This window comes from Subtercola boreus (genome assembly GCF_003399625.1).
Classification (GTDB): domain Bacteria; phylum Actinomycetota; class Actinomycetes; order Actinomycetales; family Microbacteriaceae; genus Subtercola; species Subtercola boreus_C.
On the sequence record NZ_NBXA01000026.1, the window covers coordinates 340070 to 452845 of the forward strand.

The 112776-nt window shown below is 68.6% G+C and carries 115 protein-coding genes (2 of these 115 only partly in view); 46 read left to right on the forward strand and 69 right to left on the reverse strand.

Annotated features, from left to right (window positions below; translation table 11 throughout):
- The 6 genes from B7R21_RS15060 to B7R21_RS15085 form a co-directional block, all read right to left on the reverse strand.
- On the reverse strand, window positions 1–773 hold the 5' portion of the coding sequence (locus B7R21_RS15060) for a PLP-dependent cysteine synthase family protein (RefSeq protein WP_116284041.1). Its footprint begins 286 nt before the window's first position; only the first 773 of its 1059 coding nucleotides appear in the window; its start codon is at window positions 771–773; the stop codon falls past the left edge of the window.
- Entirely contained in the window at window positions 770–1099 is a 330-nt protein-coding gene (locus tag B7R21_RS15065; RefSeq protein ID WP_116284042.1) for an LPXTG cell wall anchor domain-containing protein, read from the reverse strand. The genes B7R21_RS15060 and B7R21_RS15065 overlap by 4 nt, the downstream gene beginning before the upstream one ends.
- Before the next feature lie 103 nt (window positions 1100–1202).
- Complete coding sequence (locus B7R21_RS15070; RefSeq protein WP_116284284.1) at window positions 1203–2306, reverse strand: ABC transporter ATP-binding protein; 1104 nt, start codon at window positions 2304–2306, stop codon at window positions 1203–1205.
- A gap of 74 nt (window positions 2307–2380) precedes the next feature.
- The gene (locus B7R21_RS15075) at window positions 2381–3250 is read right to left on the reverse strand and encodes an ABC transporter permease subunit (RefSeq protein WP_253259839.1); all 870 of its coding nucleotides are present in this window, start codon (window positions 3248–3250) and stop codon (window positions 2381–2383) included.
- The gene (locus tag B7R21_RS15080) at window positions 3238–4083 is read right to left on the reverse strand and encodes an ABC transporter permease (protein ID WP_116284044.1); all 846 of its coding nucleotides are present in this window, start codon (window positions 4081–4083) and stop codon (window positions 3238–3240) included. Before B7R21_RS15080 ends, B7R21_RS15075 begins: the two co-directional genes overlap by 13 nt.
- A 21-nt stretch (window positions 4084–4104) precedes the next feature.
- A complete protein-coding gene (locus B7R21_RS15085; protein WP_172592227.1) occupies window positions 4105–5211 on the reverse strand; it encodes an ABC transporter substrate-binding protein in 1107 nt (368 codons plus the stop codon).
- 239 nt (window positions 5212–5450) lie between these two features.
- On the opposite strand from B7R21_RS15085, the gene B7R21_RS15090 reads away from it, so the two are divergent.
- The 3 genes from B7R21_RS15090 to B7R21_RS15100 all read left to right on the forward strand — a co-directional run bounded on the left by B7R21_RS15090 (window position 5451) and on the right by B7R21_RS15100 (window position 7252).
- Window positions 5451–5867: a VOC family protein gene (locus B7R21_RS15090; RefSeq protein ID WP_116284046.1), complete on the forward strand. Its 417-nt coding sequence runs from the start codon at window positions 5451–5453 to the stop codon at window positions 5865–5867.
- Window positions 5868–5929: 62 nt separating this feature from the next.
- A complete protein-coding gene (locus B7R21_RS15095; RefSeq protein ID WP_116284047.1) occupies window positions 5930–6262 on the forward strand; it encodes a hypothetical protein in 333 nt (110 codons plus the stop codon).
- A gap of 9 nt (window positions 6263–6271) precedes the next feature.
- Window positions 6272–7252, forward strand: coding sequence for a diacylglycerol/lipid kinase family protein (locus B7R21_RS15100; protein WP_116284048.1), 981 nt, complete (start codon window positions 6272–6274; stop codon window positions 7250–7252).
- Window positions 7253–7312: 60 nt separating this feature from the next.
- On the opposite strand, the gene B7R21_RS15105 is transcribed toward B7R21_RS15100, so the two are convergent.
- Both B7R21_RS15105 and B7R21_RS15110 read right to left on the reverse strand, forming a co-directional pair.
- The gene (locus tag B7R21_RS15105) at window positions 7313–8428 is read right to left on the reverse strand and encodes a hypothetical protein (RefSeq protein ID WP_116284049.1); all 1116 of its coding nucleotides are present in this window, start codon (window positions 8426–8428) and stop codon (window positions 7313–7315) included.
- A gap of 24 nt (window positions 8429–8452) precedes the next feature.
- Window positions 8453–9241, reverse strand: a complete 789-nt coding sequence (locus B7R21_RS15110) for a GntR family transcriptional regulator (RefSeq protein WP_172592198.1) — start codon at window positions 9239–9241, stop codon at window positions 8453–8455.
- Window positions 9242–9280: 39 nt separating this feature from the next.
- Here B7R21_RS15110 and B7R21_RS15115 point away from each other — a divergent pair, with 39 nt between their 5' ends.
- The gene (locus B7R21_RS15115) at window positions 9281–10492 is read left to right on the forward strand and encodes an MFS transporter (RefSeq protein ID WP_116284051.1); all 1212 of its coding nucleotides are present in this window, start codon (window positions 9281–9283) and stop codon (window positions 10490–10492) included.
- A 19-nt stretch (window positions 10493–10511) separates the two neighbouring features.
- Here B7R21_RS15115 and B7R21_RS15120 read toward each other — a convergent pair whose 3' ends face one another.
- From B7R21_RS15120 to B7R21_RS15140, 5 genes are all read right to left on the reverse strand, one after another.
- On the reverse strand, window positions 10512–10826 hold the full coding sequence (locus tag B7R21_RS15120) for a winged helix-turn-helix domain-containing protein (protein ID WP_116284052.1): 315 nt from the start codon (window positions 10824–10826) through the stop codon (window positions 10512–10514).
- Complete coding sequence (locus B7R21_RS15125; protein ID WP_116284053.1) at window positions 10823–11254, reverse strand: chemotaxis protein CheY; 432 nt, start codon at window positions 11252–11254, stop codon at window positions 10823–10825. Before B7R21_RS15125 ends, B7R21_RS15120 begins: the two co-directional genes overlap by 4 nt.
- Window positions 11255–11347: 93 nt before the next feature.
- The gene (locus tag B7R21_RS15130) at window positions 11348–12499 is read right to left on the reverse strand and encodes a DUF4232 domain-containing protein (protein ID WP_116284054.1); all 1152 of its coding nucleotides are present in this window, start codon (window positions 12497–12499) and stop codon (window positions 11348–11350) included.
- A complete protein-coding gene (locus B7R21_RS15135) occupies window positions 12496–12705 on the reverse strand; it encodes a helix-turn-helix domain-containing protein (RefSeq protein WP_116284055.1) in 210 nt (69 codons plus the stop codon). Before B7R21_RS15135 ends, B7R21_RS15130 begins: the two co-directional genes overlap by 4 nt.
- Window positions 12705–13184: a DUF2975 domain-containing protein gene (locus B7R21_RS15140; RefSeq protein WP_116284056.1), complete on the reverse strand. Its 480-nt coding sequence runs from the start codon at window positions 13182–13184 to the stop codon at window positions 12705–12707. The genes B7R21_RS15135 and B7R21_RS15140 overlap by 1 nt, the downstream gene beginning before the upstream one ends.
- 102 nt (window positions 13185–13286) lie before the next feature.
- Between B7R21_RS15140 and B7R21_RS15145 the strand changes: the two genes are divergently transcribed.
- The gene (locus B7R21_RS15145; protein ID WP_116284057.1) at window positions 13287–14078 is read left to right on the forward strand and encodes a GNAT family N-acetyltransferase; all 792 of its coding nucleotides are present in this window, start codon (window positions 13287–13289) and stop codon (window positions 14076–14078) included.
- Window positions 14079–14091: 13 nt separating this feature from the next.
- On the opposite strand, the gene B7R21_RS15150 is transcribed toward B7R21_RS15145, so the two are convergent.
- Together B7R21_RS15150 and B7R21_RS15155 are read right to left on the reverse strand one after the other, a co-directional pair.
- Window positions 14092–14340: an LPXTG cell wall anchor domain-containing protein gene (locus B7R21_RS15150; RefSeq protein WP_116284058.1), complete on the reverse strand. Its 249-nt coding sequence runs from the start codon at window positions 14338–14340 to the stop codon at window positions 14092–14094.
- A 118-nt stretch (window positions 14341–14458) separates the two neighbouring features.
- Window positions 14459–15418, reverse strand: coding sequence for a hypothetical protein (locus tag B7R21_RS15155; RefSeq protein WP_147305909.1), 960 nt, complete (start codon window positions 15416–15418; stop codon window positions 14459–14461).
- A 120-nt stretch (window positions 15419–15538) separates the two neighbouring features.
- On the opposite strand from B7R21_RS15155, the gene B7R21_RS15160 reads away from it, so the two are divergent.
- Window positions 15539–16441 (forward strand): patatin-like phospholipase family protein, encoded by a 903-nt coding sequence (locus B7R21_RS15160; protein ID WP_116284060.1) that lies wholly within the window; start codon window positions 15539–15541, stop codon window positions 16439–16441.
- Window positions 16442–16455: 14 nt separating this feature from the next.
- On the opposite strand, the gene B7R21_RS15165 is transcribed toward B7R21_RS15160, so the two are convergent.
- Window positions 16456–17175 carry an SDR family NAD(P)-dependent oxidoreductase gene (locus B7R21_RS15165; RefSeq protein ID WP_116284061.1) on the reverse strand — a complete coding sequence of 240 codons (720 nt, stop codon included), beginning with the start codon at window positions 17173–17175 and terminating at the stop codon, window positions 16456–16458.
- Between the two features lie 95 nt (window positions 17176–17270).
- Here B7R21_RS15165 and B7R21_RS15170 point away from each other — a divergent pair, with 95 nt between their 5' ends.
- Complete coding sequence (locus B7R21_RS15170; protein ID WP_116284062.1) at window positions 17271–17909, forward strand: TetR/AcrR family transcriptional regulator; 639 nt, start codon at window positions 17271–17273, stop codon at window positions 17907–17909.
- 10 nt (window positions 17910–17919) lie between these two features.
- Here the strand turns inward: B7R21_RS15170 and B7R21_RS15175 are convergent, their stop codons facing one another.
- The gene (locus tag B7R21_RS15175; protein WP_116284063.1) at window positions 17920–18459 is read right to left on the reverse strand and encodes a cysteine hydrolase family protein; all 540 of its coding nucleotides are present in this window, start codon (window positions 18457–18459) and stop codon (window positions 17920–17922) included.
- Between the two features lie 166 nt (window positions 18460–18625).
- Between B7R21_RS15175 and B7R21_RS15180 the strand changes: the two genes are divergently transcribed.
- The 3 genes from B7R21_RS15180 (at window position 18626) to B7R21_RS15190 (ending at window position 22192) form a co-directional block, all read left to right on the forward strand.
- A complete protein-coding gene (locus B7R21_RS15180; RefSeq protein ID WP_116284064.1) occupies window positions 18626–21100 on the forward strand; it encodes a cell wall anchor protein in 2475 nt (824 codons plus the stop codon).
- Window positions 21101–21200: 100 nt separating this feature from the next.
- The gene (locus B7R21_RS15185; RefSeq protein ID WP_116284065.1) at window positions 21201–21797 is read left to right on the forward strand and encodes a DUF3887 domain-containing protein; all 597 of its coding nucleotides are present in this window, start codon (window positions 21201–21203) and stop codon (window positions 21795–21797) included.
- Complete coding sequence (locus tag B7R21_RS15190) at window positions 21794–22192, forward strand: hypothetical protein (RefSeq protein WP_116284066.1); 399 nt, start codon at window positions 21794–21796, stop codon at window positions 22190–22192. The genes B7R21_RS15185 and B7R21_RS15190 overlap by 4 nt, the downstream gene beginning before the upstream one ends.
- On the opposite strand, the gene B7R21_RS15195 is transcribed toward B7R21_RS15190, so the two are convergent.
- Window positions 22175–23506, reverse strand: a complete 1332-nt coding sequence (locus tag B7R21_RS15195) for an FAD-binding oxidoreductase (RefSeq protein ID WP_116284067.1) — start codon at window positions 23504–23506, stop codon at window positions 22175–22177. The genes B7R21_RS15190 and B7R21_RS15195 overlap by 18 nt on opposite strands.
- A 28-nt stretch (window positions 23507–23534) precedes the next feature.
- Entirely contained in the window at window positions 23535–24017 is a 483-nt protein-coding gene (locus B7R21_RS15200; protein ID WP_116284068.1) for a DUF1772 domain-containing protein, read from the reverse strand.
- A 112-nt stretch (window positions 24018–24129) separates the two neighbouring features.
- Between B7R21_RS15200 and B7R21_RS15205 the strand changes: the two genes are divergently transcribed.
- Window positions 24130–24723 carry a TetR/AcrR family transcriptional regulator gene (locus B7R21_RS15205; RefSeq protein WP_116284069.1) on the forward strand — a complete coding sequence of 198 codons (594 nt, stop codon included), beginning with the start codon at window positions 24130–24132 and terminating at the stop codon, window positions 24721–24723.
- A gap of 40 nt (window positions 24724–24763) precedes the next feature.
- On the opposite strand, the gene B7R21_RS15210 is transcribed toward B7R21_RS15205, so the two are convergent.
- Window positions 24764–26209 (reverse strand): sensor histidine kinase, encoded by a 1446-nt coding sequence (locus B7R21_RS15210; protein ID WP_116284070.1) that lies wholly within the window; start codon window positions 26207–26209, stop codon window positions 24764–24766.
- Entirely contained in the window at window positions 26206–26910 is a 705-nt protein-coding gene (locus B7R21_RS15215; protein ID WP_116284071.1) for a response regulator transcription factor, read from the reverse strand. Before B7R21_RS15215 ends, B7R21_RS15210 begins: the two co-directional genes overlap by 4 nt.
- A 217-nt stretch (window positions 26911–27127) precedes the next feature.
- On the opposite strand from B7R21_RS15215, the gene B7R21_RS15220 reads away from it, so the two are divergent.
- From B7R21_RS15220 to B7R21_RS15230, 3 genes are read left to right on the forward strand one after another with little or no spacing between them, the layout of a single operon-like run.
- Window positions 27128–28456 carry a DUF2079 domain-containing protein gene (locus B7R21_RS15220; protein ID WP_216364256.1) on the forward strand — a complete coding sequence of 443 codons (1329 nt, stop codon included), beginning with the start codon at window positions 27128–27130 and terminating at the stop codon, window positions 28454–28456.
- Window positions 28457–28500: 44 nt separating this feature from the next.
- Window positions 28501–28884, forward strand: a complete 384-nt coding sequence (locus B7R21_RS19770) for a cupin domain-containing protein (protein WP_172592199.1) — start codon at window positions 28501–28503, stop codon at window positions 28882–28884.
- Between the two features lie 55 nt (window positions 28885–28939).
- Window positions 28940–29167, forward strand: a complete 228-nt coding sequence (locus B7R21_RS15230; RefSeq protein ID WP_116284074.1) for an RNA-binding S4 domain-containing protein — start codon at window positions 28940–28942, stop codon at window positions 29165–29167.
- 19 nt (window positions 29168–29186) lie between these two features.
- Here the strand turns inward: B7R21_RS15230 and B7R21_RS15235 are convergent, their stop codons facing one another.
- Window positions 29187–29396, reverse strand: coding sequence for a hypothetical protein (locus tag B7R21_RS15235; RefSeq protein WP_116284075.1), 210 nt, complete (start codon window positions 29394–29396; stop codon window positions 29187–29189).
- A 33-nt stretch (window positions 29397–29429) separates the two neighbouring features.
- On the opposite strand from B7R21_RS15235, the gene B7R21_RS15240 reads away from it, so the two are divergent.
- Window positions 29430–29885 carry a luciferase domain-containing protein gene (locus B7R21_RS15240; protein WP_253259840.1) on the forward strand — a complete coding sequence of 152 codons (456 nt, stop codon included), beginning with the start codon at window positions 29430–29432 and terminating at the stop codon, window positions 29883–29885.
- A 33-nt stretch (window positions 29886–29918) separates the two neighbouring features.
- On the opposite strand, the gene B7R21_RS15245 is transcribed toward B7R21_RS15240, so the two are convergent.
- From B7R21_RS15245 to B7R21_RS15270, 6 genes are all read right to left on the reverse strand, one after another.
- Window positions 29919–30725, reverse strand: a complete 807-nt coding sequence (locus B7R21_RS15245; protein ID WP_116284077.1) for a 2-oxo acid dehydrogenase subunit E2 — start codon at window positions 30723–30725, stop codon at window positions 29919–29921.
- A complete protein-coding gene (locus B7R21_RS15250) occupies window positions 30722–31705 on the reverse strand; it encodes an alpha-ketoacid dehydrogenase subunit beta (RefSeq protein WP_116284078.1) in 984 nt (327 codons plus the stop codon). Before B7R21_RS15250 ends, B7R21_RS15245 begins: the two co-directional genes overlap by 4 nt.
- Before the next feature lies 1 nt (window position 31706).
- Window positions 31707–32837 (reverse strand): thiamine pyrophosphate-dependent enzyme, encoded by a 1131-nt coding sequence (locus tag B7R21_RS15255; RefSeq protein ID WP_116284079.1) that lies wholly within the window; start codon window positions 32835–32837, stop codon window positions 31707–31709.
- Window positions 32838–32999: 162 nt separating this feature from the next.
- Complete coding sequence (locus B7R21_RS15260; protein WP_116284080.1) at window positions 33000–35126, reverse strand: acyltransferase family protein; 2127 nt, start codon at window positions 35124–35126, stop codon at window positions 33000–33002.
- Window positions 35127–35153: 27 nt separating this feature from the next.
- Complete coding sequence (locus B7R21_RS15265) at window positions 35154–35825, reverse strand: DUF4166 domain-containing protein (RefSeq protein WP_116284081.1); 672 nt, start codon at window positions 35823–35825, stop codon at window positions 35154–35156.
- Window positions 35822–36430: an SRPBCC family protein gene (locus B7R21_RS15270; RefSeq protein WP_116284082.1), complete on the reverse strand. Its 609-nt coding sequence runs from the start codon at window positions 36428–36430 to the stop codon at window positions 35822–35824. The genes B7R21_RS15265 and B7R21_RS15270 overlap by 4 nt, the downstream gene beginning before the upstream one ends.
- 46 nt (window positions 36431–36476) lie before the next feature.
- Between B7R21_RS15270 and B7R21_RS15275 the strand changes: the two genes are divergently transcribed.
- From B7R21_RS15275 to B7R21_RS15285, 3 genes are all read left to right on the forward strand, one after another.
- Window positions 36477–37163, forward strand: a complete 687-nt coding sequence (locus tag B7R21_RS15275) for an MSMEG_4193 family putative phosphomutase (protein WP_116284083.1) — start codon at window positions 36477–36479, stop codon at window positions 37161–37163.
- Window positions 37164–37237: 74 nt separating this feature from the next.
- Complete coding sequence (locus B7R21_RS15280) at window positions 37238–37810, forward strand: DUF3090 domain-containing protein (protein ID WP_116284084.1); 573 nt, start codon at window positions 37238–37240, stop codon at window positions 37808–37810.
- A gap of 2 nt (window positions 37811–37812) precedes the next feature.
- On the forward strand, window positions 37813–38580 hold the full coding sequence (locus tag B7R21_RS15285; RefSeq protein WP_116284085.1) for an SCO1664 family protein: 768 nt from the start codon (window positions 37813–37815) through the stop codon (window positions 38578–38580).
- A gap of 38 nt (window positions 38581–38618) precedes the next feature.
- Here the strand turns inward: B7R21_RS15285 and B7R21_RS20200 are convergent, their stop codons facing one another.
- Entirely contained in the window at window positions 38619–38783 is a 165-nt protein-coding gene (locus tag B7R21_RS20200; protein WP_172592201.1) for a hypothetical protein, read from the reverse strand.
- A 531-nt stretch (window positions 38784–39314) separates the two neighbouring features.
- Between B7R21_RS20200 and B7R21_RS15290 the strand changes: the two genes are divergently transcribed.
- Window positions 39315–39497: a hypothetical protein gene (locus tag B7R21_RS15290; RefSeq protein WP_147305910.1), complete on the forward strand. Its 183-nt coding sequence runs from the start codon at window positions 39315–39317 to the stop codon at window positions 39495–39497.
- A 27-nt stretch (window positions 39498–39524) separates the two neighbouring features.
- On the opposite strand, the gene B7R21_RS15295 is transcribed toward B7R21_RS15290, so the two are convergent.
- The 4 genes from B7R21_RS15295 to B7R21_RS15310 all read right to left on the reverse strand — a co-directional run bounded on the left by B7R21_RS15295 (window position 39525) and on the right by B7R21_RS15310 (window position 42302).
- Window positions 39525–40007, reverse strand: a complete 483-nt coding sequence (locus tag B7R21_RS15295; protein WP_116284087.1) for a hypothetical protein — start codon at window positions 40005–40007, stop codon at window positions 39525–39527.
- 148 nt (window positions 40008–40155) lie between these two features.
- A complete protein-coding gene (locus B7R21_RS15300; protein ID WP_116284088.1) occupies window positions 40156–40554 on the reverse strand; it encodes a hypothetical protein in 399 nt (132 codons plus the stop codon).
- A gap of 81 nt (window positions 40555–40635) precedes the next feature.
- Window positions 40636–41088 carry a hypothetical protein gene (locus B7R21_RS15305; protein WP_116284089.1) on the reverse strand — a complete coding sequence of 151 codons (453 nt, stop codon included), beginning with the start codon at window positions 41086–41088 and terminating at the stop codon, window positions 40636–40638.
- A gap of 8 nt (window positions 41089–41096) precedes the next feature.
- Window positions 41097–42302 (reverse strand): S1 family peptidase, encoded by a 1206-nt coding sequence (locus tag B7R21_RS15310; RefSeq protein WP_172592202.1) that lies wholly within the window; start codon window positions 42300–42302, stop codon window positions 41097–41099.
- A 160-nt stretch (window positions 42303–42462) separates the two neighbouring features.
- On the opposite strand from B7R21_RS15310, the gene B7R21_RS15315 reads away from it, so the two are divergent.
- From B7R21_RS15315 to B7R21_RS15330, 4 genes are all read left to right on the forward strand, one after another.
- A complete protein-coding gene (locus B7R21_RS15315) occupies window positions 42463–43305 on the forward strand; it encodes an alpha/beta fold hydrolase (RefSeq protein WP_216364257.1) in 843 nt (280 codons plus the stop codon).
- A 189-nt stretch (window positions 43306–43494) separates the two neighbouring features.
- Entirely contained in the window at window positions 43495–44370 is an 876-nt protein-coding gene (gene ppk2 / locus B7R21_RS15320; protein WP_437184194.1) for a polyphosphate kinase 2, read from the forward strand.
- A gap of 69 nt (window positions 44371–44439) precedes the next feature.
- Entirely contained in the window at window positions 44440–45174 is a 735-nt protein-coding gene (locus tag B7R21_RS15325; RefSeq protein WP_172592203.1) for a helix-turn-helix domain-containing protein, read from the forward strand.
- Between the two features lie 3 nt (window positions 45175–45177).
- Window positions 45178–46029: a hypothetical protein gene (locus B7R21_RS15330; protein WP_216364258.1), complete on the forward strand. Its 852-nt coding sequence runs from the start codon at window positions 45178–45180 to the stop codon at window positions 46027–46029.
- A 283-nt stretch (window positions 46030–46312) separates the two neighbouring features.
- Here B7R21_RS15330 and B7R21_RS15335 read toward each other — a convergent pair whose 3' ends face one another.
- Genes B7R21_RS15335 through B7R21_RS15380 form a run of 10 tightly spaced genes read right to left on the reverse strand, consistent with a single transcriptional unit; the run spans window position 46313 to window position 56659 of the window.
- The gene (locus B7R21_RS15335) at window positions 46313–47815 is read right to left on the reverse strand and encodes an NAD-dependent succinate-semialdehyde dehydrogenase (protein WP_116284094.1); all 1503 of its coding nucleotides are present in this window, start codon (window positions 47813–47815) and stop codon (window positions 46313–46315) included.
- Window positions 47812–48999 carry an iron-containing alcohol dehydrogenase family protein gene (locus B7R21_RS15340; protein WP_116284095.1) on the reverse strand — a complete coding sequence of 396 codons (1188 nt, stop codon included), beginning with the start codon at window positions 48997–48999 and terminating at the stop codon, window positions 47812–47814. The genes B7R21_RS15335 and B7R21_RS15340 overlap by 4 nt, the downstream gene beginning before the upstream one ends.
- On the reverse strand, window positions 48996–49934 hold the full coding sequence (locus B7R21_RS15345; protein ID WP_367379409.1) for an NAD(P)-dependent oxidoreductase: 939 nt from the start codon (window positions 49932–49934) through the stop codon (window positions 48996–48998). Before B7R21_RS15345 ends, B7R21_RS15340 begins: the two co-directional genes overlap by 4 nt.
- 14 nt (window positions 49935–49948) lie before the next feature.
- Window positions 49949–51448, reverse strand: a complete 1500-nt coding sequence (locus B7R21_RS15350) for an aldehyde dehydrogenase (RefSeq protein ID WP_116284097.1) — start codon at window positions 51446–51448, stop codon at window positions 49949–49951.
- 39 nt (window positions 51449–51487) lie between these two features.
- A complete protein-coding gene (locus B7R21_RS15355) occupies window positions 51488–52591 on the reverse strand; it encodes a mandelate racemase/muconate lactonizing enzyme family protein (RefSeq protein WP_116284098.1) in 1104 nt (367 codons plus the stop codon).
- On the reverse strand, window positions 52588–53106 hold the full coding sequence (gene fae / locus B7R21_RS15360; protein WP_116284099.1) for a formaldehyde-activating enzyme: 519 nt from the start codon (window positions 53104–53106) through the stop codon (window positions 52588–52590). Before fae ends, B7R21_RS15355 begins: the two co-directional genes overlap by 4 nt.
- Complete coding sequence (locus B7R21_RS15365; RefSeq protein ID WP_116284100.1) at window positions 53106–54050, reverse strand: glycine betaine ABC transporter substrate-binding protein; 945 nt, start codon at window positions 54048–54050, stop codon at window positions 53106–53108. The genes fae and B7R21_RS15365 overlap by 1 nt, the downstream gene beginning before the upstream one ends.
- Window positions 54051–54109: 59 nt before the next feature.
- Window positions 54110–54901 (reverse strand): ABC transporter permease, encoded by a 792-nt coding sequence (locus B7R21_RS15370; protein WP_116284101.1) that lies wholly within the window; start codon window positions 54899–54901, stop codon window positions 54110–54112.
- Window positions 54898–55992: an ABC transporter ATP-binding protein gene (locus tag B7R21_RS15375; protein ID WP_116284102.1), complete on the reverse strand. Its 1095-nt coding sequence runs from the start codon at window positions 55990–55992 to the stop codon at window positions 54898–54900. The genes B7R21_RS15370 and B7R21_RS15375 overlap by 4 nt, the downstream gene beginning before the upstream one ends.
- A gap of 1 nt (window position 55993) precedes the next feature.
- Window positions 55994–56659, reverse strand: a complete 666-nt coding sequence (locus B7R21_RS15380) for an ABC transporter permease (protein WP_116284103.1) — start codon at window positions 56657–56659, stop codon at window positions 55994–55996.
- A gap of 144 nt (window positions 56660–56803) precedes the next feature.
- Between B7R21_RS15380 and B7R21_RS15385 the strand changes: the two genes are divergently transcribed.
- Window positions 56804–57691 (forward strand): IclR family transcriptional regulator, encoded by an 888-nt coding sequence (locus tag B7R21_RS15385; RefSeq protein ID WP_116284104.1) that lies wholly within the window; start codon window positions 56804–56806, stop codon window positions 57689–57691.
- On the opposite strand, the gene B7R21_RS15390 is transcribed toward B7R21_RS15385, so the two are convergent.
- The 12 genes from B7R21_RS15390 to pstC form a co-directional block, all read right to left on the reverse strand.
- A complete protein-coding gene (locus tag B7R21_RS15390) occupies window positions 57672–58004 on the reverse strand; it encodes a hypothetical protein (RefSeq protein WP_253259841.1) in 333 nt (110 codons plus the stop codon). The two genes, B7R21_RS15385 and B7R21_RS15390, sit on opposite strands and share 20 nt — an antisense overlap.
- Window positions 58005–58009: 5 nt before the next feature.
- The gene (locus tag B7R21_RS15395; RefSeq protein ID WP_116284105.1) at window positions 58010–59179 is read right to left on the reverse strand and encodes an inorganic phosphate transporter; all 1170 of its coding nucleotides are present in this window, start codon (window positions 59177–59179) and stop codon (window positions 58010–58012) included.
- A gap of 214 nt (window positions 59180–59393) precedes the next feature.
- Entirely contained in the window at window positions 59394–60185 is a 792-nt protein-coding gene (locus tag B7R21_RS15400; RefSeq protein ID WP_216364269.1) for a phosphate ABC transporter ATP-binding protein, read from the reverse strand.
- A 587-nt stretch (window positions 60186–60772) separates the two neighbouring features.
- Window positions 60773–61795 carry a sortase gene (locus B7R21_RS15405; protein ID WP_253259842.1) on the reverse strand — a complete coding sequence of 341 codons (1023 nt, stop codon included), beginning with the start codon at window positions 61793–61795 and terminating at the stop codon, window positions 60773–60775.
- On the reverse strand, window positions 61792–62577 hold the full coding sequence (locus tag B7R21_RS15410) for a hypothetical protein (protein WP_116284106.1): 786 nt from the start codon (window positions 62575–62577) through the stop codon (window positions 61792–61794). The genes B7R21_RS15405 and B7R21_RS15410 overlap by 4 nt, the downstream gene beginning before the upstream one ends.
- Entirely contained in the window at window positions 62574–63647 is a 1074-nt protein-coding gene (locus B7R21_RS15415; protein ID WP_147305911.1) for a hypothetical protein, read from the reverse strand. The genes B7R21_RS15410 and B7R21_RS15415 overlap by 4 nt, the downstream gene beginning before the upstream one ends.
- Window positions 63648–63804: 157 nt before the next feature.
- Window positions 63805–64866: a hypothetical protein gene (locus tag B7R21_RS15420; RefSeq protein ID WP_116284108.1), complete on the reverse strand. Its 1062-nt coding sequence runs from the start codon at window positions 64864–64866 to the stop codon at window positions 63805–63807.
- A 48-nt stretch (window positions 64867–64914) separates the two neighbouring features.
- On the reverse strand, window positions 64915–65997 hold the full coding sequence (locus tag B7R21_RS15425) for a hypothetical protein (RefSeq protein ID WP_116284109.1): 1083 nt from the start codon (window positions 65995–65997) through the stop codon (window positions 64915–64917).
- A 115-nt stretch (window positions 65998–66112) separates the two neighbouring features.
- Window positions 66113–68731, reverse strand: coding sequence for a hypothetical protein (locus B7R21_RS15430; RefSeq protein WP_147305912.1), 2619 nt, complete (start codon window positions 68729–68731; stop codon window positions 66113–66115).
- Between the two features lie 227 nt (window positions 68732–68958).
- Complete coding sequence (gene pstS, locus B7R21_RS15435; RefSeq protein ID WP_116284111.1) at window positions 68959–70599, reverse strand: phosphate ABC transporter substrate-binding protein PstS; 1641 nt, start codon at window positions 70597–70599, stop codon at window positions 68959–68961.
- The gene (gene pstA, locus B7R21_RS15440; protein WP_116284112.1) at window positions 70596–71882 is read right to left on the reverse strand and encodes a phosphate ABC transporter permease PstA; all 1287 of its coding nucleotides are present in this window, start codon (window positions 71880–71882) and stop codon (window positions 70596–70598) included. The genes pstS and pstA overlap by 4 nt, the downstream gene beginning before the upstream one ends.
- A gap of 8 nt (window positions 71883–71890) precedes the next feature.
- Window positions 71891–73054 (reverse strand): phosphate ABC transporter permease subunit PstC, encoded by a 1164-nt coding sequence (gene pstC, locus B7R21_RS15445; RefSeq protein ID WP_253259843.1) that lies wholly within the window; start codon window positions 73052–73054, stop codon window positions 71891–71893.
- A gap of 239 nt (window positions 73055–73293) precedes the next feature.
- On the opposite strand from pstC, the gene B7R21_RS15450 reads away from it, so the two are divergent.
- Window positions 73294–73932: a nucleotidyltransferase domain-containing protein gene (locus B7R21_RS15450; RefSeq protein ID WP_172592204.1), complete on the forward strand. Its 639-nt coding sequence runs from the start codon at window positions 73294–73296 to the stop codon at window positions 73930–73932.
- A 9-nt stretch (window positions 73933–73941) separates the two neighbouring features.
- Entirely contained in the window at window positions 73942–74355 is a 414-nt protein-coding gene (locus B7R21_RS15455) for a hypothetical protein (RefSeq protein ID WP_147305913.1), read from the forward strand.
- A 285-nt stretch (window positions 74356–74640) separates the two neighbouring features.
- On the opposite strand, the gene B7R21_RS15460 is transcribed toward B7R21_RS15455, so the two are convergent.
- From B7R21_RS15460 to B7R21_RS15475, 4 genes are read right to left on the reverse strand one after another with little or no spacing between them, the layout of a single operon-like run.
- Complete coding sequence (locus B7R21_RS15460; protein WP_116284115.1) at window positions 74641–75234, reverse strand: hypothetical protein; 594 nt, start codon at window positions 75232–75234, stop codon at window positions 74641–74643.
- Entirely contained in the window at window positions 75231–77099 is a 1869-nt protein-coding gene (locus B7R21_RS15465) for a protein kinase domain-containing protein (RefSeq protein ID WP_116284116.1), read from the reverse strand. Before B7R21_RS15465 ends, B7R21_RS15460 begins: the two co-directional genes overlap by 4 nt.
- A 3-nt stretch (window positions 77100–77102) precedes the next feature.
- Entirely contained in the window at window positions 77103–77933 is an 831-nt protein-coding gene (locus B7R21_RS15470) for a lytic transglycosylase domain-containing protein (RefSeq protein ID WP_253259864.1), read from the reverse strand.
- Complete coding sequence (locus tag B7R21_RS15475) at window positions 77933–78538, reverse strand: hypothetical protein (protein ID WP_147305914.1); 606 nt, start codon at window positions 78536–78538, stop codon at window positions 77933–77935. The genes B7R21_RS15470 and B7R21_RS15475 overlap by 1 nt, the downstream gene beginning before the upstream one ends.
- 259 nt (window positions 78539–78797) lie before the next feature.
- Between B7R21_RS15475 and B7R21_RS15480 the strand changes: the two genes are divergently transcribed.
- Window positions 78798–81131: a glycoside hydrolase domain-containing protein gene (locus tag B7R21_RS15480; RefSeq protein ID WP_116284118.1), complete on the forward strand. Its 2334-nt coding sequence runs from the start codon at window positions 78798–78800 to the stop codon at window positions 81129–81131.
- Between the two features lie 2 nt (window positions 81132–81133).
- The gene (locus tag B7R21_RS15485) at window positions 81134–82420 is read left to right on the forward strand and encodes a glycosyltransferase (RefSeq protein WP_116284119.1); all 1287 of its coding nucleotides are present in this window, start codon (window positions 81134–81136) and stop codon (window positions 82418–82420) included.
- Between the two features lie 46 nt (window positions 82421–82466).
- Here B7R21_RS15485 and B7R21_RS15490 read toward each other — a convergent pair whose 3' ends face one another.
- Window positions 82467–82889, reverse strand: a complete 423-nt coding sequence (locus tag B7R21_RS15490) for an META domain-containing protein (protein ID WP_216364259.1) — start codon at window positions 82887–82889, stop codon at window positions 82467–82469.
- 161 nt (window positions 82890–83050) lie between these two features.
- Here B7R21_RS15490 and B7R21_RS15495 point away from each other — a divergent pair, with 161 nt between their 5' ends.
- The gene (locus B7R21_RS15495) at window positions 83051–85117 is read left to right on the forward strand and encodes a S1 family peptidase (RefSeq protein WP_147305915.1); all 2067 of its coding nucleotides are present in this window, start codon (window positions 83051–83053) and stop codon (window positions 85115–85117) included.
- 165 nt (window positions 85118–85282) lie between these two features.
- A complete protein-coding gene (locus B7R21_RS15500; RefSeq protein WP_116284121.1) occupies window positions 85283–85666 on the forward strand; it encodes a PIN domain-containing protein in 384 nt (127 codons plus the stop codon).
- Here the strand turns inward: B7R21_RS15500 and B7R21_RS15505 are convergent.
- Complete coding sequence (locus tag B7R21_RS15505) at window positions 85659–86633, reverse strand: LysR family transcriptional regulator (RefSeq protein WP_116284122.1); 975 nt, start codon at window positions 86631–86633, stop codon at window positions 85659–85661. The genes B7R21_RS15500 and B7R21_RS15505 overlap by 8 nt on opposite strands.
- Before the next feature lie 70 nt (window positions 86634–86703).
- Between B7R21_RS15505 and B7R21_RS15510 the strand changes: the two genes are divergently transcribed.
- Window positions 86704–88437, forward strand: a complete 1734-nt coding sequence (locus B7R21_RS15510; protein WP_116284123.1) for an FAD-dependent oxidoreductase — start codon at window positions 86704–86706, stop codon at window positions 88435–88437.
- Window positions 88438–88674: 237 nt separating this feature from the next.
- Here the strand turns inward: B7R21_RS15510 and B7R21_RS15515 are convergent, their stop codons facing one another.
- Both B7R21_RS15515 and B7R21_RS15520 read right to left on the reverse strand, forming a co-directional pair.
- Window positions 88675–90747, reverse strand: a complete 2073-nt coding sequence (locus tag B7R21_RS15515; protein ID WP_116284124.1) for a vWA domain-containing protein — start codon at window positions 90745–90747, stop codon at window positions 88675–88677.
- Window positions 90740–92125 (reverse strand): AAA family ATPase, encoded by a 1386-nt coding sequence (locus B7R21_RS15520; RefSeq protein ID WP_116284125.1) that lies wholly within the window; start codon window positions 92123–92125, stop codon window positions 90740–90742. Before B7R21_RS15520 ends, B7R21_RS15515 begins: the two co-directional genes overlap by 8 nt.
- A 349-nt stretch (window positions 92126–92474) precedes the next feature.
- Here B7R21_RS15520 and B7R21_RS15525 point away from each other — a divergent pair, with 349 nt between their 5' ends.
- The 4 genes from B7R21_RS15525 to araA are packed head-to-tail and all read left to right on the forward strand — an operon-like array spanning window position 92475 to window position 97616.
- Complete coding sequence (locus B7R21_RS15525; RefSeq protein ID WP_116284126.1) at window positions 92475–93590, forward strand: LacI family DNA-binding transcriptional regulator; 1116 nt, start codon at window positions 92475–92477, stop codon at window positions 93588–93590.
- A 34-nt stretch (window positions 93591–93624) separates the two neighbouring features.
- A complete protein-coding gene (locus B7R21_RS15530; protein WP_116284127.1) occupies window positions 93625–95322 on the forward strand; it encodes a xylulokinase in 1698 nt (565 codons plus the stop codon).
- A 54-nt stretch (window positions 95323–95376) separates the two neighbouring features.
- Window positions 95377–96102: an L-ribulose-5-phosphate 4-epimerase gene (locus tag B7R21_RS15535; protein WP_116284128.1), complete on the forward strand. Its 726-nt coding sequence runs from the start codon at window positions 95377–95379 to the stop codon at window positions 96100–96102.
- Complete coding sequence (araA, locus tag B7R21_RS15540) at window positions 96099–97616, forward strand: L-arabinose isomerase (protein ID WP_116284129.1); 1518 nt, start codon at window positions 96099–96101, stop codon at window positions 97614–97616. Before B7R21_RS15535 ends, araA begins: the two co-directional genes overlap by 4 nt.
- Before the next feature lie 195 nt (window positions 97617–97811).
- Here araA and B7R21_RS15545 read toward each other — a convergent pair whose 3' ends face one another.
- Both B7R21_RS15545 and B7R21_RS15550 read right to left on the reverse strand, forming a co-directional pair.
- On the reverse strand, window positions 97812–98957 hold the full coding sequence (locus tag B7R21_RS15545; protein WP_116284130.1) for a GDSL-type esterase/lipase family protein: 1146 nt from the start codon (window positions 98955–98957) through the stop codon (window positions 97812–97814).
- Window positions 98954–99640, reverse strand: a complete 687-nt coding sequence (locus tag B7R21_RS15550) for a TetR/AcrR family transcriptional regulator (RefSeq protein WP_116284131.1) — start codon at window positions 99638–99640, stop codon at window positions 98954–98956. The genes B7R21_RS15545 and B7R21_RS15550 overlap by 4 nt, the downstream gene beginning before the upstream one ends.
- 98 nt (window positions 99641–99738) lie before the next feature.
- On the opposite strand from B7R21_RS15550, the gene B7R21_RS15555 reads away from it, so the two are divergent.
- Window positions 99739–100713, forward strand: coding sequence for an SGNH/GDSL hydrolase family protein (locus B7R21_RS15555; RefSeq protein ID WP_116284132.1), 975 nt, complete (start codon window positions 99739–99741; stop codon window positions 100711–100713).
- A gap of 12 nt (window positions 100714–100725) precedes the next feature.
- Here the strand turns inward: B7R21_RS15555 and B7R21_RS15560 are convergent, their stop codons facing one another.
- Window positions 100726–101340, reverse strand: coding sequence for a PadR family transcriptional regulator (locus B7R21_RS15560; RefSeq protein ID WP_116284133.1), 615 nt, complete (start codon window positions 101338–101340; stop codon window positions 100726–100728).
- 176 nt (window positions 101341–101516) lie between these two features.
- Here B7R21_RS15560 and B7R21_RS15565 point away from each other — a divergent pair, with 176 nt between their 5' ends.
- Window positions 101517–102716 (forward strand): MFS transporter, encoded by a 1200-nt coding sequence (locus tag B7R21_RS15565; RefSeq protein WP_116284134.1) that lies wholly within the window; start codon window positions 101517–101519, stop codon window positions 102714–102716.
- A 9-nt stretch (window positions 102717–102725) separates the two neighbouring features.
- Window positions 102726–103541, forward strand: coding sequence for a hypothetical protein (locus tag B7R21_RS15570; RefSeq protein ID WP_116284135.1), 816 nt, complete (start codon window positions 102726–102728; stop codon window positions 103539–103541).
- A 51-nt stretch (window positions 103542–103592) separates the two neighbouring features.
- On the opposite strand, the gene B7R21_RS15575 is transcribed toward B7R21_RS15570, so the two are convergent.
- The 3 genes from B7R21_RS15575 to B7R21_RS15585 form a co-directional block, all read right to left on the reverse strand.
- Entirely contained in the window at window positions 103593–104429 is an 837-nt protein-coding gene (locus tag B7R21_RS15575; protein ID WP_116284136.1) for an undecaprenyl-diphosphate phosphatase, read from the reverse strand.
- A gap of 1 nt (window position 104430) precedes the next feature.
- Window positions 104431–105063 carry a VTT domain-containing protein gene (locus B7R21_RS15580; protein ID WP_253259844.1) on the reverse strand — a complete coding sequence of 211 codons (633 nt, stop codon included), beginning with the start codon at window positions 105061–105063 and terminating at the stop codon, window positions 104431–104433.
- Window positions 105064–105195: 132 nt separating this feature from the next.
- On the reverse strand, window positions 105196–105933 hold the full coding sequence (locus B7R21_RS15585; RefSeq protein WP_116284137.1) for a VIT1/CCC1 transporter family protein: 738 nt from the start codon (window positions 105931–105933) through the stop codon (window positions 105196–105198).
- Window positions 105934–106110: 177 nt separating this feature from the next.
- On the opposite strand from B7R21_RS15585, the gene B7R21_RS15590 reads away from it, so the two are divergent.
- The 8 genes from B7R21_RS15590 to B7R21_RS15625 all read left to right on the forward strand — a co-directional run.
- Window positions 106111–107523 (forward strand): ferredoxin reductase family protein, encoded by a 1413-nt coding sequence (locus B7R21_RS15590; protein WP_116284138.1) that lies wholly within the window; start codon window positions 106111–106113, stop codon window positions 107521–107523.
- Entirely contained in the window at window positions 107520–108068 is a 549-nt protein-coding gene (locus B7R21_RS15595; RefSeq protein WP_116284139.1) for an FMN-binding protein, read from the forward strand. The genes B7R21_RS15590 and B7R21_RS15595 overlap by 4 nt, the downstream gene beginning before the upstream one ends.
- Window positions 108069–108070: 2 nt before the next feature.
- The gene (locus tag B7R21_RS15600) at window positions 108071–108817 is read left to right on the forward strand and encodes an FAD:protein FMN transferase (protein WP_253259845.1); all 747 of its coding nucleotides are present in this window, start codon (window positions 108071–108073) and stop codon (window positions 108815–108817) included.
- 54 nt (window positions 108818–108871) lie between these two features.
- The gene (locus B7R21_RS15605) at window positions 108872–109540 is read left to right on the forward strand and encodes a response regulator transcription factor (RefSeq protein WP_172592205.1); all 669 of its coding nucleotides are present in this window, start codon (window positions 108872–108874) and stop codon (window positions 109538–109540) included.
- Entirely contained in the window at window positions 109537–110889 is a 1353-nt protein-coding gene (locus B7R21_RS15610) for a sensor histidine kinase (protein WP_116284140.1), read from the forward strand. Before B7R21_RS15605 ends, B7R21_RS15610 begins: the two co-directional genes overlap by 4 nt.
- 51 nt (window positions 110890–110940) lie before the next feature.
- Window positions 110941–112053, forward strand: coding sequence for a 5-methyltetrahydropteroyltriglutamate--homocysteine S-methyltransferase (locus B7R21_RS15615; protein WP_116284141.1), 1113 nt, complete (start codon window positions 110941–110943; stop codon window positions 112051–112053).
- Between the two features lie 40 nt (window positions 112054–112093).
- Entirely contained in the window at window positions 112094–112624 is a 531-nt protein-coding gene (locus B7R21_RS15620; RefSeq protein WP_172592206.1) for a MarR family winged helix-turn-helix transcriptional regulator, read from the forward strand.
- Window positions 112625–112755: 131 nt separating this feature from the next.
- Window positions 112756–112776: the start of an aldehyde dehydrogenase family protein gene (locus tag B7R21_RS15625; protein WP_116284143.1), read on the forward strand. Its footprint extends 1461 nt past the window's final position; the window shows 21 of its 1482 coding nt (coding positions 1–21); it begins with the start codon at window positions 112756–112758; its stop codon lies off the right edge, out of view.

Sequence of the window (112776 nt, forward strand, 5' to 3'; positions counted from 1 at the left end):
ATCACCGACGGCAGGAACGAGAGCTCCACGCGCGGCCGCCCGATGCCCTCGATGCGGGAGCCTCGCCCCGTGACATCCGTTCGCCCGGTTCGCCACGCCTCCTCGAAGACCGACCCCTCGGGGTCGCCGACCGCCACGCGCGTGGCGACTCCGGCGTACCGGGCGTAGCGGGCGATGGTCGCTGTGGTGCCGCCGGTGCCGGCGCCCGAGACGATCCAGGTGGGCTCGGGATGCCGCTCCCCCGCCATCTGCTCGAAGATCGAACAGGCGATGTTGTTGTTCCCGCGCCAGTCGGTCGCGACGGCTGCGTTCGTGAACTGGTCGAGGTAGTAGCCGCTCGACTCCCGCGCGATGCGCTCGGCCTCGGCGTACACCTCGCCGGCTGTCGCAACCAGCACGCATCGGCCGCCATAGCCCTCGATCAGCTCGATCTTGCGGCGGCTGGTCGAGGCCGCCATCACGGCCACGAAGTCGAGCCCGAGCATCCGGGCGAAGTAGGCCTCAGACACGGCGGTCGAGCCACTGGATGCCTCGACCACCGTCGTGCCCGCACCGATCCGCCCGCCGACGAGGCCGTAGATGAACAGCGACTTGGCGAGGCGGTGCTTGAGGGAGCCCGTCGGATGCGACGACTCGTCTTTGAAGTACAGGTCGACGCCCCAATCGGCCGGTACGGGGAAGCGCAGCAGGTGCGTGTCGGCGCTCCGGGTGCTGTCGGCTTTCAGCTCGCGAATGGCCTCGGTGATCCAGCGGCGGTCGGGTGCGATGGTCACGGTGGATCCTCCGGCTGTCTGGTGCGGGGTGCTGCGTTCGGCAGTGCGGTGTGCGAGATACGCGTTGCGACGCACGACAGCCAGTATCCCAGCAGGGCGGCCCTCGCCGGGTCGGGGGACTGACGCCGCGAGTGCCGCACTCGCCGGCGAGCGGCCACGATGCCCAGCGCGCCGAGGAACGCGAGCAGAGCCGCGAGGAGCGCCCAAGGCTCCGCATCGCTGCCCGTGGCGGCGAGCTGTCCGCCCGCTGCGCTGCCCGCCGGCAGCACGACGGGCTGCGCGGGCGCGCAGGCTGAGACAAGCGACCCGCGGGCAGTGGCGTGCACCCCCCGATGGGTGAACCCCGCGGCGGGCTCCCGTCATGGGACCCGAATCGCGCCACCGCGACCCGGTTGGGACAGTTCGGGTCTTTTCGCGGAGGCGGAGGGGTCAGGCCGCGGGCGTGGCCGACACGCAGGCGCCGCCGAAGCGCAGGTGCACCTGCTCGCCCGTGGCGGGTCGCACGCCCACCCCGTGCTGCACGTCGACGAGAACCCCGTCGGGCAGACGCACGGTGGAGCGGCGGATCGAGCCGAGGAAGCTGGTCGAGACGACCGTGCCCACGAGCACCGGAGCGGGGCCGGTCAGGGCGGGAGTGCCACTGAGCGGATCCGCCGCCACAGCCGAGGTGCCCGGCGACACGATCTCGAGGTCCTCGGGCCGCACGTACACCGTCACCGGTCCCGGCGCCACCGTCGGGTCGAGCAGGGGCAGCTCGACCCCGTACACGAGGGCGTAGCCGCCCGACGCCACCCCGGGCAGGCGGTTGCTGAGACCCACGAACTCCGACACGAATGTCGTCGCGGGCTGGGTGTAGAGACTCTCGGGGGTGCCGATCTGCTCGATCGTGCCGGCGCGCATCACGGCGACCCGGTCGGCCACCGCCAGCGCCTCCTCCTGGTCGTGCGTCACGAACAGGGTGGTGATTCCGAGTTCGGTCTGAATGCGCCGGATCTCGTCCCGCAGCTGCACCCGCACCTTGGCGTCGAGCGCCGAGAGCGGCTCGTCGAGCAGCAGCACGCGCGGCCGCGTCACGAGCGCGCGGGCGAGCGCGACCCTCTGCTGCTGCCCGCCGGACAGCTGGTGGGCGTAGCGATCGCCGAAGCCGCCCAGGCCGACCATCTCGAGGGCTTCGAGCGCCCGCGTGCGGCGGAGAGTCGCGGGAACCTTGCGCATCCGGAGCCCGAATTCGACATTCCGCGCGGCGTCGAGATGAGGGAACAGGGAATACGACTGGAAGACCATGCCGAGGTCACGCCGGTTCGTCGGCTGGTCGGTCACGTCGACCCCGCCGATCGCGACGCCGCCGCTCGTGACGCTCTCGAGCCCGGCCACCGAGCGGAGGGCCGTGGTCTTGCCGCAGCCCGAGGGGCCGAGCAGCGCCACGAATTCGCCCGGACGCACGTGCAGGTTCAGCGAGTCCAGGGCGAGCGTGCCGGTGCCGTAGTCCTTCACCACGTCGATGAGCTCGACGGATGCGCCTCCGCTCGGCACTGGCCCAGCTGAGGCGGCGGTGGTGGCAGCGGCGGCGCCGGCGTGAGCGGATGAAGCGACAGAGGTCACGGGTGTCAATTCTTTCTTCGGCCGACGCCGACGGTGCTGAGCCTGCCGATGAGCAGCAGGAGGACAAAAGCGAAGCCGAGCGCGAGCAGCGAGAAGATGACCGCGACGTACGGGTCGCTCTTCGAGATCAGCACCAGCGCCGTCTGGAGGTTGACGCGATTGAGCAGCGACGCGATCGTGAATTCCCCGAGCACCACAGCGACCGAGATGAAGGCCGCCGCGAGCATCCCGCGCCGCAGGTTCGGCAGGATGACCCGGAAGAGCACCGTGGCCCAGCCCGCCCCGAGCGACCGCGCGGCCTCACTGAGCGTGATGACGTCGACCGTTCCGAGGTTCGCCTGGATGGCGCGGTACGCATACGGCAGCACGGTCACCCCGTAGGCGAAGCCGAGCGACCAGATCGAGCTGCCGGTGACCTTCACGACCACGCTGTACACGGGAACCAGGCCGACGACCAGCACGATCGCCGGCACGGTGATGGGCACGATGCAGACGAACTCCAGCACGCGCCGCAGCCGCGGAAAGCTCAGCTCGACGAGCACCATGGTGGGCAACAGCAGAACGAGCACCAGCAGCACGGTCACGACGACCAGCACACCGGAGTTGCCGAGCGCCGTCACGAGCGGCGCGTACTTCGTGTTGACAGCCGGGTCGGTGAGACCCGTCCAGTGGCTGAGAGTGTACGAACCGCTCAACCCGTCGCGGAAGGTGAACTGGATCATCGCCACGATCGGGATCGCGAACACGAGCCCGACGAGGCTCAGGATGATCGTGCGGGTCAGCCGCGAGGGCGCCGCCCCCACCCGTGGTGCGCCCGTGCGGGCCCGTGGTGCGGTACCACGGGCATCCACCCGCGCCCCGCTCATCGCTGCCACCTCGCCGTGCGCGACTGCAGCAGCGAATAGCCGAACATGAGCACGACCATCACCACGATCATCCCGAACGCCAGAGCGCCCGCCATGTTCGCGCGCCCGAGCACCGTCTCGCTGATCAGCGCCGACCGGATCTGCAGCGGAACGATCTGCGAACCCTGGCTGATCAGCGCGGCGGCCGTCGCATACGACGAGAACGCGTTGGCGAACAGCAGCAGCAGGCTGCCGAGGAACGACGGCAGGAGGATCGGGCCGGCGATCCGCACCCAGTAGGTGAACCGGCTGCCGCCCAGGCTGGAGTTGGCCTCGGCCCACTGCGGCTTCAGGCCCTCGAGCGCGGGCATGAACGTGATGACCATGAGCGGCACCTGGAAGTAGAGGTAGGGAAGCAGCAGGCCAGGCACCTGGTAGAGCCAGACGCCGTCGCCGTAGATGTCGAATCCGGCATCCTTCAGCCAGACCGTGATGACGCCCTGCACGCCGATCGTCGCGATGAACGCGAAGGCGAGCATCACCCCGCCGAACTGCGCGAGCACGCTGGAGGCCGAATTGACGGTTGATCGGAGCGGCCCGTCAGGCCTGGTGCCGAGCAGGGCGTAGCAGACGAGTGCTCCGACCACGGCCCCGATCACGGCGGTGACGCCTGAGACCCAGAACGAGCTGAGAAAGGTCTGCAGGATCTGGGGGGAGAAGAGCGCACCCACGTTGTCGAGGGTGAACGCCCCCGCCTTGTCGAAGAAGCCCGTCGTGATCGCCAGCACCGAGGGGATCGCAAGGAACAGCAGAACGTACAGCGCGAACGGTGTGAGGCCGAGAACGGCGAGCTTCTTCGTCATGGTGTGGAGGCGTTCCTCTGCTTACTGGATCGCCGCGGCCCAGTTGGTCGACAGAAGAGCGGCGGCAGCGGTGCTCTGGTCGGAGGTCGGCGAGACGAAGGTGTCGGGCATCTTGCCGACCGCGGCCTCAGCTGCGGCATCCACCGTGCCAGCCGTCGTCATCGAGCTGAGCAGCACCGGGAACGCTCCCGCTGCGAGGTACAGGTTCTGAGCATCCGGGCTGTAGAGGAACTCCTGCCAGAGGCGGGCGGCCGCGGGATGCGGGGCGTCCTTGCTGATCGCCTGGTTGTAGTAGCTGCCGTAGGCCGTGCCGGGCAGAATCGTGGTCTTCCAGCCCGGGGTCGCCGCTGCGGCCGCGAGGTTGTTGTAGCTCCAGTCGAAGACGACCGCGGTCTCGCCCGAGGCGATCGTGGCCGGCGTCGGGTCGACCGTGAGAAAGTTGCCGGCCTTGTTCAACTTCTGGAAGAAGTCGATCCCGGGCTGGAAGTCGTCGAGCGTTCCACCCGACTGCACAGCGGCGAGTCCGACAGCGGCGAAGGCTGCGCCGGCCTGGGTCGGGTCGCCGTTGATCGCGACCTTGCCCTTGTAGTCGGCACCGAGCAGGTCGTCGAGCTTCGCCGGGGCGGTCTTGATGACGTTCGAGTTGTAGCCGATCGACATGAGACCGGTGTAGTCGTTGACCCAGAGGCCGGTCGACTCCTTGTTCTCGTCGGGGATGTCGCCCCAGGCGGACACCTTGTAGGGAGCGAACTTGTCGGTGTTGGCGAGCGCGACCGCCGGGCCGACATCCACCACATCGGGTGCGGTGTCCTGGCCGGCGAGGCTTGTGATCGCGGTGATCTCCTCGGCGCTGGATGCATCGGGGCTCGCCGAATTCACGGTGATCCCGTACTTCGCCTTGAAGGCCTCGATGATCTTGCCGTAGTTGGCCCAGTCGTCGGGGAGGGCGATGACGTTGAGCGATCCCTCGGCCTTGGCCGCGGCGGCGAGCCCGTCGAGGTCGCCGAACGCCGAGGCGCTGGTGGCGGTCTTGGCGTCGACGGCAGAGGCAGAACCGCCGGTGGTCGAGGCGGTCGAGGAGCAGGCGGTCAGCGCGAGGGCAGCGACCGCGAGTGCGGCGATTCCCATCGTGCTGCGACGAAAAGTGAACAAGATTCCTCCGGTACATCGCTGGTGGTGCCCGCGTGGGAGTGCAGGCTGCTGGGCCACCGGGGCGACATCCACACGTTAGGAGGAGGGCGCGTACGGGCCGCAGAGCGCTCGGAGACAGCAGGTGAAGAACGCCTTAACGGATGCCCCCGCGACGACCGACGCGGACCCGACCGTTCCCGTTGCGACCATGCGCATTCGGGGGCAGGGTGTTCGTCATGTCCTCCTTCATTTCGCACACCACCGTCGACTGCACCGACGCCTACGCCCTCTCGACCTGGTGGAAGGCCACGCTCGGCTACACCGACCTCGCCGACGACCCCAACGGGCCGGGAGACGAGGAGTGCATGATCCGCGATCCCGAGTCGGGCCAGATGCTTCTCTTCGTCGAGACACCCGACGCCGTCGAGACGAAACAGCGTGCCGGCAAGAACCGGATCCACTTCGACCTCCGACCTCGTCACCTCCCGCAGCAGGAGGAGGTCGACGCCCTGGTGAGCCGGGGCGCTTCGGTTGTCGCCGATCTTCGCGGAAAGTACGGGCCGGGCACCGGATGGGTCGTGCTCGCCGATCCCGAAGACAACGAGTTCTGCGTGCTGCGGTCCGAGGCCGAACGAGCGGAGGCGGGGGCCTAGGGCATCTGCACCCATGGCGCAAGCCTCGGGGCAGATACCGTTCGTGGGGTACAAAAGAGTGCATGGACAGAATCCACTATTCGGGCGATTCGATCCTGACAGGATCGGAGATCGCCAGGGCGCTGCTCGACTACGCCGGGGCCCTTGCGGCCAGCACTGGGTCGGAGACCGTCGTCATCCCGTGCCTGCACGACAATGGCACCATCGGCAGCGTGCGACTGCTGGTCGGCCCGGCGAGCCAGATCATCTCGGCGTCCGAGTACAGCGAGCACGCCGAGCTGGTCGACGACGCCCTGGTGGCCGAGTTCGACCGGCACACCGCCCGCCTGCGGAGCACCAATGTGGCGGGCCCCGCAGATCCGATTGCCTACACTGAAGAATTCGACGACCTCTAGGAGACCCGCGTGCCCGACGCCACCCCCGCCGCCACCCGAGTAGCCGCTGTTGTCTACAACCCGATCAAGGTCGATGTCGACCTGCTGAAGACGATCGTGGCCGCCGAATCCTCCGCTGCAGGCTGGGGCGAGTCGCTCTTCTTCGAGACCACCGTCGAGGATGTGGGCCAGGATGCCACGAAGAAAGCTCTCGAGGCGGGTGTCGACCTCGTGCTCGCAGCGGGCGGCGACGGCACCGTCCGTGCGGTGACGGAAGCCCTGCGGGGCAGCGGAGTCGCGCTCGCACTCCTGCCGTCGGGCACCGGCAACCTCCTCGCCCGCAACCTGGATCTCACCCTGAACGATCTCGAGCACTCCGTGCATACCGCCTTCACGGGCACGAACCGGTCGATCGACCTCGGAGTGATCGACATCGAGAGGCAGGGCGGCAAACGGGACAGGCACGTCTTCGTTGTGATGGCCGGCATGGGCATCGACGCGAAGATGATCCAGAACACCGACGACGACCTCAAGGCGAAAGCCGGCTGGGCGGCGTACGTCCGTGCCATCGTGACCTCGCTCCGCGACCCCGAAGAGCTGCACCTTCGATTCCGGAAGGATGACGGGCCGGTGGTGCGGGAGAAGGCGAACACGCTCATCATCGGCAACTGCGGGTCACTGCCGGCGAACATCCTGCTCATGCCCGACGCTGTCGTCGACGACGGCTCGCTCGACCTCCTCGTCATGCGGCCGGGCGGCGTGCTCGGCTGGCTCCGCATCTGGACGAAGGTCGCCTGGGTCAACGGTGTGGTGCGTCGCACGAAGCTCGGCCGGACTCTCGTCGGCGAGCACCGCAACGACCACGAACTCGAGTACAGCACCGTGAAGAAGTTCACGGCCCGCCTGTCCCGGCCCGAGGAGATCGAGCTCGACGGCGACGCTTTCGGTCGTGCCACGGCCTTCAACGCCTGGGTGGAACCGAGCGCGCTCGACGTGCGGGTGCCCGCCTAGTTTCGACCGCCGATCGTGTCGAGCTCCCCCCGGGCATCCTCCGGGAGCACCACACAGCCGCTATGCGTGCGTCTGCGCTGCCACCACGAACAGAACCGCCGGGCCACCGAGCAGCACGATGAGACCCGCGGCCTGCGTGATCCGCCGCCATACGGTCGCTCGCGTCTGGATGCGCTGGACCTGCTCGCCGGCGCCGCTCGTGCCACGGGGGCCGCCGTACCGCGAAGCCGAGCGCGTGACCTTCCGGCCGACCGTGTTCATCACATCGGCCACCGCCTGCCACCAGCTCGGATCGATGAGCACGTCGAAGTAACCCCGCGTGTAGAGGTAGAGCCGGTCATCCACGATCTCGACGTCGAAACGGGAGGCGTTGTCGATCAGGAGGGCCATCACATCGGGCGTCAGAACGTAGAGCGCCTCCTGCTGGGCTCCTTCGCGGGCGTAGGTGTCGAAATGTCTGTCGAAGTCGCCCTCGAGTCGCACCCGTTCACCGCCAGCGACGGAGAACGGCATAGCGGCCCCGCTGCGCTGCGAATGCAGCCAGATGTTCGGCATCGACCGCGGAAGCGGGATCTCCGCGAAGACCCAGTCCTGGGTTCTCGCCCGTTCGGAGAAAAGAAAGTACTGCACGTGCCCAACGCGCACACGCGGGCTGTCTGACACCAGGAGCGGCGCAACGACGACGGCCCGGCCTCCGGGAGGAGCGAACATCGTGCCGGGGAAACCCGGCACCGAGGTGCCGGCCGCCCGCACGCTCGCGACGGAGGCTTCCCACTCGAGCTTCACGCGCATCCGATTGGCGCGCGCGAACCGGCGGAGCAGGAACAGCCCGGTCAGCTGATAGTCGAGCCGCCGGTACGGCAGGAGCCCCACGATCGGAGCGACCACGAGCGCGACGCCCGCGAACAGCAGGAACAACACCACGAAGCGGGACCTGGATGTCGGCAGGAACGAATCGGCCTGGAAGACCCGGAGCCCCAGCAGCACCAGCGTGTTGAGTGCGAAACCGACCACAAGCGTGGCCGCGGCGAGAAACGTGACGCTGGTTCGTAGACGCTTCTGCCAGAGCGCCGGGTTGTCAGCCGCCCAGTACCGCTCGATCTCCTTCGCCGGCGGGAGACGCTCCAGCCCGGTCGTGTCGAAGACGGCGAGATCGGGAACTGCTGCAGGAGCCATCCGCTCAGCCTAAATCCACATCGCTCACGCCGAGGGACGCCCTCGCCCCGCCGTATGCCGGATCTCGAGCGGCCCTGCCTCTGGGCGCAGGATGATCTTGGCCAGGTAGAGCGGCCGGGAGCTCAGATGCACCGTCTGAGTCACGATCAGAACAGGCGAGGTGGGGCGCATCCCCAGCAGCCTCGCGCGAACCACCCCCGGCGTGCCCACGCTCAGCTCTGAGCGGCCAGCGCCCAGGGCCGGCCCGAGCTCGGCCGTCAGGGCGCCGAGGCAGGTGAGCTCCCGATCGAGGTTCTCGACGGTGCGCTCTACCTGTGCGCCGAAAGCGCGGAGGTTCCCGCCTGCCGGCAGATGCTCCTGCACCAGGGCGAGCGGATCTCCGTTGCTCGACAGCAGGGTCTCGATGAACAGGCTCGGCGACGTGGGCGCGGTGCCGAGGCCTTCGGCGATGAACGACGCCGATTCCTGCTGCAGCGTCACCTCGGTGCGGCTGAGCGAGAGGTCAGGAAACCGGTCGGCCAGGATCTGCTCCATCGGGCGCAGCCGCTCGAAGCCGACGGGCGGCTGGGCGGCAGCGACGACACGGCCGATCCCCCGACGGGATCGAAGGAGCCCGTCCTCTTCGAGCAGCAGGAGTGCTTCCCGCACGACGGTGCGGCTGACCTCCATCGCGTCGCCGAGTTCGCTCTCGCTCGGGAGCAGCGATTCCGGTGGCAGGGCACCCGAACGCACGGCGCCCGCGATGCGGTCGTAGACCTCCACGCGAAGCGGTACTCCCGGCCGCGGAGTGATGGGGCCCCTCAGAACTTTCACGTGGCCATCCAATCATATGTATGTGTCAGACTGACCTGTATGACAAGCTCGTCCTACCCACTCGTCTCGGTGCTCCGGGCCCGCCACACCGGGTACCTCCTGTTCACGTCGCTCCTCGGGCGGCTCCCCGGTGCGATGGCGGCGCTCGCGATCGTGCAGCTCGTGCGGTCCACGAGCGGGGACTTCGCTTTCGCCGGGCTCATCACGGCGGTCTACGTCATAGCGGGCGCGGCGGGACAGCCGCTTCTGGGCCGGCTCATCGACAGGCTCGGCCAGGTCGCTGTTCTCGCCATCAGCGGCGTCCTGAGCTTCCTGGCGTTCACCGGCATGGCACTGACGCTCGACCCGGCGCCGGGAGCCGCCGTGGCACTGGCCGCAGCCGCGGGGCTCTTCACACCGCCGCTCGAGCCGGCCCTCCGCGCACTGTGGCCGCGCCTGGTGCGCCCGGGCCCGCAACTGAAAGCGGCCTTCAGCCTGGATGCCGGGGCCCAGGAGATCATCTTCATCGTCGGTCCCCTGCTGACGGTCGCCGGCATCGCCCTCTTCGGCCCGATCGGCAACCTGCTGTTCGCCGGCGGGCTGGGCCTGATCGGTGCGCTCGCGTTCATCCTCAATCCTGCTCCGTGGGCCGCTTCGACGGATCGGCAGAGCGACCTCACCCGGTCCGCCAGGGTGCGGTCGCCCATCCTGATGCCCGCCATCGCACGGGTCACCGTTTTCACGTTCGGCATCGGCCTCCCCGTCGGGGCACTCACCATCGTCGCGACCGCCTCCGAGGCGGCTCGATCAGGCACAGGGCTCCCCGGGCTCGCCGGGTGGATCCTCGCCGTGAACGCTGTCGGTGCCCTGGTCGGCGCGACGGTGGTCGGGATCCGGCCGCTCGGCTCGACGCCCGCACGTCTGCTCACCCTCTGCGGCACTCTTCTCGCTGTCGGGTACCTCCCGCTCGCCGTCACGGCACTGCCGACGTGGGCCTACCTCCTCGCCGCGGGCATCTCGGGACTGATGCTCCCTCCAACGCTCGGCCAGGTCTTCGAACGCGTCTCGCAGCTCAGCGCGCCTGCCGCCCTCACGGAGGCGAACGGCTGGATCGTCAGCGGCATGACTCTCGGAATCGGCACCGGCACACTCGCGGCCGGCATTGCGGTCGGCGCCTCGGGCACCGCGGCGATCACGTGGATCGTGCTCGCCGCCTCCGCGCTCACAGCGCTGCTCTCGCTGGTCGTACGACCGGGCAGACGCCACCGCTGACGTCCCCTTCGCGGCCCACCTACCGATTCGGTTCGCCGGCGATCTCCCGGAGCGCTGCCAGATGGGCCGCCCAGGCGGAGCGCCCCAGACGGGTGAGGGTGAGGGAGGTGCGCGGCATCTTGCCGACGAACGACTTGCCCACGGAGAGGTACCCCGCGGACTCCAGCGACGAGACCTGCTTGCTCAGCGCCGAGTCGGTGATCTCGACCGCGTCCCGCACCTCCCCGAATCCGAGCGTGCCAGCGCGGTCGAGCGCTGCCACGATCGAGAAGCGAACGGGGTTCTGCAGAAGATCATCGAGCCGGTGCCGTGGATGCTGCTCGAGGGCGGTCACGAACGAGCCTCGCGTGCCGCGCAAATCATCGCCACCACGAGCACGAGTCCGGATGCGATGCCGGCCAGGAGAACAGATCCGTGCGCCCAGATGGCGACGGCGAGTGCCGCAGCGTACGCGATGAACCAGCTCACGATGTACCCCGTCCAGCGGCGGCTGCGAGAGAACGCCGATCGGCCCTGGATACTCGCCATGAAGAAGATCAGGAGCGCGAACACCACAGCGAGCGTGCCGACGTAGGCGAGCCCGAAGGCGTCTCCTGCGGTCAACGCCATCGCGAACGTTCCCATCGACGTCGCCACGCCGAGCGCGAGAATGAATGCGATGTAGGGCCAGCGGGTGGCGTTGTGCGCGGAGCGACTCAGCCGATCTGCCTTGTCGAGGAGGCGCTGGGCCTCCGTGGCGGTCATGGTGGGTGTGGTGTCCATTCGTGATCCTTTCGCCTGGTCCCATCATCGCAACTACTTACCGCTTTCGCAAGTACTTGCATACGCTCTGCATGGGCAGCCGGGCGCTCGGGGTCAGCAGGCGGTGGGACTGCTTCGACAGGCGGACGCCCAGGCTGTGACCGCGACGTCGGCATTCTGGATGAGATCGCCGGTCATCGGCAGCGCCACCCGTTCCGCGCCGGGGTACGGGGCGAGGTGGAGGTAGGCGACCGTGTGGTCGGGGTCCCTGGGTTGGGCATCCCAGCCGAGCCGGGCGGTCACCGACTGGCCGGCACTCAGGATGATCGGGGCAGGGCCCGGGTCATCGGAGGTGAAGGATCCGCCGTGCACGAGGTGCAGGGCGAGCAGGAAGTCGTTCGCGTCGGCGAACGCGAGGTCGGGATACCCGTTCAGCACGCAGTCGACCCCGGTGTGGTTGGTCGCCAGCAGCTGGAGGGAACGATGGCCGGCCGCACCATCGACTGCGCCGGCCTCCAGGGCGAGTTGGTCGTCGCTGCACCACTGCGGGTCGACGACGGGTGATCCCTCAGCGACCAGCGGAACGGCGGGTCCCGTCGGCTGAACGATCGGTGCGGGGTCGGACGGATCGGCGGGCACGCTGTACCCCGTGAGCGATGACGAGACGACCACTCCCAGAACGGACACCGCAGCGACCGCCCCGACGAGCATCCGTGAGACACGCCCAAGTTTCCGCGCGGATGCCCGGGACGAGAGCCCGGCTCCATCCGCCCCGGCGAGCAGCACGGCCGGGATCCAGCCCCACACGAGGCCCCAGAGAACGCCCGACCGGATGGCGTCGGGGAAGCCGTCGAACGCGTTCCAGACGCGGCTCGGCGGCCAGTCGTGGAGAGTCTGCCCGAGGGCCAGGGCGAAGCCCACGAGGGCGGCCGCGAGGAGGGCTGTGAACCACGCTGTCACCGTGCGGCTCAAGCGACTGGTGACGCGATCCGATCCGGATTCCGCGCCCGGAAACCGGCCCGCTGCCAGTCGCGAAGCGATGACGATCAGCGCGCCGACCGCCACGGCGGACACGATGGGGGTGACGACGTTCCAGGGCGGATCGGAGACCCAGGTCACCGAGCGGACCGCGGCGGGGAACACGAGGTCGGCAAGCGACGACGGCAGTGTGCTCTTGAAGGTCAGCGCGATGTTCAGCCCGTTGACGAGCATCCAGAGCGCAGCAGCGACGACGCCCGCCAGGAGGGGCTTCCCGTCGCGAGTCATTCGTCGGGCACGTAGCTGAGGATGTCACCGGGCTGGCAGCCGAGCGCCTCGCAGATCGCGTCGAGGGTGGTGAACCGGATCGCTTTGGCGCGCCCGTTCTTCAGGATCGACACGTTCGCCACGGCGAGGTCGATCGCTGTGGCGAGTTCGGTGACGGACATCTTGCGTTTGGCAAGTTCCACGTCGAGGTTGATGACGATCGGCATCAGATGACCTCGGCCAGTTCGGACTGGTACTGGATCGCGGTCTGCAACAGACGCCGCATGACCACCACGACGAGCGCCAGCGCGACGGCCACGCCCACGGCCGCCGCTGCAACCACGGCCAGCACCGCCTCGGCCTCGTGCGACGGCTGCGTCTGGCTGACGAGGAAGTAGACGAACCCGCAGGCCGCGAACACGGCGGCGAGGCCGAGAGCGGCGATCGCCGTGTTGGTCCACCGGTCGGCACGGGTGCGGGCGTCGAAGATCGACGTGTCGCGAACCATGCCCGCGAGCATCCAGACGCTGATCAGCACGGCCTCGACACACAGCGCACCGGCGACGATGAGGCAGACCAAAACGACACCGGACACACCCCCGACGATCGGCGCGGCCAGCGAGCCCGCCCAGACCTGCACAGCGACACACGCACCGAAGAGCGCGACGAGCAACACGCGGAGGAACACATCGACAAACCCGGTCATGGGGAGAGCATATCGAAGATCGCGCGCTCTGTATCGATAGTCAATATTCAAGGGTCGGCTCTCGCCCGGATGGTGCCTGCGGCCCGCGTTAGCCTGACGTCTATGACTTCAGCCGAAAAGTACCTCCGCGCCTACGACGAACAGTTGCGAACCGACGCCGAAACGCCGAGCGCGGTCAGCGTGACGCGGCTGGGTCCGCTGCGCCTCGTCACGTTCGCTGGCGGCCGCGGATTCATCACCTACCGCGACCTCGGAGACGCTGATGCAGGCCGGATGGCCGAACTCGTCGCAGACGGCCTGGAGCACTTCCGGGCCGATCCCGAGATCTCAGGCGTCGAGTGGAAGACCCGCGGGCACGACCGCGCACCGGGGCTCCGGGAAGCCCTGGTCGCCAACGGATTCGAACCGGACGAACCCGAGTCCATCATGATCGGACCCCTCGATGCACTGTGCGAGAACGCCCCCGTGCCGAGCGGCGTGACCCTGCGTCGCGTTGCCAGCGAGGGCGAGGTGCGGGCGATGAGCGCCATGGTCGACGAAGCATTCGGCGACAGCGTCGACACTCGGATCGCGGATGCCCTGGTCGCGCGACTGGAGCGCGGTGACGGGATGGAACTCTGGGTGGCGGAGACCGACGGAGCGATGGTCTGCGGCGGCCGGCTCGAACCCGTGCCGGGCACGGACTTCGTCGGCATCTGGGGCGGTGCGACGCTTCCGGCCTACCGGGGTCGAGGGATCTACCGGGCGCTGACGGCCGCGCGAGCCCGGTCGGCGCTCGACGCGGACAAGAAGCTCGTGCACAGCGACTCGACCGAAGACTCCCGGCCGATTCTCGAGCGATCCGGGCTCGTGAAGGTGTCAACGACCACACCCTTCAACTGGACGCGCCGATGACCGTCCGCGCTCTCTAGAACCGGTCGATTCTCGTCTCGGGGCGCGCCTTCCGTCGCCTCCGCACGATGAACCCTGCCGCTCCGGCGAGAATCGCGACGGCGACGGTGATGAGCAGGGCGACCCAGGAGGTGTCGCCGATGCTGGCGAGGTCTCCGGACGCCGACCCTCCACCGGCCCCAGAGGACAGCGTCGAGCAGCCGGCCAGCAGGAGGGTGAGGGCGACGACAGTGATCGTGCGGGCGAGGCGGCCGGACGGGCCCATGGTGACTCCTGGAGCGGAACGGGTTCAGTGGAAGGGCGAAAGCCGACCACAGTGGTGAGCCAAGTCAGTGTGCCGGGCCGCTTCGGCCTCCGACAAGATCCTCTTGCGGACACGTCCGCTAGAGGGCGGCGGTGCCATTCGCGGTCGACGAGTCGGCGGCCCACGCCACGCCGAGTGCGAAGAGGGTCGAGACGCCGTAGTGCTCCATGGCGGATGCGATCCTGCGCCTGCCGGTTCGGGGGTTGATGCCCACCCGGCGTGAGGCGGTGTCGAGGGTGATGCCGGTGCGCATGAGTCTGAGCAGCGGCGTCCAGGTGTTGCCGGCTGGCTCGGCCGGCTCGGCCTTCTGCCACAGCTCCTCGAAATACTGTGTCGCCATTCCCGCGAGCGCAGCGTTCCGAATGCCGAGCACGCTGGTGGGACGACTCTCTCCCCACTCGAACGGAACGGCGAGGTGGTCACCATCCACCCAGAACCAGCTCGACGGAGCATCCAGCAGCCGGTATTCGACACCGGCGGCGCGGTAGTTCTTCATGCGGAGGATGGCAGCCTCATCGTCGGCCGCCCAGGTCGGCATGATGACACGTACGGCGTCTTTGGCTGCCAGTGCGCGGCCGAACTGTTCGGCGCGTTCGGGTGACGGGTGGAGGAAGCGGTCGACCTCCGGCAGCACAGCGTCGAGCGTTCCGCCGTCACGGCGCACGACGTCGTACCAGAGGTCCTCGCTGGCGTGACGGCCGTGGCGGGTGATCACCGGAACAGGATCGGACGAGGTCTCCCCCACCGACCAGTTCCGCAGCATCTCCGGTAGGTCGACGACGATCTGTTCGAGCGCAGCCAGAGCCTCATGGGCGTCCCGGCGAAGTGCCGCCGACCGCTCCGAAACCGCTTGGGCGGCCCAGAGCGCCGGGTTGTCATACGCCAGTTCGTCACCGTCCCCGCCGAGAAGTCCTCGTTCGCGCAGGTCGAGGACCTCCGCCCGCGCCTCGGCCTCCGTCAGGTGGGAGAGTGAGGCGAGCTCCCGCACCGTCGTCGGGCGCCCGCGGTAGATGATGGCGAGAAGAGTGTCGTCGTGCATCCGGGCCCCATGCCTGTCGAGGGGGCCACCGGTCTCCGGCGCCACCTCGTTCATCATGCCGGTGGGCCCCCGCAGCCGCAAACCTCCGCACCCCTCTGCTGCGAGGAGTAGCGTTGGAGCATGAGCGACGAAGACACCCGGCCCGACCAGAGCGGCCCGCGCCGCGCCATCGTTCTGAGCGGAGGCGGCGTTGCCGGTATCGCGTGGGAGACCGGGCTGCTGACCGGGCTGCTGAAGCACGGCATCGACCTGCAGGCCGCCGATGTGATCGTCGGAACGTCGGCCGGATCGGTCGTCGGGGTCAACCTCCGCGCCGGAACCCTCGACGACACCTTCGCCGCCCTGATGGCCGACAGCGACGAGGATCGCCCCGTGGCAGACCCCTCGCCTGCGGGAGCCGAGGATCGCGACCTCTCCCGCACGATGAAGGCCATCATGGCGGGCATCGCGAGCACCGAGGGCGAGGCGGCCGCCAGGCGCACGATCGGCGAGCTGGCCCTCGAGGACTACCAGCGATCCGACGACAGGGAGAGCCTGGCCCGTATCGCTCCCCTTCTGCCCAGCGAAGAGTGGCCAGAGGGCGAACTCCGTATCACCGCCGTGGAGGCCGAGACCGGTCACTTCACCGTCTTCGACCGCGATTCGGATGCCGAACTCACGAGCGCGGTCGCCGCCAGTTGCGCCGTGCCGGGGGTCTTCAAGCCGATCACCATCGGCGGCCATCCGTACATGGACGGCGGAATGCGCTCGTCAGCGAACGCCGACGTCGCCGCCGACTGCGCGAGCATCCTGGTGATCGCCTGCTCCCCCGAGCCCCCCGTCAGCGGCACCGGCCCGACCCTGCCCGTCACCATCGACACCCTCAGGGGCATCAGCGACGTGTTCGTCGTCGAGGCCGATGAAGAGAGCACGCTCGCGTTCGGAGAGAACCCCCTCCTGATGCACACACGGCGTGCCTCCGCGGAGGCCGGTCGGCGCCAGGCCGATCTCGTCGTCGAGGCCGTGCGGGCCTTCTGGGGCTGATCGCCGGCGAGGTCTCAGCGCGTTCCTCCATAGGCGGACGGGACGAGGTCGAGCTGAGGCTCGCCGCTCTCGACCAGCTCGAGGATCGCCTCAGCCACCCGCTCGGGCTCATCGAAGACCGCCCCGGCCGTCATCGTCTCGGCATCAGCGCGGCCTGCTCTGATGGAGCTCAGGAACTCCGTGCTCGTCGCGAAGGGGATCATCGTGGAGACGACGATCCCGGTGCCCTCGAGCTCATTCCGGGCGACGGCCGACAGACGTTCGAGCGCGATCTTCGACGCGACGTAGCCGCCCGTTCCCGGAACATCGGCGAAAGTCGTCCCTGAGCTGACGTTGACGATGGCGCCGGAACCCTGCAGGCGCATGACCGGCAGCACGGCCTGCATCGTCGAGAGCGGTGCCACCAGATTCAGCTCGAGGATGCCGCGGAAGTCATCCAGCGAGAGCTGTTCCACTCCAGCCTGCACACCCTGGCCGGCGTTGTTGATGAGCACGTCGACGCGCCCGAACGCGTCGAGCGTGGCCTGCCCCAGGGCGGCCACCTGAGCGGGATCGGTGACATCACAGCGCACCCCGAGCGCCCTGTCGAGCTGATCGGCGAGCTCCCGCACGCGATCCTCACGCCGGGCGGCCAGAACCACCCGCGCTCCCGCAGCAGAGGCGGCTCGCGCGGTCGCGGCTCCGATACCGGATGACGCACCCGTGATGATGACCACGGAATCCTTGATCTTCATTCTCTTCTCCTCGTTCCCGGCAACCGTTCGACTGCACACCCTATTACGCTACTCCTCAGTAGCGTAATAGGTGTTCCTTCGGGTACCGTGGCCTCATGGCCAGCGAAACCCCGCCGACAGGCACCACGAAGACGACCGATCCGCACGCCGGCCGTCCGTACGATCGCTCCGGTGACGCGCTGATCCTGGCCGCGACCCTCGACCTGCTCGCCGAACGCAGCTACGAACGCGTCACGCTGGATGACGTGGCGGCCCGCACTGGGAAGGCGAAGACCACCATCTATCGCCGGTGGGCCACGAAAGACGACCTCGTGCTCGCCGCGACCCGCTCGATCGGGCAGCCCCCCGAAGTCGCAGAGCTTCCCGACGAAGGCACGTTGCGGTCGGACCTGCTCGCCGTCGTCGATTCACCCTGGCTCGGCGGGCCCGCCCGGCGGATCGTGATCTTCGCGGGCCTCCTCTCCGCCGCGCGAAGCTCCCCGGCGCTGTCCGACGCGATCCGCCTCGAGATCACGGAGCCGTATGTCGACGTGTACCGGCGCATCCTCGAACGCGCCATCGACCGCGGAGAGATCCCCCCGCAGCTGGCGTCCCGTGTGCCGATCCTGGCCGACGTCATCCCCGCGATGAGTTCCCACCGTTCGAGCACCAGCGGCGGAGTCATCCACCGGGACTTCTTCGTGGCCGTGATCGACGACGTCCTCCTCCCGGCGCTCGGCGCCGGCGCCACCTAGCGCGGGCCTGTCAGCGGAAGTCGGCGGCGCGGGTGACGGTCGCGAAGCTTCCGTCGAGAGCCGCCAGGAACGCGGCGTGCACGCTCGCCCCCGGAACGGTCGTCTCTCCGAGGCGCAGGTCGGGCGCAGCGCAGGCATCGGAGATCACGGTGCAGGTGAAGCCGAGTTCGTGGGCGGCCCTGGTGGTGGAATCGATGCACATGCTGCTCATCATTCCGACGATCACCAGATCGGTGACTCCCGCGCCATCGAGGATGCCCTGGAGCCCCGTGCCGAGGAAACTGTTCGGCTCGTGCTTCTCGAGGACCGTTTCACCTTCGAGGGGTTCGACGCTCGGGTGAAAGGCTGTTCCGGGCGTTCCAGGCAGGAAGAATGTCGCATCGGAGTCCGTGGCGACGTGAAAGATGTGAACGACGGGTTCGCCCGAGAGGCGGAACGCGTTCAGGACGGTGCGCGCGGCTGCGGCCGCGGCCTCCGGCTCGACAAGAGGGAACGCGCCTCCGGGAAAGTAGTCGAGCTGGATGTCAACGAGAAGAAGAGCACGGGCCATGCCTCCAGTATGGGGCAGCACGCGAACGGAAGGTCGACCTCCCGGATCCTGCCCGCGGCGCCCGATGTTCATGCGGTTGCAACACCCCATTCCTGTGCGTCTGCGAAGGTTCAGGGGCTCTTGATTGAGAGTTACCTGACAGACGATGCAGCCCACAAGGAATCACATGCCTTTCGCAGTCACCCGTCCATTCTCGTCAGCCGGAAGGATCCGTCTCGGCGCAGCCGTCGTGATCGGCGCCGTCGGCCTGTCTCTGCTCGCGGGCGTTCCCGCAGCCGACGCCGCCCCGGCAGCCCAGGCCGCTCCTGCCGACGATCTCGGCTCGCGCTTCACGCTGGCGGTCCTGCCCGACACGCAGTTCTACTCGCGATACTCCGCCGACCAGTTCCAGCCCCGCTACGGCAAAGACCCGTTCCAGGTGCAGACAGAGTGGCTCACGAAGAACCGTGACGCGCTCAACATCCCGTTCGTCACCGGCCTCGGGGACATCGTCGACCAGTCGTGGCAGGAGAACGAGTGGGTCGCCGCCGACAACGCGATCAAGACCCTCGACGACGCCGATCTCCCGTACTCGACGGCACCCGGCAACCACGACGTGCGGGACTCCAACGACGACCTCGACGACACCTCCTACGACCTCAGCCAGGAGCCGTTCCTGAAATGGTTCGGACCCGACCGGGCGAAGGAGGTTTCGACGTATGAGGGCAGCGATCCCACCGGCATGAGCCAGTACCACCTGTTCGAGGCCGAGGGCCAGCAGTACATGGTGCTCGCCCTCAGCTGGCGCGTGTCGGATGCGACGATCGCCTGGGCCGATTCGGTGATCGATGCGCACCCGACGGTCCCGGTCATCCTCACCACCCACCAGGTGATCGACATCGATTCCGATGCCATCTCGCCGAAGGAGACCGAATACGGTCTCGAGCTCTGGGACAAGCTGATCACGACCAACGACCAGATCTTCCTCACCATCAACGGGCACTTCCACGGCGAATCCCACCTCGTGAAGACGAACGACTTCGGCCACTCCGTCACCCAGATCGTGATCGACTACCAGATGGCCTACGAGGGTGGCGATGGCTACCTCGGCCTGTTCGAATTCGACCTCAGCAACAACAGCATCAACGTGCAGACCGCCTCACCCTGGGTCACCTGGAAGCCGCAGGAGACGCTCACCAGCTACGACCAGCCCTTCCTCGAGGGCGTCAACCAGCAGTTCGAGGTGCCTATGGACTTCGCGGCACGCTTCGAGAGCTTCGACCCCGCCTTCACGATCGGCGCTGGGACCCAGCCCTCTCTCTCGGACAAGGCACGCGACATCCTGCTCGACGGCTTCACCGGGCCCGACCCGACCTCCACCGAAGCACCCGGCAACACCGAGGACTACGTCGATGTCGCAGGCACGCTCGCTCACTGGCGCTTCACCGGAGACTCCGGAGTGGTGGCTGAGGGCCAGACGGTGACGGATGTCGCGGGCGGCAACGACCTCGCCAGAGCCAGCATCGCCGACTCGGGTGCGGCGAACGCCGAGGTCGGAGACGTCACCATCGGCTCCGACCACGCCTACCTGTCGTCGGATGATGCGAGCGTCTGCTTCGCGAACGCCGATCGCAACGACTCGCGGTACAGCTACCTCGCCACGGCGAGTGACGCCCCGGTCAACAACGAATCGTTCGACAACGGCTACACGATCGAGTCGTTCCTGAAGATCGACCCCTCGTGGACCGCAGACGACAACCAGTGGATGATGGCGCTCATCCGGGCCGGCAACCGCAATGAGATGCCCGGCGTTCCCTACGACCAGTGGGGCAACGGCGGACCGGTCGTTCTGGGCGTGTCGAACCTGAAAGAGTTCCAGTGGAGCGTGATCCCGAACGAACCCGGTCTCGGCGACCGGGTCAACTGGTCTGGTGAGATCCAGCTCGACACCTGGATGCACGTGGCGATCATCAACGATCCGGCCGATCGCACCACCACCATGTACGTCAATGGCGCTCCGGTGCTTCGCAATGCAACCGACACCGTGGGCCAGAGCTTCGTACCGGATGCCCCGTGGCTGATGGGCGCGGGCATGGACCGCAACACCCCGGGAGCAGGCTGGAACGGCTGCATCGGAGAGACGCGGATCGTCGATCACGTCATCGACCAGTCCCAGTGGCTGACCGCTCGCGCCGACCTGACCACCCTCACCCTCACCGACGCACCCGAGGGATCACTGCCTGCCCAGACACGGTTGACGACGTTCTCGGGAACGGGGCACCCCGGCGCCGAGGTGCGGATGGCCGGCAGCATCGCGGGCACCGACGTCATCGACGAAGACGGAACCTGGTCGATCGTGCTCCCGGAGGCCTTGCCCTCCGGCGCCTATGAGGCGTCGGTCGTGCAGGCACTGGGAACCCGCGAATCGGATCCGGTGGCCTTCGACTTCGACATCGAAGGTGTCGCCGAAGCCCCTGCACCGAGCACCGGAGCGTCGGACCCGACCATCGCCATCGGTGGCGGCGCGCACTCGGAGACACTGGCGAACACCGGAGCCGAGCTGCCCGCAGTCGGGATCGCCTCGGCGCTCCTGCTGCTGACGGCCGGCGGCGCACTGCTGATGCACGTGAGGCGCCGACGCGCATCACGGGCCTCGGGGTAACAGACCGCCCGCCGATACGTCGGCTCGTCGGCTCGTTCGGTCCTGAACGTGCCTTGCGCGCCAGAAGCCGTAAATGTATTGTTTACATGTGCAAGCAAACATGACACAGCTTCTGGCGCTGCTTCGGCAGCAGTCGGACGCTCTTCGCGCTGCGCCAGTGCGAAACGATCCGGACGACCGCACCCGGCTCATCCTGGACGCCATCGAGATGCGGGCCACCTCGGAACAGATCGTGGTGGCCGCCGTCCGGCAGGCACGAGAAGACGGAACGAGCTGGCAGGAGATCGGTGACGCACTGGGCGTCACCCGACAGGCGGCGTTCCAGCGATACGGCAAGTCGATCGATCCACGAACAGGAGCACCCATGAACACCACACCCCTTCCCGAGGCCATCGGCTTGGCCAACACGGTGATCGACGACCTCGCGGCGGGCAGATGGGGTGACGTCGCCGCCCGGTTCGATCCGAAGATGCGGGAGGGATTGCCTGTCGACGCCCTCAGCGCGGCGTGGGCGCAGATCGTCGGCCAGGCAGGATCCTTCGAGGCGCAGGGAGCGACCGAATCCGCGCGGGCGGCGGACGTGACGATCACGAACACGCCTCTGGCCTTCGAGGCGGGTGACTTCATCGCGAGAATCACCTTCCGCGATGACCAGACCATCGCGGGCCTGTACATCCTCGACCCGAAGTCGGCGTGACGCCCCGACGCCGCGGAACGGTCGACACGGTGATCACCGACACCGTTCTCGCGATCACTCCGCGCGGTCGGTGGAAGTTCTTCAGCCTGCGGCGCCGCCTCGAGATACCGCATGCGGCTGTCATCTCGGCGCGCGTCGTGCCGGATCCGACCCTCGTGGTGCCGGTTCGGATCCGGGTTGGCGGAACGGGAACGCTGACCCTTCGCGCCGGATACATGCGCGGCAGAACAGGCCGGTCGTGGTGGTGCTACCGCTACGGGCAGCCCGCCGTTGTCGTGACCGTCGACCTCCCCCGGCTCACCGACCTGGTCATCATCACCGATGACAACGCAGCGACCGTCGACGCGCTCAGCGCGCGAAGGGGAAACGCCGTGAGCTCAGCCGAGCAGGCGTGACCGGAGGAAGCGGTGCTGCGGGTCGATGACGTCTGCGATGGATCCGGCTCGCGCACGGAGGTCTTCGGAAAGAGCGTGAGGCACGTGGGGGGCGCCTTCGATCCAGGAGCCGGGGGCGGTGCCCGCGTCGGCGCTCGACCACACCGATCGGAGCCGGACGAAGGTGGCATCGATACGGTCGCGCGAAAAGAGGTCGAGCGACCCGACAGCATGGTAGATGAAGTGACCGGGCGGGGCGACGACCGCCCCGTCTCGCGTCGAGGCCGGGGCGCCGGCGAGGTGGCGGAGTTCGACCATCACGACCGCCGCGTCATCCGTGAGCGCCTCGGAGAACAACTGCGCGGCGATCTGCGGGGTCGAGGCATCGAGCCAGCGGGCATCGCCGACGGCCGGTGTGGCGGCCGGAGGGTCGAGGTGGATGCGCGCGAGCCCGGCCGCATCGGTGGGGCCCCACGTGTTCATCACGGGCTCCGCGATGTCGCACAGGGCCTCGATCAGGGGAAGAGCCGAGGCGGGGCCGTCCGGGTCGGCAAGGGCGAGGTGCAGGGCCGGCTTTCCGCGGAGCTCCTCGGGGAACGCGGGCAGCGGCGGAACGTGGAGCACCGAGAGGCTCGAGGACACGCCTGCGCCGACGGAGGAGATCACGCGGGACCACACGGCGACGAGTTCGGGAAGCGCGTCGACCGGCCAGAGGAGCGCGCCGGCGTGGAGGTCGGGAGCCGGCACGAGGTCGAATTCCAGGGTGTGCGCGATGCCGACACCGCCTGCTCCGCGGAACGACCAGATCGCCTCACGGTCCACTTCGTCTTCGGCGTCATCGCGGGCGATGCGGAGCCGGCCGTCGCTGTCGACGTAGTGCACGGCGCGGAGGGAACCGCTCGCGAGCCCGTCACGGCGGGCGAGCCATCCGATCCCGCCACCGAAGGTGTACCCGGAGACGGCGACGGATGGTGCGGAGCCGGCGAGCCCGAGGAGCCCGTGCTTCTGGGCCTCTCGATTCACCGCCGACCACGTGGCACCGGCTCCCACCCGAGCGGTGCGGGCATCCGGATCGATCGACACCTCCGTCAGTGCCGATGTGTCGAAGATCACCACACTCTCGTCGACGAGCGCTCCCGCCCCGTGGCCAGTGGCCTGCGGGACGACCCGGAGCGGCCTTCCGACAGAGCGTTCCAGCGCGGCGACTTCGCGCAGGGCGACGGGCAGGTCTGCGGCGGTGCCGATGATCGCTACGCGGACGGGATGCTGGCTGACGGAAGAGGTGTGGGGGCGGGTTACTGCAGCGTAGCGGGGGTCGTTCTCGTCGAGGAGCATGAGGAGCCTTTATATGTTCGAGGGTCGGTCAGAGCAGGATGAGGGCGATCGCCAACGCAAGCAGCGCCAGGCCCTGGAGAGAGGCCCTCAGCACGATGATGCGATCCCATCCCGCCTGGAGCGCACGAGTGTTGCTGAGCGTCTCCCCACGATCAGCTGCCGCCGTCAGGATCCGGTTGATCGGGGCACTGACGCGCGTGTAGAGCACGAGCCAGATGACCAGCAGAACGAAGGCGACGCCGGACGCGACGGCCGCGTCGGGGGCGCCCGCGAAGGCCGCCAGAACGGCGGAAGCCGCGGAGCCCACCAACCCGATCACCCCGGGGACGGGCATCCGCCTGTCTCCGTAGCGATGCACGTTGCCCATCACCGTGGCCAGCGCTGCGTCATCGACGCGTGCGAGAGCCGGGCGCAGAACCAGAGCGCAGAACGCATCCGTTCCGAAGACGACGCCCACTCCGACGACGGCGGCGATGGCGGCACTGGCGGCGATCACTGTTTCTGAGTTCATGATTCCTTCTCGTTCCCTGAGTGCTAGCAGTGCTAACTTCTGATGACGCTAGTCCGTGGGATCGACCGCGTCAATAGCGACGCTTTGAAGGCTAGCGCTGCTACAGTGACGTATGGGCATCGAAGAACGCCGTGCGCGCAACCAGGAAGCACGTCGGCGTCTGATCACGGAGACGGCGCGAGCGATCGCCGAGCGAGAGGGCTGGGGAGCCGTGACCACGCGGCGACTGTCGGCAGAGATCGAATACAGCCAGCCCGTCATCTACAAGCACTTCAGTTCGCTCGACGACATCACCGACGCGGTGGCGCTGGAAGGCTTCGCAGAACTTGCCGAGGCCCTCCGGGAGGCGCGACTGGCCGCAGGCGCGCCTGGGTCTGTGGCTGCTTCGGATGCCGTGCACGCCGTGGCGATTCGCTACGCGACATTCGCCACCGACTCTCCGGCGCTCTACGAAGCAATGTTCACCCGGGCCTCCCGCCTGCCCTTCGGTGAGGGCGCCCACCCGGAGCCGTCGGCCGCCTTCGCCGAGTTGAGGGCGTCAATCGCGCCGAGAGCCGGCGATGACGATCTCGAGCTCCTCACCGAGGCGCTCTGGGCGGCACTCCACGGACTCATCACCCTCAACACCAACGCCCGGCTCCGACCCGAGCACCAGAGTGCCCGGATCGACCTCATCGTCAACCGGATCGTGCCGTACGCCTCCTGACCGGTCTCTCAACGGATGCTGAGGCACCTGTTCGGTGCGATCACTGCGGAAGGATGACGGTGAACGTCGTGCGGGCGGGCATCGAGTTGACGGTGAGCGTGCCCTCTGCCGCCTCGACGATCTCCGAGGCGATCGCCAGTCCGAGCCCCGCTCCCCCGGTGTCCCGCGAACGCGACTCATCGAGCCGAACGAAGGGTTCGAAGATCCGTGCCTGGTCGTCGCCCGGAATCGGCGCGCCATCGTTCGCGATCTCGATCCACACCGCTGACGTGTCGCCGTCGACCTCCAGCTGGATGCGGACGGAGGTGCGAGCGTGCCGGAAGGCGTTGTCGAGCAGATTGACGAGCACCTGACGGAGCTCCCGGGTCCCGAGCCACACCGACGCCGCTTCGGTCGGCGCCGGATGCTCCAGCCGAACGTCGGTGCGTGAAGACCGGGCCGCGACATCCGCCAGGGCGTCCCGCAGAACGGCCGTGGCGTCGGTGCGCATCCCCGGCTCCGGCGACTGGCCGGCACCGGCTGCCGCGAGTTCGAGGAGGTCGTGCGCGAGGCCCTCGAGACGTCGGGCTTCCGCGCGAACGTGGGCCAGCGTCCACTCTGCCGAGATCGCATCGGGGTGAGCCTCGGCGACGTCGAGGGCCGTGAGGAGCGACGAGATGGGGCTCCGCAGTTCGTGGGCAGCATCCGCGGTGAAACGCTTCTGCCGGAGGGCCGACTCATCGATCCTGGTGAACAGCGCGTTGAGGGTCGTGGCCAGGGCCCTCAGCTCGTCATCGGAGTCGGGGACGGCAACCCGGGCACCATCGGGGGTCCCCGGGATCGCATCGGCCGCGCGCCGCATCTCATCGACAGGACGGAGGGATCGGCTCGCGGTTATCAGCGCCGTGCCCGCCAACAGCACGACTGCCAGGACCACTCCCGCCCAGAGGAACGGATCGATGGCGGCCACGGCCTGGTCCGCGGCCGTCGTGGTGACGAAGACGTAGGCCCGATACGCCGTGAGGTCGAGGTCGGCGACCGGACCACCCGGAAGATCTCCGTCTGCGCCGACGAGGATGCTCGACGCCCGGAGCGTGCTGCTGACCGCGGTCAGGGTCTGCCCCGCCAGCGGCCCCGCCGGGATCGTGGCCGTGAACACTTCTCCCCCTCGCTGCGATGCTTCGCCGGTCGGAGGGGGCATGATCGGGCCTCCGCTCTCCGCCTCCACGATCTCCGGGGACGAAGAGATTCTCGCCCCATCGGTGCGGACGAGTTCGTAGGGCAGAGACCCGAACGCACCCGACAGGCGCACGTTCTGGCGGGTCGCGTCGATGATCTGGGAGGCTTGAACCGCGGCCAACTGCTCTGTCGCGGTCATCTGGGCCGAATGCAGGCCCGCGCGCACCAGGAGCGCTCCGCTCACCAGCAGGACCGAGGCGAGGATGCCCGCGATCAGCGCGATGCGCACCGCGATGGTGAGACGGCCGAGCAGGCGCACGGCCGTCATCCGGAGCTTTCGGCGTGACGGTCGGCCGCGGGGCGATCGTCGACGAGGCGATAGCCGGCACCGCGGACGGTCTCGAGGGAACGCCGACGGAACGGTGCGTCGATTTTGCGGCGCAGCACGCTGACCCTCGCCCCGACGAGGTTCACGTCTTCCGCTTCGCCCGGCCAGACCTCCCCGAGCAGGGTCGCCTTAGACACCACGGTGCCCGCGGCCCGGATCAACGTCTCGAGGATGTCCCGTTCACGCCCGCTGAGGTCGATCGGCGTTCCTGCGCGCCGAACCCGCCGTCGGGCGACATCCAGAACGAGGTCGCCGACGGAGATCTCGTTCTCGGCGATTGCAGCGGGGCGGCGGAGAAGGGAACGGATGCGCGCGACCAACACGGGGTAGCTGAAGGGCTTTCGCAGGTAGTCGTCCGCCCCGCTCTCCAGGGCCTCGACCTCGTCGAACTCGCCGTTCTTGGCGGTGAGCACAATGACCGGCGTAATGACGCCCTCCGCGCGCAACCGGGCACAGACCGCGAAGCCGCTGAGCTGCGGCAGCATCAGGTCGAGAACGATCACGGAATAGGCGCCGGTCGCTGCCATCAGGTAGCCGGAGCGCCCGTCGTAGACGGTATCCACTGTGAAACCTTCGGCGGTGAGCCCGACGGAGAGAATTCCGGCGAAGGCCCGCTCGTCATCGACGACCAGGATGCGCATTGCCCCAGTCTCCCACCCCGCGCCCCGAACGAACCTGACGGGAAAGTCAGGGCGCGTCAGTAAGAGGTCAGCAACCCGCGCCCACCCTCGGAACATGGCCCACCGACATCCACCCGCCGCCCCTTCCGCCCAGGATGTTCGCCGCGCCCGAATCCGAGGGGCGATTCTGTTCGACAGTGCGCGCTGTCTGGGTTGGGGAAGTGCGGTGGTGTTCGCCGTGCTCTTCGCAACCCTCTCCCTCCGTCGACACGCCCAGCTGTTGACCTCGGGGTATGACCTCGGAATCTTCGACCAGGGGGTGCGTGCCTACTCCGAAGGGAGACTGCCGTCATCGCTGTTGAAGGGCATCGACTATCCGCTGCTGGGTGACCACTTCTCGCCGCTCCTGGCTACCCTCGCTCCCCTGTACCTCGCCCTCCCCGGCCCCGAGACGCTGCTCGTCGCGCAGGCCGTTCTGGTCGCCGCCGGAGTCGTACCCCTCACGATCTGGGCTGCCCGCAGCCTGGGTCTCCGAACGGCGCTCGTGGTCGCGGTCAGCTACGGACTGTCGAGCGGCCTTCTGCACGCGATCGCCTTCGACTTCCACGAGATCGCGTTCGCGGTTCCCCTTCTCTCCTTCTCCCTCACGGCGCTCGGCAACCGGCGATTCCCGGTTGCGGTGCTCTGGGCCGCACCGCTGGTTCTGGTCAAGGAGGACCTCGGATTGACGGTGGCGGGGATCGGCGCTCTGATCGCGGTCACGGCGGGCCGATCCGGTCGGCCCGGGCGATGCCTCGGGGTCCTGACAGGCCTGTTCGGCGTGGCCGCAACCGTGCTGGAGAGCTACGTTGTGATTCCTCTCTCCAACCCTGTCGGCCAGAACAGCTACACCGGGCAGCTCGGGCCGGGCGGCGCCATCGCCCAGCTCGTGACCCTCATGTCCAACGACCTCAAGGTGACCACCGCTCTGACACTGCTGGTGCCGACAGCGTTCATCGCGTTGCGCTCGCCCATCGTGCTTCTGGTCATCCCGACCCTGGCGTGGCGGTTCCTCTCCGAGAACCCCGGCTACTGGGGGAACGCGTTCCACTATGACGCTGTACTCGTGCCCATCGTGACGGCCGCCTTCATCGACGGGCTCGTCCGGCTGTCGAGAGCGTCGCAATGGACAGCCGCCGCGCACCGGCTCGTTCTCGTGGCAAGCCTGGCGGCCACGGCCGCACTTCTTGCCGTGTCTCCGCTGGCACAGCTTCTCTCCCCCACTCTGTGGCAGCCCACGGCACACGTGACAGCGGCCCGCAGCGTGCTGGCGAAGATTCCCGACGGCGCCACCGTCGCGGCGTCGAACTCCCTCGCCCCGCAGCTCACCGGCAGAACCGAGGTCAGCCTTCTCGGCATCCTCCCGATCGAAACCAGCCAGCCCCGATTCATCGTCGCCGACACCTCCATCCCTCACCAGTTCCCCCTCGACGCCGACGCTCTCACCAGCCTCGTCTCCTCAGCGCAGGCCGCCGGCTACCGCATCGTCGACGTCTCGGACGGCGTGACGCTTCTCGCGCGCCCCTGACACCCGAGTGGCTCAAAACCCGGCTTCGGTGGCAAGATCGTCAGGTGGATCAGAACCCTGTGGAACGCGTCACGCTCGCCTCTCTCGACCTCGGCGACGCCGCACGATTCAGCGCTGTCGATGTGCGCCGGATCACCATTGCCCCGAGCATCCATCCCGGGGCGCACTGGCACGACGGGCCCGTCTTCGGCGTCGTCGAATCCGGATCGGTCCACTTCCGGGTCGGCGACCAGGACGAGGTGATCCTCCGCTCGGGAGACACCTTCTTCGAGCCCGGCAACGCAACCATTACCCGATTCGATGCCACGAACGAAGGCGTCACGTTCCTCGCCTGGTTCCCCCACCCGACCGGGGCCGACCCGGAACTGACCATGGGCGAGTTCCCCCCACAAGACAGCACCACCCCGACGGCGCCTCGCGCCCGATGAGCACCGAAGAAGGCCGGAACGCTGACGCGGCGGGCGCGCGATGAAGGATTCCAGGATGACGAACCCGAGCCCCGTCGACGACATCCCGATCGGCGGGGAGATGATCCGCCTGGGGCAGTTCCTGAAGTTCGCAGGGCTCCTCGACTCCGGCGGCCTCGTCAAGGACGCCATCGCAGACGGCCGTGTGAGCGTGAACGGAGAGATCGACAGGCGCCGGGGGCGACAGCTGCAGCCCGGCGACATCGTCGGTTTCGGGGGGCGTCGGTTCCGCGTCTGCCCCTGAGGCTTCGGCCGCCGGTGTTCTAGCGGCCTCGACGCGTTCGACGGAGTCCGAGCACGATCAGGATGACGCCGACCACCGCGACGACGACACCGATGTACAACCACATGCGGTCACCGGTCATCGAACTGCCGGGGATGAGGTTCGCGCCCTGGCCGGCGAACACGGCGCCCACGATGAGTGCGATGGCGCCGACGACGATGAGTGCGATTCGGGAGACACGGTTGTCCATGAGCCCAATCTACCGCCGCGGTAGCGTTGTCGGGTGAACGAACCGAAAGGAACGGGCGGGCGACCGGAGGTCTCCCGCGAAGGGCCCCAGAGGCAGCTGACGGAACGATCCCCGGCCGCGCTGTGGGGTCGGCTGGTGGGCGCGGTCTTCGAACTGGATGGCGTGGTCGAGGGTCACAGCCAGGTCTCGCCGCCATCATCCAGAGCCGTCTTCCTGGCCGACCAGCTGGTCGAACGTGCGCCGGAGACGTCGCTGGCGCCCGGCAGGCGGCTCGAGCCTGTGCATCTGCACGGGGTCACGGACACGAGCATCCACCTCTGCCTGCCCGCCGAGCGGGGCGCCGAACTCACCGACCTGGGATGGGGCGAACCCCACCAGTACGAGGATTTCGGCACCGAGTTCATGATCTATGGCCCGCGCGACGAGCGGGAGCTGACGTTCGTCCTCTCCGTGGTTCGCGAGAGCATCGGGTTCGCTCGCGGCCTCTGACACCCCCCGAGCCATTCCTCGTGCGCACGGGCGTCAGAGCGCGGCGCGCCAGGGATCGGTGAGGATGCTGCCCACCTCGGCGAGCACGTTCGACCCGAGCTCCCCGTCGACAAGGCGATGGTCGAACGTGAGGGCGAACTGCGCCACCTGCCGCACGACGACCTCGTCTGCCACGACCCACGGCATCGGCCTGATCCGGCCGAAGGCGAGGATGGCCGCCTCGCCGGGAGGGAGGATCGGGGTTGCCGCGTCGATGCCGAGCGCACCGATGTTCGTGATCGTGATCGTTCCGTGCGCGAGCGCCGCCGGAGCCGTGGTGCCTGCTCTGGCCGTCGCCACCAGGTCGGCGAGACTCTCGGCCAGTTCGCGAAGGCCCAGGCGCCCCGCATCCTTGATGTTCGGCACGAGCAGTCCGCGCTCAGTGGCAGCGGCTATCCCGAGATTGATGTCGTGCTTGATGACGATCTCCTGGGCCGCTTCGTCCCACGACGCATTGATGCCGGGGAACCTCTTCGCGGCGACGACCAGGGCCCGCGACACGAGCAGGAGCGGGGTGACCCGCACGCCCTGCCAGCCGCGATCGGCACGGAGTTCGGCGACGACGTCGAGCGTGGAGGTGACGTCGACAGTCAGCCATTCGGTGACGTGCGGTGCGGTGAACGCGGATGCGGTGACGGCCGCCGCGGTCGCCTTCCGAATGCCACGGATGGGAACCCGCGTCTCGGCGAAGGGCCGCGCACCCGCCACCACCCCGGCCACGGCGGACTCCCGGATCGGGAGGTGGAATCGCCGGCTCGCCGCGACGCTCGGCCCGCTGCCGACCAGCACCGAGGTCGTCATGAGGCGACCTGGAACGACAGCGAGCGGTCGATCGCGACGAGCACGCGGTCGATGTCAGGCAGGAACTCGTTCTCGACGCCGGCTGGAGGGTACGGGATGTTGTACCCGCCGACTCGCAGAACAGGCGACTTCAGGTCGGCGAAGCAGTGCTCGGTGATGGTGGCGGCGATCTCGGCCCCGATGCCGCCGAACGTGCTCGCTTCATGAACGACCACGACACGTCCGCTCCGCTTCGCGGCGTCGAGGAGGGTGGGCAGGTCGAGCGGCGACAGGCTCCGCAGATCGAGAACGCCGACTGAGTAGCCGTCCTCGTGCGCTGCCGCCGCCGCCGCGAGCGCCAGCGCAACGCTCGGCCCGTGCGCCACCAGGAGGGCGTCGTCGCCGCGCCCGAGCATCCGCGAACCGTGGAGGGGCAGATCTGCGTGCGGTTCGACCTGGCCCTTGTCCCAATACCGTCGTTTCGGTTCGAAGAAGATCACCGGGTCCTCGCTGGCGATGGCCTGCTGGATCATCCAGAACGCGTCGTTCGGATTCGAACACGACACCACCCGGAGTCCGGCGGTGTGCGCGAAGTAGGCCTCGTTCGACTCGCTGTGGTGCTCGACCGCACCGATGCCGCCGCCACCCGGGATGCGGATCACGATGGGCAGCGTGAGGCGTCCCCCGGATCGCGCGCGGAGCTTCGCCAGCTGGCTCACGATCTGGTCGAAGGCCGGGTAGACGAAGCCGTCGAACTGGATCTCGCAGACCGGCCGGAACCCCCGGAGGGCCAGCCCGATGGCCGTGCCCACGATCCCCGATTCGGCGAGAGGCGTGTCGATGACCCTGTTCGCCCCGAACTGCTTCTGCAGCCCGTCGGTGACGCGGAAGACCCCGCCGAGGCGCCCGATGTCCTCACCCATCAGGACGACACGCTCATCTGCCTCCAGGGCGCGGCGGAGACCGGCGTTGAGGGCTCCGCCCAGAGTCATGGTCTCCATGTCACACCCCCGCGTCCAGCATCGAGGTGAGCGCGCAGAATTCGGCTCGCTCGCGTTCCATCACGGGATGCGGTTCGGCATAGACGTTGCCGAACAGTTCCTCGAAGCGGGGCCGCTCGATCGAGAGGCAGGCGGAGCGGATGTCGCGGGCGAAGTCATCCGATTCCGCACGCAGCCCGGCGAAGAACTGCTCCGCCGTGCCGAGCTCACCGAGCAGCTTGGCCATGCGGGAGATCGGATCGCGGCCGCCCCAGAGCGTCACCTCGTCGGCGCCCCGATAGCGCCCCGGGTCGTCCGAGCTGCTGTGGCCCGCCATCCGGTATGTCTGGGCTTCGATGAACGCCGGCCCCCGGCCGGAGCGCACGTGCAGGGCGGCCGCCTCGGTGACAGCGTGCACCGCGAGAACGTCGTTGCCGTCGACATGCCAGGCGGGCATCCCGAAACCCGCCGCCCGCTGGTGCAGTGGCGCTCCCATCTGCGACGAGGACGGGGTGGATATGGCCCACTGGTTGTTCTGGCAGAAGAACACCACCGGCAGCTTCATCGCCGCCGCCCAGTTGAGGGCCTCGTTCACGTCGCCCTGGCTCGCCGCGCCGTCGCCGAAGTAGGTGAGCACGATGTCGTCGGTGCCGGCCAGCCGGGACCCTGCGGCAAACCCGGTGGCGTGCAGGGTCTGGGTGCCCAGAACGAGCGAGTAGAGGTGGAACCGCCTGGCCGAGCCGTCCCAGCCGGCGTGGCTCGCCCCGCGCCACGGGGAGAGCAGCTCCGATGCCGTCACGCCGCGGGAGAGAGCTGCGGCGTGCTCGCGGTAGCTCGGGAAGACCATGTCGGCCGCATCCAGAGCCCTGATCGATCCGACCTGCGCCGCCTCCTGGCCCGCGCACTGCAGCCAGAGATTCAGTTCGCCCTGCCGCTGCAGCGCGAGCGCTTCGACATCCAGTCGCCGGGCCAGCACCATCTCCCGGTAGAGGGACTGGGCGAATCCGACATCCACACCGCGGCTCTGCCCCAGCTCGGTGAGGGTGCCGTCGCTCTGCACGAATCGGATGACGTCACGTTCGGGTGTCGGAATGGACTGTGGTTCGAGCTCGGGCGCGATGCGCTCGAGCGATGCAACATCTTTGTTGCTCATGGTGTTCTCTTCTGCCGGTAGGCGCGAGTCGTAACGGTCTCAGAACTTGTGGTCCCGATCGAACGGCGATGAGTTCGCCGTACAGCACCATTTGAACACTCGTCACGGATTTCCGCCAGAGCCCATCGTTACGGGCGACATGAGCGGACGATCGGCCCCCTGTCAGCGCGGGCCGATGGCCCCGGAGATCTGCGGGCCGACGATCGACTCCAGGGTGCGCGAGAACTCGAGCGTCATGTGGTTGCTGCCGAAATAGACGATCAGCCCGCCGATCACAACGTGGCACACGGTGGCGTCGCAGAACGTGTCCGTCAGGTCCACCAGCGAGACGCCGGGCGTCTGGGCCGCCGCGATCGCCAGCGGATCCTGTGCGGGATCGAGCGTCGCCATGGCCTTCGGCACCGCGCAGGGGTCGTCGTCTGTGAGGTGCAGCGCGACACACTGGGGAACATCCTCCTTCTGCTGGTCGGCGTTGGGCAGGTCGCGGAGCGCGATGACGCGCTTTCCGGAGGCGAGCAACGGCTGCCATGCCTGCTCGAAGTCGGCCGGGGCGATCGCCCGCCCCCCGAGGACAGGCGGGGGTTCGAGGTAGCTGCGGGTGAAGTCCGTGAAGAGCACAGCGGTGATCGCCGGGTTCTGGTTCACGCTGTCGAGCACAGCCCTGCCCCAGTCGGTGCACGACCGGATCCGGTCGGGCACGTCGTAGCCGGGATTCGCCACCCCCTCAGCTCCTGTGCCGCTGCACCACGACTTCAGGTAGGTGACGAAGTGGATGTGGTTGGCCTGCCCGTACTCGTCGAGCGGGGTCAGGTACTGGCCCGCATGCGAGTCGCCGATCAACGCGACGGTGGATGTCGGTGTGCTGACATCCCCGATGTCGCAGGTCATGACCGCATCCGCCATGATCGTCTGCTTGCAGTCATCGACGGACTGCACGCCACGGCCGATGTCGGTCTCCGCCGAGGCCGGGTTCGTGAGGCTGGTCACCGCGAACGGTGTCGCACAGTGGTTCTGGCTGAGTGCGGCTGGCGCTCCCGTGCATCCCGGGTCGCTCCGGATGGCCGCGTCGACGCTCGCCGAATACTGGGAGTTCTGGATGACCGGCTGCGCGAAGGCGATGGATGCACCGAGGGCCACGACCGCCGTGCCGCCGAGGGTGATCGCAAGGGACTGCCACGCCCGCTTCGACGTGAGCTTCTTCCGCACCCGCAGCGGATCCTCGACGAACCGCTTGGTCGCGTAGGCGAGCACGATCGAGACGACCAGGATGGCGAGACGGGTTCGCCAGCCCAGCGGCCGGGCAAGGGCGATCGGAACGAGCACGATGAACGGCCAGTGCCAGAGGTAGAGCGAATAGGAGATGTCGCCCATCCACTGCACGGGTCTGAGCCGGAGCAGCAGGGTCGGTGCCCACGAGACGGCGGGCGTGCCGGCCCAGATCACGAGAAGGGTGCCGAGTACCGGCGGCAGTGCTCCGAGCCCGGGGAACGGCGTGGCCCCGGTGTACGCGGCGAGAGTGATCGCGATGACGAGGAGCCCGATCCAACTCGCTGCCGCCCGCACGAACGGGAGGGCGCTCGGGGACACCCTCGTGAACAGGGCGAGGATGCCACCGGCACCGAACTCCCACGCCCGAGCCGGGGTGACGAAGTAGGCCGCTGCAGGAGTGGTCGCGACCGCGAAGACGGAGTAGACGAAGCTGGCGACGGTGATGGCAATGAGCCCGCCGACGATCCACCTGCGAGGCGCGGTGCTCTTCAGGCGGCCGGTGACGGCGATGAGGCCGACGATGACCAGCGGCCAGGCGATGTAGAACTGCTCCTCCGCCGACAGCGACCAGAAGTGCTCAACGGGAGACGACGCATTCGTGGCGGCAAGGTAGTCGACCGCGTTGTGGGCGAGCAGCCAGTTCTGCACGTACAGGGCAGAGGCGGCGATCTCGGAGAAGAACTGCTGCCACTGCACCTGGGGAACCACGGCGAGAACCGCGACCCCGGTGACGGCGAGCACCAGGAGACTGGCGGGCAGCAGCCGCCGGGCCCGCCTCGCCCAGAACGGCAGCAGGCGCACACCCCCGGTGCGATCGACCTCCCGCAGAAGATGGCCGATGATGAGGAAACCCGAGATCACGAAGAAGACGTCGACCCCGACGAAGCCGCCCGGAAGCCCCGCCGGCCAGAGGTGGTAGATGACCACAGAGAGCACAGCAATGGCCCGCAGCGCCTGGATCTCGGGCCGCACGGCCGCCGCCTGGAGCATGGCGAGCTCGCGGAGCTGCCGTCGTGTCATTGTCACTGTGCAACTACCGTAACAAGTTCACCCGCGGTGTTCGTGCCTCACCGGCTTCAGGCGCTCCGGCGCGTCGTGGGCCTCCGGGAACGTGCAGGTGAACTCGCCCTCGTAGCCGAAGAGAAAACCGAGCACCCTGTTGTGCACCTGCATACTGATCCGGTAGACGCCGGCTGAGTCGTCGAACCATTCGTGCAGTTCGGCCGTGCCGCTGAAGTTCATCGGGAACCGGAACGAGACGAACCTCCCCTCGTAGAATCGCTGCCGGCCCGACCTGAGACGGAGGCCGCCTCTGTCATCGACCCGGAGGTCGAGGTCGACGGCCAGATGCTGGTGGGTGCCCAGATAGTCGAGGATCCGGCCTTCGCGCAGCACCATCGTCGCGTCGAAGCGGCTCGGCCGCCGGCGCACGCGGTAGTGACGCACGAACGTCACGGTCTCCCGCCCGAAAGGGTCGCGGTAGGGGTAGTTCTCGATCGTGAACGGTACGTTCTGTCCGACATCCGGGATCAGGATGTTGCGGAGCGCACCGATCCAGAGGAACGGAACCACCCACCACGGGCCTCGGCGGATGCTCGACATGACGCCGGTTCCCACAGCGGCGTAGCCGGCATCCAGCCCCACCCCGAAACGTTTCTGCATCATCGGTGAGAGCCGTCGGAAGTCGGCGCCGAGAGCCTGCTCGAAGACGCTGGTCACGGAGCCTCCAGCGTTTCGAGGGTGGCCGGTGCGGCATCCATCGGCCGGCCCCTGCGGGGAACACGACGGCAGCGGGATGCCCGGGGACGACCCGGTCGCCACACCTGCAGCACCGACCACAGCGGCCAGCGCTCGGGTTCGACGCCGGTCTCCGCCCAGATGCGAAGGCGGTCGAAGCTCCAGGCCGTGGCCCAGCCCACGAGGCTCCGCACGAGGAGGGCATCCAGCAGCCGGCCCCACCCGGGCGTGTAGTCGTAGCCGGTGAGGAAGGTGACCCCGGCCTCGGTGGGCAGGTAGCGCCAGTAGCCGCGGCCGTCGCCGAGCGGGGACAACGGATCGGCCGTGGTGAACCGCAGCGCGGAGGTGCGGGTGCCGTCCGGCCTGCTGCGTTCGCCGAGGGAGGTGCCCGTGCCGACGATCGTGTGAAGCGGAAGCCGTCGTTCGTAACGGAACCGGTAGCCCTCCCCGGCGAGCGAACCCGTCGGGGTGATGGAGGTGAAGCGCACATCCCAGCGCGGGTGCAGCTCCGGCTGCTGGGTGAGCTCCCAGACGCGATCGAGGGAACACCGGATGTCGATCTCGACGAAGATCGCTCGCGGACTCATCCGCTCATCCAACCGCACCCGCCGCGTCGGTGTCTAGGCTGGGGTCATGGCCACAGTCCTCCTCGTGCGGCACGGCCGCACCACCGCGAACGCATCCGGAGTGCTGGCGGGCCGCACCGCCGGGGTCAGGCTCGACGCGGTGGGGATCGAGCAGGCGAGACGCACAGCGGCGCGAATCGCCGCCGTTCCCGTGGTGGCCGTGGTGTCGAGCCCGCTCGAACGGTGCCGCCAGACCACGCGCATCCTGCTTGCGAGCCAGCCGGGAACTCCGCTGGCACCCATCGAGAAGGCCATCACCGAGTGCGACTACGGCGAGTGGCAGGGTCGAAAGCTGAGCGAGCTCTCGAAGGAGCCGCTCTGGTCGGTCGTCCAGTCCCAGCCCTCGGCGGCGGTGTTCCCGGGCGGCGAGTCGCTGGCCCAGATGCAGGCGCGCTCGGTGTCGGCCATCCGCCGTCTCGACGCGGAATTCGAGGCCGAACACGGCCCGGGCGCGGTGTGGGTCGCCGTCAGCCACGGCGACATCATCAAGTCGGTGCTGGCCGATGCCCTCGGCATGCACCTCGACCTCTTCCAGCGCATCAACGTGGGTCCGGCATCCCTCTCGATCGTGCGCTACGGCGCGAACCGGCCCGACGTGGTGTCGACGAACACCGACTCGGGCGACCTCTCCTGGCTGGCGAAGAGCGAAGCCCCCGCCGATGCTGCCGTCGGTGGCGGCGCGGGCACGGAGTAGAGCATCGGGCGGGGCCCGAAGCAAGGCCCACGGGCAGGGCGGAGAGGGTGCCCGGCCGCGCTTAGAATGACTGCATGCCCACCATCGTCCATGGCTTCGACTGGCCCGACAGGGTCGTCGTCGGCACCGTCGGCCAGCCCGGTTCCCGCTCGTTCTACCTGCAGGCGCGCACCGGATCCCGCATCGTGAGCGTCTCGCTCGAGAAGGAGCAGTCGGCGGTTCTCGCCGAGAAGATCGAGGAGATCCTCGACGAGTTGATGTCGGCAGACGGCAACCCCCTGAGCATCCCCGACACCACGCCGGTGGAGCTAGTCGACAACGATCCGCTCGAGCAGCCTGTCGACTCGCAGTTCCGCACCGGAACGATGAGCCTCGGCTGGGATCCGTCGACACTGCAGGTCGTAATCGAAGCGTTCCCGGTGATCGATGCAGGCGACAACGACGACTCCTTCGACCTCGGCGAAGCGCCCGAGGCGGGCGTGTTCGAACCCGAGGAGATGATGGTTGTGCGCATCCCCGTCGGCACGGCCCGGGCGTTCGCGAAGCGCACGCTCGAGATCGTCGGCGCCGGCCGGCCGCTCTGCCCCCTCTGCGGCACCCCGGTCGATCCCGACGGCCACACCTGCGTGATGCCCGGCGGCTTCTGACCGTGAGCGGGGCCCTTCCGCCGGGCGGCGAGCTGGAGCTCACCGGGCGGATCACGACGGCCTCGAACGCGACCTTCCTCGCCCAGCTCGGCGACCTCACCGTCGTCTACAAGCCCCTCTCGGGTGAGAAGCCGCTCTGGGACTTCCCCGACGGCACTCTCGCCAACCGGGAAGCTGCGGCGTACCTCGTCTCAGAGTCGCTCGGCTGGAACGTGGTTCCGCGCACCTGGCTCGGCGACGGCCCGCTCGGCGCGGGCATGCTGCAGCTCTGGCAGGAGGTCGATGAGACTCAGGATGCCGTCGACCTCGTCTCCTGGGGAACGATGCCGGAGTCGGGGTGGCGTCACGTGTTCGACGGGCGTGACGAGCACGATCGTCCGGTGTCCCTCATCCACGAGGACTCGGCCGAGCTGCGGCACATGGCCGTGTTCGACGTGATCACGAACAACGCCGACCGCAAGGGCAACCACATCCTGCCGATGCCGGGCGGGCACCGTTACGGGGTCGACCACGGCCTCACGTTCCACGAGGAGCACAAGCTCCGCACCGTGCTCTGGGGCTTCGTCGGCGACGAGTTGCTCCCGGCCGAGCTCGAAGGCGTGCAGCGCGTGCGCGACGACCTCGACTGGACGCTCGGCGAGGCACTTGTGGAGCTGATCACCGACCGCGAACGGCGGGCACTCCGCCAACGCTGTGACCGGCTGCTCCAGACGGGGAAGTTCCCCGGCCCCCGCGGGCAGATGCCCGCGGTGCCGTGGCCCCTGTTCTGACGGGCATCCGGGCGTCCGGGGTCTGCCCAGCAGGGCTCTCAGCCGATGTGCACGGCCTCGGGGTCGACGGCGAAACCGCCTCGCGGAACGCGCACCATGAACCAGCTGATCGGAGCGGCGAGCAGCACCCCGACAGCCGCCGTCGAGGCCGCCCGCCGGGTGATCGCGCCCCGCGCCCCCTGAGTGGGTGCGCCGCGACTCACCGCATCCGATCAAGCGGAAGTAATTAAGTGAGTGATGCTCGTGTAAAGTGGCCTCGATACTCCACGGCGATTTCTCGAACAGGCAGCACAGTTGACCCACCATCCCAGAAATCTGAAACAGGCATGGCCTGGCGCGTTGGTCTGCACGATTGTCGGCGCAATCATCGGACGCTCGATTCCACCGCCCTACCCAGACGGACAGTGGTGGGGTCAATTCATTCTGTCTGCCGGGTTCGGCGGCAGCCTTGCAGTCGTGGGCGCAGGGGTCGCCGCATGGATCGCATTCCACAACTCCAGACGCGATCGAGATCAAAAGCAGTTTGCAGATGATCGTTCGCAATGGTGGGGCCGCTTCACTTGGGCGTGCGACAAGTCTGTGAGCACCGACCAAGGAGACTCCGAGATGGGACTCTCAGTTCTCCGGGCGCTCATCGATGCTCCGTGGTCCAGAGACGAAGACAATGAGATGGCAATAGGGGTCGCGAACGTTATTCTTGTCTCACAGGTGGCCTTTCGCACAAGGAGGAGATGGTGGCAGACGTGAGTGGATACAGCGAGCGGGCCCACGAACTCGCAGAAGAGCTGGCAGAGAGGGCCGCCGAGAACCTTCGCCGCTCTGGCAAGACCGTTGTGCGGAACCCGGCCACTGGACGCTACATCGTCACCCGAACGAGCCCATCGAACCCGGAGTCGCATATTCGCCGCGTGGCCTGAACCCGCCCATGGACCGGCTCAGCTCTTTCATCTTCTGCCGGAGCGGGCAGCGGGATTGAGCTGGTCGGAATCCGACATGAGGCTGTCCGACTCCCCGACTTCGAGCGTCTCGATGGCCGACTCCCCGACTTCGAGCGCCTCGATGGCCGACATGGAGAGGAGAGCATCGATCAGCGTGCGGGGCCCGGCGACGATCGTGGAGTCCCAGTCGATCTCGGAGGCCACCAACCAGGCGTGGTCCGCCGGCCAGATGAGCTGGGGCATGGGGCCCTCGAACGGTTCCCGACAGTGATCCGGCCGGCCGCCGTTGTCGCGGCGGCGAGCAGGCGGGGGCGACAGTCGTACGGGACCGTTCGGGCCGTCGACGTTGATTTCGGTGTCGACGGGAACCGGATGCAGCACCCGCGTGTACGCCTCGAACCCGGTGCCGGCAACTCCACCCACGGTGCCCCACCGGCCGAGCCGCGCGCGCAGCCAGTCCCCGCGTTCGATGTCTTCGGTCGGTGTCATGCACCCATTGTGTACCCGCTCAGCACACGGGATCGGTGGAGGATTCAGGAAATCGAACCTGACAGGGCACCCCGATAGGTGCATCCCCCTCATCGCAGACACGGCCGCGACCTGATGCTCAGAATAGCATTCCTGCTGTTCGGTTCGTCTACTGCCCCAGTCGCCGGTACACGGACAGGTTGGTGGCGGCGTTCAGGGCGAGGATCAGCGCGATCACCAGCGATCCCCACTCCCCGCGTGTCGCCGAGAAGATGCCGTAGGCCAGCGCGACCGGCAGAAGCACGCCGCTGGCGACGAGGAGCACGCGCCGGATCCGCAGCCGCTTGGCGAGGTCGGGTCGTACATCCGGCGGCCACGATTCATCCCAGACGCGCCGCACGAGCCAGACGCAGCCGATCGCCACCAGCAGCGTTGCGGGCGCGAGCACGATCGCGCCCAGGATGCTCACCGGAGGCCAGGCGATCATCCAGCCCCCGCAGACGGCGAGAGCCACCCCGATGGCGATGGCGACGATTCCGGCCGTGCGAGGTGTGACCGTCCGCAGCATCCTCGCCCCCTAGTCGAGATCGGCCGGGCATCCCGCCGGCACTTTCGACTCTACGGATACCGTCGCCTGGCGCAAGGGGTTTCACTGCTGCATGAGGATGTCCCGCAGCCCGGTGACCACCAGTACCAGCTGCTCGGGGTCGGGCGCGCACTCGGCCACACCCGCGGTCTCAGTCCACAGTTCTTTCGCCTGGATGCGCACTCCCCACATGTCGAGGGGAGCATCCATGTCGACACTGCCATTGTCGAGCACCACGCTCAGAGCGCCGGGACCGACGTGTGAGCCGAGCGGCCAGAGCACGGGAACGGTGGATTCCGTCGCCGAGTCCGTGAACGCGACACACCCGTCAGCGCGGACCAGCGTTCCGGTCAGCGACTCGGCCGGGCCGCGGGGTACGAAGAGCCCGGTGAGCAATGACGGCACATCCGTTGTGAGCGCGGCGCTGGGAGTGGGGTTCGGCTTCACTTCACTCGAGGTGCAAGCGGTTGCGACCGTCAGGCAGGAAACGCCGACGAGGAGGAGCGCCCCGGACATCCGCATCCTCACGGCCCGGTCCACAGCACGAGATTGAACCTGGAGAGCGCCAGCGCAGCTGAACTCCAGCAGGACCTGCTTGCGCCACCCGCGGTATGGACGCCGTATGCGACGTTCTGCGAGTACCAGGGACCACCACTGTCCCCGCCAGCTGTAATGTTCGTCGCCGAGCAGGTGAGCGGATAGACGTCGTAGAGACCGCCCCCATCCTCGGGCAGCACCCTCGACTGGGAGCCCACGAAGAGCTGTGCAACGCGAGAACAGCCATAACCGGTTGTGGCACCGTATTTGCAGATGTTGGAGTTCAGGGCCGCAATTCCCGCTCCAGCGAATCTCCTGTAGTCGGTGCCGGTCCACGTGAGGCCGTCGAACATCTCGCTGCTCCGAAGCCATCTGAAGTCGCCGCCGGGATACGAGGACGATGTCGACTGCGAGTTCGGCTGAACGGAGAAGTACATACCGCCACCAGGCACCCATTGCGTGGTCGCGCCCGGACAGTGCCCGGCCGTCAGTACACCGATGTCGGCGCCGTCCCGCTTCTTTACGGGAAATGCCGACGTGCACATCAGGATTCCACTCCAGTAGGTGACGTGACCGCCCTGCAGGTTCTGCATCTCCAGCATGTCGGACGGATCGGATTCGACCACCAGCCGTTTGTTTCCCGGGAGGACGAGCTGCGCTGAAATGGAGCTCCGCAGATACGCGTCGTCCGCGGGCGCTGAAGAGCTGTACTTAACGTGGAAGTTGCCGTCTGCACCGTCATAGTAGGTGTTGAGCTCCGCTTCGGGCCCAAGGGTCGCTTTGGCAAGGCTGTAGACCTGTGCGGCTGTATCCGACACGCTCTTCTCTGTGTAGCCGAGATTCTCAGTGACACGCACTCGGCCGAGTTTCCCCAGTTGCTCCAATGCCTCGGCGGGTGCTGCGGCCGCGAAGCCGACCGTTCCGGAGTTGAGATCGTCCCCGACGACCACTTCAGCAAGTTCATCGGGGTGGCCCTGCCTGATCACATCAGCCGCAGCCAGAAAGTCGTTCTGCCAAGTTCCGTACGCCGGGTCATCCGAGGGCGTTCGGGTAGTGGGCGCAGACGCCGGCTGAATTTCTGGCAGCCTGGGTATATCAGCAGACGGAGCACCCAAGTCGACCTCAGTCGAACCCGCTTGCGCAGTCTGCGGAAGCGACAGGGCCACGAGCAGGACGAGCGCTCCCGTCATCATCGCGGGGACCTTCGTGATTCGACGCATCAATTCCTCCAGAGAGCCGTTCGTCTGAGGGTAGCGCCATCCGACGGATTATGCGAGGTTTGCTCATTAAAAACACCCCGACGCCGTTCATGGTCGGACGGGCCCTCATCGGCATCTCGGCTATCGTGTGAGAGTGCCCGACTGGTTCACGGATGCCCTGGCCGACGTTGCCCGCGTCGACACCCTGCCCGTCGTCGGCGCCGAGATCTCCTACCGCACCTGGGGCATCTCCTCCCCCAGCGGGCCCGACCTCCTGCTCGTGCACGGCGGCGCCGCGAACGCACACTGGTGGGACCACCTCGCACCAACCCTCGCCGACCGCCGCCGTGTCGTCGCCGTCGACCTCTCGGGCCACGGCGACAGCGACCACCGCGCGGCATACTCCCTCGACGGCTGGGCCGATGAGCTGGCGGCGGTGATCACGGCAGCAGAGCTGGGCGGCCCGCCCGTCGTGATCGGTCACAGCATGGGCGGCCTCGCCACGACAGTCCTCGCACGCCGGGGCACACCCGCGCTCACCGGCGTGATCATCGTCGACTCGCCGATCGAGCCCGCCGGCACCCCGCGACCCGAATCCGACCCGGCCTCGTTCGGGCATGCCCGCGTCTACGCGACGAAGGAGGAGGCGGTCACGCGTTTTCGGCCCGTGCCGGCGCAGTCGTCGATCGACTACATCGCGCGCCACATCGCCGAGCACTCCGTCAGGGAGGTTGCGGGCGGCTGGGGCTGGAAGTTCGACCCCGCATTCCTGAATCTGGCGGGAGACCCGCCGCGCACCCTCGACGGCCTGGCCTGCCCCGTCGTCATGATCCTCGGCGAGCACGGCCTGCTCTCACCCGCCGCCCGCGTCACCTTCGCCGCGTCCGACGAGGTTGTCGTGATCGAGATACCGGATGCCGGCCACGCGATGATGCTCGATGAGCCGGTAGCCCTGCTCGACGCCATCCAGAGCACCCTCGACCGCTGGCACGCCTGACGTCTCAGCTGTCGAACGGCGCCACCCTGCCGCGCACGATGCCCGCCGGGGCTCGAAGATCGACTCGGTCATGACCCGATGTTCTCCCGCCGGCCACCTCGCCGTCGACCGGCCTGTGTACACTCGCGCATCGTGACCCCCTCTGAGAGCTTCGACACCACGCACTCCCCTGCCCCCGACCTCGACGACGTGTTCGGTTTCACCGTGCTCGACGTCGACGACGACGATCCGGTTCTGCTGAACCGCGACGGCGCCTCCGTCGACACCTGGCGCGAAGGCTACCCCTACGACCAGCGGATGGACCGCGACGAATACGAGGCCCGCAAACGCCTGCTGCAGATCGAACTGTTGAAGCTGCAGAACTGGATCAAGGCCGAGGGTCGCCGGCTCGTCATCGTCTTCGAGGGGCGGGATGCCGCAGGCAAGGGCGGCACGATCAAGCGGTTCACCGAGCACCTCAACCCCCGGGGTGCCCGCACGGTGGCACTGGAGAAGCCGAGCGAGCGCGAGCAGACCCAGTGGTACTTCCAGCGCTATGTGAAGCACCTTCCGGCCGCCGGCGAGATGGTGCTGTTCGACCGATCCTGGTACAACCGGGCCGGCGTCGAACGGGTCATGGGTTTCTGCACCGACGCGCAGTACGAGGAGTTCATGCGGCAGGCCCCGGCGTTCGAACGGATGCTCGTGGGCGACAGCATCGACCTCGTGAAGTTCTGGTTCTCGGTGTCGGCCGACGAGCAGCGCACCCGCTTCGCGATCCGCCAGGTCGACCCCGTGCGGCAGTGGAAGCTCTCGCCGATGGACATCGCGTCGCTCGACAAGTGGGGCACCTACACCGAGGCGAAGGAGGCGATGTTCGAGCAGACCGACACCGCTGACGCCCCGTGGACCGTCGTGAAGAGCAACGACAAGAAGCGCGCCCGGCTGGAGGCGATGCGCCACGTGCTGAACCTCTTCGACTACGCGAACAAGGACGTCGAGCTCGTGGGTGCCCCCGATGCGAAGATCGTGGGTCCGGCGTCCGAGGTCTACGAGCGCGGCGAGAACGCCCGCCCCCGCCCCTGACCCGCGCCGCCACCATTCTCCGCGATGACATGTTCCGGGTATGGAACACTTGGGCGTAGTGTCGCATACATGGATCACTTTGTCACCGAGCTGCTCGAAGCGTCGGGATTGACCGCCGTCGCTCTCGCGGCGCGGTCCGGTGTGTCCCGGTCGACTCTCTTCCGCATCGACCAGGGCCAGACGGACTCTCGCATCGAGACTCTTCGAGAGGTGGCCATCGCAGCAGGCTTCGATCTGGCTGTGGCAACCCGACCACTCTCCGATCCTGACGCCGGTCGCGCCGCCCGCGTACTCCTGGACGGCCGCTACGATTTCCAGCCCGGTCAGTCCGTCAGACAGTGGATCAACCGGCTCGGCCGCCTGGCCGAGAACGATCCTGTCGACATCGTCAGAGTTGCCGGGGTGAGTTCGAGTCTGCTCAAGCGCACCGGAGCCGTCTTCCTGACCGGGGAGGCCGACGACCTCAAACTCGCGGCTGCCGGCGAGAACTCCGGCAGAGCGTGGATCCTCTCCGGACGTGGCGCTCTCGAGCAGATCTCGGACAGCGAACAACCGCTGCCGGGAGTGCCTCGCATCCTGTACGCCGACGACGTACACCGGGTCGTCCGATCCCTCGACCACCTGGTACAGGGCCGACCCGAGAGGGCAGATGTCATCGTTGCGCCCTGGACGGACGATCTGAGCATCGACGCCCTCGTCGCAGGTCGCCTCCGTTACGTCGCACCCATTCAGGCCCTGATCGATGGTTTCGGACTGGGCGGTAGCGCTGCGGATGTCGCGGCCGACGTAGCGGGGAGTTGGTGAATCGTGTCTGAGCCGAACCGAGGCTGGGCCAACGGGGCCGAGCAGTACGCGGCCAAGAACGCCGGCCGCACGGTGACAGCCGGTACGTCGACTGGAACTTCTGCCGACAGAGCAGAGCAGGTCGAACAAACCGGCATCAGCTGGAGGAGCGAGGCGATCGACTTCTCGCTGCTCCACCCGTCGACGACGAGCCGGGTGCGCGCCCGATTCCGCTCCGCGCTGCCCGAGTACATCTGGGATGCGGCGGCGCTCGAAGGCAACCCCTACACGCTGCCCGAGGTGCAGACGCTGTTGGGGGGCGTCACGGTGAGTGGCCACCGGATTGAGGACCAGGACCAGATCCTCGCCCTCAATGACGCCTACAACGAACTCGACGATCTGGTGAAATCAGGTTCGTTCGAACTCGACAAGCCGACCAGCGACCACATTCACGGACTCGTAGCGGTTCACGAGGCAATCGAATCGGGCCACTTCCGAGGCGAGGGACAGGTCGGGGGCGGGGGGCTGGTCGGCCTCGGCGAACTCGGTCGATATCAGGCGTCCGATCCTGGATCGAATGGCAGCACACTCCGCGAAGAGAACGTGCAGCTGCTCGCCTATCTGGGGCAACTCGACGATCCTCGGGAGCAGGCGATCGCCTATTTCTGCGCTGCGACACGGCGCCAGTTCTACTTCGACGGCAACAAACGCACTGCCCGCATCATGATGACGGGACAACTCATGCTCCACGGATTCGACGCTATCTCCATCTCAGCGAGGCGCCGATTGGAGTTCAACGAGAAACTCCGCGAACTCTTCGACACCGCTGACGCCACGGCTCTGATGCAGTTCATCGTCGACTGCCGCCCCAGCTGACGCATTCAGGGGGTGGTGACGCGGGTCACCGAGCCGCGGAGCAGCTCGACGAGGTAGTCGCCGGATGATTCGCTCAGACGCACGAGGCGCCGAGCGCAGTGCCGACCTCTCTGCAGGTGCTGTAGGTCGCGGTCGGCGAGCACGCATCAGGGCGGCGAGTCGCGCTGAAGCCGACATCGTAGTGACGGTCGCCCGAGGCGTCGGCCCCGGGGCCGACCGCGAACACCAGGATGAACCGACCGCCGACCTCTCATGCCTAGCGAGGGCGGACAACTCCCGGCCGTTAGGGAGCGTAGGGGTCGGCGATGCCGACGTAGCGGGTCTCGAGGTACTCCTCGATGCCCTCGATGCCACCCTCCCGCCCCGTGCCCGACTGCTTCACACCGCCGAAGGGGGCCGCGGGGTTCGAGACGATGCCGGTGTTCAGGCCGAACATCCCGACCTCGAGCTCTTCTGCCAGCCGCAGCCCGCGGTTCAGGTCGCGGGTGAAAGCGTAGGCGACCAGACCGTATTCGGTGGCGTTCGCCAGCTGGATGCCCTGCTCCTCCGTCGTGAAGGTCACGATCGGGGCGACCGGCCCGAAGATCTCCTCGTTCAGGATGCGTGCCCCAGCAGGCACATCGGTGAGCACTGTCGGCTCGTAGAAGTAGCCTGCCCCCGGCACGGCACGTCCGCCGAGCGCCAGGGTCGCGCCCGCCTCGACCGCCGAGGTCACGAGTTCGTGCACCTTGTCGCGGGTGCCCTCGTCGACGAGCGGGCCGGTCTTCGACGACGGGTCGGTTCCCCGCGCCACGGTGTGGGCGGCCATCCGCTCGGTCAGCCGGCGCGAGAACTCGGCCGCGATGCCCTGCTGCACCAGGATGCGGTTGGCCGCCGTGCACGCCTCGCCGCCGTTCCGCATCTTGGCGAGCATCGCGCCGTCGACCGCCCTGTCGAGGTCGGCGTCGTCGAACACGAGCAGCGGAGCGTTGCCGCCGAGCTCCATCGACACCCGGAGCACCTGGTGTGCAGCATCCGCGATGAGCCGTCGGCCCACTTCGGTGGAGCCGGTGAAGGAGAGCTTCCGGAGCCGGGGATCCTGGATCAGGGGGCCGGTCACCGCACCGGCCTTGGTGGTCTGGATGACGTTCAGCACCCCGGCGGGAAGCCCCGCCTCGGTGAGCACCTGGGTGAACAGCAGCGCGGTGAGCGGAGTGAGCGCAGCCGGCTTCAGCACCATGGTGCAACCCGCCGCGATGGCCGGGGCGATCTTGCGGGTGGCCATCGCGAGCGGGAAGTTCCAGGGCGTGATGAACAGGCTCGGCCCGACCGGCCGCTTCATGACGAGCAGGCGACTGTTGCCATCCGGGGCCATCGCGAAGCGACCTGCGATGCGCGCGGTCTCCTCAGAGAACCAGCGAAGGAACTCTGCTCCGTAGACCACTTCGCCGCGAGCCTCGGCGAGCGGCTTGCCCATTTCGAGCGTCATCAGCAGCGCGAAGTCGTCGGCGCGCTCGGTCACGGCCTCGAAGGCGCGGCGGAGGATCTCGGCGCGCTCCCGCGGCGCCGTGCGGCCCCACGCTCGTTGGGCATCAGCGGCAGCATCCAGAGCCGCTGCGCCGTCGGCCTGCGTCGCGCTGGCGATCGACGCGAGCACGAGCCCGGTCGACGGGTCAAGAACGTCGAAGGTGCCGCCGTCGCTCGCGGCGCGCCACTCGCCGCCGATGAACAGCCCGGTGGGCAGGGAGTCGATCAGCCGCCGTTCGTCGTCGGGCGTGGGGGTGGATGTGACGAGTGCGCGGCTCACAGGGAGGCCTCCAGAATGGCGACGATGTCGCTGGCGTCGGGTTGTTGCGGGTTGTTGAGGGTCACGGCGTCGGCCAGGGTGTCTTCGGCGAGAGACGGGATGTCGGCGACACTGACGCCGAACGAGGAGAGGGTGGCGGTCATGCCGACTCGTCGAGCGAGTGCGGCGACGGCGCTGATCGCCGCTTCCGCGTTGTCTGCGTGGGACGCGCGGCTGTCGCCGACCCCGAGCGCGAACGCCACACGGGCGAGGCGTTCGCCCCGCACGCCGAGGTTGTAGCGGAGCACGCGCTCGATCACGAGGCAGAGTGCGAGCCCGTGAGGGATGTCGAACCGGCCGCCGAGAGGATGCGCGATCCCGTGCACGAGGCCGAGGCCGGTGTGGGAGAAGCCGACCCCCGCGATGTGCGACGCCAGGAGAAGCTGGGCGCGAGCCTCGATGTCGTTGCCGTCGTCCACAGCACGCGGCAGGTAGTCCGCGACGGTCGAGACGACCTGAAGCGCGATGCCGTCGCTGTAGGGGTTCGGGCGAAGCGACAGGTACGACTCGAGAGCGTGGGTGAGGGCATCCATCCCGGTGGCGGCCGTGGCCTTCGGGGGCAGCCCGACGGTCAGATCGGGGTCGAGCACAGCGGCCCGGGCCAGAGCGCTGTTCGAACCGACGTAGAACTTACGGTGCTCGGACACATCGGTGACCACGCCGAAGGCATTCACCTCGGCGCCGGTTCCGGCGGTGGTGGGCACAGCGATGATGGGCAGAGCGTCGTTGGCGAACTCATTGCGGTAGTCGAGATCCATGCCTCGGTTGGCATTGACCGCTCCGAGCGATATGCCTTTGGCGGCATCCATCGACGAACCGCCCCCGACAGCGACGAGCGCCTCGACCCCGGCGTCCCGCGCGACATCGCTGCCCTCATCGACGCACGTCGTCGTGGGGTTCGGGGTGACGCCGCCGTAGACGGTCACGGTGATTCCCGCGGTTTCGAGCGACGCGCGCACGGCAGCGACCACCGGTGAGGCCGCCAGGAAGGCGTCCGTCACGATGAGGGCGCTCGCGGCGCCGGTCGCCGCAGTGACAGCTCCGACCTCGGAGACCCTGCCGCGCCCGAAGCGCGCGAAGGGTTTCGGGTCGAGATCGAGAGTCATATCGCAGAGCGCGACGTTCTGGGGAGGCAGGATGCTCATGCGGGCACCGCCACGGAACGCCGGAGCTCGGTGCCGGCCAGGTCTTCATAGAGCTTGAACGGGGTCATCTCGCCGGCCAGGTCACCGTACTGCGCCTTCGCCCGGCGATAGATCTGCTCGACGAGGCCGGAGAGTTCGGCCGACACTCCGACCGAGCGGGCGAGGTCGATCGAGAGCCCGAGGTCCTTGCACGCGAGCGCGATGGCGAACCCCTCGTCGTAGTCGCCGTGGTCGAGGATGCTGAGCACATCGTTCTCGACGAAATTGCTGTTCGCGGGGCTGGCCACCAGAGACGCCCGCAATACATCGAGATCGACACCCGCCTTCACACCGATCGCCAGCACCTCGGCGGTGGCGACGAGGTGCGAGAACCAGAGCTGGTTGATCATCAGCTTGACGGCGTATCCCGTGCCCGCCGCTCCGACGTGCAGGATGCGCTCGGGGTCGCCCATCGCCTCGAAGACCGGACGGAGGCGATGGACATCGGCCGCCTCACCGCCGATGAAGATCTGCAGCATGCCGTTCGCAGCTCCCACCGACATTCCGGAGACGGGGGCGTCGAGGATGTGGAGGCCACGGTGGGCGTTGTCGGCCCGCACGCGGTTGGCGACGTCGGGCACCGAGGTCGACATGTCGATCCAGGTACCGCCGTCGGCGATGCCGGCGAGGATGCCCTGTGGACCGTTCACGACGGCATCGACGTGGCGCGGGGTGGGCAGCATGGTGATGACCACGTCGCTCGCCGCGGCGACCTCCGCGGGCGTCGTGGCCCAGATCGCGCCGCCTGCGATCAGCTCGGCCGCGGCCTCCCGACGGATGTCGTTCACCACGAGCGGGAAGCCCGCCGCCTGCAGGTTACGGGTCATGCCCGAGCCCATGTTGCCGAGGCCGATGAAGCCGACGGTGGTCGGCTGGGTGTTCGTCATTTCAGTCACTTTCTGCAGAGTGGTCAGTAGTTCGGACCCGGAGCGATGTCGATCCAGGTGGTCTTGAGGGAGGTGTAGCTGTCAAAGGCGTGCAGCGAGCGGTCGCGGCCCGCGCCCGACTGCTTCACACCGCCGAACGGGGTGATCACGTCGGCCACGTCGAAGGTGTTGACCCAGACCGTGCCGGCGCGGAGGTCCCGTGCGACTCGATGCGCCGTACGCAGATCGCTCGTCCAGACGCTCGCGGCCAGGCCGTAGGCGCTCTCGTTGGCGACTCGCACGCCCTCGGCTGCGCCCTCCACGACCGAGACCGAGAGCGCAGGCCCGAAGATCTCCTCCTGGCCGATGCGCCCGGAGTTGTCGACGTGGTCGTAGACCGTGGGCTCGACGTAGTAGCCGTTTTCGAGACCGACCGGCCGCACCTGCGAGCCGCCGTTCACCGTGACGCCCTCCGAACGGGCCACCTCGGTATAGGAGAGCACCCGATCCAGTTGCACGCGGCTCGCGATCGTACCGAGCTGGGTGCTCTCGTCGAGCGGGTCGCCCAGCACGAGCGAGGAGCCCACGGCGATGACCTTCTCGACCAGCTCGTCGTGCACCCGGGCATCCACCACCAGCCGGCTGCCGCCGTGGCAGGTCTGGCCGGCGTTGTAGAAGATGCCCCAGGCCACGGCCGAGGCGCAGGCGTCGAGATCTTCGACGTCGGCGAGCACGAGCTGCGCCGACTTGCCGCCGAGTTCGAGCGAGACCTGCTTGCCGTTCGACTCCCCCGCATAGGTGAGGAAGCCGCGGCCGACGGCGGGCGACCCCGTGAAGGCGATCTTGTCGACCAGGGGATGTCTTCCCAGCGCCTGCCCGGCCACCCGGCCGAGCCCGGGCACGACCTGCAGCACGCCTGCCGGAAGCCCTGCCTCAGCGGCCAACCCAGCCAGCTTCAGCGCCGACAGGCTGGTGAGCTCGGCAGGCTTCAACACGACCGAATTGCCGGCCGCGAGCGCGGGCGCGATCTTCCACGCCGTGATGATCAGCGGATAGTTCCACGGCACGACCGCCCCGATCACGCCGAGCGGTTCGCGGCTGATGAGGGCCAGCGCACTCTCGGGGGCCGGAGCGATCTCGTCGTAGACCTTGTCGAGCGCCTCGGCGTACCAGCGCACCGTGCGGGCGGCGTTCGGCACGTCGACATTCAGCGAGTCGGAGATCGGATGCCCGGAGTCGAGCGACTCGAGCAGCGCCAGTTCCTCGCGGTTCTCGAGCATCAGGTCTGCCAACCGAAGCAGCACGGCCTGCCGGGTGCGCCGGTCGGCGCGCGACCAGACCCCGCTCTCGAAGGTGGCGGCCGCACCGCGCACGGCCCGATCGATGTCCTCCTCGTTCGCCGAGCTGACGGCCGCGAACACCTTTCCGTCGCGGGGAGTGATCGTGTCGAAGGTGCCGCCGTCGCTCGACGGGCGGAACTCCCCGTCGAGGAAGAGCCGGGTCTCCGGGCGCAGGGCGGCAGCAGCCGCGATCCAGTCGGTCATGATGTCTTTCTGTGATGGCTGGGGAAGAGGGACGGCGGATCAGACGGTGTAGCGGGCCACGGCGGCGCGGTCGATCGTGACACCGAGCCCCGGACCGGACGGAACCACGAGGTCGCCGTGCGAGTCGATCATCAGTGGCTCGAGGAAGAAGTCCCGCCGCTCCGGGGTCCAGCCCGGCGGGTCGAACGGGAACTCGATGTACGGACCGGCATCCACGCCCGCGGCGACGTGCAGGTTGGCCAGCAGTCCGAGCCCGTTGCTCCAGGTGTGCGGGGTGAAGGATCGGTGCCGCAGGTTCGCCGACTCGGCGACCTGGCGGGCGCGGTGCATGCCGACTGCGAGGGCGACGTCGGGCTGGTAGATGTCGAAGGCATCCTGCTCGATGAGGGCCATGATCTCGGGCAGCGACCGCACCATCTCCCCGCCGGCGATCTGGATGCCCGTCTGTGCCCTGACGCGCTGCGCGCCCGCGACATCGACCTGGGGCAGCGGTTCTTCGAGCCAGAGCACGCCGAGGTCGACGAGTTCGGCCGCCACGTGCTGCACGCGGGCGAGCGGGAGCGCGGCGTCGATGTCTCCCGACATCCGCCACATCTGGTTGAGGTCGACCATCAGGTCGAAGTCGGGACCGACCGCTTCGCGGGTGCGGCGCACCGCTTCCACGCCTTCGGCGAGCGCCGTACGGGCGATCCGGATCTTCATGGCCTTGAAGCCGAGCTCGCGGGCGGCGAGCGCCGACTCGGCCCGGGCCTCCGGGCTCTTCAGCTCCCCCGACGAGGCGTAGGCCGGCAGCCGGTCGCGCGCCCCACCGAACAGCACGCTGACCGGCAGGCCCGCGACCTTGCCGATGATGTCCCAGAGCGCTGCCTCCAGCGGCCAGTACCGGCCGCCGTGGAAGTTGATCGTCTCGATGCGGCGCACCTGGTTCAGGATCTGCAACGGATCGGTGCCGATGAACAGGTCGCGGTAGGCGTCGAAGCCGTCCATCGTGTCACCCGATCCGACTCCGGTGACACCCTCGTCGGTGAAGACCTCGACGAGCGTCGCCGGGAACAGCCGGCGGGGTTCCGGATCCCACGCCGCGTTGAACGGTGGATCGAGCGGCAGCACCATCCGCGTGAGGCGGATGTCGGTGATCTTCATGTGGTTCTGGCCTTCGGTGTGTAGAACGGGTTGGAGGCTGCATCGCGGGCGGCGATCACATCGTCGGTCGACGGCAGCAGGCGAACGCCGTTCTCGAGGGCGGTGCGCACCGAGAGCCGGTTGTTCTCGTAGACCTGCTCGGCATCGTCGGCGCCGGGATTCACCCAGACCGCCGCGATGATGACGTGACTGTCGGCCTGTTCGCGGGAGACGATGCCGTCGGCGAGCGCCTCCGCGACTCCCGCGGCGATACCGGCCTGGGCCGGGCCCCAGATGAGCAGTCCGTGCTCATCCGAGGCCGGCGCCGACTTGGTGACGAAGAGCGTCAGCGGTTTCACTGGGAGGGAGGGCCGGAGCACCGTCACGAACGGCACGTGGCCGGCGCTCGGGGTGGCGAGGGCAGTGGCCCAGGCAACGCCGGCCGGGCCCTCGCGGTCACCGAAGACAGTGTTGACGTGGGCTGCGTTGACGCCGTCACCGACGAAGCTCTCGCCGAGTTGCAGACCCGAGGTCATCAGATCAGGCCCTGTTCGGTCAGCCAGTCCTTCGCGATGTCGGCGGGATCGTCACCGTCGACATCGGCCTTGGCGTTCAGCTTCTGCATCTCCTCGGTGGTGAGTTTGCTCGACACCAGCGCCATCACGTCGGCGATGCCGGGGTACTTGTCGAGGGTGCTCTGCTTGAGCGTGAAGGCTCCCTGGTAGACCGGGAAGAAGGACTTGTCGTCCTGCATCACAGTGAGCCCGAGAGCCGGGATCCGGCCGTCCGTCTGGAACACCTCGCCGAAGTTGCAGGTGTCACCCTTGGCGGTGGTCGTGTAGATGACCCCGGTGTCGAGCAGCGCGACGTTCGAGTCGGGCACGGCATCCAGACCGTAGGCCTTCTTGACCCCGGGCCAGCCGTCGTCGCGGGTCGAGAACTCGCTCTCGATGCAGAACGTCTGGTCGGCGACCGGGAGCTTCGCGATGTCGCTGAGCTTGGTGACGCCGAGCGCCTTCGCCTTGTCGGAGAGGATCGCGAACGCGTAGGTGTTGTTCAGGGGTGCCGGGTCGAGCCAGGCGATGCCGTTGGCGGCGTCAGCTTTCTTGGTGGCGTCGAACTGGGCCTGTTCGCCCTGCACAGGGGTCGTGTTGTTGTTGTAGGTGATCCACGATGTGCCGGTGTACTCCCAGTAGCCGAGGAACTGGTCGCTCACGAGAGCAGCTCGCACGTTGGCTGATCCGACGACGCTCGTGTTGGCCTTGGTGTTCGCACCGTGGGCGTTGAAGAGCTGGCTGGTGATGTTGGCGAGGATGTACTGCTCGGAGAAGTCCTTCGCGCCGACATCGCCGGAGAGACCCGCGAGTTCGTCGCCCTTGCCCGAGGAGGAAGCGCCAGTGCTTCCGCCTGAGCAGGCGGTCAAGGCGAGGGCGCCGACGGCCAGGATGGCCAGCAGCCCTGTGGTTCGTTTGAGGTTCATGGTGCTCTTTCTGTGTGGGGGGAGGTGTGGTGCAGGAGAGGGTGTGGTGCAGGAGAGGGTCAGACGCCCTTCGGGCGCAACAGGTCTTCGGCGATGCTGGCGAGCCAGTCGATCAGCAGGGCTATGCAGGAGACGAGCACGGCACCCGTGATGAGAACGGGGAAGCGCTGCAGCTTCAGCCCGTTGACGATCATGTCGCCGAGGCCGCCGGCATCGATGAACGTGGCCACTGTGGCCACACCGACGCAGAACACCAGCGAGGTGCGGAGCCCGGCGAGGATCACCGGCACCGCGAGCGGCAGTTCGATGCGCCGCAGGACCTGGCCCGGAGTCATGCCCATGCCGCGTGCCGATTCCGTGACGCTGGGGTCGATCTGGGAGAGGCCGACCATGGTGTTCCGGAGCACCGGCAGGAACGAGTACGCCACCAGGGCGATGAGCGCGGTCTGGAATCCGATCTGCCAGATGATCGCGAGCAGGATGATGAAACCGATGGCCGGCGTCGCCTGCCCGATGTTGGCGATCGTCAGGATCGTTCCGCGCAGGAGCCGCGACGTGGTGCGACTGGCCACGATGCCCGCCGGGATCGCCAGCACGGCAACCAGCGCTGAGGCGATGAATGTGAGCTCGAGGTGCTCCCTGGTGCGGAGCAGGATGTAGTCGGCGTTGAGGGTGCGCGCCATGATCGAGTCGATCTCGAGGGTCTGGATCCAGAGGAACAGGGCCAGCAGCACCAGCACGATAACGATCGGCGTGGCGATGCGGCGGAGGGTCCAGAACCGTGCCCGTCGAACCCCGAGTTCAGCCGGTGCAACGCTGACGTCGCGCTCGATCACGGCCTCGAAGGTCATGAGAGCACCCCCGGCGCCCCGGCACCCGCGTCATCACCGAGTTCGGCCGAGATCTGGTCGACGGTGACGGATGCCACGACCTTTCCGCTTGCGTCGGTCACCCCGATGGCCGGCAGGCCGGTCAGCACGAGCAGGTCCAGGGCGTCCCGGAGCGAATCGGTCTCGGACAGTGACGCTGTGCCCCGGGCATCCGTTGCCCTGCCGAGCAGCGCGTCGTACAGCGGAATCAGCGCGAGACGCTTGAGTGCCGCCCCATGCCCGATGAACGAAGCGACATAGTCGTTGGCCGGTGCCCTCAGGATGTTCGCGGGGGTGTCGAACTGCTCGATCTTCGACCGGTCGCTGAGCACCGCGATGCGGTCGCCGAGCCGCACGGCCTCGTCGAAGTCGTGGGTCACGAAGATGATCGTCTTGCCGATCGACTCCTGGAGGCGCAGGAACTCCACCTGCAGCTTCTCGCGGGTGATCGGGTCGGTCGCGCCGAACGGTTCGTCCATCAGCATCACGGGCGGGTCCGCGGCCAGGGCGCGAGCCACGCCGACGCGCTGCTGCTGCCCGCCCGAGAGCTGCTTCGGATAGCGCCCCGCGAACGTCTTCGGGTCGAGCTGGACCACTGAGAGCAGCTCATCCACCCTGTTGCGGGTCTTCTCCTTCGACCAGCCGAGCAGCTTCGGCACGACCGAGATGTTCTCGGCGATCGTCATGTGCGGAAAGAGGCCGATCTGCTGGATGACATAGCCGATGTGCCGACGGAGCTCGTTCGGGTTCAGCGACAGCACGTCGCGCCCGTCGACCGTGATCGACCCCGAGGTCGGCTCGATGATGCGGTTGATCATCTTCATCGTGGTGGTCTTGCCGCAGCCGGAGGGGCCGACGAACATGATGAGCTCGCCGGGCTCGACATCCATCGAGAAGTTCTCGACGGCCGGCACGGTCTGCTCGCCGTAGACCTTGTTCACGTTCTTCAGTTCGATGTGGGCGCCGCTGGTGTTCTTCACCGTGGTGATGGTGGTCGTGGTGCGGATGGTCGCCTCTGTGGGCCGGCCGCCCAGAACGCGTGACGCGCCGGTGTCTGCTGTGGAGTCGGTCATGTCAGGCCCTCAGTCCCTTCGAGGTGGTCGTTTTCGTGATGAGTGTGAACAGGCCGTCGACGATGAGGGCCAGAACGATGACACCGAGGGTGCCGGTGAGTGCATAGTTGAGCGCGTTCTTCGAGCCGAGCGAACTGAGGCCCTGGAAGATCATCTGGCCGAGTCCCGGGCCACCCACATAGGCGCCGATCGCCGCGATGCCGATGGTGAGCTGCGCCGCGACGCGCACACCGGTCACGATCACCGGCCAGGCCATCGGCAGCTGGATGCGCAGCAGCACCGCCCCACGGGAGAGCCCCATGCCCGTGGCCGCCTCCATGATCGCGGGGCTCACTTCGCGGAGCCCGACCACGGTGTTCCGGATGATCGGCAGCAGCGAGTAGAGAGTCAGGCCGATCAGCGTGGGAACCCAGCCGAGCCCGAAGAGCGGGATCATCGCCGCCAGGAGCGCGAGCGAGGGGATCGTCAGGATGACGGCAGCGCTCGTGACGGCGAGCGAGCGCCCGACGGGGCTGTTCCAGACGAGGAGGCCGACACCGACACCGATGGCGGTGGCGAGCAGCAGCGCCACGGCCACGACGAGCAGGTGTTGGCCGACCAGCTGGAGAATGTCGTCGTAGCGCTTTCCCCAGAAGGCCAGAAGGCCCGGAAGGTCGAATCCGGTCATGAATGCACAGCTCCTCTGCTCTTCGTTGAGTGGCGGCCCCACGCTGCCGTGCTGGCCGGTGCGACACGGATGACACTACGTCGGTGGTGTTCTTTTGCGCAACAGCAGTTGTGCATATGACAACCACGGGCCTACTGTGGGGTCATGGATGCTGTACCAACCCCCCGCCGGAACTCCGCCGGACTCCGTCGTGACCTCGAACTGCTCGAAGTCCTCGGCTCGCCCGAGGCGGAAGAGTCGGGCGGACTCGGGGTCGTTCGCCTGGCAGAACTGGTCGGGCGCGACAAGGGACAGGTGTCGCGCACTCTGGCGACGCTCGCCGATGCGGGGCTCGTCGCCCGCGACCCGGCCACCCTCACCTATGGCCTGGGCTACCAGCTCTACGCCCTGGCGGCGCGCACCCTCGAATCCCGGCTCGTGCGGCAGGCGGTGCCCTTCCTCCGGCGGGTCGTCGCCGCCACCCACGAGACGGCCCACCTCTGCGTGCTCCGCGGCGACAGCGTGCTCACCCTCAGCAGCCAGCTGAGCGAGCACGCCTTCCGGGGCATCGCCTGGGAGGGCGTGAGCGTGGCCGCCTGGATGACGTCGGCCGGCCGGGTGCTGATCAGCGACTGGAGCGATGCCGACATCCGCGGCTGGTACGACCGGCACGGCAACGATCGTGCTGTCACAGGCCCGGTCGCGCCCGTGGTCGCACCTCTGAGCGGGCTCCCTCCCGAACCGGCGGCGGAGGGCGGAATCCCGTTGATCACCGACTTCGAGAGCCTGTTGACCGAGATCGGGCACATCCGCCGCCGGGGCTACGCGAGCGTCGACGAGGAATTCGAGATGGGGGTGGTCGGAGTCTCCGCACCGGTCTTCGACTTTCGGGGCAACATCGTCGCCGCCATCAACGTGAGCGCACCGAAGGCACGCCTCGGCCGGCACCTGGATGCCGCGGGGCGACTCGTCTCCGAGATCGCCGAACAGCTCTCGGCCGAACTCGGAGCCGCGCCCCGCCGGGGTTCGCGGGTCAGTGGAACTGCGGAATGATCAGGTAGAGCCCGTAGAGCACCGCGGCGGCCCCGATGGCGAGGCACAGGTAGCCGCCGAAGGTCGCAGCGACGGGGCGCTCGCCCCGGGCCGCGCTCGTGACGTGGCCCTCGGATCCGGTGTCGTCGGGGGAACCGGCGGCCAACAGGCGGAGCCCGAGGGCGTAGAACACCACGATCACCACCGCCGCCACGAACGAGATGACGAAGACGACCGCGAAGGCGCCCCAGTCGACTCCGAGGAACTGGCCGGAAGCCGCGGCGATGAGGTGCGGGGCGGCGGGAACGGCTGTCTGTGCATCCGGAGTCCACATGGTCGTCAGGCCTTCTTTCCGGCGAGCTCAGCACCCGCATCGTCTGAACCGTCTGCGGCGTCGTCGCCTGTCTCGTTGACGTTCTCCTGCGTCACGGGGTGCCGCCTGGCCAGCACGAAGAAGCCGGCACCCAGCACGAGCGCCAGCACCGCGACGATGATGAGTCCGAGCGTGCTGGAGGAGGCGGCCCAGGCCGCGAGCCCACCCACGATCGCCGCCGCCGGCAGGGTGAAGACCCAGCCGAGGGCGATCTTGCCGACAACACCCCAGTGCACGCGGGCGAGCTTCTTGCCGAGACCCGATCCGACCACCGCACCGGAGGTCACCTGTGTCGTCGAGAGGGCGAAGCCCAGGTGCGAGGAGATCAGGATGGTGGCGGCCGAACTCGTCTCGGCGGCGAAACCCTGTGCAGGCTGCACATCGGTGATGCGCTTGCCCACCGTTCGCATGATGCGCCAGCCGCCGAGGTAGGTGCCGATGGCGATCGCCAGGCCGCACGCACCGATCACCCAGAGCTGCGGGCCTGTACCGGAATCCTGGTACCCGGCCGCGACGAGCGTGAGCGTGATGACGCCCATCGTCTTCTGGGCGTCGTTCGTTCCGTGGGCGAGCGACACGAGGGAGGCCGAGATCGTCTGGCCGTGACGGAATCCGCGGTCCGAACCGCGGGTGCGCGCCTGGCGCGTTATGCGGTAGGCGGCATAGGTGGCGACAAGTGCGACCAGCCCCGCGACGAAGGGCGAGAAGAGCGCCGGCAGCACCACCTTCGAGAGCACGACGCCGAAGTCGACCGAGTTGACGCCCGCGCCGATGATGGCGGCGCCGATCAGACCGCCGAACAGGGCGTGCGTCGAGCTCGACGGCAGGCCCAGGTACCAGGTGCCGAGGTTCCAGAGCACCGCGCCGACCAGCCCGGCGAAGATCATGGTGGGGGTGACCTGGATCCCGCCCTCGCCCTCCTTGATGATGCCCTGGGAGATCGTCTTGGCGACCTCGGTGGAGAGGAATGCCCCGACCAGGTTGAGCACCGCCGAGATGAGCACGGCGACCTTCGGCTTCAGGGCGCCCGTGGCGACCGAGGTGGCCATGGCATTCGCGGTGTCGTGGAAACCGTTCGTGAAATCGAAGACGAGCGCAATGACGATGACGAGCAAGACAGTGATGAGTACGTCCATCGGATGATCCTCCAGCCGTGCGTGTGGGGTCCTGGCGTCGCAGTTCGGCGTCGGGTGGGTTTCTGTGAGGAGACGTTAGGAGCGCTCGGTGAACGCCGGGTTAACATGCCCGGGGGTTGACAGCGGAGTGTCTGAGTTCGGTTTCGGCCGGGCTCAGCTGACAGGCGTCCAGCCCACCGCTGGGTGAGGTAGTGCGGCTGAGCCTCATCGGGCCTCAGCCGAACACTCCGTTCACGTAGTCGTAGGTGCGGGAGTCGATGGGGTCGCTGAACATGGCCTCGGTGTCGCCGTGCTCGACGATGCCGCCGGGCTGGCCCTGCGAGGCGAGGAAGAACGCGCACTGGGTCGAGACCCGTTGGGCCTGCTGCATGTTGTGCGTGACGATCACGATCGTGACGTCGTTGACGAGCTCGAGCATGGTCTCCTCGATCACCCGGGTGGAGGTGGGGTCGAGGGCCGAGCACGGTTCGTCCATGAGGAGCACCTGCGGTGTGACGGCGAGGGATCGTGCGATGCAGAGCCGTTGCTGCTGGCCGCCCGAGAGGCCGCCACCCGGGGAACGGAGGCGATCCCGCACCTCGTTCCAGAGCCCCGCCTTCGTGAGGCAGCTTTCGACGAGCTGGTCCCTTTCGTCGCGCCCCACCTTGGTGCCGGTGAGCTTCAGGCCCGCGACGACGTTGTCGTAGATCGACATCGCCGGGAACGGGTTCGGCTTCTGGAACACCATGCCGATGCTCTTGCGGGCATCCACGAGCTTTCGGGAGGGGTCGTAGATGTCGGTGCCCTCGATCAGCACCTCACCGGCGAGGCTGGCGCTCGGCACGAGTTCGTGCATCCGGTTCAGAATGCGGAGGAACGTCGACTTGCCGCAGCCCGAGGGCCCGATCAGCGAGGTGATCACGCCGGCGGGCATGTCGAGCGAGACGCGATCCAGAACCTGGTGGTCGCCGAACCAGGCGGAGATGTTGCGCGCCTCGAGCCCCGCGAGCGGCGCCCGCTCCGCCAGCAGCAGCGCTCCCGGCAGGGGCTGGGCGACGTATCCCGAAGCGTAGCCGGGGGGCGGGGCGCCGGGAACGACTCCGGCGGACGGGATCACTCCGTCGAAGGCCGCTTGCGCCGGGGCGGTGTCGGGGCCGGCGACCGGTGACCAGTCCCGCGGGCCGGGTGCGCCGCTGAGGGGCAACCAGGTGGTCTCGTCGGGCGCGGCGACGGGCGGGTTCTCGCGTCGGCCGAGGCGCGGCAGACGGGGCGACTTCGGCGGTTTCGGCGACTTCTGGGCCTTCGGGGCTCTCGCCGGCTTCGAGGATGCGGGGGGCGTGGGCGTCTTGGCGAGATCCGGTGGTGACGTGCTCAGCAGAGCCGTCGTCGGAGCGTCCGCCGACGTCGCGAGAGCGGCACTCGATGCCGCCGCCGAGGCGTCGGGCAGCAGCGACGACGCAGCCACCTCACCCGGGGGCCGCACACGTCGACCCCGGTTGCCGAGCGCGGGAAGCACCTCTGTCACGTCGGGGTCTGGGGCAGGATCAGTCATGGTGTGTCACTTCGTGTCGTTTGTGGGCTGGGCTGGCGGGAGGCCGGCCGCGGTGCGGCCGATCACAGCAGGTTGGGCAGCAGCAGGGCGAGCTGATTGGCCACGAACAGAGCGGCGAGGATCGAGAGCGGCGCGAACACCACCCACGTCTTCTGCGCCCCGATGCGGCGGAACGCCCAGACGGCCGCGAGCTCGACGACCAACAGGAACTGCAGCGCGAAGACGAGCGCCCACGCGGTGGTCGTGTCGGTCGACATGGCCTGGTCGACGGCCGGCAGCGCGAGGTAGGTGGTCTGCCGCTTGCCGGCCGGCTGCACGGCACTGGTCAGTTCGGCATCCACGTACGCGATGCCGGTCGGGATGAACGCAGGGCCCCTCGCAGTGACGAGGGTGAGTCTCGACGTGCCACCCGTGAAGGTCGGCACGGGGTCGCCGGCGTACCGCACTCCGATGACCTCGAACTGCTGTTCGCCCTGCCCGGTGGTCACCGAGAGCTTGTCGCCGGGTGCGAGTTCCTGGATGCGCGAGAAGGGTCCGCCGTACGCCGCCGCCCGCCCCATCACGGTGCTGATACCCGCCTGGCCCGGGAGCACGGAGTCGCGGCGGTGGCCCGGCCCGTTCTTCAGCACGTCGGCAGAGCTGCCCTCGGAGATCACCTCGCGCACGTTGATCGAGGGGATGTCGATGACACCCACCGGCGAGCCGTCGGCCACGAGCTGGTCGTCGAACGTGGCCTCGCTGACCGGAGCCGTGCCGGCGAGCGCCTGTACCCGGTACTCGTTGCTGAGCTGCTGCTGGGCGACGAAGTGCTGCACCTGGCTCAGCACCATGAGGTTGGCGGCGAAGGCGAACAGCATCGCCGCGACCAGCAGCAGCACACCGTGCACGACGACCTGCACCGGTCCGGGAGGCGAGACGGGCCCGGGCGCGGACGGCGGCGGGCGGCGGGGCAGTCGCGGCGGTTGGGGGGCCCGGGGCGGTTTCGGCCCCCGTCCTCCGCGCGCCAGCCGGGGGGCCCGGGGCGATGCGCCCCGGGCCGGAGCCTCAGGGGCGAAGGCCGCCTGCTCGTCGATGACCGCGGTCACGCCGCTCCCCCGCCCGCCGCCGTTGCCATGACAGGCGGGGGGTTCCGGATGATCGTGACGACCCGGAACGCTCCGGCAGCCAGAATCAGCAGTACCAGCACGAACCACGGCAGCACGAACATGAATCCGTCGCGGGTGATCGACGACAGTGCCGTTCCGGCCACGTTCTCGGGAGGCGTGAAGGTCGCGTGGGTGGTGAAGAACGCCCACTGGCCGAGCCCACTCAGGGTCGCCTCGATGACCCGCGATTCGTCGGGCTTCAGCTGGTCGATCCGGATGCCGTCGACCCGCGCGATCTCGTTTCCGAACGGGCCAACCAGCTGGAAGCCGGCCGAGCCGTCGATCGTGAACTGCGACACGTTGTGCACGGTGAACTCCGCATGGGAGTCACCGCCGAACGGGTTGATGCTCCAGCCGTAGCCCGACGTCACACCGCTGACGAAGACGATCCCGCCGAGATCGAACTCGTCCGCAGTGGGAACGGGTGCGGAGGCAGCGGGCCCACCGGTGACGACGGTATTGCCGGTGCTACCGCTGCCGAGGCCGGGGGTGGACGGCTTCGGCAGCGAGGGGCTGCCGTTGCCGCTCACGCCCGACAGAGTCGGTGCGGGCGGAAATGTCGTGACGGGTTCCGCCGGAGCGGGCGACACCGTCACGGTGATGCCGACCCCACCGGTGTCGTCGGCCAGGGCGGGGTTCGCCCCGAGCAGTGCGGTGCCGGCGAGCCCGACCAGCACCAGCGCACCCACGGCGAGCGCGAGACGCGATCCTGAACCGCTCACCCTGCGGCCACCGGCTGCTCGGCGGCCCGGCGCCTGGCCTCGGCCTCGGTGTACTCGGCCCAGGCGACGGCGTTCTTGGCGTCACGGGCACGGCGCCAGCGCAGAAAGAAGAAGACGAGTGCAGCGATGACGACCAGGATGACCAGCCACCACGGCATCGCCACAGCCACCGTGTCACGGTCCACCGTGGCGAGGGGCCCCGGATCCTGGGCATCGGCGTCGACGGTCGGCGCGAGGCTGATGTAGGGGTTCAGGTATCCGAGCTGGCCGATGCCCGGCACGACCACCGAGAGGGTGCGGGTGCTGCCCGGGAGCATCTCTGCGATTTCGGCACGTTGCAGTGTTCCCGCGGCGATGCCGAAGTAGGTGTTGACGCCGATGACCGCATTCGCACCGAGAGCGACGTTGCCGTTGTTGCGCACGGTGTAGGTCACGGTCGTCGTGCCGTCGAACGGGTTCAGCTGGGCGTCGTAGGAGGCCGAGATGCTGCTGACGGTGAGGGCGGCCTGCAGCGCACCGGCGACGCGGGCGTAGAGCCGGGTGGCGACCCGGCGGTCGACGAGAACCTGTCCGTCGGTCGAGAGTACCGAGATGACGATCCCCGCGGCATGGTCGCCGGGCGAGGCGTCGGCCGGCACATTCATGGTGAACGGCACGACCTGGCTCGCTCCGGGTTCGAGTGGGATCGAGAGCTGGGTGGCACCATCGGCGAACGACACCCAGCTGCCGGCGCCGGTGGGTGCGGCATCCGTGTCGAGCAGTCCGTACGATCCGTCATCCGTGTTGTAGGCGTCAGTTGCGAAGACCTTCATGGTCTGCGGGATCGTGCCGGCATTCGTGACGAGGTAACTGTCGCTGATCTGTTGCCCGGGAGAGATCGTGTAGCTGAACCGGGAGCGGTCGTCGGAACCGGATCCGTCCGACGGCGAGCCGGAGATGCCGGACTCGTCGTCGGCGTGGGCGACCTGTGCCGTGGAGACACCGACCATCGCCAGCGCCAGGAGAAGCGCGGCGAGAACGCAGGAGACGAGACGCTTCATCGTCAAGGGGAGGGCGGTTGTTTCGGGCACAGTACATTCATCCAAAAGAGGTTTGCGGGCAGCGGGCCGAGGCGTGAACCAGACGTGAACGGGAGGCGGAGCGGCGGGGCGGTTCCCGGCCCCACCGCACCATCGAAGGGAGGGCCGCTCGCGCGGACCCTCCCCCCGGTGTGTGCAGGTGGTGCGACTACTTCGAAGCCAGCGTGACGGTGAGCTTCGAGGTGTAGGTGCCAGCCGGCTTGTCGCCGGGGGCGACGAAGGTCAGCTTGGCGTCGAGATCGGTCTGCGTGACCGCGGCGGTGTTGTCGGCCGAGGCGAACGGAGCCGGGTTGACGGCGGAGCCGGCGACCTGTGCGCCTGCGAGCGTGACGCTGGCGGGCTTGGTGCCGACGGCGAGCGGCTCGATGCCGAGCTGCTTCTTGTCGATGGTGACAGCCGAGTCGCCCGAGTTGGTGAAGTCGGTGACCGAGGTGGTCACCGTCCAGCCCTTGTGAGTGACGACGCGGCCATCCTTCACCGAGAAGGTGCCGAGGTTGCCGGTCGAGGTCGACAGGCCACCGACGAGCGTTGCAGCGCCGAGCGTGGTGGTGGTGGAAGCGGGGGCGACGAGCGTCAGAATGCCGTCCTGGCCGGCGACCGTGGTCGCCTGGATGGTCTGGTCGAACGAGCCGCTCGCGGGGGTCGGCGGCGTGACGGGGCCGCTGTCGGTCGACAGCGCGTAGGTCCAGTTGCCGCTACCGGCGGTCACCGTGATCGGCGCGAACCAGATACCGGCTGACGAGAGCGCCACGTTGTTGAACTTCTCGCAGGCGAAGCCGACGCTGTAGTTGCCACCGGCAGCCCGGACCGAACCGGCACCGGGCGAACCCAGGATCTGGGCGCCGAGGTTGGCGCCGGGCTCGAGGATCTGCTTGGTTCCGGGCTTGAAGCCACCGTCTGCGTAGGCGACCCACGCGGAGCGCACCTTCTCCTGGCCGACCGGCGAGATGAAGGTCTGCACCGTCTCCGCGTCAGAGGGGCAGGCGAAGAGCGAGCGGGCGTCGGTGGCGCTGGGGGAACCGACGAGGTCGTCGTCCCACAGGTTGACGCTGCCGGGGGCGATGAGAGCCTCGGTGCCGGAGTCGTACAGGTAGTAGACGGCGTCGGAGCCGTTCGAGGTGGCGGCTGTGGCCGAGAAGGCCGAGGCGCCGACGAGCGACGCGGCGGCAACGCCGATGGCGGCGATGCGGAGTGCGTTCTTACGCAACATTTCTGGTGTGCCTTTCAGATTCTCTGTGAAGAGCGAGGTGTGTGGTGACTAGGACGCGTTCGCGCGGATGGAGACGGTGGTCGACGGAGCGAGGAAACCGAACTTGGTCTTCACCGCACCCGACGTGGAGGGGCCCGAACCGAAGTTCGTGAGGCTCTTCGACTTGGTGGGATCGATGAGCGCTGCGAGAGCGGGGTCGTACTTCGGGCTCGACGGGTTCACGCGGGCAGCCTCGACGACGACGTAGGTGTCGCGACCGAAGGTGGTGTCTGCGTAGTAGGTCGGGTTCGGAACGAAGCTGCCGTCGGCGCCGGTGAACGGAACCACGGATCCCTCGGCGCTGCCGAGACGAGCGGTTCCGGTGCGGTCCTGTGCTGCACCGTTGCTCTGGGCGACCCAGCTGGCGACGGAGAACGGGATGAGCTCACCGGCGTTGACGAGCACGGTGCCGTCGTTCTCGGCGTCTCCGCGCTGCACGACACAGGAACCGGGGGTGGTGATTCCGATGGCCGACAGGAAGAACTTGCGGGTACCCGAAGCAGCCTGGGGCAGAACCGGGGTGACCGCGGTGCCGTTGACCGTCGTCAGCGAGCAGTTGTAGATGGCCGTGAGCTGCGCCTTGGTGAGCTGGTCGATGCCGGTTCCGTTGTAGGCGTACGACAGGGCGTCGCGGCCGAACTGGAAGTACTGCAGCACACCGCTGGTGTTCGCCGCTGCGCCGGGGCCGCTGGACGAGCGGGCGATGTCGACCAGGCCGGTGATGGCTCTGGCCGGCGTCGAGTTGCCGGACACCGAGAACGGTGCGCCGTCGATGGAACGGCTGAGCGCTTTGACGCCGTCGCCCGAACCCGCGGGGCGAGCGAAGTAGGTGCCCGAACCCTTGGTCTGGATCGAGTCGGAGCCGAAGGCGTCGAACGAGCCGATGGAGTTACCGCTGGCCGTCACGCGAACCGAAGCACCGGTGACGGTGGTGCCGTTCGCGAGAGCGTTGGCCGCATCCTGGAGAGTGTCTGAGCCGACCAGCGAGTAGCTGTTCGACACCGGGTCGGCGTACGCGGGGGCTGCGAATGCGATGCCGGCAACGGCGACGCCAACTGCTGCGCAGACGGCAACAACTTTCGTGATTTTCACTGTGCGTGATTCCTTCTTTTGAGTGTGATTACCGAGCATCCGCAGTCACGGCGTCTCGACTTGGTGCGGCGCCGGCAATCGTTGCCGAGGTCACGGGATTCCAAGAATGTGGGCATCAGGAGCGTCTCCTGATGCGGGAGAGGAACGGCACCGCGAAGGCGGCACCGAATCCGGCGAGGAGGCTTGCGGGCACAGCGGCAGAGATCGGGCCGCCGACGGGATCGGCCGGTGTCGCCGGGCCGAGAAGCGGAGCGGCGACAGCACCGGTCGCACCGACCACCGTCTCGGGAGCGGAGATGATCGCTGCCGGGGCCGGGGCCGACACGCCCCCCGCCGGGCGGACGACGGCGACGCCCGCCTGCACCTGCGCGGGGGTCAGCGCGCTGCCTGCCGGCGCGACGGCTGCGTTCGGCGCCTCGGGAACCGGAGGAACGGGCAGCCGCCCCGACTCGATGGTGTCTGCCGCGACGAGTGCCTGCGCCTCCCACCCCGAGGGGATCGGCGCGTAGCCCTTCGGCAGCTGGCCGAGCGTGTCGCCGGGCGTCTGCCCGTTGGTCGCGGCGTACCGGATGAACGCCGCATAGTCGGCCCGGAGCGCAGGGTCGTTCATGGTGCGGTTCACGGCGGCATAGATGGGCATGGCCAGCGGATACGCGGTCGGGGCCGCCTTCGCCGCCTCGCTCTTCGGATCGAACGTGTAGACCTGCGGTTGGGCCGGCGCGGCCGTCATCGCTGCGGCAGCCGCGGTCAGCGAATCGATCGTCGGGGCGACGAATTCTCCCGCCGGGTTCTGCAATTCGGCGGAGACCACCTGGTAGCGCGCTGCCGATGAGGTGTCGGTCAGCCCGAGCACACTCTGCTCGCCCGGCAGGCTCCGCACGGCCTTGTCGTACTTCGGCGTAGCCGCGGTGGGGTTCCACTGGCCGAGGGTCTGCCCGTCGCCGCGCAGAGTCAGGTAGGCGCCTGTGTCGAGGTCGTTGACGTAGGGGCGCCAGGTGACCAGGTTCACCTCGCCGCCGTTGTCGGTCGCCTTCTGGTCGATCGGGTCGGTCTTCGGGAAGCTGTCCCGAGGCAGAACGAGGCCCTTCGAGTCCTTGTTCTTGCTGACGGCTTGAACGACCTCGTCGTTCGTGCTGCTCCACGGGTTGACGATCATCCCCCAGTCGTCGGGCTCGCCGTTCAGAAAGGCGACGGCGGCGGGGTCGGAGAGCACGTAGTTCCAGAGCTGGGTCGCGGCATCCGACCTCCCCTGGGGCTCGAGCAGGTCGGCCACCGAGGGGCTGATGACGTTCATGTGCTGCCACTCGGGGTCGTTGACCGCGAGAAAGTCGGGATCCCGTGTGAGGTTGCGTGCGTTCTTGCCCTGGTCTTCGGGACTCTTGTATCCGACGTGCGAACGGTCGGCGCCGGTCGGCAGCGAGTCGATGTACGAGTTCGTGAGCAGCTTGGCGACCAGCCGCGGCGTGAGCTTCAGGGACGTGAACGGCAGGCCCGCCGAATCGATCACCGACTGCGGGGTGCCTTCCACAGTCGAGGGCACGCGATCGACGGCGAAACCGATCGACAGGCCACCCAGGGCGACAGGTGCGTAGGTGAGATTGTCCACCCCGCCACTGGCCTCGGCCGACAGCGGCAGGGAGGTCAGAGCGAGCGGCGCGACGGCCGTGCCGTTCGCGGCCAGAGCCGCATCGGTGTCCGCTCCGGTGCTGATCGAGTACACCGAACCGCCGGCCGCATTGCAGAGCGCCGGTTGCCACGACGCCACGGCGGCGGCCACGAGCTCGCTGCCGGCGATCGGGCGTTCCGCCGCGCCGAATGGGCAGTTCACGCCGAGCGGGTTGAAGGTGAGCTTGACCGCGATGCGGTGCTTCCACGTGTCATAGAAGAGGCCCGACTGGTCGATACCGGCGCTGCCTGGGTCTTTTTCGCCACGCGGAATGATGACCAGCCAGCATGCGCGACCGGATTTGCTGCCGTCGGCTGCCGTGACCGGAGCGCCGCAGCCGAGGCCCGGTGCCTGCAACGCCGTCTGCACCTCGAATTTCGCGCTGCCGGTACCGTTGTCGCCCGACCCGATCCACTTGACCTCGTTGGTCGTGTACTTCGTGAAGAACGGGTTCTGGTTCACGTCGACCGTCTCGTCGTGCACGCCGTCCTTGACCGAGGCCACGGTCTCGCCGGTCACAGCGCGGAAGGGGATCGACGTGTAGGTCGGCACCGCGAAGTTGGTCGACGGCACGGTGTAGTCCATGTCCTGGGGAGCGACATCGTCGATGCTGCCCAGGTAGTTGTCGCGCGAGGCGCCGGGGCTCGAGAACCCTCCGTACTGGCAGGTGGTGCGATCGGGCGCCGGAGTGCTGGACTTCGGGTCGTCGCCCCAGCACTGGGCGATCTGCAGAAAGTCCGCCCCGCCGGTGATGGTGGAGGGCAGCTCGGACTTCTTGCCTCCGGTCCACGAGATCGTGAGCCCCTGCGACACGAGTCCCCGCGTCTGGCTGATGGTGACCGCGAGGTCGGGTGCCGGAGCGTTCGCGATGTCCGCGTCCTGGTCGGAGGCCTTCACCGTCACAGCCGATGAATCGTCGGCGTGCGCGATCCCGCCGGGCAGCACGACTCCCGAGAGCGCGACGATCGCGCCGACCGAGAGCCCGACGACGACGCCGGTGGCTCCGGAGAGCAACCAGGTGCGCCGGGGCGAACGATAGCTGCTGCGGTGACGGGGAGAAGAAGGCACAGGGAACTCCATGCTGGAATCCAGCGGTTTGAAAGGGGAACGTGGGTAAAAATATGGGCGGATAGTGGCCCCCAGATGAACGTGCGGGGAACGAGTGCTCCCAGCCAGATTTCACGTTGGGGCGAGCGCGATTCACTTTTCGCGGCGCGCCGAAGAACCCCCGGGATCCGCATGATTCCGGGGGTTCAGACCCCTCGTTCAGGGGCCAGCGGGCGTCAGGGAGTCGGCTACCGGTTGCGCTTCAGGCGACGCGAGACGAACGGCGGGAGCACGATGGCGAGCAGCAGCAGCACTCCGGCCGAGATCATCACGATCTGCTGCGGCCCGAACGCCTGGTCGGCCAGTGTCAGCGGCTTGCTGACGGCCACGGAGGCCCCTGCGGCGGCGCTCCCGCTCACGATGGCCCCGTTCGCGTCGTAGACCGCGGTGTTGGATGCGGCAGCTCCGGCTGCCGCCGCTGCTGCCGGATCTGCGGCCGCAGCCGCTGCTGCCGCAGCCGCCGCGGCATCGGCAGCAGGGGCCACAGTCGCGGCTCCACCGTCAGCCGTGGGGGCCGCGGCGGCACTCCCGCCAGAACCCGATCCGGTGACCGGAGTGTCGATGACCGCGCCGGCGGTGCCGGTCGTGCACTGGTTCGGGCCCTGCTTGTCGCAGTCGACCGGCTGAGGTGCCGTATCGAGAATCTTCAGCGCCGGGTTGTTGCATTTCGCCAGGTCGACGCCTTCCGCCGGACCGCCCGGAATGCGTTTCACCTGTGCGGAGGCCGCCTGCACGAGATTCAGGGGCAACGGTGAATAGCCGAGCTGCTGCGCCTGCTGTTGCCCCTCGCAGAGCAGATAGCTCGTGAACGCGCCGAGGGTCTTGCCCTTCTCGGCCGTGAAGATCTTGTTCGTCGCCGTCGGCAGGATCATGTACGAGTAGCTCGAGAGCGGATACGTTCGCGGGTCGGTGTTGTTGTACACCCCGTCGAGCACCTGCGTGAGGTCGCTGTTGATCTGGGCGCCGACGAGCGCCACGGCCACCGACGGCGCCGTCGGCTCGACGAAGTAACCCGCGTTGTTCAGCACCTTCGCGACGGGGAAGCCCGACTTCAGGGCGTAGGAGTACTCGACGTAGGTGATCGCGCCCTCTCCGTAGTCCTGGCTGACGTAGCCGGCGACACCGAGAGAACCGCTCTGCAGTTTCGCGTTGCCGAAACCGGGGTACTGCGAGGTCAGCCCGCAGGGGGCGGGGCGGCCGACGGAGGTGCAGAAGGAGTTCCAGAGGTCGGAGTGCTGCTTCGACATCCAGAGCGTGAACTGTGCCGTGGAACCGGATCCGTCCGAGCGCAGAACCGGCACGATCGCTTTGTCGGGCATGGCGAGGCCGGGGTTGTCGGCGACGATGGCGGGGTCGTTCCAGTTGACGATGACGCCGGTGAAGATCTTCGTGATGACGTCGCCGTCGAGCCGCAGGTTCGTGACCCGTTTGCCACCGATCTTCAGGTTGTACATGAAGGAGGTACCACCGGCCACGATCGGCATGTAGGCGTAGTCGCTGGTCGGCACCTCGGGTGCCGAGTTGTCTTCGGGGTGCGCCTGGAACGGGATCTCACTCACCGCGAAGTCGACCGACTGGCTGATGAAGTCCTGTCGGCCGGCCGACGACCCGTTGCCCGAATAGTTGACCGTCATACCGTAATTCGCAGCGACGTTCTTGCGCCACTGGTCGAGGGCGTTCTGCGACCAGGTAGACCCGCTGCCGGTGATCGGCAGGTAGATCTCAGCCGAGGCGCTCTGCACACTCACTCCCCCGCCGACGCCGAGCAGCAGAACCACGAGTGCGAGCGTCGCGGTGAGAAAACGGAGGAAACGGGCGCGGGGGGTCACTCTGAGGGCTCCTTGGTGGGGGTCGGTGTGAGCACGTAGCGCTCGACGGTCATGCGCCGGAGGTCATCCACCGACCGCTGGGCGACGCGGCGGCGCTGGCGGTCGCTGAGCTGCCCCGCGCCCTTGCCGCCGATCAGGCGGGCGACGATGAACAGCAGGAGCACCAGCAGGATGAGCACGGCGGCCGTGCCGAAACCGCGGGCGATGATGTTGGGTTCCGGCGACTTCACGAAGTCGAACACCTGGAGCGGCAGCGAGATCATCGGGCCTTCGAACGGGTTCAGGTTCATCACCGCGGTGATGCCGGAGGTCAGCAGCACGGGTGAGGTCTCCCCGATGCCGCGAGCAGTGCCGAGGATGACCGCCGTGACGAGCCCCGAACGGGCGGTCGGCAGCACCACGCTCCAGACGGTGCGCCAGCGGGTCGAACCGAGTGCGTACGACGCCTCCCGGAGGTTCCCCGGCACCAACCTCAACACCACATCGGATGCCCGGATGATGATCGGCAGCATCATCACGCTGATCGCCAGCGACGCCGCGAACCCCGACCGCTGATGGGTGATGAGCTGGATGACCGCCGCGTACACGAACAGACCGGCCACGATCGAGGGCAGCGCCGTCATCGCGTCGGAGATCGTGCGCACGAACCGGGCGAACTTCCCGCCGATCTCATTGAGGAAGACGGCCGTCGTGATGCCGAGCGGAATCGTGATCGCGAGCGCGATGGAGATCTGGATGAGCGTGCCGACGATCGCGTGCGAGATACCTCCCACGTCGAGCCCGTCGAGGGGGCCGGCGAGCTGCATCGTCTGGGTGAAGAAGTTGAGGTGCGGCAGCGCCACGGATCCGCGACCCACCGTGTAGACCACCACGAACGCGAGCGCACCGAACAGGATCGTGCCCGCGCTGATGAGCAGCACCGTCAGAACCCGGTCCTTCACCTCCTCACGGTCGGATCGGAGCGACACGAGCAGGATGTAGAAGCCGATGAACGCCAGGAACGCGACCACGACCCAGCCGATCGGCCCGGTCAGCGGGGTGAACCAGCCGAACAGCAGGGTGGCGACGGTGGGGCCGGCGACCAGCGCGCCGAGGATGTTGAAACGTTCATCCAGTGTCGACTCCCGGAGGCGGCGGCGCGGGCCGATCTCGACGCCCTCCTTCGACGGGATGTGCGTCGGGGCCGGCGGGGCTGTGGCGGTCTCGGCGTGCGCGTCTCTACGGCGGTCGCCGTCGTCGCCGTCGTTCCCGGCCAGCGGGCGTTCGAGGGTGGTGATCGACATCGTTCGGCTCAGCTCGTCTCGGCGCCGGAGCGCGACCGGGCGACGATCGACGACGCCGTGAAGTTGATGACCAGGGTGATGAGGAAGAGAACGAGCCCCGCCGCCATCAGCGCAGAGAGACCGAACTGGCTCGCCTCGCCGTAACGCAGGGCAATCAGCGCGCTGACCGAGTTCGTGCCGGTCTTCAGCACCTCCCAGTTGATCGTGAAGATCGGCGAGATGATGAGGTACACCGCGATGGTCTCGCCGAGGGCGCGGCCGAGGCCGAGCATGACTCCCCCGATCATCCCGCCCCGTCCGAACGGCAGCACGACGGTGCGGATCATGCCCCACCGAGTGGAGCCGAGGGCGAACGCCGCCTCGCGCTCCCCCATCGGCGCCTGGGAGAAGGCCTCGCGCATGACCGATGTCTGGGTCGGCACCACCATGAGACCCACCACGATGCCCGCGATGAAAGCGCTCGACGTGAACGCACTGGCCTCGGTGAGGCGGGCACCCGATCCGTCTTCGACAGCGAAGATCGGGATGAAGGAGAAGTACGTCGAGATCCAGGCCGACACCGGGATGACCGCCGCCTGCAGGAAGAAGAGGCCCCAGAGCCCGAACACCACACTCGGAACCGCCGCCATCAGGTCGACCAGCGACACCAGGAACGAGCGGATCGGGCCGCGCACGACCTCCGAGAGGAGCAGCGCGGTGCCGACCGCCAGCGGCACCCCCACGAACATGGCGATGATCGCGATGGTGAATGTGCCGAAGATGACCGACGCGATGCCGAAATGCCCGGTCTCCGGCGACCACTGCTGTTCGAGCAGAAAGTTGATGCCCGACACCTGCAGTGCGTCGCTCGCCCGCAGCGACAGGAAGATGCCGACCGCCAGCATGATGCTCACCGTGGTGACGCCGGCTGTGAGCGAGACGCCCTTGAAGATCGAGTCGGACTGCGACGGCCGCGACCGCAGCGAGCGCTTGACGGCGTCGCGGTGATTCGTCGGTTCAGGCTGGTCGGTGAGGGTGGCTGTGGCCGGATGCCGCTGGCGGGAGTTCGCGTCGAAGATCTCGCCACCCACCTCCGGTGCGAACACGCGCTCGACAGGGACCTTCACGCTCGTCGGCCGGTTGAGCGCCTCGTGCAGGTCGGTCAGCGACTCGAACGACTTGTCTTCGGACACGCTTCACCACACCTCTGCTCGGGCACGCCTCAGGCAGGCGGAACACAACCCCTCGATGCTCGGGGGGCAAGGTGAACGACGGGGGCCCGGGCGGGGAAGAAGGGATGGACGCGGAATGAGCGGCGGCCTGCAGTCGTCGCACCATGGCTTGTCGTACAATTTCATCCATATCAATGTTTTTTCATCGACACGGATGAAAAAACCGCAGGAGGCAGGCGGCTATGAATCTCAGTCATCCCATGACGTCGTTGGTGCGATCGCTGGAGGGTCGGATCTTCACAACGCTCGCTCGCACGACAGATGGCCTCACGGGCTCACGAGTCGCTCACCTCATCGAACACGCCTCCAATCCGGGCATCCAGACCGCCTTGAAGCGGATGGTGCTCGAAGGCACAGTGCTCAGCCGCCGAGTGGGAAGCGCGTCGGTCTACGAGCTCAATCGCGAACACCTCCTGTGGCCGGCGATCGAGACCCTGGTTGAAGCGACGAACGAAGTTGTTCACAGCCTCGAAGCGCGAATCGTGACAGAGGTTCAGGCGGTGCTCGGCACTCGCGAAGCACGTATCGTGACACTCGCATTCTTCGGATCGGTGGCGCGAGGGACGAGTACCGCGAACAGTGACATCGATCTCGTGGCGTACTTCCCTCTGACCGTCGACGACGAGGCGGCCGAGCGCGTCGTCAGCGCCCTGACCTCGAAGGTGCCGCGTTGGACGGGTAACGAGTGCAACATCTACGCGCTCTCAGGCGCCGACGCGGTGGCCCTGAAAAGTGCCGACGATCCTCTGCTGCTGTCCTGGCATCAGGATTCCCGCACCTTCAACGGGCCCGACCTGCGGACGATTCTCGGGGCAGCAACAGTGAGCGATTCTCGGTAAAATGAGAAGATGTCACGTATTCTGCCAATGGATCCCACCAGCATCACGCAACGAGCCGGCACCGCCAGGGAACATCTCCAGGTGGCGGAGGAACGACTGGAATACTCGGCCCTGACAGCGATCCCCTCGGCGGAGGCGCAGGTCGCAGCATCGAACGCCATAAGTGCGGGTATCGCTGCATCCGACGCGATCTGCGGAAAGGCCCTCGGCGAACGCAGCAACGAATCAGACCACAGAGTGGCCGTCGCCCTCCTCGCCTCCGTCCATCCCGGCGGCGCGGAGTTGTCGAGCAGGCTTGCACGCCTCCTGGCAGACAAGAGCCAACATCAGTACGGCGGCTACGTCACGCGAAAACGTGCGGAGAAGGCGGTGAAGCACGCGAAGATCCTGGTCGACGCGATGCAGGTCTTCGGGATCGCCTGAAAGCAAGCGATCGGCGGTCAGGCGTGGCGCGGGAGCGGGATGGGGGTCGTGAAGGTGCGGGACACGGAGGCGAGGACGACCCGATCCGGAGCCGTCGGGCGAGCCGCGGCGACGTACGTGCGCGGAGGGCTGCGGGGGCGAGGATGCCCGCGAAGGGGCCAATGGCACGGGCGACGGATGCCGTGACACCCGTGTAGGTCGCGAAGCCGGCGAGCGGGGTGGCGGGGGCGGTGACCGAGAATGATCTGTGGACGGACCAGAGCGCTGCTCCTCAGCTCCGTCGGCTCAGCCCCGGGCGTGTCTCGCGCAGGCACCGCTGACGACCATCGCCGCCGAATACGCGGTCGCCGGCGCGAGCAGCAACACAGACGCGCTGGGAATCGCCAGGAGCGCGGTCGCGGCGAGCAACCCAGTCGTCGCGGTGACCCCCAGCGCGACGCGGAGCCGGACCGCAGACAGTCTCACGACTGCGGGCACGGCCAGGAGCGCGCAGATGACCAGGAACACGACCCTGTCATCGACTCCGACGTCGAACCAGTCGATGTACGAGAAGGCGACACAGTAGGCCCAGCCGGGAGCTGCCACAAACCCGATCCAGCCCATGACCAGGCTTCCTGTTCGCGCTCCCTCCTCGGTCCAGGTCGCCGCCGCGAGCAGCAGGAGGACTGCCAGCACGATCACGACGACCTGGACGCAGGCCGTAGACACGACGAGGAACCTGCCCGCGTTGGTGAGCAGGGTGTCCCTGTCGGGTGAGCCGATCCACTGGACGAAAGGCACCCACAGCACCGCGCACACGGCGATGACGGCGAGCAGGTGCAGGGCGCTCCAGCGGAAGTCCGGGCCGAAGGCCGTTCGGCCGGAACTCCAGCCGCTCATCGCGCAGCCGAACCGGGGGCCGGGGTCGCCGAAGACGTCGGGACGGCCGTCGAGGAGGGGGCCGATGGTGTGGGCGACGGGGTTCCCGCCGGCGGCCCCGGATCCGCCAGGGTGATCGTGACGACGCTCCCGAGGGTCAACACCGACGCGGCGGCGGGATCGCACGCCAGAACCTGCCCGACCGGAACGCCCTTCTGGGCGCGCACCGTCACGACGACCGCGAAGCCGGCGGACTGCAGGCGCGCCACCGCTTCGTTCTGGCCGAGCCCGGTCACGACGGGCACGGCATTGGAGCCCGATGCGACCACGAGGTCGACGCTCGCGCCGGGGGTGAGGGCCGCCGTGGAATCCGGGGAACTCGAGAGCACGGTGCCGGCCGGCGAGGCGGAGTCGCGCTGCGTGACAGCACCGACGGCCAGCCCCGCAGACTGCAGCGACACGCGCGCGGCCGACAGGTCGACCCCGACGAGGGCGGGAACGGCCACGACCCGGCTCGCGGCAGGCGTCGACGGCACGGGCGCAGGGCTCGCAGTGGCGGCTCCGGATGCCCCCACCCCGCCCGGGGAAGCGCCCACCGCCACGGCGGGGTCGACGATCGCCGGTGTCGACGGCTGCGGCACAGCGCTGGTGGAGCTGGGGGCGGCGCTGAGCGAGAGCGTCCATGCCACGGCGACGACGGTTGCCGTGAGCACGACCGCTGCGACCACGATGCCGCGCACCGACGAGCGGCCGGCCGCGGCGGGCAGCGCGACAGGGTGCGGGGGTGAGGTGGCGTCTGGATGCGCCCCCGAGTTGCTGGGCGCCAGGTCTTGGCGGGCGGTGGCGAGATCCGGGGGGCGGGGTGCGCGAACCGCGCGCGCCGCCATCGTGGCGGGGGCGACAGGCGCGGCGGGCCTGCCCGGGCCCCTGGCGAGGAGCGCGAGCACCTCCGCCCGCATGACCCCGGCCGAGACGAACCGCTGCGCCGGATCCTTCAACAGCGCCCGAACGACGAGCCGGTCCACCCCGCGAGGGGTACCGGTCCGCAGCACCGAGGGCACGGCCGGCGGGGCGGAGACGTGGGCGCGCATGACGCCGGTGACGGTGGGGCGGAGGAACGGCGGCTGGGCCGTGAGCGCGAAGTGCAGTAGTGCGCCCACCTGGTAGAGGTCGCCGCGCTCGTCGACCGGCAGCCCCCTGGCCTGTTCGGGCGACATGTAGTTCGCGCTGCCGAGCACGCCGAGCTGCGCGTCGGTCGGCGGCTCGGGCTCCGTGCGCAGGATGTCCGCGGCAAGGGTCGGGCGGCCCGCGGCATCGGCGAGTCCGAAGTCGACGAGGCGCACGGCGTCCGCCGAGATCGGTACCCCGGCACCGGATCCCGCGCCAGTTCCGGTACCGGCACCGGATCCCGCGCCGTCGGCACCCCCTGCACCGGCCTCCCCGACCATGACGTTCGCCGGCGACACGTCGCGGTGCACGACACCCGCCGCATGCGCCGCCTCCAGCGCGCGCAGCACCCCGTCGCCGACCGCGAGCGCCTCCCGCCAGCCGAGCGGCCCGGACCGTTCCACGTGCTCGGCCAGCGTCAGTCCCGGCGCGAGTTCGAGGGCGATCCAGGCCAGCGGCTCCCCCGAGCCCTCGTGCACGCCGAAGTCGAGCACACCCACGATGTTCGGGTGGCGGAGTCCCACGACGGCCCGGGCCTCGACGAAGAACGCCTCCCGCGCGGCGACGGAGTTCGAGAGGTGCGGGTGCAGCACCTTCAGCGCGATCCGCTCGCCGGTGGTGGTGTCGACGGCGACGAACACCGACGCCGAACCGCCGCTGCCGAGCAGTTCACCGAGGTCGAACCGCTCGGAGAGCAGACCGGAGGGCGGGGCATCCATCGCTCAACCCGCCTCTGTGGAGTAGTCGTTCGCGGTCTTCGCGACCTGGTCCACATAGCTGTCGAGGTGGTTGTAGGCGAAGACGGATGCCCGCCAGCCCGACACCGTCGTCAGGTCGCCGTAGCTGCAGAGGTAGCGCCCCGCCGCGAGCGCCGCGTCGTCGAGCTGCTGCGGATCGGCCACCCCGTCACCGTTGCCGTCGGCCCCCCAGCTCTGCCACGTCGTCGGGATGAACTGCAGCGGACCCATCGCCCGGTCCCCCGTCGCCGACCCGTCGAGCGCGCCGCCATCGCTGTCGGGAATGTGGGCGTAGGCCTGTCCGTCGAGGTCGGGGCCATAGATCGCGGGGCGGGTGCGGCCGTCTTCGCCGATGGTGGATCCGGCATGAGTGCCGTGCCCGGATTCGATGGCGCCGAGCGCGGCGAGGGTGTTCCAGCCGAGGTGGCAGGCGGGCTGCTCTGCCTGCAGGCGGAGGGCCGCGCCGGCGTACCCGATGAGCGCGCGCACCGGGATGCCCGTGCGGCCCGCCACCGTCGACGCCCAGGTCGCATCGACCAGGGCGGCATCGCCCGCGCCGGGAACGCTCGTCGGCGCGGCGCCGCCACCCGGCACCTCGGGCTGCAGGGCTGCGCTGTGCGTCGTGCCGGCCGTCGCGGCGGCATTCGCCGCGACATTCGCCGCACCGCTGGCGGCGGCAGCAGCGGCTCCACCGGTCGACACGTCCGCGGCGAAGGCGGCCGCACCCGCGGGCACACCCCGGGGCGGCTCAGCGACCGCGCCGACCACGAGGCATCCCGCCAAGACCAGCATCGCGCCGCCGAGGATCGCCCGCATCACGACTGCGCTCCGGTGCCGCTGGCGCCGACGGGTGCACCGGTGCGGGCACGCAGGCGGTCGGCGGCCAGGGCGCCGAGGGTGCGTGCCGCGGAGGCCGCGACATCCGGAGCCACCCGCGCCGAGCGGAGCGCCGTCACGCTGTAGACCGCCGACTCGTGGCAGAGCCCAGCCGCGGGGTACCAGCGCCCGCACGACATGACGGCCACGTTGTTGAGGGTCGCGTACCAGCCGTGCTGCATCGAGACCGGACCCCGGATGAGGTGCACTTCGAGCCCGTCGGCGCTGTGTTGGAGCTTCCGCACGTGGTCGCTGGCAGCCGATGCGGATTCGTAGAGGAAGAGGCTCCGCGCGATCTCCCTGTTGTTCAGGGCGAGCAGACGCCAGATACCTCCGGTGAAGGGCGCGGCGGGCGGTGCGGGCGCGTCGTCGCCGACGAGCGGTGCCAACCTCGGGTCGAACGACCGCGGCAGCGTCTGGGCCGTGAGTTCGGCCATCGCCCGCGCGCCACTCCGAACGTGCTCACGGAACCCCGACCAGCCATTCAGCGCGCGGTCGGCGCGGGAGCGGAACTCCGTGAACGCGATGTAGGGGGTCGATGCCACGGTTCCTCGATCGATGGGTCTGTGCACCCCGCGCCTTCGGCAGTGAGGTTCAGTCAGCACCCTGACGTTTCGACATGGACAGCCTCCGTACGACACATGAAGCACACGTTGACGGCAGGCAGATTCGCCTTCCAGCCAGGAGCGGGAGCGCCCTGACGGCCCCGCGAGGCCCCCAGGCGTTCGCCTTGCATTCACCTCTCTGCAATGCCACGGTCGCCTGGCGTGCCTAGCGTCACACCATGAATCCCGGGGGCACCGCATGATCGACCACGTCGATCCGTTCATCGGCACGGACCCGACAGCGCTTCCGGCTCCGACCGGGCTCGCCGCGACCTGGTGGTGGCCGAAGCCGCAGATCGGCAACACGCACCCGGGGGCGACGCATCCGCTCGGCATGGTGTCGGCGTGCGCGTACTCGGGCGCCTACCCCACGGGGTACGGCCGCTACGACCTCTCACTGGAGGGTGTGCCGTCGACCATCCACGACACGCAGCTCGCCTCGGGCTTCACGCACTTCCAGCAGTCGGGCACGGGAGCGATCCGCAAGTACTACAACTACTTCCGGGTGACGCCGATGGTGGAACCGCTCGATGTACTCGGCCGCACCTGGCAGCTGAGTGACGAGCTGGCCGAGCCGGGCTGGTACTCGGCGACGCTCGACTCCGGGGTGACCGCCGAGCTCACCGTGGGCCCGAAGAGCGCTGTGCACCGCTACACGTTCCCGCGCCACCGGAACGCCCGCGTCGTGATCGACTTCTCGCAGGGCGGTCTCGCCATCCCGTACGGATCGACGCTGCCGCTTCGCGCGCACCTCGAATCGGTCGGCATCGGCAGGGCGGCCGGCCAGATCGTCGTCGAGGGAGCTCCCCTGTCGGTGTACATCGAGTGCGACAGTCCGCAGTGGCGACAGATGCTCTGGTACGACCGGCGCCTCATGCCGGGCGGCACGCGTCTCGACTTCGATCACATCCGGCCCACCACACTCCGCCCCTTCGGGCTGATGTGGGCGGGGCCGAGCGAGCCGGGCGACGTCATCGAGCTGCGGATCGGATTCTCGCTGCGAGGCGTCGAGCAGGCGAAGCAGAACCTCTTCGACGATGTCGGGAGCGGGAGCAGCACAGGCGCCGGCGCAGGCAGCGGCACCGGAACGGGCAGCTCCACAGCCCCGACCTCGCGCTTCGAATCGCGGCGCGAGCGCACCCGCAAGACCTGGCGGAAGCACCTCAAGCTGATCACCGTCGAGACGCCCTCGAAAGAACGCCGGGCGGTCTTCGCGACAGCGCTCTACCACTCACTTGTCAAACCCTGCCTGGCCCCGAACGAGAGCCCGTTCTGGCCGGCCGACGGCGCCTTCGCCTTCGACATCTCCACGATGTGGGACATCTACCGCACCCAGCTCCCCCTGCTCACGGCCCTGGTGCCCGAGCGGGCCGTCGAGCTCGCCAACGCCCTCCTCACGATCTGCGAGGAGGAGGGCAACTTCCCGATCGGCTACCGCATGGCTCGCGGAAGCGACCGGTTCTCCCGCCAGGCGAGCGCCCTCGCCCACACCTTCCTCGCCGACCTCTGCCAGCTGGGCCTGCCCGGCATCGACTGGAACGGCGCTCTGGTGCACATGTCGGATGACCTCCGGCGCACCTACGGCGAGGAGTTCCTGCAGCGGGGAGTCACCCACCCGATCACGCACACCCTCGACCTCGCCTTCGGCTACTGGTGCACGGCGCGAGTGGCGAAGCACGTGGGCGACACAGCCCTGGCTGACCAGTTCGCCGAGCTGGCGACCCGCTGGCGGAACGCCTTCGACGAGACCTCCGGCCTGCTGAAGGAGAGCACCTACTACGAAGGCACGCTCTACAACTACTCGTTCCGGCTGCTGCACGACATGGCTTCGCGCATTCCGCTGAGCGGGGGCACGGAGGCGTTCGTGCGGCAGCTCGACGATTTCTTCGGGTTCGGGGCGGAGCCGGTCATCCAGCCAGGGCTCCGGCCGCCGGCCGACGAACTGCTCGCCGGCTACGCGCTGGGGCGGTTCGAGGGGCTGAACAACGAGCCGGACATGGATGCCCCGTGGGCGTACCACTACGCCGGTCGGCCCGATCGCACGGCCGAGGTGGTGCACAACGTGATCCACCAGATGTTCGGCATCGGGCGCGGCGGGCTGCCGGGCAACGACGACTCGGGGGGCCTCAGCTCCTGGTACGTGTGGGCTTCGCTCGGGCTGTTCCCGGTGGCCGGCCAGAACCTGTTCCTGGTGAACGCTCCCTCCTTCGAGGCTGCTTCAATCAGGCTCGGGGCGAACACGTTCACCATCCGCACGGAAGGGTTCGTCGAACCGGCCCCGACGTCTGCTCAGGATGCGGCACCCGCTGCCGTTCAATACGTGCAGTCGGCCCGTTTCAACGACGAACCGCTCGCACGCTCCTGGATCCGCGCCACCGACCTGCACCGTGGCGGCGAGCTCGTGATCGTGCTCGGACCGGAACCGAGCGAGTGGGGCACCACCGAGCTGCCCCCGTCGACCACTCTGCTCCCCACCGCATCCGCCCCGTCCCCCGCCAGCCGGCCCCTCCACCTCGCAACCCTCCAGGAGTGAACATGGTCACCACCGAAAACCGTCTCGTGATCGTCGTGCGCGCCGATCCTGTGATCTGCGGCCACTCAGTCGAGGCACGCAACATCGCCGAGACCGCGCTCGAACGCGGTTTCGACGAGGTGCGCATCGTCACCTGGCCGGTCGAGACGCTCGAACGGGCGGGCCTGCCGCTCAAACCCCTCGACTCGGTGCTGCCCCACAGCCCGGGCATCTTCGTCGACCGTCCGGCTCCGGTGGGCGACTACAAGGTTCCGGATGGTCGTTTCCTGGCCGGCATCACCGGCCGGTTGATCGAACTCTTCACCGACGGCGTGCCGACCGTCTGCCTGTCGCTCTACCTCAGCCCGCACACCCTTGCGGTCTCCGACGCGATGCGCGCCGCGTGGAGCACCGGGCTCCCGGTCAACGTGACCACGATCGCCGAGGCCGTGGGATCCGACGTCACGAACGTCGTGCGCACCGCCGTCGAGGAGGGCCGGCTCGGGGCTGCCGCGCACATCCTCTCGAGCTACCTCAGCCAGGACCACTGCGTCGCCGTCTCCGACTACACCCGCGATCTCATCATCACCGAGGCCGAACGGGTCGACGCGCAGTACGGAACCCGCTTCGGCGAACAGTGCCGCCGACGCATCACCGTCTCCTACCCGGCGATCGACGCCGATCGGTACTCGAACCTCGACGACCGCGTGATCGAAGACGTGCTCGCCGCCCGCGGGCTCGAACCAGGCAACTACGTGCTCTTCCTCTCCCGTCTCACCGAGGCCAAAGGCGTCGAAGACCTCATCGCCGGCTTCGAGCAGAGCAGTGCGCACGAGGGCCGGATGCTCGTCATCGCCGGCCGCGGACCGCAGGCCCCCGCGCTGATGACTCTCGCCGCGCAGTCCCCCCTGGCCGACAGCATCGTCTTCCTCGACGATGTGGGTGACGCCGAGAAGCCCTACCTGATGGCGGGATGCGCTGCCTTCGTGCTGCCGTCGAAGCCCCGGCCGGAGTTCGTCGAGACCTTCGGCATCGCGCTGGCCGAGAAGATGCTCGCAGGCGGCGGGCCCGTGATCACCACGCTGACGGGCGGCATCGGCGAGGCGATCGGCGACCATGCTCTCATCGTGCCGGTCGAGGATCCCCGTGCGATCGCGCGGGCGCTCGACCGCGCGATCCTCGAGACGACGCCCGACGAGCGCTCGGAGTGGGCCGGGCGGGCCCGCGAGTATGCGCTGCAGTTCGACCGCCGCGTGGTGTTCGACCGGCTCTTCCAGGCGCTCCCCGCCCGCGTGCCCGCGTCGCGCTGAGCTCGGGCGCACCGGTTCCCGACCCCGGACGCACCGGCTCGTGGCGTCAGGCGGACTTGGAAAGGGTTCCGATCGTGTCGCCCTTCTCGTTTCTCACCGTCATCGTGTCGCCGTCGACCACAGCCGTGCTCAGTGCGGAGAGCCACGAATCGACGCCGATGCAGGCCATCATGGTCGACGTCGAACGCGAGAAGGTGATGGTGTCGCCAGAGAGTTCGTAGGTGGATCCGAGCGAATTGCAGCCGTCGTTACCCGAGACCGTCGAATCGTCATCGAAGATCAGGTAAGGCTGACGAGGTGATTGGTCGCCCCATGTCCCGACGATCGGGATTGACGTGCCTGACGCCCCTCCATCAGCCCCGGTCGACGGTGCCGCTGAGGAGCAACCTGCGAGCAGCGTGACCACTGCGAGACCGGAGAGAGCTGCTACAACGGGGCCGAAAAGGGAACGAGGCATGAGTTTCGTCATGTTTCCGGGTCTATCGCACCTCTCTGTGGATATCTTGTGAACTTCAACAGAAGTCGTTATGGTCGAAGCATGGCCCGCACTCGTTGCGGGCCTTTTCCACGGGGGGCCACTGGAGTTCCGCCGGATCCATCAGAACCACCAGCAGGGGGAATCAACTCAATATGCAGTACAGATCACACCGTCTCGGAAGGCCGCTTGCCATCGTGGCAGCCGCGTCCCTGGGCCTCGGCGGGTTGCTCGCCGCTCCCGCCGCGTTCGCGAACACCGCCGCCACACCGGCGCCGGTCAGCGGAGACGCCTACCAGGAGCAGGCCGCTGCGCTGCTCTCCGACCCGGCCGTGCAGGCCGTCGGGCGCGACGCATCGGGCAACGTGGTTGTCGTGAAGGTGGCTGGCAGCGACTCCTCGGGCCAGCTCGATGCCTTCGACGCACGGTTCGACAACGTCGTCGTCAAGTCAGTCAGCGCACCGCTCACCGACTACTCCACAGACGATGTCGTCGGCGGCGCCGGCTACTTCGCGCCCGATGACCCCGAAGCTCCCTCGACGGGCGCGGCCTGCTCGATCGGCTTCTCCGCCTGGTCGCCGAGCGGCAAGCCCGCGGTTCTGAGTGCTGGCCACTGCACCTCCGACGGAGCAGCGTCCGACACCTACCTCACCCTTCCGAGCGGTGACGAAGCCGGCGGCGGGGCAACCACCGACTTCGCCATCGTCGGAGCTCTCGGTACGTTCGGTTTCTCCCAGTACGGCGGGATCGGCAACACGAAGGGCACGAACAACAAGGACTCGATCGACATCGCGGTGATCGACCTGACCAACAAGGATCCCACCACCCTGCCCGAGGTCACCGACTGGACCACGTCCGAGTCAGAGGATCTGTCGAAGTCGACCAAGACCATCACGTCGGTCGGCACGGCTGAGGTCGGCAAGGCTGTTGCCAAGTCCGGTCGCACGACCGGCTACACCGATGGAGCCACCGTCGACGTCGTCGACGGCTGGGCCAATGTCGGTGGGCGTATCGTCTACGGCTTCGGCAGCGCACTCGTCGCCGACCACGGCGACTCCGGTGGAGCGGTCTTCCAGGGCACCAAGGCTGTCGGCATCCTGAGCGGCGGATCGCCGGCCACCGGATCCGAGCCCGCGTTCATGTGGGCATCCGACCTGCCGAACGACCTCGCGCACACCGACGGTTACACGGTCAAGCTGGCCATCTCGGCTCCGACCCTGACGGCTCCGGCCGACGGCGGCAACGTCGAGCGCGGCGCGGGCATCTCTGGTACGGCTCCCATCTCCTCGACGGTGATCATCACCCCGAAGACCGGTGACGCGTTCACCGTCGACACCGACGCCAATGGCGCCTTCTCCTTCCCCGCACCCAGCGACCTCGGCACCTACGAGTTCACGGCGCAGGCGAAGTCGGGCTTCAATACCTCCTCGAAGAAGTCCTTCTCGGTCAAGGTGGTCCCCGTGCCGCTGAAGGCTCCGGTCATCACCAGCCCGGCTGACGGATCCTCCGTCGTCACCTCACTGACGGAGGTCACCGGAACCGGCACCCCCGGAACGAAGATCACCGTCAAGGGTGACGTTCAGGGCACCGACACCGTCGACGGTTCAGGCAACTGGAGCGTTCCGGCCGACCTCAGCTACGGAACGGTCTACTCGATCGACGTGACCCAGTCGGCTGAGGGCCAGACCTCACCGGTTGCGACCTCGGTCTTCAGCGTCATCCCGACACAGGTCGGCATCATCACGCCTGTCGCCGGTTCGACCCTGGCCAACGCCGACAAGCCGGCCAGCGCGACAGGTGCCGGTATCACCGGGGCCACGATCAGCGCCACGGTCAATGGCGTCTCCGTGCCGGGCAGCACGACTGTGGTCGACGGTAAGTGGAGCATCGTGCTCGGCGACACCGTGGTGGTCGGTGCGAACGACCTCGTCGTCCGCCAGAGCATCGATGGCGCATCCAGCGAAGCCCGGATCACGTTCACGGTCCAGGCTGCAGCAGGTACGCCGACCGCCACGCCGGCGCCCACGCCCGGTAACGGCGGCAGCTCGGGCGGCGGCAACGGTTCGGGTAGCGGCAGCGGCTCGGGTTCGGGCACGGGTGGCGGACTCGCCCACACCGGCCTCGAAGTGACCGGCATCAGCGTTCTCGCTGCGATCATGCTGGCGCTCGGATCGGCGTTCCTCGTGACCCGCCGACGCTCATCGCGGAACAGCGCGCTGTAGTCTCAGCGCACTGAAGAGGGGCCGTCGAACTTCCGTTCGGCGGCCCCTTCGTCGTTCCCACCATCCCCACACCCCAGTATGTAGCTCTTGTTCTACACGTGATCCAGACTGGCGTCATGAGCAAAGCCACCATCGGTCTCCGCGATCTGAAGCAGAACCCCAGCGATGTCATCAGCCGGGCTCGACACGAACATCCTCATCGACCCACCGAAGGATCTGCCGGACGACTCGTTCGGCTCGAGCATCATCTCGTTGGCGGAGCTTCATTCCGGGGTCGAACTGGCGACAGATGTTGCCACCCGGGCCCAGCGACAGCAACGACTCGTGCAGCTCCGTGCGCTCTTCGACTGGATACCCTTCGACGAGTATTCGGCGGAGTCCTACGGGGTGCTGGCCGCAACGGTTGCCCGCACCAGGCCGGGACATGCACGCAGTAAGGACATCATGATCGCTGGCCAGGCGCACGCGCTCGGAGTGCCGCTCATGACACGGAACGCCAGGGACTTCGAGTTGGTCTCCCACCTCGTGCAGGTCATTCCCGTCAGCTGACCGCGGGAGCGTGGGCGAGAGCCGAATCGCGGGGTGCGGCAGCGGCGCGCATGGTCGCGCCGGCGCGGACAGCGAAGGCGGTCGCCGTGGTGGCGATGGTGCGCTGCATCACGGCGACGGCAGCGGTGGGGCGGGCATCCGCCGGGCGCGCGAGGCTGATCGTGCGGGTGAGCGCGGGCGCGGCCAGCCGCACCGACCGGAGCCCGGGCCGGTCGATCAGCACCATCGCGGGCACGATCGCGACGCCGAGCCCGCGTTCGACGAACCTCAACACGGCATCCATCTCCGCACCTTCCAGCACCACGTCGGGGGCGAGCCCGGCCGCGGAGAAGGCGTCATCTGTCGTTGCCCGGAGATCGTACGAGGAGCTGAAGACGATCTGCGGGAGGGCTGCGACATCCGCGAGCCGGATGCTGCTGCGACCCGTCACCGGCGGTGAGGCGGCCGACGAGATCACGACCAGTTCCTCGGCGAGCAGCGGGCTGACGGTGAACCGGTCTGCGGATGCCGCGTCGGAGGTCGTGATCAGCGCGAGGTCGAGCTCACCCGCCGCGAGCTCGTCGAGGAGGCGCCGGGAGCCGTGCTCCGAGAGGTGCAGTTCGATCCCCGGATGCGCGGCGTGGAAGGTGCTCAGCACCTCGGCGACGAGGCTGATGCAGAGGGTCGGTGTGGCACCCAGGCGCACTCGCCCGCGCTCGAGGCCGGCGAGTTCGGCGAGTTCGCGGCGGACCGAATCGGCATCCGCGAGCATCCGTCTCGCCAGCGGCAGCAGAGACTCGCCGGCCACGGTGAGAGTGCTGCCGCCGCGGGCGCGGGCGAAGAGTTCTGCGCCGAGATCCTGCTCGAGCGCGGCGATCTGGCGACTCAGGGAGGGCTGCGCGAGGTGCAGGTGTTCGGCCGCGCGGGTGAAGTTTCCGCGTTGGGCGACTTCGACGAAGCTGCGGAGCTGTTCGAGGTTCACATTCATAGTCTAAGCGCATGATTTCAACCGGATATATGCATTGGAGTAATCGACAGGCCGTGCCTACGGTGAAGGTATGAGTCACACAGAACGCCAGATCTCCACCACCGTCCTCGTCATCGGCACCGGCGGCTCCGGCCTCCGCGCGGCCATCGAACTCGCCGAAGCGGGTGTCGACGTGCTCGCCCTCGGCAAGCGGTCCAAGTCGGATGCCCACACCTCCCTCGCGGCCGGCGGCATCAACGCCGCCCTCTCCACCATGGATCCCGAGGACAGCTGGCAGCAACATGCCGCCGACACCCTCAAGGAGTCGTACCTGCTCGCGAACCCGCACACCGTCGAGATCGTCACCTCGGGTGCGGCGCGCGGCATCGAAGACCTCGAACGCTACGGAATGCCGTTCGCCCGGGAGGACGACGGCCGCATCTCGCAGCGTTTCTTCGGCGCGCACACCTATCGCCGCACTGCGTTCGCAGGCGATTACACCGGGCTCGAGATCCAGCGAACCCTGGTCAACCGGGCGGCGCAGCTGAACGTGCCCATCCTCGACACGGTGTATGTCACGCGCATCCTCGTCAACGACGACGGCGCGGTGTTCGGAGCCTATGGGTTCGACCTCGAAGACGGCACGCGGTACCTGATTCACGCCGACTCGGTCATCCTCGCCGCCGGCGGGCACAACCGCATCTGGCGGCGCACCTCCTCACGGCGCGACGAGAACACCGGCGACTCGTTCCGCCTGGCCGTCGAGGCGGGAGGGCGCCTGCGCGACCCCGAACTGGTGCAGTTCCACCCGTCGGGCATCATCGAGCCTGAGAACGCGGCCGGCACACTCATCTCCGAGGCGGCGCGCGGCGAGGGCGGGATCCTCCGGAACGGCCTCGGTGAGCGCTTCATGGGCCGTTACGACCCCGAGCGCATGGAGCTGTCGACCCGCGACCGCGTCGCGCTGGCCTGCTACACCGAGATCAAGGAGGGTCGCGGCACGCCGAACGGCGGTGTGTGGCTGGATGTCTCACACCTCCCCCGCGAGACGATCATGACCCGGCTGCCCCGCGTGTACCAGACCATGCTCGAGCTGCAGATGCTCGACATCACGAAGGATCCGATCGAGATCGCGCCCACCGCGCACTACTCGATGGGCGGCGTCTGGGTGCGGCCGGAGGATCACTCCACCGACGTTCCCGGCCTCTACGCGATCGGCGAGGCCTCGTCGGGACTGCACGGGGCGAACCGGCTGGGCGGCAACTCGCTCATCGAGCTGCTCGTGTTCGGGCGGATCGTCGGGCAGGCCGCGGCGTCGTACTCGGCGGCTCTGGATGCCCAGACCCGCTCATCCGCGGCGGTCGCCGTCGCCCGGGGTGAGATCGACGCGTTGCTCGCAGGCGACGGCCCCGAGAACGTGCGCGCGCTCCAGCGCGCCATCCGGAACACGATGACCGAGCACGCCGGCGTCGTGCGCTCGGAGGAAGGGCTGCTCGCCGGACTCGCCGAACTCGATGCGATCGAGGCGCGGATGGCCGACATCGGCGTGCACCCTGATATCGCCGGCTACCAGGACCTGGCACATGCGTTCGACCTGAAGTCAGCCGCGCTGGCTGCACGCGCCACCCTCGAGGCGGCGCTCGAACGCCGCGAGACGCGGGGCTGTCACAACCGGAGCGACTACCCCGAGCTCGATCCTGCGCTTCAGGTCAACCTCGTCTGGTCGCCGGACGGTGTCACGCGAGAGCCGATCCCGGCCATCCCCGAGGGGATCGCGGCGCTGATGCGCGAGGAGGTCACCGTGGGCGGCAAGCTCCTCGAGTAGCGGGCCGCCGACCCCGCGTCTGCGTCCCCGCGCCTGCGGGGACGCGCCTGCGGGGTCGCGCCCGCGGGGTCGCGCCGTCCGTCAGGGAGGAGGAGGGCGAAGGTGCCGCGCTATGCGGCGCTGATTCGCTCAGCTCCTCCCGAAGGAACGGGCGGGAAGGCGGAAGAGGGGCGCGGCGAACCCCGATCGCGCGCCGGTCGCGACGCGAGCAGAAGGGCCAGGCGGGGGCGCGCTGTGCTACCAGCGGCCCCAGCCGCGACCGAACATGCCGCCGAAGTCGCCCGGCGACGCGGGACCGCCGCCGCCCGCTCCGCCGCCGCCCGCGTGCCCGCCGCGTGAGCCGAGGTACGACGACACCACGGCGGCGCCGAGGTCGTCGGCCTCCGGGGCCACCACCTGGCCGCCGACGCGCCGGGCCATCGAGTCGATGAACCGCGCAAGGCCCGGGTCGTCGCCCAGCCGGAAGAACGAGGTCTGCGCGCCGAGCCGGAGGGAGGCATCCAGTTCCCGTACCGCGTACGCGATCGTCAGAGGGTCGGGCGGATAGCTGAAGTAGACGTCGCCTCCGGGCTCGAGGTGGGAGGTGGGTTCGCCGTCGGTGACGATCAGCAGCACGGGCTGGGCGTTCGGGTGCTTCCGGAAGTGCCGGTTCGCGAGCATCAGCGCGTGATGCAGGTTGGTTCCCTTGTCCCACTTCGCGTCGAGGCCGATGAGCTGTTCGATGTCCATCACCTCGGCGTGCCGGCCGAAGCCGATGAGCTGCAGGTCATCACCGCGGAAACGGCTCGTGATGAGGGTGTGCAGCGCCAGGGCCGTGCGCTTCATGGGCACCCACCGATCATCCATCGCCATCGAGAACGAGGTGTCGACGAGCAGGGCCACGCAGGCCTGGCTGCGGGCCTCGGTCTCCTGCACCTCGACGTCGCCGATCTCGATGCGCACACCCGAACCGAGCGCGACGCCTTCGCCGGCCGTGCGGGTGATCGCGTTCGTGATGGTGCGGGTGACATCCCACGGTTCGGTGTCGCCGAATGCCCATTCGCGGGTGGCGCCCGAGCGCTCCCCCGCAGCTCCCGCCTGGCGCACGTCGCGGTTGCCACCGCGGCCCGAGAGCTTCTCGGCGACCTCCCGCAGCAGCGCCTTGCCGAGCTGGCGCATCGCCTTCGGGGTGAGCTTGAGAGTGCCGTCGGTGCCTCGCTTGAGTGCACCGGTGCCCTGCAGGGCCTTCTCGAGCTGCTGGATCGTGCGGGCATCCACCACCGCGGAGTCGCCGAGCTGGCGGGCCAGGGCATCGAGGTCGAGGTCGTCGAGCTGGGAGCTGTTCTGCGACTGGGAGAGCTGCTCGGCCAGGCCGTCGAGATCGGCGATGTCCTGGAAGACGCCGGTGCCGTCACCGAGGCCGAGGCCCTCCTGGCCGTCCATGCCCTCGGAGCCGCCCCAGTCCTCGCCGGGTCGGAGGTCCCGGAGCTGGCCGTCGAGCTGCGACAGCGCATCCATCAGGTCGGGCGACCCGAATGCCTCTGCGGCGAGCGCGTCGAGTTCGTCGCGCTGCTCCTTGGTCATCGAGTTGCGCATCCGCTGGGCCGCTGCTGCGCGCGCCGCGAGTGCGTCGAGCAACTCGTCGATGTTCGCCGGCTGCTCGGGAAAGTACTGCCCGTGCTTCTGAATGAACGACTCGAACTGCTCGGGGGTGTCCTCGCCGCGCTTGTGTGCGTCGAGGAGCTGGTTCAGGTCGCCGAGCATCTCGGTGATGGCGGCGCGATCCTCGTCGGTCGCGTTCTCGAGGGCGTTCTTCATGCCGGCAAAACGCTGGTCGAGCATCTCGCGACCGAGGAGGTCCTTGATCTTCTCGAAGTCGGCGCGCGCCTCGGCACTCTGCCAGCGGTAGTCGTTCAGCTCGCTGACCGCCGCCGCGGGCGATGCCGGAAGGCTGTCGAGCTGGATCTCGGCGAGAGCCCTGTCGCCCTCATCCATCAGCGCGTCGCGGGCGAGCTGCTTGCGTTCTTCGAGCACGGCCCTGTCGAGGAGCTCCTTGATCTCCTGCAGGGTGCCATCGAGATTGTGTTTCTGGGTCAGCTCCCGGCGGCGCTCGGCCACGCGCCGGGCGAGGTCGTCGAGCCCGGCCTGGTCGCGACCGCCTCGCCGGAGGAACTCGCGCATCGCGTTCTCGGGCGAATAGCCGGCCATCACGTCTTTTCCGATGGCGTCGAGCGCCTCGGTCACGTCGACGGGTGGGGCGAGCGGATCCGGCCCGCCGTCGTACTTCGAGTACCGGGAGCCCCGCGACAGGCGCCGGTTCGCTCTAGCCATAGATCGCCTCGCCGCCGCCCGACTCCTTGCTCACTTTGCGGGCGAGATAGAGGCCTTCGAGGGCCAGCTCGATGGCGCCGGCACGCTGGCCGTCGTTCGTGGCACCGAGGCGGTCGCAGATCTCGTCGTAGAGCTCGCTCTCGCCGAGCGACGGGAGCCCGGCGAGAAAGTCGCGCGCGGCAACCTGTTCGCCCGTCGTGACCATGATGCCGCTCTCGAGCGCATCCACGAGAACGCCGAAGTCGATGCCGCGGAAGTGCGCCCGCACGGTCTCGGCCGTCGCTGTGCGCAGAAGGTGCTCGAGGATCTCATCCTCCCGACCCTCCTCGCCCGACTCGAACTCGATCTTTCCGCCGAGCACGTCGACCGCCGTCTCGAGGTCGATCGGCCGGGCGACGGCCTCGGTCTCACCCTGCCGGGCCTGGCGGTGGATGGCCGCAGCCGCGATCGTCTCTGCTCCCGCAATGGCGAACCGGGCGCTCACGCCGCTGCGCTGGTCGACGGCACTCGACCCGCGGAGGGCCCGCGTGAACCGGGCGAGGATCTCGACGAGATAGTCGGGCACCTCGGCAGCCAGCTCGGCCTCCTGCCGGATGACCGCCACCTCATCGTCGAGCTCTGTCGGATAGTGCGTGCGGATCTCGGCCCCGAACCTGTCTTTCAGCGGAGTGATGATGCGCCCGCGGTTGGTGTAGTCCTCGGGGTTCGCGCTGGCCATGACGAGAACGTCGAGCGGCAGCCGCAACACGTACCCGCGGATCTGGATGTCGCGCTCCTCCATCACGTTCAGCATCGCGACCTGGATCCGCTCTGCCAGGTCGGGCAGTTCGTTGATCGCGACGATGCCGCGGTGGCTCCTCGGGATCAGCCCGAAGTGGATCGTCTCCGGGTCGCCGAGGCTGCGGCCCTCGGCCACCTTCATCGGGTCGACATCGCCGATCAGGTCGGCCACGCTCGTGTCGGGGGTGGCCAGCTTCTCGAAGTAGCGGTCGCTGCGGTGACGCCACGCGATGGGGAGGTCATCGCCCTCGTCGGCGGCCCGGCGCCTGCTCGCCGCGGTGATCGGTTCGAACGGATGCTCGCCGAGCTCGGAGCCCTCGATGACCGGCGACCACTCGTCGAGCAGCCCCGACATCGTGCGGAGCAGCCGCGTCTTGCCCTGGCCGCGCTCACCGAGCAGCACGATGTCGTGCCCGGCGATGAGCGCACGTTCGACCTGCGGGATGACGGTGGTCTCGAAGCCGTGGAGGCCGGGCCACGGATCCCTGCCCTCGCTGAGGGCCTCGAGCAGATTGTCACGGATTTCGGCTCGCAGCGATTTCAGCGCATGTCCGGATGCCCGGAGCTCGCCGACCGTTGCCACTGTAGGACGGTTCATCCATCAAGCGTACGTCCGACTTCCGACCGACTCCCCCCACTGTCCCGACATTCCCCGCCCACCACTCGCCTCACCCCGATCGGCTGGGGAGTTCTAGTCGCTCTGCGGCGCAGATTCCGACCGGAACTCCCCAGTCGAGGGACGTGGACGGGGTGGGGTGGGGGCACCGACCGGGCCACACGCGCCCGCAGGACCGGGACCTCCCGCCGATCGCGGGGGATCATCCGCTCGCACGGCGGCACCTCTGCGCGATCGATTCACCGAAATCTGTCGCTCTGCGGTGCTCGAACCGACAGTTTTCGGTGAATCGATTGCGTCGGGTCTACGCCGACCCCGCGATAATCAGAGGATGACCGCCGACCCTGCCCGCGAGGGCGCCAAGCCGCGCGCTGCCAGCGTGTTCGACGTCGCGAAAGCCGCCGGTGTCTCCCACCAGACCGTGTCGCGGGTTCTGAACGATCACCCGAGCCTCCGCGCCGAGACCCGCCAGCGGGTGCTCGACGCCATGCGCGAACTCGACTACCGTCCGAATGCCGCCGCGCGGGCGCTGTCGTCGAGCAGGTCCCGGATGATCGGGGTGCTGTCCACGTCGAGCGGGGAGTACGGGCCTGCCTCCATCGTCGCGGCTGTCGAAGCCGCCGCGCGGAGCCGTGGTTACAGCGTGACGATCGCGAACGCGGACGGCCTCGATCCGCACTCCGTCGATGAGGCCGTCAGGCACCTCGCGGACCTCTCCGCCGAGGGGCTCGTGGTCATCGCCCCGCAGACACAGGTGCTCGAGGCGCTGAAGGGGCTGGCGATCACGCTGCCGTACGTCACGCTGCAGTCGCTGGGCGCGGTATCGGCGGGCGGCGCGGGGCGCGGCGGCGCGGCGGGCGGTAGTGACCCGGCCGGAGGCAGCGGCGGCGCGGCGGGCGGCGGCGCCAGCAGCGCCGCCCAGACGAGCGGCTCGCTCGACCAGGTCGTGGGCGCCCGGCTCGCGACGGCCCACCTCGCAGCGCTCGGCCACCGGCGGATCGGCCACATCGCCGGCCCGCCCGACTGGATCGACGCCGCCGAGCGCCTGGCCGGGTTCCGCGAGGAGATGGCGGAGAGGGGGCTCGATCCGCAGCTCGTCGCCACCGGCGACTGGAGCGCTGCCTCGGGCTATCGGGCCGCCGAGACGCTCCTCGCACAGGGCATCAGCGCGATCTTCGCGGGCAACGACCAGATGGCGCTCGGCGCACTGAGCGCTGCGACTGCCGCCGGTGTCGCCGTTCCCGGCCAGCTGAGCATCGTCGGGTTCGACGACGTTCCGGAGGCCGCCTACTACCAGCCTGCGCTGACCACCGTGCGCCAGGACCTCGCCGGGGCCGGTCGCCGGGCGGTCGCGCTACTGCTCGGCGAGAGCGGGATCCGGCCCTCCGTGCAGCCCGAACTGATTGTGCGGGCATCCACAGCCCCGATGACGTACACTCTCATGTGATCGATCACATCGGAGCCGAAGGAGTCTTTGCGACATGACCGAGCCCAGCCCAGCCCCCACCACCGGCACCTCCGGCGCAGACGCGATCCGGAGCGGCCGCGCCTCCCTCGGCATCGAGCTCGGCTCCACTCGTATCAAGGCCTGCCTCATCGGCGACAACCCTTCAGACGTGCTCGCGGTGGGCAGCTACGCATGGGACAACGAGTTCGAAGACCGCCGCTGGACGTACTCGCTCGAGAACGTCTGGGCGGGCATCCGATCGGCGTACGCCGGTCTCGTCGAAGACATCGAGGCGCGCCACGGAGTACTGCCGACGAGCTTCGGCGCCATCGGAATCTCGGCCATGATGCACGGTTACCTCGCATTCGACAGCGCGGGTGAACTGCTGGTGCCGTTCCGCACCTGGCGCAACACCTCCACCGGGCCCGCGGCCGCCGAACTCACCGAGGCGTTCGGGGCGAACATCCCGCTCCGCTGGTCGATCGCCCACCTGCACCAGGCGGTTCTGGATGCCGAACCCCACGTGCCCGGAATCGATCACATCACCACCCTCGCCGGCTACGTGCACTGGCGCCTGACCGGGCAGAAGGTGCTCGGGGTGGGAGACGCGTCGGGCATGTTCCCGATCGACTCGGCGACGAACGACTACGACGCCGCCCTCATCGCTCGGTACGACGGGCTGGCCGGTGGCCGGGTACCCGGCGCATCCGTCGCCGACCTGCTGCCCGAGGTGCTCGTGGCGGGCGAACCCGCCGGCACCCTCACGGCCGAGGGCGCGCTGCTACTCGACCCGACGGGCGCACTCCTGCCCGGCACCGTGCTCTGCCCGCCCGAGGGCGACGCCGGCACCGGCATGGTCGCGACGCGCTCGGTCGCCCCGCGCACCGGCAACGTGAGCGCCGGCACCTCGATCTTCGCAATGGTCGTTCTCGAGCGTCCGCTCGGCGAGGTGCACCACGAACTCGACCTCGTGACGACCCCCGCCGGCGACCCGGTCGCGATGGTGCACTGCAACAACGGGGCCAGTGAGCTCGCCGCCTGGGTGGGCATGTTCGGCCGCTTCGCCGCAGCCGCAGGCGCTCCGCTCGATGCCGATGCCGTCTTCGACACCCTGTTTCGCGAGGCGCTCGAGGGCGAGCCGGATGCGGGCGGGCTTCTCGCCTACAACCACCTTGCCGGCGAGCCGATCGCGGGACTCGACGAGGGGCGTCCGCTGATCGTGCGCACCCCCGACAGCCGTCTGACGCTCGCCAACTTCATCCGTGCGGAGCTCTACGGCGTCTTCGCCACGCTCAGCCTCGGCATGCGGGTGCTCGCCGCCGAGGGTGTCGTCATCGATGAACTGTTTGCCCACGGCGGAATGTTCCGAACGGCAGGTGTTGCGCAGCGGTTCCTGGCAGGTGCTCTGGATGCTCCGGTCACCGTCACCGAGACCGCCTCCGAGGGTGGTGCGTGGGGGATCGCGGTTCTGGCGGCCTACACGGCGGCGCGGGCATCCGGTGCCTCGGCAGGCGCTGCAACCGCTGCGGACGGGCCGGACGAATCGGCCCTCAGCCCCGCGCGCGGAACGGGTCTCGACCTCGATACGTACCTCCGCGACCACGTGTTCGCCGACACCGACTTCACCACTGTCGAACCCGATCCGGTCGACGTCGCGGGCTACGCCACCTACCTCGAGCGCTACCGCGCCGGGCTGGCTGTGGAGCAGACCGCCGTCGAGCGCCTCCGCTGACCGCCCGGCACCGCATCGAGCATCCACCCGCTCCATACCCTCCGAAGGAATCCCATGACAGACAGCGCCACCCCCGACGCCTTCGAGGCGCACGCCGCCGAGATCACCCGCGTGCGCGAGCAGGTCTCTGCCCTCCATTCCCAGCTCACCCGCTGGAGCCTCGTGATGTGGACGGGCGGCAACGTCTCCGGCCGCGTCCCCGGCGCCGACCTCTTCGTGATCAAGCCCTCGGGCGTCGACTACGACGAGCTCACGCCCGACAACATGATCCTCTGCACCCTCGACGGTGAAGTGGTCGAGGGCACTCCCGGCTCCGAGCGTTCGCCCTCGAGCGACACCGCCGCACACGCATACGTGTATCGGCATATGCCCGAGGTGGGCGGCGTGGTGCACACGCATTCGCCGTACGCCGTGGCGTGGGCCGCGCGCGGCGAGTCGATCCCCTGCGTCACGACGGCGATGGCCGATGAGTTCGGCGGCGAGGTGCCGATCGGCCCGTTCGCGATCATCGGTGACGACTCCATCGGCCGCGGTATCGTCGAGACGCTCTCGGGCCACCGCTCCCGCGCCGTGCTGATGAAGAACCACGGCCCCTTCACGATCGGCAAGGATGCGCGCGACGCCGTCAAGGCCGCCGTCATGGTCGAAGACGTGGCACGCACCGTGCTCTTCACCCGTCTGCTCGGCGAACCGCAGCCGATCGAACCGGCATCCATCGACTCACTCTTCAACCGCTACCAGAACGTCTACGGACAAGAACCGACAGGATCCCTGAATTGAGCACTCTCGAAACCTCCCTCGACCCGTACGAGATCTGGTTCTTCACCGGTAGCCAGAACCTCTATGGGGAAGAGACGCTCCGCCAGGTCGCCGAGCAGTCCCGGACCATCGCCGAGACGCTTCATGCCTCTGCAGGCATACCCGTGAAGATCGTCTGGAAGCCCGTACTGAAGGACAGCGATTCGATCCGCCGCGCGGCCCTCGACGTGAACGCTGACGACCGTGTGATCGGCGTCATCGCCTGGATGCACACCTTCAGCCCCGCCAAGATGTGGATCGCCGGGCTCGAGGCCCTCCAGAAGCCGCTGCTGCACTTCCACACGCAGGCGAACGTCGAGCTGCCCTACGCCGACATCGACTTCGACTTCATGAACCTGAACCAGGCCGCTCACGGCGACCGGGAGTTCGGCTACATCCAGACCCGTCTCGGCGTCGCCCGCAAGACCGTCGTCGGCCACGCGACCAGCACGCTCGTACAGTCGCAGATCGCCGACTGGTCGCGCGCCGCGGCCGGCTGGCAGGCCGTCAAGACGCTGAAGCTCGCACGGTTCGGCGACAACATGCGCTACGTCGCCGTCACCGAGGGCGACAAGACCGAAGCCGAGATCCGCTTCGGCGTGCAGGTCAACACCTGGGGCGTGAACGATCTGGCCGACGCTGTCGCCGCGGTTCCGGATGACCGGATCGACGCCCTCGTCGCCGAATACGAAGAGCTCTATGATGTCGCGCCCGAGCTGCGTGTAGGAGCTGACCGCCACCAGTCGCTCCGGGACGGCGCGGCGATCGAACTCGGGCTCCGCTCGTTCCTCGAGGAGGGTGGCTTCGGCGCCTTCACCACGAGTTTCGAAGACCTTGGCGCCCTGACGCAACTGCCCGGGCTCGCCGTGCAGCGGCTGATGGCCGACGGCTACGGATTCGGCGCCGAGGGCGACTGGAAGACGGCCATTCTGGTGCGCGCAGCGAACGTCATGGGCTCGGGCCTGCCCGGTGGCGCCTCATTGATGGAGGACTACACCTACGACCTCGTCGAAGGACAGGAGACCATCCTGGGCGCCCACATGCTCGAGGTCAGCCCCTCGCTCACCAGCGCGAAGCCGACGCTCGAGATCCACCCGCTCGGCATCGGCGGCAAGGACGACCCGGTGCGGCTGGTCTTCACGGCCGATCCCGGCCCCGCCGTCGTGGTGGCGATGAGCGACATGCGCGACCGCTTCCGCCTGGTGGCGAACGTGGTCGAGGTCGTCGAGCCGCGCGCCCCGCTGCCGAACCTGCCCGTGGGACGCGCCGTCTGGCGGCCCGAGCCCTCGTTCGCGGTCTCGGCGGCTGCGTGGCTGACCGCGGGCGCCGCCCACCACACCGTCATGTCGACGGCGGTGGGTATCGAGGTGTTCGAGGACTTCGCGGCGATCGCCAAGACCGAGCTCCTCACGATCGACGCCACCACCACCCTGAAGGGTTTCGCGAACGAGGTGCGCTGGAACCAGGCCTACTACCGCCTGGCGCAGGGCCTCTAGCTCGCGGCCGCCGCGGTTCCCGCGCGGCCCCCGCCCCGCCGCCCCACGTCGCTTGCGCGCACGTTTGTCGCTTGCGCGGCTGCGCGCGCACGCGCCGAAGCGACAAAGTGCAGCGCCTGCGCGGCGGGCGCGGCGGGGAGGGGCCGGGACGGGCGGGACAGGACGGGACGGGACGGGTCAGGCGAACAGGTCGGGTCAGGCGAACGGGCCGCCGGGGGCGAAGGCGAACGCGGCGAAACGGTCGCCGATCAGGCGGTGCGCTCCAGGGCCCGGGTGCAGCGCATCGTCGAGCGGAAGCCGCCCGGCGTCGGACTCCCCGTAGAGTTCCGTGCCGTCGAGGTAGTGCAGGTCGGGGTCAGCGCTCCGCCGCTCGGCCAGCGACCGCAGCTCCCGACGGATGACCGCAAGCGTGAGACGCCCCTCGGCCTCATCCCCCGGCACACCCTTGGCCACAAACCTGACCCCGCCGGATCCGAGGCTTGCCGGATCGATCGCCCCCGGTCCCGCGGTGTGCTCGTGGATGCCGCAGAAGATCGGCGACACCAGCACGATCGGCGTGCCCGGGTGCCCGTCGCGGAGGGTGTCGAGGAACCCGTGCACGGCAGGTACGAAGGCGCGCACGCGCATCGCGTCGAAGTTGACCACGTTGATCCCGAGCTTCACACTGATGAGGTCGGCCGGGGTGTCCCGCATGACCCGCGCCATGAACGGATCGACCAGGGCGCTGCCGCCGAAGCCGAGGTTCAGCAGGTCGACCCCGCCCCGGCGCGCGGCGACGGCGGGCCAGATCTCGCTCGGGGCCGTCGCGTTCGAGCCGTGGCTGATCGAGCTGCCGTGGTGCATCCAGAGCGGTGGATGATCGGGGCTCGGTGCCAGTCGCTCATCGGAGTCGAGCGCGATGAGCTCGAGCGCCTCGTTGTGGGGCAGCCACAGCTCGACGAGCTTGTCGCGCGCGGGCAGACCGCCGACCACCGTGGTGTGCCCGGGGCCTTCGAGCTGCCTGGTGGTGCCGGCGAGCAAGTCGACCTCGGTGGCATCTCCGCCCTGCAGCACGTCGCGGGACCAGAACGATCCGTCGACGAAGACGTCGATCGAGCCCCGGGGGCGATCCGCCCCGGCGAAGGCGACCCGCGCGGAGTGGGTGCGGAGTTCGATGCGGGTCGCACGGGTGCGCACCACGATCCGCACGCCCGAGGGCTGGATCTCGCGGGAGAGCAACTGCGGGTCGGGGAACTGCTGCCGAACCCACGCGGGCAGGCGATGCGGCCGGATGCCGCGGGCGGTGGGCTCGAGTTCGAGCGCGCCGCGCACGATGGCCGGGGTGAAGGGGGTGGCGATCATCCGTGGTGCTCCTCGGAGGGGGTGGGAAGGGTGGACGCGGGCGGACCGGCGGCGGGCGCGCCAGCGGGCGGGACGGTGGCGAGCGCGGTGGGCGACCCGGTGGCGAGCGCGGTGGGCGACCCCGGCCACGAGGCGAGAGCGCCGTCGAGCACGTCGATCGCGCGCGACCAGGAGGCCTCCGTGTCCGGGGCGCGATGGTCGAAGGAGCCGGCCCGTTCGAGCGCCAGGAAGCCGTTGATCGTCGCTCCGACCAGACGGGTGGCGTGCACGAGTTCATCGTTCGGCAGCGCATAGCCGCGGAGCACTGCCCAGGTGAGCGCCACGAGGCGTGCGGCCTCCGCCGACCGCACGGTTTCGGCGCGAGCCGGGCGCTGCAGGGCATCCCACCGCCCCGGCCGCTCGCGGGCGAATTTGCGGTAGGCGCCGACCATTCCCTGGAGGGCGTCCCGGCGGGACCGGCCGGCGATCTCCGTGGCGATCCGATCGGCGAGCTCCCCGAGGGCGAGCGTGTGCACGCCCTCGAGTACGGCAGCCCGGTCACGCACGTGCGAATAGAGGCTTGCGGGCTGCACGCCGAGTGTTCGGGCGAGCAGCGAGACCGAGATCGAATCGAAGCCGTCTCGGTCGGCAAGGTCGGCCGCGGCTTCGAGCACGGCCGAGCGGGTGAGGTTCTGGCGAGGCACGGCCCGAGGCTACACCACATAGGTGAATACCTACGATGCGTAGGTTCGTGTTCGCAGAACCAGAGCGTAGCGTTGTGCCCTACAGAAGGAGCGGGCAGATGAACAGACCGGGCAGGGTGGTGGGCGCGATCCTCGGCGTCGCGGCGCTCGGGATGCTCCTGGTCGCGCTGCCCGCTGCGACTCACGTCTCCGTGGCCGACGTCGACGCCGAAGGCCTGGCGGGCGGCCTCTCGCAGGCGATGTCTGCCGCACCGTTGGCCGCCGACCAGTCGTCGCCGCAGGATCAGCTGCCGACACCGGATTCTGCGGCGCCGACCCAGACGCCGACCTCGACCTCGGCACCGACCTCCACACCTGCTTCGGCACCGAACCCGGCCTCAGCCCCGATTGCGGCAGACGCCCGCGCGGCGATAGCCCCGACGCTGACGCCCGTTGCACCCGCTTCCGCTGCACCCGCACCACCCCCTGCCGCGGAGAGCGCCGACACGGCCCAGCTGCGGAGTGCCGCGCCAGCCGCGCCCGTCGTGGTGGCGATCGGCGACTCGATCATGTCGGGACACGGGCTCGACGATCCGTCCGGGTCGTGGCCGCAGCTCCTGGCCGACCGGAACGGATGGCAGCTCACCAATCTCGCCGACGACGGCACGGGGTTCGTGCAGCCGGGCGACAACGACGACACCTTCCAGGACCAGGTGGCCATCGCCGTGCAACTCGACCCCTCGATCGTCATCATCGCGGCCAGCAACAACGACCTGGGCGTCGACAGCTCCGAACTCGCCGATCAGACGAACTCGACGCTGCAGTCGCTCCGTGCCGCGCTGCCCGAGGCGCAGATCATCGCGCTGAGCGCGTTCTGGGGAGACGAGACTCCGCCCGATGAACTGCAGGAGGCGACGGATGACATCCATTCCGCTGCGGACACGGTGGGGGCGGCGTTCGTCGACATCGGCCAGCCCCTGGCGGGCCGGGCCGACCTGATGCAGGACGATGACGTGCACCCGACGGCCGACGGCCAGGAGCTGCTCGCCACCGTGATCGGCTCGGACATCTCCGGCGCACTCGCCGGGAGTTGAAGACGCGGGCGGTCAGTCCGCCAGGATGAGGTAGAGCGCCCGACGAGCTTCGTCGAGCTTCTCCGACGCAGCCTGGCGCTGCGCCTCGGTGGCACCGTGCCGGAACTGCTGCATGACGCCGACGAGTTTCGCGACGCTCTCGTGGAAGGCGGTGTCGGCCGCTGAACGGCCGGGAGTCGCCTCCCACGCTTTCTTCAGCTCGTCGGCGTGCTCCTCGAGATAGGCACGGCCCGTCTCGGTGAGTTCGAACTCGGTGCGACGACCGTCGCCCTTCGAGGCGATGAGCTCTTCGTCGACGAGCTGCTGCAGGGTGGGGTAGACCGAGCCGGGGCTCGGTCGCCAGGTGCCGCCCGTGCGCTCGGCGATGGCCTTGATCAGGCCGTAGCCGTTGGAGGGGCCGTCTGCGAGCAGTGACAGGATGACCGAGCGAACGTCGCCCTTACCGGCGCGACGTGGCCCGCGGGGGCCGAAACCGGGGCCGAAGCCGCCGAAGCCCGCGCCCGGGCCGAAGCCTGCGCCCGGGCCGAAGCCGTCGCCCCTGCCGAATCCGCGCCCGCCGAACGGCTGGCCGCGGAATTCGCTGTTGTCGGATGGATGATCGTGGTGATGTTGGTTGTGGGTACGCATGGGTACGTCCACCTTTCTGATTCAAGAGATTGTCGCCGTTATTCGGCGATGTGTTAAAGATATATCGCCGAATAACGTTCGTCAAGAGGAATCCCCTTAATTTCCAGAAATTCCTTCTTCGCCGAAACGTCGGCCCGCGGCGAGGAGCGGGCGACCCGCGCGCCTAGGCTGGTGACGTGACCCGCGAACATCCCGGAACCAGCAGCGCACGCGCCTGGCTGCTCGTCGCACCCGCCATGATCGTGCTGGGCTGGGGCGGCAACCAGTTCCTCCCGCTGCTGCAGCTCTACCGCCAGCAGAGCGGCTACACCCAGGTGCAGGTCAACATCCTGGTCGCCGTCTACGTGCTCGGCATCGTGCCCGGTTTCGCCCTCTCCGGAGCATGGTCCGACCGGTTCGGCAGAAAGCCGATCCTCCTCGTGGGGGTCGTCCTCGGCATCGTCGGGAGCGTCATCCTGGCGGCCTCCGCCTCGAGTCTCGCCGGGCTCTGCGTCGGGCGTTTCGTGAGTGGGCTGAGCGTGGCAGCCGGCATGGTCGTCGGCACCTCGTGGGTCAAAGAACTGTCGGTGCGCGGAGGCAGAGCCGAGGCCGGCGCCCGCCGGGCATCCGCCGTGCTGACGATCGGCTTCGGCGGCGGTGCCGGCGTCGGCGGGGCGCTGGCCCAGTTCGCCCCCCTGCCGTCGGTGCTGCCCTACATCGTGCAGATCGCGGCAAGCGTGGCGGCCTTCGTCGCTCTGCTCGCGGCGGTGGAGACGCGCACATCCGGTGGCCAGGGCAAGAGCCTGCTCGGCGACCTGCGGATCCCGAAGCGTTCGCGGGCCCGGTTCGTGGCCGTGGTCCTCCCCCTCGCGCCGTGGGTCTTCGCGGCACCCGCGCTCTCCTTCGCGGTCGGACCGAGCCTCGTCGGGCAGGCCGTGCCGGGATTCGCGGTCGGCTTCGCCACGCTCGTCACGGTGATCACGCTCGGTTTCGGCTGGGTGACGCAGTTCGTCTCCGGGCCGATCCTCCGGGCGCTGCGTGGGCGCGCGGGGCTGGTCGGGGTGGCGCTCATCGCCGTGGGCGCCCTGTTGCTCATCCCGGCCGCCACCTCGCAGCAGGTCTGGCCCGTGCTGCTCGCCGCCCCGGTGTTCGGTATCGGCTACGGGCTCTCGATGGTCTCCGGGCTCACCACGGTGCAGGCGATGGCGACGCCCGACGACCTCGCCGGCCTGACCGCCGTGTACTACTCGCTCACCTATGCCGGCTTCCTGCTGCCCGCGATCCTCGCCGCGCTCACCGCGGTGTCGCCGATCTGGGTGCTGCTGATCGCAACGTCCGCCGCGATCGTTGTCTGCGCGCTGATCGCGGCCCGCGGTATGCACAGCCGACGCGATTAAGCTCAGGTCATGGCAGAGCAGGTTCTCAGCGTGGACGACCCCCAGGCCTTCCTCGGCGGCCTGGTCGACGCAGCCAGGGGCCGACTCACCCACCAGGTCGCCGCGACGTCGCTCACGGTCGTGCGCCAGAAGTCCCTCGCCGACCGCCTCATCGGTCGCGACGGCTCGATCAGCGCGATCACCCTCACCACGCGCGGATCCGTCATGGAACTCACCTGCTCGCCCACCGGCACCTACTCCGCCGAGACCCGGCGCGTGGTGCGCGGCATCGTCATCGCCCGGCGGAGCCAGCAGCTCCGGGAATGGCTCGAGGCCTTCGCGCTCCGGATCGCCGCACTGGCCGGCGAGGCCGTCGACGCTCCGGATGCCGGCACCGCCGCCCTGCAGAAGCTCGGCATCTCCGTTTCAGGGCCCACCGTCGAGGTCGGCGACGACACCGTGATGGCCGATCTCCGCACCCTCCCGTTCAAGCTCCGCGGGTCGCTCCCACCGGCAGCCGCGACATCCACCGCTCGTATTGTCGAGTTGCTGCTCGACACGCTGCCGCGGGTCTCCGGCGATCTCGAGGCGAATGCCTTCGCCGAGCGCACGGCGACCGTCTACCTGCCCGACACTCTGCGCGCCTACCTCGCACTGCCCGGGGAATGGGCCCGCAGCCACGTCTACCCCGACGGCGGCACGCCCGACAGCGCCCTCGTGGCCCAGCTCACCGTGCTCGAACGTGCGGTGGAGCGGATGCACGAAGCCGCCGTTCAAGGCGACGCGGAGGCCCTGCTGCTGAACGGACGCTTCCTCAACGATCGCTTCCCCGACGCGAGCCGCTGACCCCGGCCGGGCCGCGGCGAACACCCCGGTCGGGAGGCGGCGCGCACCCGGTCACGTCGCGGCGAGCACCCCGGTCGCCAGCAGAGCGGCGAGCACCACACCGAGCGCGACCCGGTACCAGATGAACACCGTGATCGGATGCCGCGCCACCAGCTTCAACAGCCAGGCGATCGAGGCGTAGCCGACGATGAAGCTGACGACGGTACCGACGGCCACCGAGGCCCAGCCGACCGTGGCACTGACAGCGGAGGCCTGGCTCGCACCCTCGTAGACGCCGGCTCCGATCAGGGCGGGGATGGCCAGGAAGAACGACAGTCTGGTCGCCGCGACCCGATCCAGGTTGCGGAGAAGACCCGCACTGATGGTCGCCCCGGAGCGCGAGACCCCCGGCACGAGGGCGACGCACTGGAACAGCCCGATGATCAGGGCGTCCTTCAGCGTGAGGCTCTCTTCGGGTCGGGATCGGCGGCCCACCCGCTCCGCCACGAACATCACGATGCTCCAGAGGATCAGGCCGGCCACGACGACCCAGAGGTTCCGGAGGGCCCCCGAGACGAGGTCCTTCGCCGCGAACCCCACGATGCCGATGGGGAGGGAACCCGCGATGACGTACCAGGCGAAGCGATAGTCGGGATTGCGACGTGATCCACTGTCGAACAGCCCCCGCCACCACGCCGCAGCCAGCCGGCCGATGTCGGAGCGGAAATAGAGGATCACAGCGACGATCGCCCCGAACTGGATGATCGCCGTGAACGCGGTGACGCCGGGGTCGTCGATCGAGAGGCCGAGGAGCTTCTCGACCACGGTGAGGTGCCCGGTGCTGGAGACCGGCAGGAACTCGGTGAGCCCCTCCACGATGCCGAGGATGAGGGCATACAGGATGTTCATGTCAGGCCTTCTTCCGGCGACGGAGGATGTCGATGGCGATGGGCAGCACCGAGACGATCACGATGAGCACCGCGATGACCTCGATGTTGTTCGCGACGAACGGGATTCCGCCGAGGAAGTAGCCCGCCAGCGTGAGCAGGAGCGCCCAGAGGATCCCGCCGGCGGCATTCCAGAGGAGGAACGACCGGAACGGCATCTGCGACATTCCGACGATCGGCGGCACGAACGTACGGACCAGGGGCACGAACCGCGCCAGCACGAGGGCGCGGCCGCCATAGCGGGTGAAGAAGCCGTCGGCCTGCTCGAGGTGCTTCGTCTTGAAGATGCGGGCGTCGGGCCGGAACAGTCGCGGGCCGAAGCGTCGGCCGATGTGGTAGCCGGTTTGGTCGCCGAGGATGGCAGCTGCCGCCACCGCGACGACGAGCAGAGGCAACGGGAGCCCGAGAGGCGTCGCGAGCAGGGCCGCCGTGAAGACGAGCGTGTCGCCCGGCAGGAACGGGAACAACAGCCCCGTCTCGATGAAGACGATCGCCATGACCACGGCGAGAACCCAGGGCCCCGCCCCTTCGAGCAGCGCTGTCGGGTCGAGGATGCTCGCGGTGTGCACGAGGGCGCGGACGGGTGATTCGCTCAACAGAGGGACTCCTTCTTGCGGACGCCCTCCACGCTACGGAGACGGAGCCCGGGGCCGAATCCCTCCGCGTGAGGATCTTCGGCGTACACCTCTGTGATGAGGCGCCCGCCTCGGCACGACCGGGGCGAACCGCTAGACCACCCCGGCCGTGCCGAGCAGCGACCCGACCACGAACGTCGCAACGAGCGCCAGCGCCCCGCCGACGACCACGCGTACCGTCGCCCGCACCGCGGGGCTTCCCCCGAGCCGGGCACCGATCACGCCTGTTGCCGCGAGCGCGAGGATGACCACCGCGAAGGTCACCGGCACCCGCACTGCCTCGGGCGGCAGGAGGATCGCCAGGAGCGGCAGGATCCCGCCGATCAGGAACGACAGCGCCGACGCGCCCGCTGCACTCCAGGGGCTGACGACGTCGTCTTCGTCGATGTTGAGTTCCATCGCGAGGTGCGCCCGGAGGGCATCCCGCTCGGTGAGCTCGACCGCTACACGGTGCGCGGTGTCGGGTGTCAGGCCGCGCGCCTCATAGAGCCCGGCCAGCTCCAGCAGCTCGCCGTCGGGATCGGTCGAGAGCTCCACGCGCTCCTTCTCGATCAGCGAGCGCTGGCTGTCACGCTGGCTGCTCACCGACACGTACTCACCGAGCGCCATCGAGATCGCCCCGCCGATCAGGGCCGCCGAACCGGCGGCGAGGATCGCGGGAGTCGAGGAGCTGGCACCGGCGACACCGACGACGATCGCCGCGACCGACACGATGCCGTCGTTCGCTCCGAGCACCCCGGCGCGCAGCCAGTTCAACCGCCCGGCCAGGCTGCCGGAGTGCGGTTCGTCGGGTTGGCGTGCGAAGTCGGAGTCGCTGCTGGGGGTCGTCATGGTGTCACCATAGGCACGCCTGTCGCCCGGAAACCAGCGTGGCGAGCCTTACCTCACCGCTGCCCCGGGGCCGGGGCCCGCACTAAGAAAGCTGGAAGAATCTCGCGAGATTCTTGAATGGCCGGGTACTCCGCCGGCTCCGACCACCGGCACCGCCCTCCACCGAATCGAGCGCCCATGAGCATCCAGACGGCCACACGTCGCCGTGCCAGCCCGAACAGCGTCGACCGTGCCCGGCGCACGCGCACCCGGCGGCGGCTCCGACGGGCCGACCTGCTGGTCGTGCTCTGCTGGTCATCCGTGGCGGTGGCCGTCTCGCTCTACCTCGCCTACGGCGGACTCTCCGAGGTCAGGGATGTCGCCTCTGCGCTCACCGCACTCGGCATCGTCACCGGGCTGGTCGGCACCGACCTCATCCTCGTGATGCTCGTGCTGGCCGCCCGCATCCCGCTGATCGACCGCGCGGTCGGGCAGGATCGCGCGATCGCCGTCCATCGGAGCCTCGGCAAGCCCGCCCTCTACCTGATCCTCGCGCACGGCGTTCTGCTGACGATCGGTTACGCGATGTCCGACGGTTCGAGCGTCGTCGCCGAGACGATCGCCTTCCTCCAGGGCTCCGACCTGGTTCTGGGCTATGCCGGACTCGGCCTGCTCGTGCTGGTCGTCGTCACGTCGGTCGTCGCCGTGCGGCGCCGCTTCTCCTATGAAGCGTGGCACCTCATCCACCTGCTCAGCTACGTGGCCGTGCTCATCGCGCTCCCCCACCAGCTCTCCAGCGGCGCGGTTCTGGCCGACGGCACGCTCCAGCGCGTCTACTGGATCGCGCTCTACGTTCTGGCGTTCGGATCGATCGGGGTCTTCCGGTTCGCCGTGCCGCTGATCCGCAGTGCACGCCACGACATCTCGGTCGCGGCTGTGGAGGCCATCGCGCCGGGCGTCGTGTCGATCCATCTCCGGGGACGCGATCTGGGGCGACTGCAGACGGCAGGCGGCCAGTACGCGATCTGGCGGTTCTGGTCGGCGAAGACCTGGTGGCACGCCCATCCGATCTCCTTCTCCGCTGTTCCGACGGCGACGGGCGCCCGCATCACCGTTCGCGATCTCGGCCGTGGCAGCTCCGCCATCTCGCGGGTGCGTCCCGGCACACGGGTGTCGATCGAGGGCCCGTACGGCATCTTCACCGACGAGGTGCGGGCGGCGCCGAGAATGGCCGTCGTGGCAGCCGGTATCGGCATCACCCCGGTGCGTTCACTGCTCGAGGGCTCGGTGCTCCTGCCCGGCGAGGCGACCGTGCTGCTGCGGGCGACCGATGCCTCCCAGCAGTATCTCTGGCAGGAGGTCAGCGCCCTGCCGAGCCTCACCGGCAGCGCGGTCTACAGCATGGTGGGCCCCCGCCCGCCGGGGCTCGCCACGTGGATGTCGGCCGAGGCGCTGGCTCGTGGGGTGACCCTCACCTCGGCCTTCCCCGATCTGCTCGTCTCCGACCTCTACGTCTGCGGCCCCCAGTCCTGGACGGAGCTGGTGATCCGGGATGCCCGGGCCGCGGGCCTGCCCGAGAAGCAGCTCCACGTCGAGAGGTTCGACTGGTGAGGCGGCGCGCAGTCGTCTGGAGCGTGCTCTCGTCGGGTGCCATTCTGGCCGTCGGCTGGCAGCTGGGCGCCGAGACCGCCGCGACGACCGGTCTCGCCGAGACCCAGGCCGCCCCCGACGCGTCATCGGCCTCGGTCTCGGGCGGATCCGCCGCGACGACCCCGTCGGCCACGACTCCTTCGGCGACCACCCCCTCAGCAGCCGCCACCCCCGCTCCGACCACCTCGGAGGCCCCGGCCGCGGCAGCTCCGGCCGCCCCCGCCGCTGTCTCCGGCACCTTCACCGGCACCAGCGTCTCGACGCGCTACGGCAGCGTTCAGGTGCAGGTCGTCGTGTCGAACGGATCGATCACCGACGTCGTGGCCCTGAAACTCACGAACGACGACAACAGGTCGGTCTCGATCAGCAACCGGGCCGCTCCCGTACTCCGCTCCGAAGTGCTCGCCGCCCAGTCGGCGAAGGTGCAGGGGGTGTCCGGCGCCACCTACACCAGCGACGCCTACCTGACCTCGCTGCAGGCCGCCCTCGACCAGGCGGGGCTCTAGTCGTGGCGACTCACGTCTTCGACACGATGGGCACCGGCGCGAGCATCCGGTTCGCCGGCGACCTGCCGCCCGCCGAGGCGCTCACCGCCGTCGAGACGTGCTTCGCCGAGTTCGACGCGCAGTTCAGTCTCTACCGCTCCGACTCCGAGATCAGCGAGATCGCCCGCGGCGCACTCACCCTGCCCCTGGCGAGCGAGCGTTTCCGCGACCTGTATGCCGAGGCCCTGCACTGGCGGAGCCTCACCCACGATTCCTTCTCCCCGCACCGGCCCGACCGGGTACTCGACCTGTCGGGCCTCGTGAAGGCGAAGGCGATGGATGCTGCCGCCGCCGGGCTCTCTGCCGCTGACGTGCACGACTGGATGCTGAACGTCGGCGGCGACCTCCTCGTCGACGGGAACCTCGAGGGTTCGCCCTGGCACGTCGCCGTCGTGGACCCGGATGATCGCTGCCACCTGCTCTGCACGTTCGACCTCGACGGCAGCCGAACCAGCCTGGCGACATCCGGAACCACCGAACGGGGCGAACACATCTGGCGGAGCAGGGCCACCTCGACCTATCGGCAGGTGAGCGTCGTGGCCGACGACATCGTGACGGCCGACGTGCTCGCCACGGCCATCCTGGCGGGAGGCCGGGAACGACTCGATGAGGCCGTCGAGACGTTCGGCGTCGACGTCATCGCGGTCGATGCGGACGGCTCGATCGTCGCGACAGAGAGGATGCACCGCGCCCATGGATTCGCTCTGTGAACGCCGCCCGCGGTCATCCGGAACCGCGGGCCCGACGACGCCTAGACTGCCCTCATGACCGCGACCTCCCGCATCCTCCTCGTCGAGGATGACAGGCAGTTGGCCGGGATGCTCGAACAGCTGCTCACGAGCGAGGGCTACGACGTGGTGGTCGCCCGCGACGGGCAGCGCGCGCTGCACGAAGGCCTCACCCAGCCATTCGATGCCCTGTTGCTCGACCGCGGCCTGCCCGTCATCGAAGGTCTCGACGTGCTGGCCCGGCTGCGCGCACGCGGGGTGCTGGCGCCCGCGCTCATCCTCTCAGCCCTCGGCAACCCGGCCGACCGCGTCGAGGGGCTCGACCGCGGGGCGGAGGACTACCTCGGCAAACCGTTCGACATCGACGAACTTCTTGCACGCATCCGGGCCCTGCTGCGGCGCCACCAGACGGTGACGCCGGTCGTGCGTGTACCCGGGGGCGAGCTCGACACCGGATCACGCACTGTGATGCTCGCCCATTCCGGGCCCGTCGCGCTCTCGCAGCGGGAATCCGAGCTGCTCGAGAGGCTGGGCAGGCGGCCCGGGCAGGTCTTCGAGCGCGCCGATCTGCTGGCCTCGGTCTTTCCCGACGCCGACGACCTCGGTGTGGTCGACACCTACGTGCACTACCTGCGCAAGAAGCTCGGCCGGGGCGCCGTCTCCACGGTCAGGGGTATCGGTTACCGGCTCGGGCCGCTGAAATGAAGCGCACGGGCTCTCCGGATTCGTTGCGGGGCGCGGCGATCCGCCTCACCCTGCAGTTCATCGCCCTGATGGCCGTCGTTCTGGTCATCGTCACCGGCACGGTGTTCGCGATCGTGAACGTGACCGTGAACGAGTCGAACCAGCGCTCTGTGGTGGTCGCTTCGCAGCTCGATTCGGTACAGGAGACACCGAGCGGAACCTACATCACCGTCGTGCAGCACGGGCAGGTGTCGTCGTCGCAGAACATCCCCGACGGGCTGGTCGACACCGCGGCCCTCACCGCGCTTGCAGCCACCGCGTCGTCGGCGGCGGCGAACGGCGGGTCGTACAGCGCGGAGAACGGCGCTGCGAACGGCGGAAGGGACCGGGGCTCCGACCCGACGAACGACCAGCAGTCCCAGCGAACCGTGAACGGCCAGACCTACCTGATCAACACCTCGATCCACGGCGACCGTGTCGTGCAGGTCGCGGTGAATCTCTCGGAGGGCAGCGAGGAGCTCGCCCGCCTGGCCGAGGCGCTCATCATCGCCAGTCTCATCGCCCTCGCCGTGGCGGCCCTGCTCTCCTACCTGATGGCACGCCGCGCCATCCGCCCGCTCGCCGATGCGCTCACCCTGCAACGGCAGTTCGTCGCAGACGCCAGCCACGAACTCCGCACCCCGCTCACCATCCTCAGCACCCGGGCGCAACTCCTGCAGCGCCGGGAACGGAGCGACCTTCCCCCGGATGTCTCGACGGCGGTCGATGACATGGTGCGGGACTCGCGGGCGCTCACCGGCATCCTCGACGACCTGCTGATCGCCGCAGACACCCGCTCCGACGTGCCGTTGACGGCGGTCGACCTGAACGAGAGCGCCGACGCGGCCATCGCGACACTCCGGGATGAGGCGGAGCGTCGCGGCATCACGCTGGCCCGCACCGGGTCGACGGGGAGTGTCATGGTGAACGGGGCGACCGCTGCGCTCCTCCGGCTGCACATCGCGCTCCTCACGAATGCCCTCGACCACGCACGCTCGTCGGTGCGGGTGGACATCTCGGGCGAGCGGGATGTCGCGGTCATCCGGGTTATCGACGACGGACCGGGCTTCGACCCGGCCATCGCCGACCGGGCATTCGACCGCTTCGCCGGCACCCGGCGGGTCTCCGACTCCGCGGCCGGCGCAGCCCCCGGCAACGCGCACTACGGCCTCGGCCTGGCACTCGTCGCCGAGATCGCGAGACGGCACGGCGGTTCGGTCGGGATCGGGACCGCGCCCTCCCCCGCGGCCGAGAGCTCCGACTCAGCCACCGAGCCTGCGGAACCTGCGGGTGCGACGGTCATCGTGCGCATCCCGCTCGCCTCGCCGTGACATCGCGGCCCGGGGTGCCGGGCGGAGATCGGCTGCGCTAACGTCGACTCCATGACGCCGACACCCCCTCCCCCTTTCCGCGCTGACGCGGTCGGGAGCTACCTCCGACCCGAGACGGTGCACACGGCACGTGCCGAGCACGCAGCTGGCACGATCGACGATCGGGCGCTCGCTTCGATCGAAGACCGGGCGATCCTCGACCTGATCCGGCAGCAGGAGGATGTCGGTCTCGAAGCGGTGACCGATGGCGAGTTCCGGCGCGCCTACTGGCACTTCGACTTCTTCGCCGGGCTCGACGGGGTGACACTCGGCGAAGGGGCGACCGGCATGGACTTCCAGGGGCAGGCCATCAGGCCCCTGGCCGTCGAAGTCACCGGCCGGCTCGGCTTTCCCTCGGATCATCCGATGCTCGCGCACTTCGCCTTCCTGAAGGCGAACACCGATCGGGTCGCCAAGATGACCATCCCCTCACCCACGGTGCTCCACTTCAGGCTCGCCGAAGACGCGGTGCCAGCAGACCTCTATCCCGACCGCGACTCGCTGTTCGACGATCTCGCGGCCGCGTACCGGTCGGCCGTCGCCTCCTTCTACGCCGCCGGGTGTCGCTACCTGCAGTTCGACGACACGGCATGGGCCTATCTCTGTTCGGAGACCGAACTCGAGAAGGCCAGGGCCCGCGGAATGGACACCGACACCATCCAGGACGCCTATGTGAAGCTGATCAACGACTCGATCCGGGACAAACCGAGCGACATGGTGATCACGACCCATGTCTGCCGCGGCAACTTCCGGTCATCCTGGATAGCCTCCGGGGGCTATGAGCCCATTGCCGAGAACCTCCTGGCGGCGTGCGACTACGACGGATACTTCCTCGAATACGATTCCGAACGGGCCGGCGGATTCGAACCCCTGAGATTTCTCCCCAAGGGCCAGAAGATCGTCGTGCTCGGGCTCATCACCACCAAGTCCGGCACGCTCGAGACGGAATCCTCGGTCGCCGGCCGTATCGCCGAAGCGGCGGAATACGCATCTCTCGACCAACTCGCCCTCAGCCCGCAGTGCGGGTTCGCCTCGACAGAGGAGGGCAATCTCCTCACTGAGGACGAGCAGTGGGCCAAGATCCGCGAAGTCATCCAGATCGCGGGCAACATCTGGGAGCGCTGAGGGTCCCGGGCGGATCCGGGGGTGGGCCAGAATGAGTCCCATGGATGTCCCCGATCAGTCGCGCGCCGGCTCTCGCGCCTTCGACTTCCCGGCCGAGAACCGGCTCCCGTCCGATCTTCCCCTGCCGGATGCGCTCGATCTCTCCCAGTTCACACCGCGACTCATCACGATCCTCTCGAACATCATGTCGGTCCGCGAGTCGCAGAGTCTCCGGCAGAAGTTCGACCTCGGCACGACCGACTGGCGGATCATCGGGGCGCTCGCACAGGAACCGGCCATGACGGCAACCGAGCTCTCGAGGTACACCGTCATGAGCAAGGCCGTCATCTCGCGAAAGCTGGCCGGGCTCGTCGACGGCGGACTGATCCAGCAGGGCGATGGTCCCCGCGGATCCCGGCCACTGCGTCTCACGGCGAAGGGTGCGGAGATGTACAGCGGGATGTGGCCCATCGCCTACCGTGCGCAGCGGCTGATCGAGCGCACCCTGACCCAGCCCGAACTGATCACCCTGGAATCCCTGCTCATGCGCCTGGTCGACGCGACGAACGACGATGGGGCGTGGCTCGACTGAGACCACGCTTCCCAAGCCGGATGGTTCGGGATACTCTTCTCCTGTTACCCAGGGAACACGAGCCTGCGTAACCCTTCAACGGTGCGAGCAGCGACGCTCACACCATCGCAGTCACAGAGAGGTGCTCGCGAATGACCATCACCACGCCCACG

Bases quoted from the DNA above. Each gene is read 5' to 3' on its own strand.
- B7R21_RS15385 (WP_116284104.1), top strand. From the start codon at position 56,804: ATGGATGCTGTACCAACCCCCCGCCGGAACTCCGCCGGACTCCGTCGT.
- pstA (WP_116284112.1), bottom strand. From the start codon at position 71,882: ATGTCGATCACCACCCTCGAACGCCCGCTGGCCGGGAACGACGGCGAC.
- B7R21_RS15350 (WP_116284097.1), bottom strand. From the start codon at position 51,448: ATGACCGACTGGATCGCGGCTGCTGCCGCCCTGCGCCCGGAGACCCGG.
- B7R21_RS15090 (WP_116284046.1), top strand. From the start codon at position 5,451: ATGTCCTCCTTCATTTCGCACACCACCGTCGACTGCACCGACGCCTAC.
- B7R21_RS15155 (WP_147305909.1), bottom strand. From the start codon at position 15,418: ATGCACGACGACACTCTTCTCGCCATCATCTACCGCGGGCGCCCGACG.
- B7R21_RS15210 (WP_116284070.1), bottom strand. From the start codon at position 26,209: ATGACGGCCGTGCGCCTGCTCGGCCGTCTCACCATCGCGGTGCGCATC.
- B7R21_RS15165 (WP_116284061.1), bottom strand. From the start codon at position 17,175: ATGAAGATCAAGGATTCCGTGGTCATCATCACGGGTGCGTCATCCGGT.
- B7R21_RS15480 (WP_116284118.1), top strand. From the start codon at position 78,798: ATGATCGACCACGTCGATCCGTTCATCGGCACGGACCCGACAGCGCTT.
- B7R21_RS15245 (WP_116284077.1), bottom strand. From the start codon at position 30,725: ATGACGACCTCGGTGCTGGTCGGCAGCGGGCCGAGCGTCGCGGCGAGC.
- B7R21_RS15205 (WP_116284069.1), top strand. From the start codon at position 24,130: ATGGGCATCGAAGAACGCCGTGCGCGCAACCAGGAAGCACGTCGGCGT.
- B7R21_RS15420 (WP_116284108.1), bottom strand. From the start codon at position 64,866: ATGTTGCGTAAGAACGCACTCCGCATCGCCGCCATCGGCGTTGCCGCC.
- B7R21_RS15215 (WP_116284071.1), bottom strand. From the start codon at position 26,910: ATGCGCATCCTGGTCGTCGATGACGAGCGGGCCTTCGCCGGAATTCTC.
- B7R21_RS15295 (WP_116284087.1), bottom strand. From the start codon at position 40,007: ATGACACCGACCGAAGACATCGAACGCGGGGACTGGCTGCGCGCGCGG.
- B7R21_RS15195 (WP_116284067.1), bottom strand. From the start codon at position 23,506: ATGCTCCTCGACGAGAACGACCCCCGCTACGCTGCAGTAACCCGCCCC.
- B7R21_RS15275 (WP_116284083.1), top strand. From the start codon at position 36,477: ATGGCCACAGTCCTCCTCGTGCGGCACGGCCGCACCACCGCGAACGCA.
- B7R21_RS15620 (WP_172592206.1), top strand. From the start codon at position 112,094: ATGGATGTCCCCGATCAGTCGCGCGCCGGCTCTCGCGCCTTCGACTTC.
- B7R21_RS15250 (WP_116284078.1), bottom strand. From the start codon at position 31,705: ATGGAGACCATGACTCTGGGCGGAGCCCTCAACGCCGGTCTCCGCCGC.
- B7R21_RS15150 (WP_116284058.1), bottom strand. From the start codon at position 14,340: ATGGGCCCGTCCGGCCGCCTCGCCCGCACGATCACTGTCGTCGCCCTC.
- B7R21_RS15390 (WP_253259841.1), bottom strand. From the start codon at position 58,004: ATGTGGACTCCGGATGCACAGACAGCCGTTCCCGCCGCCCCGCACCTC.
- B7R21_RS15125 (WP_116284053.1), bottom strand. From the start codon at position 11,254: ATGGACACCACACCCACCATGACCGCCACGGAGGCCCAGCGCCTCCTC.
- B7R21_RS15465 (WP_116284116.1), bottom strand. From the start codon at position 77,099: ATGGATGCCCCGCCCTCCGGTCTGCTCTCCGAGCGGTTCGACCTCGGT.
- B7R21_RS15175 (WP_116284063.1), bottom strand. From the start codon at position 18,459: ATGGCCCGTGCTCTTCTTCTCGTTGACATCCAGCTCGACTACTTTCCC.
- B7R21_RS15095 (WP_116284047.1), top strand. From the start codon at position 5,930: ATGGACAGAATCCACTATTCGGGCGATTCGATCCTGACAGGATCGGAG.
- B7R21_RS15085 (WP_172592227.1), bottom strand. From the start codon at position 5,211: ATGGGAATCGCCGCACTCGCGGTCGCTGCCCTCGCGCTGACCGCCTGC.
- B7R21_RS15495 (WP_147305915.1), top strand. From the start codon at position 83,051: ATGCAGTACAGATCACACCGTCTCGGAAGGCCGCTTGCCATCGTGGCA.
- B7R21_RS15375 (WP_116284102.1), bottom strand. From the start codon at position 55,992: ATGACCGACTCCACAGCAGACACCGGCGCGTCACGCGTTCTGGGCGGC.
- B7R21_RS15325 (WP_172592203.1), top strand. From the start codon at position 44,440: ATGGATCACTTTGTCACCGAGCTGCTCGAAGCGTCGGGATTGACCGCC.
- B7R21_RS15615 (WP_116284141.1), top strand. From the start codon at position 110,941: ATGACGCCGACACCCCCTCCCCCTTTCCGCGCTGACGCGGTCGGGAGC.
- B7R21_RS15590 (WP_116284138.1), top strand. From the start codon at position 106,111: ATGAGCATCCAGACGGCCACACGTCGCCGTGCCAGCCCGAACAGCGTC.
- B7R21_RS15135 (WP_116284055.1), bottom strand. From the start codon at position 12,705: ATGCCGATCGTCATCAACCTCGACGTGGAACTTGCCAAACGCAAGATG.
- B7R21_RS15490 (WP_216364259.1), bottom strand. From the start codon at position 82,889: ATGACGAAACTCATGCCTCGTTCCCTTTTCGGCCCCGTTGTAGCAGCT.
- B7R21_RS15355 (WP_116284098.1), bottom strand. From the start codon at position 52,591: ATGAAGATCACCGACATCCGCCTCACGCGGATGGTGCTGCCGCTCGAT.
- B7R21_RS15170 (WP_116284062.1), top strand. From the start codon at position 17,271: ATGGCCAGCGAAACCCCGCCGACAGGCACCACGAAGACGACCGATCCG.
- B7R21_RS15505 (WP_116284122.1), bottom strand. From the start codon at position 86,633: ATGAATGTGAACCTCGAACAGCTCCGCAGCTTCGTCGAAGTCGCCCAA.
- B7R21_RS15130 (WP_116284054.1), bottom strand. From the start codon at position 12,499: ATGACTCGCGACGGGAAGCCCCTCCTGGCGGGCGTCGTCGCTGCTGCG.
- B7R21_RS15450 (WP_172592204.1), top strand. From the start codon at position 73,294: ATGACGTCGTTGGTGCGATCGCTGGAGGGTCGGATCTTCACAACGCTC.
- B7R21_RS15370 (WP_116284101.1), bottom strand. From the start codon at position 54,901: ATGACCTTCGAGGCCGTGATCGAGCGCGACGTCAGCGTTGCACCGGCT.
- B7R21_RS15455 (WP_147305913.1), top strand. From the start codon at position 73,942: ATGTCACGTATTCTGCCAATGGATCCCACCAGCATCACGCAACGAGCC.
- B7R21_RS15230 (WP_116284074.1), top strand. From the start codon at position 28,940: ATGACGAACCCGAGCCCCGTCGACGACATCCCGATCGGCGGGGAGATG.
- B7R21_RS15460 (WP_116284115.1), bottom strand. From the start codon at position 75,234: ATGAGCGGCTGGAGTTCCGGCCGAACGGCCTTCGGCCCGGACTTCCGC.
- B7R21_RS15575 (WP_116284136.1), bottom strand. From the start codon at position 104,429: ATGAACATCCTGTATGCCCTCATCCTCGGCATCGTGGAGGGGCTCACC.
- B7R21_RS15395 (WP_116284105.1), bottom strand. From the start codon at position 59,179: ATGGACGTACTCATCACTGTCTTGCTCGTCATCGTCATTGCGCTCGTC.
- B7R21_RS15520 (WP_116284125.1), bottom strand. From the start codon at position 92,125: ATGAACCGTCCTACAGTGGCAACGGTCGGCGAGCTCCGGGCATCCGGA.
- B7R21_RS15180 (WP_116284064.1), top strand. From the start codon at position 18,626: ATGCCTTTCGCAGTCACCCGTCCATTCTCGTCAGCCGGAAGGATCCGT.
- fae (WP_116284099.1), bottom strand. From the start codon at position 53,106: ATGACCTCGGGTCTGCAACTCGGCGAGAGCTTCGTCGGTGACGGCGTC.
- B7R21_RS15365 (WP_116284100.1), bottom strand. From the start codon at position 54,050: ATGAACCTCAAACGAACCACAGGGCTGCTGGCCATCCTGGCCGTCGGC.
- B7R21_RS15235 (WP_116284075.1), bottom strand. From the start codon at position 29,396: ATGGACAACCGTGTCTCCCGAATCGCACTCATCGTCGTCGGCGCCATC.
- B7R21_RS15530 (WP_116284127.1), top strand. From the start codon at position 93,625: ATGACCGAGCCCAGCCCAGCCCCCACCACCGGCACCTCCGGCGCAGAC.
- B7R21_RS15145 (WP_116284057.1), top strand. From the start codon at position 13,287: ATGACTTCAGCCGAAAAGTACCTCCGCGCCTACGACGAACAGTTGCGA.
- B7R21_RS15305 (WP_116284089.1), bottom strand. From the start codon at position 41,088: ATGTCCGGGGCGCTCCTCCTCGTCGGCGTTTCCTGCCTGACGGTCGCA.
- B7R21_RS15525 (WP_116284126.1), top strand. From the start codon at position 92,475: ATGACCGCCGACCCTGCCCGCGAGGGCGCCAAGCCGCGCGCTGCCAGC.
- B7R21_RS15485 (WP_116284119.1), top strand. From the start codon at position 81,134: ATGGTCACCACCGAAAACCGTCTCGTGATCGTCGTGCGCGCCGATCCT.
- B7R21_RS15270 (WP_116284082.1), bottom strand. From the start codon at position 36,430: ATGAGTCCGCGAGCGATCTTCGTCGAGATCGACATCCGGTGTTCCCTC.
- B7R21_RS15300 (WP_116284088.1), bottom strand. From the start codon at position 40,554: ATGCTGCGGACGGTCACACCTCGCACGGCCGGAATCGTCGCCATCGCC.
- B7R21_RS15545 (WP_116284130.1), bottom strand. From the start codon at position 98,957: ATGATCGCCACCCCCTTCACCCCGGCCATCGTGCGCGGCGCGCTCGAA.
- B7R21_RS15380 (WP_116284103.1), bottom strand. From the start codon at position 56,659: ATGACCGGATTCGACCTTCCGGGCCTTCTGGCCTTCTGGGGAAAGCGC.
- B7R21_RS15610 (WP_116284140.1), top strand. From the start codon at position 109,537: ATGAAGCGCACGGGCTCTCCGGATTCGTTGCGGGGCGCGGCGATCCGC.
- B7R21_RS15160 (WP_116284060.1), top strand. From the start codon at position 15,539: ATGAGCGACGAAGACACCCGGCCCGACCAGAGCGGCCCGCGCCGCGCC.
- B7R21_RS15105 (WP_116284049.1), bottom strand. From the start codon at position 8,428: ATGGCTCCTGCAGCAGTTCCCGATCTCGCCGTCTTCGACACGACCGGG.
- B7R21_RS15280 (WP_116284084.1), top strand. From the start codon at position 37,238: ATGCCCACCATCGTCCATGGCTTCGACTGGCCCGACAGGGTCGTCGTC.
- B7R21_RS15200 (WP_116284068.1), bottom strand. From the start codon at position 24,017: ATGAACTCAGAAACAGTGATCGCCGCCAGTGCCGCCATCGCCGCCGTC.
- B7R21_RS15140 (WP_116284056.1), bottom strand. From the start codon at position 13,184: ATGACCGGGTTTGTCGATGTGTTCCTCCGCGTGTTGCTCGTCGCGCTC.
- B7R21_RS15470 (WP_253259864.1), bottom strand. From the start codon at position 77,933: ATGCGGGCGATCCTCGGCGGCGCGATGCTGGTCTTGGCGGGATGCCTC.
- B7R21_RS15605 (WP_172592205.1), top strand. From the start codon at position 108,872: ATGACCGCGACCTCCCGCATCCTCCTCGTCGAGGATGACAGGCAGTTG.
- B7R21_RS15340 (WP_116284095.1), bottom strand. From the start codon at position 48,999: ATGAGCATCCTGCCTCCCCAGAACGTCGCGCTCTGCGATATGACTCTC.
- B7R21_RS15510 (WP_116284123.1), top strand. From the start codon at position 86,704: ATGAGTCACACAGAACGCCAGATCTCCACCACCGTCCTCGTCATCGGC.
- B7R21_RS15555 (WP_116284132.1), top strand. From the start codon at position 99,739: ATGAACAGACCGGGCAGGGTGGTGGGCGCGATCCTCGGCGTCGCGGCG.
- B7R21_RS15515 (WP_116284124.1), bottom strand. From the start codon at position 90,747: ATGGCTAGAGCGAACCGGCGCCTGTCGCGGGGCTCCCGGTACTCGAAG.
- B7R21_RS15080 (WP_116284044.1), bottom strand. From the start codon at position 4,083: ATGACGAAGAAGCTCGCCGTTCTCGGCCTCACACCGTTCGCGCTGTAC.
- B7R21_RS15535 (WP_116284128.1), top strand. From the start codon at position 95,377: ATGACAGACAGCGCCACCCCCGACGCCTTCGAGGCGCACGCCGCCGAG.
- B7R21_RS15585 (WP_116284137.1), bottom strand. From the start codon at position 105,933: ATGACGACCCCCAGCAGCGACTCCGACTTCGCACGCCAACCCGACGAA.
- B7R21_RS15260 (WP_116284080.1), bottom strand. From the start codon at position 35,126: ATGACACGACGGCAGCTCCGCGAGCTCGCCATGCTCCAGGCGGCGGCC.
- B7R21_RS15310 (WP_172592202.1), bottom strand. From the start codon at position 42,302: ATGATGACGGGAGCGCTCGTCCTGCTCGTGGCCCTGTCGCTTCCGCAG.
- B7R21_RS15255 (WP_116284079.1), bottom strand. From the start codon at position 32,837: ATGAGCAACAAAGATGTTGCATCGCTCGAGCGCATCGCGCCCGAGCTC.
- B7R21_RS15570 (WP_116284135.1), top strand. From the start codon at position 102,726: ATGGCAGAGCAGGTTCTCAGCGTGGACGACCCCCAGGCCTTCCTCGGC.
- B7R21_RS15560 (WP_116284133.1), bottom strand. From the start codon at position 101,340: ATGCGTACCCACAACCAACATCACCACGATCATCCATCCGACAACAGC.
- B7R21_RS15500 (WP_116284121.1), top strand. From the start codon at position 85,283: ATGTCATCAGCCGGGCTCGACACGAACATCCTCATCGACCCACCGAAG.
- B7R21_RS15115 (WP_116284051.1), top strand. From the start codon at position 9,281: ATGACAAGCTCGTCCTACCCACTCGTCTCGGTGCTCCGGGCCCGCCAC.
- B7R21_RS15185 (WP_116284065.1), top strand. From the start codon at position 21,201: ATGACACAGCTTCTGGCGCTGCTTCGGCAGCAGTCGGACGCTCTTCGC.